106 protein-coding genes and 3 pseudogenes (1 of these 109 cut by a window edge) are annotated in these 114,706 nt (G+C 68.4%); 9 read left to right on the top strand and 100 right to left on the bottom strand.

Annotated elements, in window-relative coordinates; all coding sequences use genetic code 11:
• The first annotated feature begins 270 nt into the window (after positions 1-270).
• A complete protein-coding gene (locus SA87_RS05350; protein ID WP_066200197.1) occupies positions 271-1,770 on the top strand; it encodes a purple acid phosphatase family protein in 1,500 nt (499 codons plus the stop codon).
• A gap of 72 nt (positions 1,771-1,842) precedes the next feature.
• On the opposite strand, the gene SA87_RS05345 is transcribed toward SA87_RS05350, so the two are convergent.
• Together SA87_RS05345 and SA87_RS13120 are read right to left on the bottom strand one after the other, a co-directional pair.
• A complete protein-coding gene (locus SA87_RS05345) occupies positions 1,843-2,781 on the bottom strand; it encodes an aldo/keto reductase (RefSeq protein WP_066200195.1) in 939 nt (312 codons plus the stop codon).
• Between the two features lie 266 nt (positions 2,782-3,047).
• Complete coding sequence (locus SA87_RS13120) at positions 3,048-3,428, bottom strand: endo alpha-1,4 polygalactosaminidase (protein WP_368014886.1); 381 nt, start codon at positions 3,426-3,428, stop codon at positions 3,048-3,050.
• 182 nt (positions 3,429-3,610) lie between these two features.
• Here SA87_RS13120 and SA87_RS05335 point away from each other — a divergent pair, with 182 nt between their 5' ends.
• Positions 3,611-5,956 (top strand): choice-of-anchor P family protein, encoded by a 2,346-nt coding sequence (locus tag SA87_RS05335; protein ID WP_156516500.1) that lies wholly within the window; start codon positions 3,611-3,613, stop codon positions 5,954-5,956.
• A gap of 169 nt (positions 5,957-6,125) precedes the next feature.
• Here SA87_RS05335 and SA87_RS05330 read toward each other — a convergent pair whose 3' ends face one another.
• The 95 genes and pseudogenes from SA87_RS05330 to SA87_RS04855 all read right to left on the bottom strand — a co-directional run bounded on the left by SA87_RS05330 (position 6,126) and on the right by SA87_RS04855 (position 103,144).
• Positions 6,126-6,839 (bottom strand): ABC transporter ATP-binding protein, encoded by a 714-nt coding sequence (locus SA87_RS05330; RefSeq protein WP_066200188.1) that lies wholly within the window; start codon positions 6,837-6,839, stop codon positions 6,126-6,128.
• Positions 6,840-6,907: 68 nt separating this feature from the next.
• Complete coding sequence (locus SA87_RS05325; protein WP_066200183.1) at positions 6,908-7,717, bottom strand: ABC transporter ATP-binding protein; 810 nt, start codon at positions 7,715-7,717, stop codon at positions 6,908-6,910.
• Between the two features lie 3 nt (positions 7,718-7,720).
• Positions 7,721-8,674, bottom strand: coding sequence for a branched-chain amino acid ABC transporter permease (locus tag SA87_RS05320; RefSeq protein WP_066200181.1), 954 nt, complete (start codon positions 8,672-8,674; stop codon positions 7,721-7,723).
• Between the two features lie 180 nt (positions 8,675-8,854).
• Positions 8,855-9,727 carry a branched-chain amino acid ABC transporter permease gene (locus SA87_RS05310; RefSeq protein ID WP_066200331.1) on the bottom strand — a complete coding sequence of 291 codons (873 nt, stop codon included), beginning with the start codon at positions 9,725-9,727 and terminating at the stop codon, positions 8,855-8,857.
• Positions 9,728-10,006: 279 nt separating this feature from the next.
• On the bottom strand, positions 10,007-11,269 hold the full coding sequence (locus SA87_RS05305) for an ABC transporter substrate-binding protein (protein WP_082718532.1): 1,263 nt from the start codon (positions 11,267-11,269) through the stop codon (positions 10,007-10,009).
• 177 nt (positions 11,270-11,446) lie between these two features.
• The gene (locus SA87_RS05300) at positions 11,447-12,199 is read right to left on the bottom strand and encodes an SDR family NAD(P)-dependent oxidoreductase (protein WP_066200173.1); all 753 of its coding nucleotides are present in this window, start codon (positions 12,197-12,199) and stop codon (positions 11,447-11,449) included.
• A 174-nt stretch (positions 12,200-12,373) separates the two neighbouring features.
• Entirely contained in the window at positions 12,374-13,477 is a 1,104-nt protein-coding gene (locus SA87_RS05295) for a LysR family transcriptional regulator (RefSeq protein ID WP_066200171.1), read from the bottom strand.
• A 33-nt stretch (positions 13,478-13,510) separates the two neighbouring features.
• Positions 13,511-15,031: a complex I subunit 4 family protein gene (locus SA87_RS05290; protein ID WP_066442269.1), complete on the bottom strand. Its 1,521-nt coding sequence runs from the start codon at positions 15,029-15,031 to the stop codon at positions 13,511-13,513.
• Positions 15,032-15,215: 184 nt separating this feature from the next.
• Positions 15,216-17,264 (bottom strand): transketolase, encoded by a 2,049-nt coding sequence (gene tkt, locus SA87_RS05285; protein ID WP_066200166.1) that lies wholly within the window; start codon positions 17,262-17,264, stop codon positions 15,216-15,218.
• Between the two features lie 55 nt (positions 17,265-17,319).
• A complete protein-coding gene (locus SA87_RS05280) occupies positions 17,320-18,327 on the bottom strand; it encodes an NAD(P)/FAD-dependent oxidoreductase (protein ID WP_066200323.1) in 1,008 nt (335 codons plus the stop codon).
• 190 nt (positions 18,328-18,517) lie between these two features.
• The gene (gene cbbX / locus SA87_RS05275; protein WP_066200163.1) at positions 18,518-19,453 is read right to left on the bottom strand and encodes a CbbX protein; all 936 of its coding nucleotides are present in this window, start codon (positions 19,451-19,453) and stop codon (positions 18,518-18,520) included.
• A 170-nt stretch (positions 19,454-19,623) separates the two neighbouring features.
• Positions 19,624-20,052: a ribulose bisphosphate carboxylase small subunit gene (locus SA87_RS05270; protein ID WP_066200320.1), complete on the bottom strand. Its 429-nt coding sequence runs from the start codon at positions 20,050-20,052 to the stop codon at positions 19,624-19,626.
• A 25-nt stretch (positions 20,053-20,077) separates the two neighbouring features.
• Positions 20,078-21,532 carry a form I ribulose bisphosphate carboxylase large subunit gene (locus SA87_RS05265; protein ID WP_066200159.1) on the bottom strand — a complete coding sequence of 485 codons (1,455 nt, stop codon included), beginning with the start codon at positions 21,530-21,532 and terminating at the stop codon, positions 20,078-20,080.
• A gap of 202 nt (positions 21,533-21,734) precedes the next feature.
• Positions 21,735-22,454, bottom strand: a complete 720-nt coding sequence (rpe, locus tag SA87_RS05260) for a ribulose-phosphate 3-epimerase (RefSeq protein WP_066200156.1) — start codon at positions 22,452-22,454, stop codon at positions 21,735-21,737.
• The gene (gene glpX, locus SA87_RS05255; RefSeq protein WP_066200153.1) at positions 22,451-23,470 is read right to left on the bottom strand and encodes a class II fructose-bisphosphatase; all 1,020 of its coding nucleotides are present in this window, start codon (positions 23,468-23,470) and stop codon (positions 22,451-22,453) included. Before glpX ends, rpe begins: the two co-directional genes overlap by 4 nt.
• A complete protein-coding gene (gene gap, locus SA87_RS05250) occupies positions 23,467-24,522 on the bottom strand; it encodes a type I glyceraldehyde-3-phosphate dehydrogenase (protein ID WP_066200151.1) in 1,056 nt (351 codons plus the stop codon). Before gap ends, glpX begins: the two co-directional genes overlap by 4 nt.
• A gap of 59 nt (positions 24,523-24,581) precedes the next feature.
• Positions 24,582-25,535: a phosphoribulokinase gene (locus SA87_RS05245; RefSeq protein WP_066200147.1), complete on the bottom strand. Its 954-nt coding sequence runs from the start codon at positions 25,533-25,535 to the stop codon at positions 24,582-24,584.
• 164 nt (positions 25,536-25,699) lie between these two features.
• On the bottom strand, positions 25,700-26,563 hold the full coding sequence (gene fba, locus SA87_RS05240; protein WP_066200141.1) for a class II fructose-1,6-bisphosphate aldolase: 864 nt from the start codon (positions 26,561-26,563) through the stop codon (positions 25,700-25,702).
• 284 nt (positions 26,564-26,847) lie between these two features.
• Positions 26,848-28,302 carry an NADH-quinone oxidoreductase subunit N gene (locus SA87_RS05235; RefSeq protein ID WP_066200138.1) on the bottom strand — a complete coding sequence of 485 codons (1,455 nt, stop codon included), beginning with the start codon at positions 28,300-28,302 and terminating at the stop codon, positions 26,848-26,850.
• 91 nt (positions 28,303-28,393) lie between these two features.
• Complete coding sequence (locus SA87_RS05230) at positions 28,394-30,268, bottom strand: NADH-quinone oxidoreductase subunit 5 family protein (protein ID WP_066442273.1); 1,875 nt, start codon at positions 30,266-30,268, stop codon at positions 28,394-28,396.
• Positions 30,269-30,429: 161 nt separating this feature from the next.
• Positions 30,430-30,771, bottom strand: coding sequence for an NADH-quinone oxidoreductase subunit NuoK (gene nuoK, locus SA87_RS05225; RefSeq protein WP_066200133.1), 342 nt, complete (start codon positions 30,769-30,771; stop codon positions 30,430-30,432).
• Complete coding sequence (locus tag SA87_RS05220) at positions 30,768-31,301, bottom strand: NADH-quinone oxidoreductase subunit J (RefSeq protein WP_066200130.1); 534 nt, start codon at positions 31,299-31,301, stop codon at positions 30,768-30,770. Before SA87_RS05220 ends, nuoK begins: the two co-directional genes overlap by 4 nt.
• Entirely contained in the window at positions 31,274-31,723 is a 450-nt protein-coding gene (nuoI, locus tag SA87_RS05215; RefSeq protein WP_066200127.1) for an NADH-quinone oxidoreductase subunit NuoI, read from the bottom strand. The genes SA87_RS05220 and nuoI overlap by 28 nt, the downstream gene beginning before the upstream one ends.
• A 55-nt stretch (positions 31,724-31,778) precedes the next feature.
• Positions 31,779-32,732 (bottom strand): NADH-quinone oxidoreductase subunit NuoH, encoded by a 954-nt coding sequence (gene nuoH / locus SA87_RS05210; protein ID WP_066200318.1) that lies wholly within the window; start codon positions 32,730-32,732, stop codon positions 31,779-31,781.
• 49 nt (positions 32,733-32,781) lie between these two features.
• Positions 32,782-33,894: an NADH-quinone oxidoreductase subunit D gene (locus SA87_RS05205; RefSeq protein ID WP_066200121.1), complete on the bottom strand. Its 1,113-nt coding sequence runs from the start codon at positions 33,892-33,894 to the stop codon at positions 32,782-32,784.
• On the bottom strand, positions 33,891-34,400 hold the full coding sequence (locus SA87_RS05200; RefSeq protein ID WP_066200116.1) for an NADH-quinone oxidoreductase subunit C: 510 nt from the start codon (positions 34,398-34,400) through the stop codon (positions 33,891-33,893). The genes SA87_RS05205 and SA87_RS05200 overlap by 4 nt, the downstream gene beginning before the upstream one ends.
• Positions 34,363-34,941, bottom strand: a complete 579-nt coding sequence (locus SA87_RS05195; protein WP_211264165.1) for a NuoB/complex I 20 kDa subunit family protein — start codon at positions 34,939-34,941, stop codon at positions 34,363-34,365. The genes SA87_RS05200 and SA87_RS05195 overlap by 38 nt, the downstream gene beginning before the upstream one ends.
• Entirely contained in the window at positions 34,938-35,312 is a 375-nt protein-coding gene (locus SA87_RS05190; protein WP_066200113.1) for an NADH-quinone oxidoreductase subunit A, read from the bottom strand. Before SA87_RS05190 ends, SA87_RS05195 begins: the two co-directional genes overlap by 4 nt.
• A complete protein-coding gene (gene rpiB, locus SA87_RS05185; RefSeq protein ID WP_066200112.1) occupies positions 35,312-35,800 on the bottom strand; it encodes a ribose 5-phosphate isomerase B in 489 nt (162 codons plus the stop codon). Before rpiB ends, SA87_RS05190 begins: the two co-directional genes overlap by 1 nt.
• A gap of 229 nt (positions 35,801-36,029) precedes the next feature.
• Positions 36,030-40,373, bottom strand: a complete 4,344-nt coding sequence (locus tag SA87_RS05180) for a PolC-type DNA polymerase III (RefSeq protein ID WP_156516499.1) — start codon at positions 40,371-40,373, stop codon at positions 36,030-36,032.
• Positions 40,374-40,458: 85 nt separating this feature from the next.
• Entirely contained in the window at positions 40,459-42,171 is a 1,713-nt protein-coding gene (locus SA87_RS05175; RefSeq protein ID WP_066200110.1) for a proline--tRNA ligase, read from the bottom strand.
• A gap of 138 nt (positions 42,172-42,309) precedes the next feature.
• A pseudogene (gene ispG / locus SA87_RS05170) lies at positions 42,310-43,389 on the bottom strand (flavodoxin-dependent (E)-4-hydroxy-3-methylbut-2-enyl-diphosphate synthase); the annotation flags it as partial.
• 60 nt (positions 43,390-43,449) lie between these two features.
• Entirely contained in the window at positions 43,450-44,898 is a 1,449-nt protein-coding gene (gene rseP / locus SA87_RS05165) for an RIP metalloprotease RseP (RefSeq protein ID WP_066200107.1), read from the bottom strand.
• Between the two features lie 38 nt (positions 44,899-44,936).
• A complete protein-coding gene (gene dxr / locus SA87_RS05160) occupies positions 44,937-46,244 on the bottom strand; it encodes a 1-deoxy-D-xylulose-5-phosphate reductoisomerase (RefSeq protein ID WP_245637651.1) in 1,308 nt (435 codons plus the stop codon).
• A gap of 79 nt (positions 46,245-46,323) precedes the next feature.
• Positions 46,324-47,127: a phosphatidate cytidylyltransferase gene (locus tag SA87_RS05155; protein ID WP_066200104.1), complete on the bottom strand. Its 804-nt coding sequence runs from the start codon at positions 47,125-47,127 to the stop codon at positions 46,324-46,326.
• A gap of 13 nt (positions 47,128-47,140) precedes the next feature.
• A complete protein-coding gene (locus SA87_RS05150) occupies positions 47,141-47,857 on the bottom strand; it encodes an undecaprenyl pyrophosphate synthase (protein ID WP_066200306.1) in 717 nt (238 codons plus the stop codon).
• 199 nt (positions 47,858-48,056) lie between these two features.
• Positions 48,057-48,614, bottom strand: a complete 558-nt coding sequence (gene frr, locus SA87_RS05145; protein WP_066200100.1) for a ribosome recycling factor — start codon at positions 48,612-48,614, stop codon at positions 48,057-48,059.
• A gap of 7 nt (positions 48,615-48,621) precedes the next feature.
• A pseudogene (pyrH, locus tag SA87_RS05140) lies at positions 48,622-49,338 on the bottom strand (UMP kinase); the annotation flags it as partial.
• A gap of 19 nt (positions 49,339-49,357) precedes the next feature.
• Complete coding sequence (tsf, locus tag SA87_RS05135) at positions 49,358-50,008, bottom strand: translation elongation factor Ts (RefSeq protein WP_066200098.1); 651 nt, start codon at positions 50,006-50,008, stop codon at positions 49,358-49,360.
• A gap of 120 nt (positions 50,009-50,128) precedes the next feature.
• Entirely contained in the window at positions 50,129-50,914 is a 786-nt protein-coding gene (gene rpsB, locus SA87_RS05130; protein ID WP_066200094.1) for a 30S ribosomal protein S2, read from the bottom strand.
• 151 nt (positions 50,915-51,065) lie between these two features.
• Positions 51,066-51,674 carry a hypothetical protein gene (locus SA87_RS14235; protein WP_066200091.1) on the bottom strand — a complete coding sequence of 203 codons (609 nt, stop codon included), beginning with the start codon at positions 51,672-51,674 and terminating at the stop codon, positions 51,066-51,068.
• Positions 51,661-51,942, bottom strand: a complete 282-nt coding sequence (locus SA87_RS05120; protein ID WP_066200088.1) for a hypothetical protein — start codon at positions 51,940-51,942, stop codon at positions 51,661-51,663. The genes SA87_RS14235 and SA87_RS05120 overlap by 14 nt, the downstream gene beginning before the upstream one ends.
• A complete protein-coding gene (locus tag SA87_RS05115) occupies positions 51,939-52,742 on the bottom strand; it encodes a sigma-70 family RNA polymerase sigma factor (RefSeq protein WP_066200085.1) in 804 nt (267 codons plus the stop codon). Before SA87_RS05115 ends, SA87_RS05120 begins: the two co-directional genes overlap by 4 nt.
• Before the next feature lie 35 nt (positions 52,743-52,777).
• The gene (locus tag SA87_RS05110) at positions 52,778-53,257 is read right to left on the bottom strand and encodes a chemotaxis protein CheD (protein WP_066200082.1); all 480 of its coding nucleotides are present in this window, start codon (positions 53,255-53,257) and stop codon (positions 52,778-52,780) included.
• Complete coding sequence (locus tag SA87_RS05105; protein ID WP_066200080.1) at positions 53,254-53,889, bottom strand: chemotaxis protein CheC; 636 nt, start codon at positions 53,887-53,889, stop codon at positions 53,254-53,256. Before SA87_RS05105 ends, SA87_RS05110 begins: the two co-directional genes overlap by 4 nt.
• Positions 53,886-54,392, bottom strand: coding sequence for a chemotaxis protein CheW (locus tag SA87_RS05100; protein WP_066200078.1), 507 nt, complete (start codon positions 54,390-54,392; stop codon positions 53,886-53,888). The genes SA87_RS05105 and SA87_RS05100 overlap by 4 nt, the downstream gene beginning before the upstream one ends.
• A 30-nt stretch (positions 54,393-54,422) precedes the next feature.
• The gene (locus SA87_RS05095) at positions 54,423-57,002 is read right to left on the bottom strand and encodes a chemotaxis protein CheW (RefSeq protein ID WP_066200077.1); all 2,580 of its coding nucleotides are present in this window, start codon (positions 57,000-57,002) and stop codon (positions 54,423-54,425) included.
• A 12-nt stretch (positions 57,003-57,014) separates the two neighbouring features.
• The gene (locus SA87_RS05090) at positions 57,015-57,950 is read right to left on the bottom strand and encodes a nucleotide-binding protein (protein ID WP_066200074.1); all 936 of its coding nucleotides are present in this window, start codon (positions 57,948-57,950) and stop codon (positions 57,015-57,017) included.
• Positions 57,947-59,203 (bottom strand): flagellar biosynthesis protein FlhF, encoded by a 1,257-nt coding sequence (locus SA87_RS05085; RefSeq protein WP_066200071.1) that lies wholly within the window; start codon positions 59,201-59,203, stop codon positions 57,947-57,949. Before SA87_RS05085 ends, SA87_RS05090 begins: the two co-directional genes overlap by 4 nt.
• Positions 59,200-61,206, bottom strand: a complete 2,007-nt coding sequence (flhA, locus tag SA87_RS05080; protein ID WP_082718085.1) for a flagellar biosynthesis protein FlhA — start codon at positions 61,204-61,206, stop codon at positions 59,200-59,202. Before flhA ends, SA87_RS05085 begins: the two co-directional genes overlap by 4 nt.
• A gap of 85 nt (positions 61,207-61,291) precedes the next feature.
• Positions 61,292-62,395: a flagellar biosynthesis protein FlhB gene (gene flhB / locus SA87_RS05075; RefSeq protein WP_066200068.1), complete on the bottom strand. Its 1,104-nt coding sequence runs from the start codon at positions 62,393-62,395 to the stop codon at positions 61,292-61,294.
• An 11-nt stretch (positions 62,396-62,406) separates the two neighbouring features.
• On the bottom strand, positions 62,407-63,156 hold the full coding sequence (locus SA87_RS05070) for a flagellar biosynthetic protein FliR (RefSeq protein WP_066200065.1): 750 nt from the start codon (positions 63,154-63,156) through the stop codon (positions 62,407-62,409).
• Entirely contained in the window at positions 63,153-63,425 is a 273-nt protein-coding gene (locus SA87_RS05065; RefSeq protein WP_066200062.1) for a flagellar biosynthetic protein FliQ, read from the bottom strand. Before SA87_RS05065 ends, SA87_RS05070 begins: the two co-directional genes overlap by 4 nt.
• 21 nt (positions 63,426-63,446) lie before the next feature.
• Entirely contained in the window at positions 63,447-64,124 is a 678-nt protein-coding gene (gene fliP, locus SA87_RS05060; RefSeq protein WP_066200301.1) for a flagellar type III secretion system pore protein FliP, read from the bottom strand.
• A gap of 2 nt (positions 64,125-64,126) precedes the next feature.
• Positions 64,127-65,110 (bottom strand): flagellar biosynthetic protein FliO, encoded by a 984-nt coding sequence (locus tag SA87_RS05055; protein ID WP_156516498.1) that lies wholly within the window; start codon positions 65,108-65,110, stop codon positions 64,127-64,129.
• Positions 65,111-65,120: 10 nt separating this feature from the next.
• Positions 65,121-65,483, bottom strand: coding sequence for a response regulator (locus tag SA87_RS05050; RefSeq protein ID WP_066200056.1), 363 nt, complete (start codon positions 65,481-65,483; stop codon positions 65,121-65,123).
• Positions 65,484-65,571: 88 nt separating this feature from the next.
• Positions 65,572-66,873 carry a flagellar motor switch phosphatase FliY gene (gene fliY, locus SA87_RS05045; protein ID WP_066200298.1) on the bottom strand — a complete coding sequence of 434 codons (1,302 nt, stop codon included), beginning with the start codon at positions 66,871-66,873 and terminating at the stop codon, positions 65,572-65,574.
• Positions 66,863-67,858 carry a flagellar motor switch protein FliM gene (fliM, locus tag SA87_RS05040; RefSeq protein ID WP_066200053.1) on the bottom strand — a complete coding sequence of 332 codons (996 nt, stop codon included), beginning with the start codon at positions 67,856-67,858 and terminating at the stop codon, positions 66,863-66,865. Before fliM ends, fliY begins: the two co-directional genes overlap by 11 nt.
• Before the next feature lie 29 nt (positions 67,859-67,887).
• Positions 67,888-68,334 carry a flagellar basal body-associated FliL family protein gene (locus SA87_RS05035; RefSeq protein ID WP_066200051.1) on the bottom strand — a complete coding sequence of 149 codons (447 nt, stop codon included), beginning with the start codon at positions 68,332-68,334 and terminating at the stop codon, positions 67,888-67,890.
• Positions 68,331-68,573, bottom strand: a complete 243-nt coding sequence (locus tag SA87_RS05030; RefSeq protein ID WP_066200048.1) for a flagellar FlbD family protein — start codon at positions 68,571-68,573, stop codon at positions 68,331-68,333. The genes SA87_RS05035 and SA87_RS05030 overlap by 4 nt, the downstream gene beginning before the upstream one ends.
• A gap of 101 nt (positions 68,574-68,674) precedes the next feature.
• Positions 68,675-69,487 carry a flagellar basal body rod protein FlgG gene (gene flgG / locus SA87_RS05025; protein ID WP_066200043.1) on the bottom strand — a complete coding sequence of 271 codons (813 nt, stop codon included), beginning with the start codon at positions 69,485-69,487 and terminating at the stop codon, positions 68,675-68,677.
• Between the two features lie 137 nt (positions 69,488-69,624).
• On the bottom strand, positions 69,625-70,020 hold the full coding sequence (locus tag SA87_RS05020; RefSeq protein WP_066200040.1) for a flagellar hook capping FlgD N-terminal domain-containing protein: 396 nt from the start codon (positions 70,018-70,020) through the stop codon (positions 69,625-69,627).
• A complete protein-coding gene (locus tag SA87_RS05015) occupies positions 70,017-71,513 on the bottom strand; it encodes a flagellar hook-length control protein FliK (RefSeq protein ID WP_066200037.1) in 1,497 nt (498 codons plus the stop codon). Before SA87_RS05015 ends, SA87_RS05020 begins: the two co-directional genes overlap by 4 nt.
• 43 nt (positions 71,514-71,556) lie before the next feature.
• Positions 71,557-72,345 carry a MotE family protein gene (locus tag SA87_RS05010; protein WP_066200034.1) on the bottom strand — a complete coding sequence of 263 codons (789 nt, stop codon included), beginning with the start codon at positions 72,343-72,345 and terminating at the stop codon, positions 71,557-71,559.
• A complete protein-coding gene (locus SA87_RS05005) occupies positions 72,338-72,787 on the bottom strand; it encodes a flagellar FliJ family protein (protein WP_169816913.1) in 450 nt (149 codons plus the stop codon). The genes SA87_RS05010 and SA87_RS05005 overlap by 8 nt, the downstream gene beginning before the upstream one ends.
• 107 nt (positions 72,788-72,894) lie before the next feature.
• Positions 72,895-74,217, bottom strand: a complete 1,323-nt coding sequence (locus SA87_RS05000) for a FliI/YscN family ATPase (protein ID WP_066200028.1) — start codon at positions 74,215-74,217, stop codon at positions 72,895-72,897.
• Positions 74,214-75,092 (bottom strand): flagellar assembly protein FliH, encoded by an 879-nt coding sequence (locus tag SA87_RS04995; protein WP_066200026.1) that lies wholly within the window; start codon positions 75,090-75,092, stop codon positions 74,214-74,216. The genes SA87_RS05000 and SA87_RS04995 overlap by 4 nt, the downstream gene beginning before the upstream one ends.
• Complete coding sequence (gene fliG, locus SA87_RS04990) at positions 75,085-76,074, bottom strand: flagellar motor switch protein FliG (protein WP_066200023.1); 990 nt, start codon at positions 76,072-76,074, stop codon at positions 75,085-75,087. The genes SA87_RS04995 and fliG overlap by 8 nt, the downstream gene beginning before the upstream one ends.
• 76 nt (positions 76,075-76,150) lie before the next feature.
• Positions 76,151-77,749 carry a flagellar basal-body MS-ring/collar protein FliF gene (gene fliF / locus SA87_RS04985; protein ID WP_066200019.1) on the bottom strand — a complete coding sequence of 533 codons (1,599 nt, stop codon included), beginning with the start codon at positions 77,747-77,749 and terminating at the stop codon, positions 76,151-76,153.
• 37 nt (positions 77,750-77,786) lie between these two features.
• Positions 77,787-78,104, bottom strand: coding sequence for a flagellar hook-basal body complex protein FliE (fliE, locus tag SA87_RS04980; protein ID WP_066200016.1), 318 nt, complete (start codon positions 78,102-78,104; stop codon positions 77,787-77,789).
• A gap of 103 nt (positions 78,105-78,207) precedes the next feature.
• On the bottom strand, positions 78,208-78,696 hold the full coding sequence (flgC, locus tag SA87_RS04975; RefSeq protein ID WP_066200013.1) for a flagellar basal body rod protein FlgC: 489 nt from the start codon (positions 78,694-78,696) through the stop codon (positions 78,208-78,210).
• A gap of 2 nt (positions 78,697-78,698) precedes the next feature.
• A complete protein-coding gene (flgB, locus tag SA87_RS04970; RefSeq protein WP_066200010.1) occupies positions 78,699-79,073 on the bottom strand; it encodes a flagellar basal body rod protein FlgB in 375 nt (124 codons plus the stop codon).
• Between the two features lie 570 nt (positions 79,074-79,643).
• Positions 79,644-80,426: a GTP-sensing pleiotropic transcriptional regulator CodY gene (codY, locus tag SA87_RS04965; RefSeq protein WP_066200007.1), complete on the bottom strand. Its 783-nt coding sequence runs from the start codon at positions 80,424-80,426 to the stop codon at positions 79,644-79,646.
• Between the two features lie 96 nt (positions 80,427-80,522).
• Positions 80,523-81,923, bottom strand: a complete 1,401-nt coding sequence (hslU, locus tag SA87_RS04960; protein ID WP_066200004.1) for an ATP-dependent protease ATPase subunit HslU — start codon at positions 81,921-81,923, stop codon at positions 80,523-80,525.
• Positions 81,924-82,487 (bottom strand): ATP-dependent protease subunit HslV, encoded by a 564-nt coding sequence (hslV, locus tag SA87_RS04955; RefSeq protein WP_066441242.1) that lies wholly within the window; start codon positions 82,485-82,487, stop codon positions 81,924-81,926.
• Between the two features lie 29 nt (positions 82,488-82,516).
• Complete coding sequence (locus SA87_RS04950; protein ID WP_156423471.1) at positions 82,517-83,476, bottom strand: tyrosine recombinase XerC; 960 nt, start codon at positions 83,474-83,476, stop codon at positions 82,517-82,519.
• Between the two features lie 84 nt (positions 83,477-83,560).
• A complete protein-coding gene (topA, locus tag SA87_RS04945; protein ID WP_066200002.1) occupies positions 83,561-85,921 on the bottom strand; it encodes a type I DNA topoisomerase in 2,361 nt (786 codons plus the stop codon).
• A gap of 118 nt (positions 85,922-86,039) precedes the next feature.
• Complete coding sequence (dprA, locus tag SA87_RS13475) at positions 86,040-87,410, bottom strand: DNA-processing protein DprA (protein ID WP_066200000.1); 1,371 nt, start codon at positions 87,408-87,410, stop codon at positions 86,040-86,042.
• A gap of 306 nt (positions 87,411-87,716) precedes the next feature.
• Positions 87,717-88,616, bottom strand: coding sequence for a succinate--CoA ligase subunit alpha (sucD, locus tag SA87_RS04935; RefSeq protein WP_066199996.1), 900 nt, complete (start codon positions 88,614-88,616; stop codon positions 87,717-87,719).
• A gap of 3 nt (positions 88,617-88,619) precedes the next feature.
• Positions 88,620-89,789 (bottom strand): ADP-forming succinate--CoA ligase subunit beta, encoded by a 1,170-nt coding sequence (gene sucC / locus SA87_RS04930; protein WP_066199994.1) that lies wholly within the window; start codon positions 89,787-89,789, stop codon positions 88,620-88,622.
• Between the two features lie 43 nt (positions 89,790-89,832).
• Positions 89,833-90,351 carry a thiol peroxidase gene (tpx, locus tag SA87_RS04925; protein ID WP_409359817.1) on the bottom strand — a complete coding sequence of 173 codons (519 nt, stop codon included), beginning with the start codon at positions 90,349-90,351 and terminating at the stop codon, positions 89,833-89,835.
• Positions 90,352-90,851: 500 nt separating this feature from the next.
• The gene (locus SA87_RS04920; protein WP_066199990.1) at positions 90,852-91,055 is read right to left on the bottom strand and encodes a hypothetical protein; all 204 of its coding nucleotides are present in this window, start codon (positions 91,053-91,055) and stop codon (positions 90,852-90,854) included.
• A 380-nt stretch (positions 91,056-91,435) separates the two neighbouring features.
• A complete protein-coding gene (locus SA87_RS04915; protein WP_066199987.1) occupies positions 91,436-92,995 on the bottom strand; it encodes a YifB family Mg chelatase-like AAA ATPase in 1,560 nt (519 codons plus the stop codon).
• A gap of 154 nt (positions 92,996-93,149) precedes the next feature.
• A complete protein-coding gene (locus SA87_RS04910) occupies positions 93,150-93,737 on the bottom strand; it encodes a nitroreductase family protein (RefSeq protein WP_322787499.1) in 588 nt (195 codons plus the stop codon).
• Positions 93,738-93,979: 242 nt separating this feature from the next.
• Positions 93,980-94,705: a glycerophosphodiester phosphodiesterase family protein gene (locus SA87_RS04905; RefSeq protein WP_066199982.1), complete on the bottom strand. Its 726-nt coding sequence runs from the start codon at positions 94,703-94,705 to the stop codon at positions 93,980-93,982.
• An 88-nt stretch (positions 94,706-94,793) separates the two neighbouring features.
• The gene (locus SA87_RS12580; RefSeq protein ID WP_082718247.1) at positions 94,794-95,354 is read right to left on the bottom strand and encodes a YraN family protein; all 561 of its coding nucleotides are present in this window, start codon (positions 95,352-95,354) and stop codon (positions 94,794-94,796) included.
• Positions 95,351-95,992 (bottom strand): ribonuclease HII, encoded by a 642-nt coding sequence (locus tag SA87_RS04895; protein ID WP_066199980.1) that lies wholly within the window; start codon positions 95,990-95,992, stop codon positions 95,351-95,353. Before SA87_RS04895 ends, SA87_RS12580 begins: the two co-directional genes overlap by 4 nt.
• Before the next feature lie 129 nt (positions 95,993-96,121).
• The gene (gene lepB / locus SA87_RS04890) at positions 96,122-96,757 is read right to left on the bottom strand and encodes a signal peptidase I (protein WP_409359818.1); all 636 of its coding nucleotides are present in this window, start codon (positions 96,755-96,757) and stop codon (positions 96,122-96,124) included.
• Between the two features lie 212 nt (positions 96,758-96,969).
• Positions 96,970-97,308, bottom strand: a pseudogene (gene rplS, locus SA87_RS04885) (50S ribosomal protein L19); the annotation flags it as partial.
• Between the two features lie 267 nt (positions 97,309-97,575).
• Positions 97,576-98,535 (bottom strand): ribosome biogenesis GTPase YlqF, encoded by a 960-nt coding sequence (ylqF, locus tag SA87_RS13670; RefSeq protein ID WP_066199977.1) that lies wholly within the window; start codon positions 98,533-98,535, stop codon positions 97,576-97,578.
• Positions 98,532-99,854 (bottom strand): tRNA (guanosine(37)-N1)-methyltransferase TrmD, encoded by a 1,323-nt coding sequence (trmD, locus tag SA87_RS14355; RefSeq protein WP_066199974.1) that lies wholly within the window; start codon positions 99,852-99,854, stop codon positions 98,532-98,534. Before trmD ends, ylqF begins: the two co-directional genes overlap by 4 nt.
• Positions 99,851-100,642: a ribosome maturation factor RimM gene (gene rimM / locus SA87_RS04870; RefSeq protein ID WP_066199971.1), complete on the bottom strand. Its 792-nt coding sequence runs from the start codon at positions 100,640-100,642 to the stop codon at positions 99,851-99,853. The genes trmD and rimM overlap by 4 nt, the downstream gene beginning before the upstream one ends.
• A gap of 146 nt (positions 100,643-100,788) precedes the next feature.
• A complete protein-coding gene (gene rpsP / locus SA87_RS04865) occupies positions 100,789-101,121 on the bottom strand; it encodes a 30S ribosomal protein S16 (protein ID WP_066199968.1) in 333 nt (110 codons plus the stop codon).
• 108 nt (positions 101,122-101,229) lie between these two features.
• Complete coding sequence (gene ffh / locus SA87_RS04860) at positions 101,230-102,573, bottom strand: signal recognition particle protein (protein WP_066199965.1); 1,344 nt, start codon at positions 102,571-102,573, stop codon at positions 101,230-101,232.
• Complete coding sequence (locus tag SA87_RS04855) at positions 102,563-103,144, bottom strand: sigma factor-like helix-turn-helix DNA-binding protein (RefSeq protein ID WP_066199962.1); 582 nt, start codon at positions 103,142-103,144, stop codon at positions 102,563-102,565. Before SA87_RS04855 ends, ffh begins: the two co-directional genes overlap by 11 nt.
• Before the next feature lie 254 nt (positions 103,145-103,398).
• Here SA87_RS04855 and SA87_RS04850 point away from each other — a divergent pair, with 254 nt between their 5' ends.
• The 6 genes from SA87_RS04850 to SA87_RS04825 all read left to right on the top strand — a co-directional run bounded on the left by SA87_RS04850 (position 103,399) and on the right by SA87_RS04825 (position 111,587).
• The gene (locus SA87_RS04850; RefSeq protein WP_245637650.1) at positions 103,399-104,556 is read left to right on the top strand and encodes an ABC transporter ATP-binding protein; all 1,158 of its coding nucleotides are present in this window, start codon (positions 103,399-103,401) and stop codon (positions 104,554-104,556) included.
• Between the two features lie 20 nt (positions 104,557-104,576).
• Positions 104,577-105,467: a carbohydrate ABC transporter permease gene (locus SA87_RS04845; protein ID WP_066199959.1), complete on the top strand. Its 891-nt coding sequence runs from the start codon at positions 104,577-104,579 to the stop codon at positions 105,465-105,467.
• 37 nt (positions 105,468-105,504) lie between these two features.
• Positions 105,505-106,329, top strand: coding sequence for a carbohydrate ABC transporter permease (locus tag SA87_RS04840; protein ID WP_066199956.1), 825 nt, complete (start codon positions 105,505-105,507; stop codon positions 106,327-106,329).
• 80 nt (positions 106,330-106,409) lie between these two features.
• Positions 106,410-107,792: an ABC transporter substrate-binding protein gene (locus tag SA87_RS04835; protein WP_156516496.1), complete on the top strand. Its 1,383-nt coding sequence runs from the start codon at positions 106,410-106,412 to the stop codon at positions 107,790-107,792.
• Between the two features lie 105 nt (positions 107,793-107,897).
• Complete coding sequence (locus tag SA87_RS04830; RefSeq protein ID WP_066199954.1) at positions 107,898-109,319, top strand: MBL fold metallo-hydrolase; 1,422 nt, start codon at positions 107,898-107,900, stop codon at positions 109,317-109,319.
• Between the two features lie 153 nt (positions 109,320-109,472).
• Entirely contained in the window at positions 109,473-111,587 is a 2,115-nt protein-coding gene (locus SA87_RS04825) for a chorismate-binding protein (protein ID WP_066199952.1), read from the top strand.
• 117 nt (positions 111,588-111,704) lie between these two features.
• On the opposite strand, the gene SA87_RS04820 is transcribed toward SA87_RS04825, so the two are convergent.
• Genes SA87_RS04820 through SA87_RS04815 form a run of 3 tightly spaced genes read right to left on the bottom strand, consistent with a single transcriptional unit; the run spans position 111,705 to position 114,380 of the window.
• Positions 111,705-112,271, bottom strand: a complete 567-nt coding sequence (locus SA87_RS04820; RefSeq protein ID WP_066441755.1) for a radical SAM protein — start codon at positions 112,269-112,271, stop codon at positions 111,705-111,707.
• Positions 112,272-112,289: 18 nt separating this feature from the next.
• On the bottom strand, positions 112,290-112,415 hold the full coding sequence (locus SA87_RS14230) for a hypothetical protein (RefSeq protein ID WP_281180921.1): 126 nt from the start codon (positions 112,413-112,415) through the stop codon (positions 112,290-112,292).
• Between the two features lie 36 nt (positions 112,416-112,451).
• Entirely contained in the window at positions 112,452-114,380 is a 1,929-nt protein-coding gene (locus SA87_RS04815; protein WP_066199949.1) for a ribonucleoside triphosphate reductase, read from the bottom strand.
• Positions 114,381-114,627: 247 nt separating this feature from the next.
• Here SA87_RS04815 and SA87_RS04810 point away from each other — a divergent pair, with 247 nt between their 5' ends.
• Positions 114,628-114,706: the 5' portion of a TIGR04053 family radical SAM/SPASM domain-containing protein gene (locus tag SA87_RS04810; RefSeq protein WP_066199946.1), read on the top strand. The gene runs 1,061 nt beyond the window's last position; 79 of the gene's 1,140 nt are visible here — the first part of the coding sequence; it begins with the start codon at positions 114,628-114,630; the stop codon falls past the right edge of the window.

Here is a 114,706-nt window from a genome sequence, read left to right as displayed (position 1 = left end):
GTGAAACTCGCCCCTTTATTTACAAAAATTTAACCTGATTTTAAGGCTGTCTTTACGCTGCGTTTACGGAAACTTCATTCGTCGGTGATACGCTAGACGTGTCCGAGTCGACGATCAAGAGGCGACGGCATGGTCGGCCACTATTAAGAAAGGAGGATCCTTGATGGCGCCCCCCCCTCAAAAGAACGGGCGACAGGGGCGCCCGCGGGCGCTTCCATCACCCGGCGGACGTTTCTTCGCGGCCTCGTCGGCTTCGCCGGCGCCGCGGCCTTGGAACCGTGGCTCCTCGGCGCCCGGGTCTGGGCGGCCGACGGGGGAAACGTTCTTTCGCCCGAGGCGCCCCCCGGCGAAGGATCGGCGGGAGCGGAGGAAAAAGCGGCGGGCGCCCTCTGGAACGAAGAGCTCGTCACCGTCGGCGCCGACCGGATGGCCGTCAGCTGGGTGACGGATGCCCCGGGAGAGACGGCCCTCTGGCTCGGCGAACGGCCGGAGGAAATGCGGCGGTACGCCTGGGGCGATCGGACGCGCCACCATCTCGCCGAGATCGAAGGGCTCGCTCCCGACACCCGCTACGTCTACCGCGTCGAGACGGACGGGACGGTCGGGCCCCTCAATTCGTTCCGCACGCTGCCGAAACCGCCGGGAACGCGCCGCCTGCGCCTCGGCTGGATCGCCGACAGCCACCTCGCCGCGGGCAGCGGAGCAGGAGATCTCAACCAGCGTTATCTCGGCAAACTGACCGACGCGGCGCCGACGCTCCTCGAGCGGGCGCTCGACGATCTCATGCGAAAAGGCGTGGACGCCATCATCCACGCCGGAGATCTCACCGACACCGCCCATCCGGACGAATATCGCGCCTTCCAGACGATCGTCGCGCCGTATGCGGCCCGCGTGCCCTTTGCCGCCGTCCCCGGAAACCACGACAAATACCGGCGCAAGACCGGAGGAATCGGCGAAGCGGGCTTTCGGGAAGCGATCGGCGATACGTTCCCCCGCCTTCTCGATCTCGGCGCCGCGACCGTCATCCTCCTCGATTCGGCCCGCCCCGACGACGACTGGGGCTGGATCCCGACGGCAAGCCTCGCCTGGCTGAACCGAACGCTGAACGAGACCGCCGGACGGCCGACCTTCATCGTGCTCCATCACCCGGCCAACGGCATGGATCTCTGGTTCGGGACGACGAATTTTTTTGCCCTTCAGGCGGTGATCGCGAAGCATCCCCACGTCGTCGGCGTTTTGAGCGGGCACATGCACCGCAACTTCATCAGCCTCGCCCGACACGGCGACGGAACGCTTCCGTACATCGAACTTCCCGCCACGGTCCAGTTTCCGAACGGCTACGGCCTCATCGATCTCTACGACGGCGGATACGTCTACACGTCCCACAAAATCAGCGCCATCGACCTGTCGGAGCGCTCCCGCGAAGCCGTGTTAAAAGGGTTAAACGACGCCTACGTCCTCTACACCCTCGGCGGACCGGGCGACCGCAACCTAAGCTACGACGCCGGCCGGAGGACGGCGGTCCGGCAGTCGGGATTCGCCGTCGTCGCCGTCGTCGAACTCACCCGGCTCTTTACGCTGCTCAAAGAGCGGAGCGGCGCGGCCTTTTCCGTGGCGGCGGCCGAGGCGGCGAACCTCCGGCGCCTCGTCTTCGGCCGCTTCGCCACCCGGGAAGAGGCGGAGCGGCGCCGGGCCGAACTCGCCGCAGTCCTGCCGTTTTCGCTGGCCGTCAAAGAAGAAACCGGCGGATCTCTCCCCCGCTCTCATTGAATCGGGGGCGCCGCGCCGGCTCTCCGTTCGCGCTTCGCCTCGACGGAGCGACCCAATCACGCCATGCCCTTCCTAGCCCTTGACGGGATAGTCGTCGACCCGGGTGAGGCTTCGGATGCGCGCCACCGCCTCCGGCGGAAGCGGCGGCAGATCGAGGGCCCCGGCCGCTTCCTCGAACTGGGCCACCGTCCGGGCGCCGATGAGAGCGACGGCGACCGCCTCTTCGGCGAGGACGAAGCGATAGGCGAGACGGGCAACCGACCCTTCCGGATCGCCCGTCTCCCGGGCGATGGCCTCGAGCTGCCGGTAAAGTTCCAGCAAGGCTTCCCGCGGATATCCGTGGGCGCCGACGGCCTCCAGGGCGGCGATCCGCCGCGGCCCGTCCCGGCCCAATAATCCTTTGGCGAGCACTCCCCGCACGATGAGGGAAGCGCCGCGGGTGCGGACGCACGGCACGATTTCCCGTTCCGGTCGCCGGTCAAGCGGCCCGTAGGCGCTCATGACGGCGACAAAGCGCCCCCGTTCGAGGGCCCGGCAGACAACCGCCGGGCGGATCGACGACAGGCCGTAATGCCGGATCGTCCCTTCTCGGACGAGCCCTTCCAGCCCTTCGACGAGTGCATCGATCGGGTCGGCCATTGTCCCTCCGTGTAAAAGATACAGATCAATGGCGTCGACGCCGAGGCGCCGGACGCTCGCCCGGGCGGCCTCCCGGATGTACGCCGGATCCGGCGTCCACGTCCAGCCTTCCTCACCCGGCGTAAAGCGGTTGCCGCCTTTGGTCACGACGACGACGCGGCGTCGCTCCGCCGGCGCAAGCTCCTTGAGCACGCGGCCGACCCACGCCTCGCTTTGGCCATAAAAATACAGATCGGCCGTATCCCAGAGGATGATCCCCCGCTCGAGAGCCGCCGCAAGAACGCGGCGGCTTTCCGCTTCCGCCGGATCGAGCCGCATCAGTCCGAGGCCGAGGGGCGGCACGACGAGATCGCTCGTCCCAATCCGACGCATCGTTTTCACCTTCTTTTAAAAAAATCGACTCATGGAAACCCCTGATGGGAAAACTGGATCCAACATTGGCGGCCATAAGATTCACGACAGGGACTGTGCCAGGCGTCCAGTTTCCGCCGTTTGATTTGAGCGTTCAGGCCGGTGCGCCGGGCTTCATCGCACACCGCCTCCGGCGTCCTCCGGCGTCGCTCCGAGCTCGGCATCCTCGAGGGCCAGCACCGGTTTGCCGGCATCCCGAAAAGGGCGCGCGAGAGGACACCAGCCCTTCAGGACGCAACTTTCAACGAGGATCCAGTCGAAGTCGGGGGCGAGCGCTTCCGCCTGTTCGCTGAACTTCTGCGGAGAGGGGAAATCCGGTGTCGTTTTGATAACCGTTGAGATTGTCGAGATCGAGGCCGTGAAAGTTTTGGCAAGACAGAGATCGAAGCGATCCAGCCAGATGGAAACGAGGAGATCCAGGCGCCGGATGTTGACCCAGCGTTCCCCGGGCCAGTCCGCGACGTTCTTTCCCAGGACCTTTGGGGATAGCGTTCGGCATCCGGGCGCCAGTCCTCCCAAGCGCCGGCGTTGAGATAGCAGATCGCGCATTTTCCCTCGCGTTTGAGCCACGCCACCGTAGACGCGTCGGTTTCAAAAGGATCGAGCATGACCCATTCCACAGCTCCCGATTTTCTTTTTCGCCTCCGGCTTAAATTATATTTTATTTAGCAAATCAAGAGCGCCGATGAGTCGGTTTAGTTGAATCATTTCATAAGAAAATTAGAATGATTATTTCGACAAAAATCGACACCATTCTTTATTTGTTTTTTAATAAAATGGATTTGGTTATTTGAAAAACAAAAACGTAAAAAGGATAGGGGGTATACGCATGCGTCGTATTTTCCCGGCGATCCTGTCCCTTCTCATGGTCTCGATCGCCTTTTTTGCTTGGCCGGGGCCGTCCCGCACCGAAGCTGCACCGCCGAAAGCGCCGCCGTTTTCCGGCCATGCACGAACGCAGTCGCTTGAGATCAGCGCACTTTCCGGACTGGACATCTTGAAGGTCGTCGCCGGTTTGAGCGAAGCGCGCCTGGACAACCAAGTTCAGCCGCCGGCGCAAGCCAGCGGCGTTCCGGTAGAACTCACCCTCTTGAACGGAAAGCTTCCCCTATTGGCCTCCCAATCGTCCGCTCCCCCCGACACCTCCGACGATCAGGAGCGATCTTCCGCATCGGAAACCGGCGTGACGGTCGGATTGCTCACCGCTCGCTCCTCGGCCCAATGGGAGAAACGCGATCCGGTCGCCGCGGCCAGTACGACGACAGCCAACCTCGGCATTGCCGGACTCATCACCCTCGGCGCCATCGAAAATTCCACCGCCGTCAAGACCTCCACCGACGGCTCTCTGTCCGCTACCGCTCGCGTTCATCTCGCCGATCTGTCGCTGCTCGCCGGGGCCATCAAAATTGAAGCTGTAGACATCACCGCGACCGCCATCGCCAACGGAAAACCGGGGGGCGCGCAGGCGAAGGTCGATCACGCGGTCGCCCGGCTCCGCATCCTCGGCATCCCCTACACGATCAGCGGCGGGCAAGTCCTCAACATCCCCGGCGTGGCAAAGATATCCCTATCTGAAGGTCAGACCGCGACCGCCCCGGATGGAACGTCCGCCTCGGCGACGGGAAGCGGTCTGACCATCCAGCTGCTCGGCCTTTTGTTTAACGGCGTCACCGTTCAAATCGGTCTGGCGGACGTGGCGGCGGCGGTTCCAGTAGGCGGCATCCCCTTTGCGCCCCCATCGAGCGAACCGGCGTATACCCTGGAGAAAGTGGCCCTTTCGTCTACGGCTCTCCCGGATGAAACCGTCGACTATCAGATTCGCTACCGGATGTTGGCCGATAGCGAAAACGTGGTCATTCGCGATCCCCTTCCGAAGGAAGTGAAATTCATTAGCGCCAGCGCCGGAGGGCGCTACGATGCGACCGATCATGCGGTGATCTGGAACCTCGGGGCGCTGAAGCAGGACGCAGCCGGTGTACTGACCGTCACCGGACGAATCGACCGGAACACGCAGCCAGGAACCGTCCTTGAAAACGTTGCGATCATCTCCGCCCTCGACCGGAAACCTCTGACCTCCTCCCCGGCCCGCATTCGCATTGTTTCACCGGCGCCGTACCAAATTTCGAAGGTGGCCAGCCACACCTCCGTCGAAGTCGGCGGCATCGTCGAGTTTCGCATCGCTTATCGCATGCTGGAAGATGCAAGCGCCGTGGAAATCGTCGATCCTCTGCCGCCTTACACGACACTGCTGAGCACCAGCGGCGGGGGACAGTACGATCCGGCGCGTAGGGCCGTCGTCTGGAAGCTGGGGGAGCAGCCGAGCGGTGCCGGAGATGTCTTTATCGTCCGGTTGAAGATCGATCCCCGCACTCCTTCGGGAACGCTCATTCGCAATGCAGCGACCATCTCTGCGGCCGGCCGCAAGCCACTCACCTCCTCGGAAGCCGGTGTCACCGTCGGTGCCAAGGTCTATCTCCCCTTTGTCGCCGGGTATCCGGATCAAACGTTTAAACCGCACCGGCTGGTTACCCGCGCCGAACTTGCCTCCATGGTTGCCCACATTATGAAACTCGAGGCTTACACCGGGCACCCGATCGCCTACATCGATGTCCCCGGTCACCACTGGGCCCGTAAGGCGATCGCCGCCGTTACGGCCAAAAACCTGTTCCCGATTTTGCGGGCACAAGCCTTCGAACCGGATCGACCGGCGACGCGCGCCGAAATCGCCTCCGTCATGGTCCGGATGTACGATCTCGATCCGATCGAATTTGCCAACCCTCCCGGAGGGGCTCCGCCTTCTCCCACGTTTCACGACGTCTCGCCGAGTCACTGGGCTTATAACGCCATCGAAACGGCCGTGCGGCTCGGTTTCCTGGACGGATATCCCGATGGAACCTTCCGCCCGAATAATCCGGTCACCCGCGCCGAAACCGTCGTCATCTTGAGCAAAGCGCTCGGCCGGGGACCGCTCGTCGACGGACAGACGGCCGTCCGGAGCCACTATCGGGACGTTCAAAGAAGCGACTGGTATTTCGGCTGGATCGAAGGCGCTTCCCGGGTCGCCTATCGGGCCGTCCATGTGGAAGGAAAAGGCGACATGCTGGAAACCTACCTCGACGATCAGCCGATTTGGTGACCAAGTCGGAAAAATGTGTGCTCCCAGAAACAATGATAAACGCGATAACAAATATTAAAATCCGGCCGGTTTCCGGCCGATTTTTTACTGTATATCGATCCTTCCGGTGGATCTCAGCTGAGTTCCGAGAAATGTTTCCATATTGCGATCGACGATCCGGCCTGCGCGTTCAGCTCCCCCGCCCGCCGAGGTACGCTGCCGCGATCGCCGGATCGCTCCGGAGCACTTCCGCGGGCCCTTCCTGAACGATTTCACCGTGTTCGAGGACATACGCATAATCGGCAAACGCGAGCACTTGCCGAACGTTCTGTTCGACGATCAGGATCGTCGTCCCGGCGGCGTTGATCGCCCGAATCGTGCGGAAGATGTCCTGGACGACGAGCGGCGCCAGCCCCATCGACGGCTCGTCGAGGAGAAGGAGCTTCGGCCGGGCCATGAGCGCCCGGGCGATGGCGAGCATCTGCTGCTGGCCGCCGGAAAGCGTCCCGCCGAGCTGTCGCTCCCGCTCTTTGAGCACCGGAAAAAGAGCGTACACCCGCTCAAAGTCCGCCTCGACCTCCGCCCGATCCCGGCGGAAAAAGGCGCCCATTTCAAGGTTTTCCCGCACCGTCATCCGGGCGAGGATCTGCCGCCCTTCCGGCACGAGGGAAATCCCGAGCCGGGCGATCCGGTAGGGCTTGAGGCCGTCGATCCGCTCACCTCGGAAAAGGATCCGGCCGGCGACGGGCCGGAGAAGGCCGGCGATCGTCCGCATCGTCGTCGTCTTGCCGGCGCCGTTCGCGCCGATCAGGGCGACGATCTTCCCCTCCGGCACCCGAAGCGTGACGTCCCGCACGGCGCGGATCGGCCCGTAGGCGGCACTGATGCCCTCGAGGACGAGCATCTCCGGTCGTTTCCCCCCTTTCCGGCGATCGGACCGCGGTTTGGCCCGAAGCCGCCTTTTGCGGATGGTCAGGCGCCGCCCTCTTCGGACGGGCGGGCTTCCCCGCTTTCGTCGTCGTCCTTTCCGAGGTACGCCTCGATCACCGCCGGGTCGTTCTGCACCGCCTCCGGCGGCCCTTCGGCGATCTTCGCCCCGAAGTTGAGAACGACCACCCGGTCCGAAAGCCCCATCACCAGGCCCATGTCGTGCTCGACGATGAGCTCGGTGATTCCCTGCCGGCGGATGTTTTGCAAAAGCTCCGCCAGATCCGCCGTCTCTGCCTCGTTCATCCCCGCGGCCGGCTCGTCGAGGAGGAGGAGCTTCGGCTCCATGGCGAGCGCCCGGGCAATCTCGAGCCGTCGCTGAGCACCGTACGAAAGCGCCCCGGCGGGAAGATCCGCCGCGCTTTCCAGGCCGACGAAGCGAAGGAGCGCCCGCGCCCGCGCCTCCGTCTCCCGTTCCTCGGCCCGCTCCCGCCGCGTCCGGAGCACGCCCGCCAGCGCCCCGGACCGGGTGCGGCTGTGGCGTCCGACCTTGACGTTGTCGAGGACCGACATCGAGCGGAACAGGCGGATGTTCTGAAACGTTCGGGCGATCCCGAGGGCGGCGATCCGGTGCGGCGGAAGGCCGGAGATCGTTCGCCCTTCGAAACGGATCGTCCCGTCCGTCGGCGGAAAAAGGCCGGTGATCACGTTAAAGAGCGTCGTCTTCCCGGCGCCGTTTGGCCCGATGACGGCGACGATCTCACCGGGTGAGACGCTGAAGCTTACGCCGTTTAACGCCAGAAGGCCGCCAAAGCGCCGCGAGACGCCGTCGACGACGAGCATCGCCTCCGGCATGCCTCATCCCTCCAGCGCCCGGCCGCCGGCGGAAAACCGCCGCCGGCGGAACCGGAACAAAAGATCTTCCGTGATGAGCCCCCGCGGCCGGACGATCATTACGACGAGCATCGCCACCCCGTAAAACATCATCTTGTAGTCCTGAAGCGCCCGAAGAAGCTCGGGCAGCGCCGTCAACAGCAGGGCGCCGACCAGCGGTCCCCAAAACACCTCCGCCCCGCCGATCACGGCGAAGGAAAGCATCTCCACCACGCGGTGGTAATTGAAATCATCCGGCGTGATCGCCGTCGTCAGGTGGGCGTACAGCCCGCCGCCGAAGCCGGCGAGCACCGCTCCGAGGACGAAGGCGAGGAGCTTGTACGCCCGGAGGTCGATCCCCATCGCCTCGGCCGCCACCTCATCCGCCCGGATGGCCGAAAACGCCCGGCCGACCCGGGAGCGCATGAGGCGGGCGAGGAGAACGACGACGAGAAGGAGGAGGAGGAACAAAAACACCGTTACCGACAGGGCCTTCAGCTGGGCCGGCGTAAGCCCGACCCGCTCCGTCGTAAGGCCCAGGGTCTGCTCCAGCCGGTAGAGCTCCCCGCCGAGAGACGGCAGCCCCTTCAGTCCGAGGGCGCCTCCCGTCACCTCGAGGTTCAGCATCACCACCCGGACGACCTCGCCGAAACCGAGGGTCGCGATGGCGAGATAGAGGCCGTGAAGCCGAAGCGTCGGCCCGCCGATGATCAGGGCCACCGCCCCGGCGAGGACGGCGCCGGCGGGCACCGCGACGATCATCGGCATCCCGGCGTGTCCGGTCAGGATCGCTGCCGTATAGGCACCGATGCTCATAAATCCCGCCTGACCGAGGGAGAGCTGCCCCGTCGCCAGTGTGAGAAAAACGCTCAGCGCCAAGATGCCGTTTAAAAAAACAAACGATAAGACCTGCAGCTGATACGGATTGAGCCAGTCCATCGTTCCGGTGCCCTCTTTCGTCCTTTGTCCCTCGATCTTTCCTGCCCGCCTTACGACGCCCGCCGGGCCGTCGTTTGCGCCCCGCCGATCGGTTTTTCTTCTCCCGACCGGCGGGGTCAAGCGGGTCGTTCGGAACGGCCGCCGGGCCGCCCGCCTCCTTTTCCCCGGCGGAAGGAGCGGTCACCGCTGAACGGGTGTTTCGCCAAAAAGCCCCTGCGGCCGAACGAGAAACACGAGAATGATCATCAAAAACGCGATCGCATCCCGGTACGTCGAACTTCCGTAGGCGACCGCCAGCACTTCGACCACGCCGAGCAAAAGCCCGCCCAGCATGGCCCCCGGCAGGCTCCCGAGCCCGCCGAGGACGAGGACCGCCAGTCCTTTGAATCCGAGCCCGACGCCCATCGACGGCGCGACCGCCCCGTAGCTCAGCCCGAGCAAAAGCCCCGCGACGCCGCCCAGTCCCGAAGCGAGGACGACCGTCGCGAGGATCACCCGGTCGGTCGGGATGCCGAGGATGGCCGCCGTTTCGGGGCTTTCCGAAGTCGCCCGGATCGCCTTCCCGAACGGCGTTTTCTGGATCCAGAGATGCAAGAGGGCCATCAGTCCTAAAGCCGCGACCAAGATCGCGAGGTCGACCGTCCGGACGTCCACGCCGCCCACGGAAAAGGAGCCGCCGAGCTTTCCGGGGACGAACCGGGAGTCGGCCCCGAAAAGCTTGATCATCGCGTCGTCGAGGATCGTGGCAAAGCCGATCGTGCTGATGAGCGGCGCCAGGTGCGGCACGTCTTTTTTTCGGAGCGGTCGGAAGGCGACGGCTTCCAAGAGCGCCCCGAGGACCGCCGCGCAGGCGACGGAGACGAAAAAGGCCGGAAGAAGCGGCCAGCCGAACGCCGACATCGTCACGATCGCCGTGAGGGCGGCGAAGATGAAAATCTGCCCGTGAGCCATGTTGATCATGCCCAGGACGCCGAAGATGAGCGTATAACCGACGGCGATGAGGGCATACGTGCTGCCGACGGTGATGCCGTTTAAAAGCTGCTCGAACAACATGCCCGAACGCCCGCCTCCCATCCCGCCGCCATGCGGCCGGATCCCCGTATCGCGAACCCGAATGCGGCCCCTGACCGATTTCCTTCGCCACCACACCGGAAGAAAAGGGCGGGACCGCCTCCCGCCCTGTCCGTCCGGCGCCTTCTGACGCGAAATGCCGCGATCCGATCCGGCGTTCATTTCTGTTTTGCCGCTTCGGCCATATCCCGCGGTCCTTCAGGGGTTTCCCCTTCCTTCGGAGCCGGTCGATCGGCATTTCTTCCGTCGCTTGCCGTTTCTTCAGTCGCTGACCGACTCCAGCGGCACGTACTTTCCGCCCTTCGCCACGACGACGACTGCCTCGCCGATCGGGTTTCGGCGCTCGTCGAACGAAAGCTTCCCGGAGACGCCCTCGAAGTCTTTGAGCTCCGCCAACTGATCCCGAAGCAGCTTCCGGTCGGCCTTGCCCGCCTTGAGGAGCGATTCGGCAATGATCGTGAGCCCGTCGTACGCCTGGGCGGCAAACTGGTCGGGCTTCTTCCCGTAGCGGGCTTCATACGCCTTGACGAACGCCTGAACCTTCGGATCGTTCTTTTCCGGGCTGAAAGGCGTCGCCACGATCAGCCCTTCGGCGGCGTCGCCGGCAATCTCGAACACCTTCGGGTTGTTGAACCCGTTCCCGCCGAGGATCCGCGCCCGGAGGCCCATCTCCCGGGCTTTTTTCACGACGAGGGCCCCTTCTTTGTACAGCGCCGAGATGAGCAAGACGTCCGGATCGGCCTTTTTGATGTTCGTCAGCTGCGCCGAAAAATCGACATCCCCGACGGCGAAGCTCTCCTCGGCGACGATCTCGAGGCCGAGCTCCTCCGCCGTCTTCTTCATCGTCTTGTAGCCGGAGACGGAAAAGTCGTCGTTGTTGGCGTAGATGAGGGCGGCCGTCTTGAAATGGTACCGGTTTTGCGCTGCCTTCATTGCCGTCGGGATGGCGATCGACTCCGGAAGCGAGTTCCGGAAGACGTACGGCCCGATGTCGTTGATTCCCTCCGCGGTGTTGGAGATGCCGAAGATCGGCGTCTCGTTTTCGTTGGCCACCGGGCCGGCGGCAAACATCTCCGCCGACAGCGTCGGCCCGATGATGGCGACGACCCGATCTTCGTTGATCAGCTTGTTGACGGCGTTGATGGCGCTCTCTTTCTTGCCGCCGGTGTCTTCGTAGACGATGTCGAGCTTGAGCTTTCCGGCGTATTTTTCGTTCAGCTCATCCTTGGCCATCTCGAGGCCGCTCCGCTGCGCCTCGCCGTAAGCGGCAGCGCCGCCGGAGAGGATGAGGACCGCCCCGATCTTCGCCTCGATCGGACCGGCCGCCTCGCCGCCGCTCCCCTGGCCTTCCGTCGCCGGACCGGACGCGGGGCTTCCGCTCGACTCCTTCGCGCCGCCCCCGCCGCAGGCTGAAAGCGAAAGCCCGAGGACGAACACCGCCGCGAGGACAAAAAGCGCCCCCCGCCGCCAGCGTCCGCCGGCTTGCCTCCCCGCCGCTCGCTGGATCGCTCGCTCTTGCGCCATGCCGGCTCCCCTTTCTCTGATTCTGTTCGTCTTTCCGAACCTCCGATGAACCGGTCATCGCCTGGCCGCGCCCATCGGGCCCCGCTGTTCGAAAGGAGCGACCTTTCGCCCGACGATGTCCTAAGGATGCCACAGGAACCGGCCAAAGTCAACGGAAATCTTATACACATATGTGCATTAAAACATCTTTGACTGGCCGCCGTCGACGACGACCGTCGTCCCGACGATCCACGACGCCCGAGGGGAAGCGAGGAAGACGACGGCGGCGGCCACTTCTTCCGCCGTTCCGAAGCGGCCGGCGGGGATGTTCGCCGCGACGAACGCCAGCATCCCTTCCGGATCCTCCTGAACCCTCCGATCCCAGCTTCCGCCGGGGTGGCGGATCGACCCCGGCGCGACGCCGACGACCCGGACGCCCCGCCGGATCGCCGCATCGCCGAGCGCCTTCGTAAAGCTGATGAGGGCCGCCTTCGCCGCGTTGTAGGGCGCCTTGCCGCCGGCCTCCCGCCCCCAGATCGAGCTCACGTTGACGACGGTGCCGCCGACCGCCTCGAGGTGCGGAAGCGCCCGAAGCGCGAGATCGACGGCGGCAAAAAAATTGATCTCCATCGCCCGGCGGTAGTCCTCGAGCGGCGTCGTCGCCGCATCGGCGCCGTAGCTGGCCCCGGCGTTGTTCACGAGGACGTCCAGGCGTCCGAAATGGCGGACGACCGCCTCGACGAGCTCCGCCCGAGAATCGGCGGCAAAAGCGTCGAACGAAAACCCCTTTGCCCCCGGAAGGGCCGCCTCCACCGCCCGCAGGCCGTCATCGCCCCGGGCGGCCACCGCGACCCGGGCTCCCTCGGTGAAAAACGCTTCGGCGATCGCCCGGCCGATTCCCCGGGTGCCGCCGGTGATGAGCACGACCTTGTCCTTGAGGCCGAGGTCCATCCTTTCCCTGGTTCGTCAAACCTACCTAAATCGTGATCAGGCAGGCCCTCTGCCGAACCAGGTCGTCACCTCCTTTTTAAAACCATGACACTTTAAGACCATGACACGGCGATTCGGCCTTCGCGGCAACCGGCGTTCGGCGCCGCCGGCCTTCCGCGATTCGGCGCCGACGACCTACAACGATTCGCCTGACGGCGACTCATCCGCCATCCGATCCCCGGCCGCCTCCCGCCCGCCGACCTCTTCCCGCGCCGGCGCCTCTTCCGGCGGCGCCGGGCGGCCCCGCCGGCCGTCGTCCCGCTTTTCCCGCTTACCGCCGGCCTTCCCCGCCGCCGGCTCGGCGACGAACCGCTCGACGGCGCTTTCAAATGCCCCGTACGCCCGCCCCTGTTCCAAAAGAAGCTGGCGAAACGCCAGCGCCAGCGGCGAAAGGGGCTGCTGCGCCGGGTGGACGACGTACCACTGCCGCACGATCGGAAACCCCTCCACATCGAGGACGGCGATGAGTCCGACCCGCCGCTCCAGCCGGATCGCCACCTCCGAGACGACCGAAATGCCGATTCCGGCGGCGACCGCCTCCTTGATCGCGGCGATGCTGCCGAGCTCCATCCGGACGTTGGGAAACACCCCGTTTTCCTGGAAAAAGCGCTCCGTCGTGCTCCGGGTGCCGGATCCCCGCTCCCGGAGCAAAAACGGCTCCTTCTCCAGCCGCCGGAGCGGGATGTTCCGCTCGCCGGCCAGCGGATGATCCGCCGGCGCGATGACGACGAGGCGATTGTCGAGGAAGGGCTCCGCTTCGAGATACGGCGACTGCTTCGGATAGCCCATGACCGCCAGATCCGTCTCCGCCCGAAAAAGCCGCTGCAGCACCGCGCTCCGGTTCGCCACTTCGAGCTTCAGCGCCACCTGAGGATGCTCTCGATGAAACAGGCCGAGAAACGGCGGCACGACGTACGCCCCGGCAGACGTGTCGGCGGTGATCGTGAGCGTTCCGACGCGATTCGTCCGGATGTCCTTGATCGTCTGCTGCACTTCTTCCAGCTGGCGAAACAGCCGGTCTGCCGCGTCCTTCAGGTAGGCGCCGGCCTCCGTCAGGACAAGCTGCTTTCCGGCCTGCTCGAAAAGCTTCACGCCGAAGTACTCCTCCAGCTGGCGGATGTGCTGCGAGACGGCCGGCTGGCTCAAGTAGAGCTCCTCTGCCGCCCGGGAAAAGTTCATGTGCCGGACGACCGTCCGGAAGATGTTGAGTCGCCGCAAATTGAGATACTCCACCGCCATCCCCCCGCTCGAGGCCGCGTCATCCGTGGCCGATTACAAGCGGGCGACGAGCGCCCCGATCGACGCCTTCATCGCCTCGCCGAGGACGAACGGATACACCCCGATCCAAAGAATCGCCGCCACCAGGAGGAGCATCGGCACGATCTCTACCGGCCGGGCGTCGGTCAACGCTTTGGCCCGCTCAGGCACCGGGCCCCAGCCGGCGGTCAGCGCCCCCCGGAGGAGGTAAGCGGCGCTCAAAACGAGGCCGAAAGCGCCCAGGACGGCGATCACCCCTTGGCCGCTCTTAAAGAGGCCGAGGTAGGTCAGAAGCTCCGCCACAAAGCCGGAAAACGCCGGGAGCCCCAGGGACGCGAGCGCCCCGACGAGAAGCACCCCGCTCGCAAGCGGCATCGGCTGCCAGAGCCCGCCGAGCTCTGCCAAGCGGGCCGTCCCCGTCCGCTCGGCGATCACGCCGGCGACGAGGAAGAGGAGCGCCGAGATGAAACCGTGGGAAACCATCTGAAAGACCGCCCCGCTCAGCCCCTCCTCGTTGGCGGCCGCAAGGCCGAAGAGGACGAGGCCCATGTGGCTGATGCTCGAGTACGCGATCAGCCGCTTGAGCTCCCCTTCCTGGAGCGCCAGAAAGGCCCCGTAGAGGAGGTTGATGAGACCGAAGACGGCGAGAAGCGGCGCCCACCGCCGGACTTCTTCCGGGAAAAAGCCGACGCCGAAGCGAATGAGGCCGTAGCCGCCGATTTTAAGCAGCACGCCGGAGAGGATCATCGACATCGGCGCCGACGCGACCGGATGAACGTTCAGCACCCACGTGTGGAAGGGCACGATCGGAAGCTTGATGCCGAAGGCGACGACGAGGGCCAAAAACGTCCCCGTCACGAGCCACCCGGGAAGCGCCCGCTCCCCCAGCCGCTCCGCCACCGTCGAGACGTCGAACGACCCCGTAAGATGAAAGAGGAGCAAAAACACCGCCAGCATGATCAGCGAACCGAGGCCGTTGTAGAGGAGAAGCTGATACGCCGCCCGCTCCCGGGCCTCCCCGCCCCAGATGCCGACAAGGAAAAAGAGCGCCACCAGCGTGAGCTCAAAAAACACGAAGAATAGAAGCAGATTCGTCGCCGCGAAGGCGCCGTTCATCCCGGCGTTCAGGAGCAGCACGAACATCCAGTACGCCTTCGGCCGGTGCGTCACCGTCCAAGAGGCCAGGGCCGCCATGAAGCCGACAAACGTCGCCATGAAAAGAAGCGGGAGCGATAGTCCGTCGACGGCGAGCGTCCCGTCGATCGGAAGCGGCACGAGCTGCCAGCCGTGGCTTGCGACATCAAACGACGGCATCCAGAGGGTGAACCACCGAGCGCCCTCTCGAAACTGCCAGCCGCCTCCGGTGAGATCAAAACGGGTGAGCGCATAGAAGGCGAGCCCGGCCGGCGCCGCCGATCCCAAAAGCCCGAGCGTTCGGATCGCCCCGACCGACCGGGCCGGCACCGCGGCGAGGACGATGAGAAACGCAAGCGGAAGCGCGACGATGAGCCCAAGCACCGGAAAGGACGACGGCATCTTCTCCCCGCCTTTCATCCTTTTGTGAAAAAGAACGGCCTTTGTTCTATTCGGACACAAAATCCGAAAACGGTTCGGCGCCAGACGCCTTGCGGCGCCTGGCGCCCGCTTCCCTTCCGCCGGCGTCGCCGCCGGCAAATGGTCAACCTCCCGCGCGCCCGGAAAAACGATTGTGAACGGCCGCTCAAGCGCCGCGGTCGTCTCCCGCCGGCATCCCGACGGCTTCCCCGGCCCGCCGGAGCGCCTCCCGGGCCGCCGCCACGAGTCGCTCGGCGGTAAAGCCGAATCGCTCGACGAGCACCTCGCCCGGCGCCGACGCGCCGAAGCGGTCGATGCCGACGATCACGCCGGCCTCGCCGGCGTACCGCTCCCAACCGAACGGCGACGCCATCTCCACCGTCACCCGAGCCCGGACCTCCGGCGGGAGCACCGCCCGGCGGTAGTCGTCCGGCTGCGCTTCGAAAAGCTCCCAGCACGGAAGGCTCACCACCCGGACGCCGACCCCTTCGCCAAAGAGCCGCTCCGCCGCCTGCCGGGCGAGGGCCACCTCGGAACCGGTGGCGATGAAGATTACCCGCGGCCGATCCCGGCGAAAGCCGGCCTCGTACAGGACGTAACCGCCCCGGCGGACCCCCTCCATCGCCCGCTCCGCCGTCTCGGGCAGAACCGGCAGACCCTGACGGGAAAGGACGAGGGCGGACGGCGTCTTCGGCGCCGCGAGGGCCGCAGCGTAGGCGGCCGCCGTCTCGTTGGCGTCCGCCGGCCGGAAGACGAAGAGGTTCGGCATCGCCCGGAGCGACGCCAGATGCTCGATCGGCTGGTGCGTCGGCCCGTCCTCGCCGACGGCGATGCTGTCATGGGTCAGCACGTAGAGGACCGGGACCCCCATCAGGGCGGACAGGCGCATCGCCGGCCGGAGGTAATCGGAGAAGACGAAAAACGTCCCCCCGTAGACGACGAGACCGCCGTGGAGGGCCATCCCGTTTAAGATCGCCCCCATGGCGTGTTCCCGGACGCCGAACCAGATGTTCCGGCCGGCGTAATCCGGCGGCCCGAAATCCGCCTCTCCCTTGAGCGTCGTCTTGTTCGACGAGGCGAGGTCCGCCGATCCGCCGATCAAGGTCGGGATCGCCTGCGCCAGGGCGTTCAGCACCGTCCCGGAAGCGTCCCGGGTGGCGATCTTCTTCTCCCCCGGCGCAAACGTAGGCAGCGCCGCCGCGAGGTCATCGGGCAGCTTCCGTTCCAGGGCCGCCAGGAAAGCGTCGGCGAGCGCCGGGTGTTCCGCCCGGTAGCGCTCGAAAAGGTCCCGCCACTTGGCCTCCGCCGCTTCGCCCCGGCGGGCGACCTCGGCGAAGTGCGCCCGGACGTCGTCCGGCACGTCAAACGGCGGATGGAACCAGCCGTACGCCGCCTTCGCCCGGGCGGCGTCCTCCGGCCCGAGGGGCGCCCCGTGGACGGCGCTCGTCCCGGCCTTCGCGCTCCCGTAGCCGATGACGGTCCGAACGATGATGAGGCTCGGCCGCTCGGCTTCCGCCTTGGCCGCCGCGATCGCCCGGTCGATCGCCTCGAGGTCGTGGCCGTCGTCGACGCGGAGCACCTGCCAGCCGTATGCCCGAAACCGGAGGGCGACGTCTTCCGTAAAGGCCTTGTCGGTGCTCCCGTCGAGGGAGACGTCGTTCGAGTCGTAAAGGGCGATCAGCCGGCCGAGCTTGAGGTGGCCGGCAAGGGACGCCGCCTCCGCCGCCACCCCTTCCATGAGGTCGCCGTCGCCGACGAGGGTGTAGGTATAATGGTCGACGATCGGAAAACCCGGCCGGTTGAAGCGGGCGGCGAGGTGCCGCTCCGCCATCGCCATGCCGACCGCCATGGCGATCCCCTGGCCGAGGGGGCCCGTCGTCGCTTCCACCCCCGGCGTGTGGCCGTACTCCGGATGCCCCGGCGTCTTCGATCCCCACTGCCGAAACGCCTTCAGATCGTCGAGGCTGACGTCGTAGCCGGTAAGGTGAAGGAGGGCATAGAGGAGCATCGACCCGTGGCCGGCGGAGAGGATGAAGCGGTCGCGGTCGGGCCAGGCCGGGTTTTTCGGGTTGTGCACAAGATGCCTCGTCCAAAGAACGTAGGCCATCGGCGCCGCCCCCATCGGGAGGCCCGGGTGACCCGACTGCGCCCGTTCGATGGCGTCGATGGCCAGGGCCCGGATGGCGGCGATGGCACGCGCCTCAGCTTCCCCCACCGATCGTCCGCTCCTTTCTCGGCGACTCCGTTTGGCGGCGGCCGGACCGGAACGATCATGCCCGGCCGACGGGGATGTCGGTCCGATCGCTCGAATGGATCGTCGCCAGCTTCGCCGTCGGATCGATGTACGTCTTCGCGTTCGACACCGCGATCGGCGCCTCGCCGAGGCCGACGGCGATGAGCTTCACCTTGCCCGGATACGTGTTGATGTCGCCGATCGCGTAGACCCCCGGAATGTTCGTCTCCATCTTCGAGTTGACGACGATGCTGTTCCCTTCGATCTCCAGGCCCCAGTTTTTGATCGGGCCGAGGGAGGCGACAAAGCCGAGACCGCTTACGACGGCATCGACGGCGATCTCGTCCGTCTCCTTCGTCTGGTTGTGGATGACCGTCACCGCCTCCACCTTGCCGTCGCCTTTCACGTCCAGAAGTTCGGTAAACGTCCGCACCTCGACCGACGACTCAAAGAGCTGCTTGACGCTATGTTCGTGCGCCCGGAACTGATCCCGACGATGGATGAGGATGACCTTCTCCGCCACCGGCTCCAGCATGAGGGCGTAGTCGACCGCCGAATCGCCGCCGCCGACGACGAGCACCCGCTTGCCGCGAAACGGCTCCGCCGACGGAAGAAAATAATGGACGCCCTTCCCTTCGTACGCTTCGGCGCCCTTGGCCGGAAGCTTCCGGGGCGTAAACGTGCCGACGCCGCCGGCGATGATCACCGCCCGGCTCCGGCGGACGGCCTTCGTCGTTTCGAGGACGAACAGCCCGTCGTCGGTCTTCGTCAGGCCGGTGACCTGCTCTTCGAGAAAGACGGCCGGAGAAAATTGCATGGCTTGGGCTTTGAGCTGCTCGACCAGCTCCTTGGCCCGGATCTTCGGAAACCCGCCGACGTCGTAGATGTACTTTTCCGGATACAGGGCCGTGAGCTGCCCACCCAGCTCCGGCAAGCTGTCGATGATCTGGCAGGAGAGGTCCCGCATGCCGCAGTAAAACGCGGCAAACAGTCCCGCCGGACCGCCGCCGATGACGGTGACGTCAAACACTTGTTCGCTTGACACGTTCGCATCCCTCCTGACCCTTCGTTCCCCGGCTCCGAGCGTTCGGCCCGCGGACCCGCGCAAAAAGGAGATCAAGTAAAAAGATGCAAGGAGCACCAGCGACGGGCCTCCTTGCTATTGTAAACGATGTCGGCCGCCGTCGGAAGACCGCCGGCGGCCCGGTCATCCGAGCGGGCCGGTCGACGCCGCCTCAGCCGTCCTGAAACACGCGGCTCTGCAGGATGTCGGCGGCATCGATCGTCACGAGGTCGGCGACGGTGCACGCGCCGCGGGCGAAGAGCCGGTTCGCCTGCCTGAGCCGCGCCCGGTCGAGGGCGTTCCGGACGCTGCGGGCGTTGGCGAAATGAGGCATTTGCATCCGTCGCTCCAGGTACCGGCGGAAGGCCTCTTCCGCCGCCGGCGTGAAGCGATACCCCTGCTCCCGCAGCATGAGGCGGGCGATCTCGAGGAGCTCGTCGAGGGTGTAGTCCGGAAAATCGATGTGGTGGGCGATTCGGGAGCGCATGCCGGGGTTCGAACGGAAGAACTGGTCCATTTTTTCCTTATAGCCGGCGAGGATGACGACGAGATCGTCCCGGTGGGTCTCCATCACCTGAAGCAGGATCTCGATCGCTTCCTGGCCGTAGTCCCGCTCGTTTTCCGGCCGGTACAGGTAGTACGCCTCGTCGATGAACAGCACCCCGCCCATCGCCCGCTTGAGCACTTCCTTCGTCTTCGGGGCCGTGTGGCCGATGTACTGCCCGACGAGGTCGTCCCGGGTGACGGCGACGAGGTGCCCCTTCCGGACGTAGCCCAGCCGGTGCAGGATCTGGGCCATCCGAAGGGCGACGGTCGTTTTGCCGGTGCCGGGGTTGCCGGTAAAGGACATGTGCAACGTCGGCGGCGGCGTCTTCAGGCCGACGCTCCGCCGGAGGCGATCGACGAGGAGGAGGGCGGCGATCTCCCGGATCTTCATCTTCACCGGTTTCAGTCCAACGAGCTCCCGGTCCAGCTGATCGAGCACCTCATCGATCGCCGTCTCCCGGACGAAGGCCTTGAGGTCCGCCGAACGGGCGAGTTCCTCCGGCGTGAGCGCCTCGAGCGCCTTCGGCGCCTCCGCCGCCTCCGCTTCCGGACGCAGGGTCATGCGCTCTCCTCCTTTCCCGGGCCGCTCCTCGGCCTCGTCGCCCCGTTCCGTTGTTCGCGCTCCGCCTCTTTTCACCCTCCGCCTCGTTCGGGGTTCGGTCGGTCGTCAGACCGCGCTCGATCGACGGTCCGCGATCGCCAGACGGTTCGCGATCGGCCGACGGTCCGCGGTCAGTCGACGTACCGCTCCCCTTTCGGCCGGTCGGTGGCATAGCTGTGGAGGGTGTAGCGGATCTGCCGGTCCCGAACTTCCTGACGGATGACGTGGAAGCCGAGCTCGTGCTTCGGCCGGTGGACGATAAACTGCAGCGCAATCGTCTGGCGGCCGTAGCTCCGATCGTAGGCGCTCACCCGGATGTAGTGGTTCGGGTACGCCTCACGGCACTTTTGAATCTCATACAGGACCGCCGACGGGTCCTGAAGGTCGAACATCGGAAGTCCCCACATGTCCCAGTAGACGTTCCGCGGGTGCGGGTCGTCCGTGAATTCGATGTTGATCGCCCACCCGCGATCGAGGGCGTACTGCACCTGCTTGGCGATCTCTTCATCGGTCAAATCGGGAAGGTAGGAAAACGTCCCCTGCGTCAGGCGAAACGACATCGCCATCCCTCCTCGCTTGCCCATCTTAAAACGTCGGCGTCACCGTCACGTCCGGGGTGTCGGTCGAGGCAAAATCGAACGTGACGTCCTTCCAGACGTCGAGCGCCGCCCGAAGCGCCGGCGAGAAGCGGGCCGCCCGTTCGAGAATCTCCGGCCCCTCGTTCAGGATGTCCCGGCCTTCGTTCCGGGCTTTGACCATCGCCTCGACGGCGACGCGGTTGGCCGTCGCGCCGGCGGCGATCCCCATCGGATGGCCGATCGTACCGCCGCCAAACTGAAGCACGACGTCGTCGCCGAAGAGGTGCAAAAGCTGGTGAACCTGACCGGCGTGGATGCCGCCGGAGGCGACGGGCATGACGCCCGGCATCGAGCCCCAGTCCTGGGCGAAGTAGAGCCCCATGGTCGGATCGGCCTCGACCTTGTGTTCGCGGAGCGTCTTGTAGTAGCCGCGGGTGATGTTCGGATCGCCCTCGAGCTTGCCGACGACGGTCCCGGCGTGCAGGTGGTCGACGCCAGCCATCCGCATCCACTTGGCGATGACCCGGAAGTTGATGCCGTGGGTCTTCTGCCGCGTGAAGGTGCTGTGCATGGCCCGGTGGAGGTGGAGGATCATGCTGTTTTTCCGGGCCCACTTGGCCATCGACTGGATGGCGGAAAAGCCGACGGTGAGGTCGATCATGATGATGACGCTCCCGAGCTCCTTGGCGAACTCCGCCCGCTCGTAGATGTCTTCCATCGTCGCGGCGGTGACGTTCAGATAATGGCCCTTGATCTCGCCGGTCTCGGCCATCGCCTTGTGGACCGCCTCCATGACGTAGAGGTACCGGTCGCGCCAGCGTTGAAACGGCTGGGAGTTCGTGTTCTCGTCGTCCTTCGTAAAGTCGAGGCCGCCCCGGAGCGCTTCGTAGACGACGCGGCCGTAGTTCCGGGCCGTAAGGCCAAGCTTCGGCTTCACCGTCGCCCCGAGGAGCGGCCGGCCGTACTTGTTGAGGAGCTCGCGCTCCATGACGATGCCGTGGGGCGGCCCCTGGAACGTCTTGATGTAGTGAAGCGGGATGCGGAGGTCTTCGAGACGGAGGCTCTTTAACGCCTTGAAGCCGAAGACGTTCCCGACGATCGACGAGGCCATGTTGGCGATGGAGCCTTCTTCGAAAAGGTCGATGTCGTAGGCGATGTAGGCGATGTACTGGTCGGTCCCCGGCACCGGGTCGACGCGGAACGCCTTCGCCTGGTAGTTTTCATATGACGTCAGCCGGTCGGTCCAAACGACCGTCCACGTCGCCGTCGACGACTCGCCGGCGATCGCCGCCGCCGCCTCTTCCGGCTCGATGCCCTCTTGCGGCACAAAGCGGAAGGCGGCGATGACGTCGGTCTCCTTCACTTCATAGTCCGGCACCCAGTACCCCATCTCCTTGTAAGGGATGACGCCGGACGCCCAGCGGCTTCGCGCCTTTTCCTTCTCGGACTCCTTCAGGGTCATCGCCGTCGCTCCTTTCTGCATCCGATCTTCCGGGGCGTCGCCCCACCTTCAGCGTAATGCCGAATGACGGAAAAGTAAAATAGCGATTTGCTTGGCCTATGATAATCAATTCCTTATGCTATAAGTTTTCCCTTATCCATGAGGCCGGCCCGATCGGAAAGGCCCCCCGCATCGCGTCGCTTCCCGCATCGTTCCGCTTTCCTCATCGTTCCGTCGCTCCCCCGGCGGCCTTCATCGCCTCCTCCCCGGCCGATCGGAGGGTGCCGATCGCAGCCCGCCGGTCCCGAGCGCCGAAGACCGCCGTCCCGGCGACGAGCACCCGAGCGCCGGCGGCGACGATCGCCGGCACCGTCTCGACGTCGATACCGCCGTCTACCTCGATCGCCACGTCCGACCGGCCGGCCGCATCGAGCATCGCCCGGAGCGTTCGGACTTTGTCCACCATCTGGGGGATGAACGCCTGGCCGCCGAAGCCGGGGTTCACCGTCATGACGAGGACCATGTCCAGGTCGGGAATGAGGTGCCGGACGGCTTCCGCCGGCGTCTGGGGCGTGATCGCCACCGCCGCCCGGGCGCCGGCGGCGCGAATCATCTGCAGCGCCCGGTGGGCGTGGGGCGTCGCCTCGAGGTGAAACGAGACGATGTCCGCTCCGGCGGCGACGAACTCGACGAGATAGCGCTCCGGCTCGACGATCATGAGGTGGACGTCGAGGGGGAGGCGCGTCACCGGCCGGATCGCCCGGACGACCGGGAGGCCGATGGTGATGTTCGGCACAAATCGGCCGTCCATCACGTCGATGTGGATGAGGTCCGCGCCGCCGGCCTCGACGTCCCGGATCTCGTCGGCCAGGCGGCCGAAGTCTGCCGACAGGATCGACGGCGCGATCCGGACCGCCTCCCCGCCGAAGGAGCGTCCGCTCATCCGCTTCCCTCCCCGGTCAACCGCCGGACCGCCTCCGGCTTCGTCGCCAGGTGGTGCCGCCCGTGGATGAAGCGGACGGTCCGGGTCTTGGCCCGGGCGACGAGGGTGACGGTGTGGGCGACACCCCCGGGCAAAAATCGCACCCCCGGCAGAAGCGGGCCGTCGGTGACGCCGGTGGCGGAGAAGACCGCGTCGTCGCTTTTCACGAGGTCGTCCAGCGTAAAGAGGCGCGTCGGCTCGTTCACCCCCATCGCCTTCAGGCGGGCGATCTCTTCATCGTTTTGCGGCACGAGGCGCCCCTGAAAGTCACCGCCGAGGCTTTTCATCGCCACCGCCGTAACGACGCCTTCCGGCGCTCCGCCGATGCCCATCATCATGTCGATGCCGGTCTCTTCAAAGCACGTGGCGAGGGCCGGGCTGATGTCGCCGTCGGAGATGAGTCGGGCCCGAGCGCCGACGGCCCGGATCGCGTCGAGGATGTACTGATTCCGCGGTCGGTCGAGGAGGACGACGACCACGTCTTCGACCCGCTTGCCGAGGGCGTCGGCGACGGCCCGGATGTTCTCTTCGACCGGCCGATCGAGGGAGATGCGGCCGCGGGCCTTCGGCCCGACGGCGATCTTTTCCATGTACATGTCCGGCGCCCCGAGGAGCGCCCCCCTGGGCGCGACCGCCAAGACGGCGATGGAACCGGGAGCGCCGGTGGCCAGCAGGTTCGTCCCTTCCAGGGGGTCGACGGCGATGTCGACCGCCGGCCCGTCGCCGGTCCCGACCCGCTCGCCGATGTAGAGCATCGGCGCCTCGTCCAGCTCCCCCTCTCCGATGACGACCGTCCCGTCGATGGCGATCTGGCCGAGGACGGTCCGCATCGCCTGCGTCGCCGCGTCGTCCGCCTGCCATTTGTCGCCCCGGCCCATCCACCGGGCGGCGGAGAGGGCCGCCGCCTCGGTGACGCGGGCCATCTCAAGCGTAAGGAGCCGCAGGCCGGCCGACTTTGCCCCGATCTCCGCGCTCATCCGTGATGCGCCTCCCCGGCGCCGGCGGAGGCAAAATCTTGGACGGCGTCGAGCCGGGCGCCGACGTAGCGGAGGAGATCCGCCATCCGGTGGGCAAAGCCCATCTCGTTGTCGTACCATCCGAGGACTTTCACCGTTCGCTCGCCGATGACCATCGTCGAGAGGGCGTCGATGACACAGGAGTGGGGGTTGCCGATGTAGTCGGCGGAGACCAGCGGCTCTTCCGATAGGTCGAGGATGCCCCGGAGGCGCCCCGCGGCGGCTTCGGCGAAGGCCGCGTTCAGCGCCTCGACCGTCGCCGGCCGCTCGACGGTGACGACGAGGTCGACGAGGGAGACGGTCGGCGTCGGGACGCGGATCGCAAGGCCGTTCAGACGCCCCTGAAGCTCGGGGAAGATCTTCCCGATCGCCCGGGCGGCGCCGGTCGTCGTCGGGACGATCGACTGGCTCGCCGCCCGCGCCCGCCGGAGGTCTTTGTGGGGGTTGTCGAGGCTCCGCTGGTCATTCGTGAAGCTGTGGACGGTCGTCATCGCCCCTTCGACGATGCCGAACCGCTCGTGGAGGACGGCGACGATCGGCGCAAGGCAGTTCGTCGTGCACGACGAGCTGGAGATGATGTGGTGGCGGGCCGGGTCGTACTGCTCGTGGTTGACGCCGTAGACGATCATGAGGTCGTCGGACTTGGCGGCGGTCGTGATGATGACCTTTTTCGCCCCGGCGGTCAGATGCGCCGCCGCCGCCTCCCGGGTGGTGAACTTGCCGGTCGCCTCGAGGACGACGTCGACGCCGAGGTCGCCCCACGGGAGCCGAGCCGGGTCGCGGTCGGAGACGACCCGGACCCGCCGGCCGTCGATGACGAGGTCGTCGCCGTCGACATCGATTTCGGCCCCCCAGCGCCCCTGAACCGAGTCGTACTTGAGGAGATGGGCGAGCGTCCGGGCGTCGGTCGTGGCGTTGACGGCGACGATGTCGATGGCCGGATCGCCCCACGCCGCCCGAAGCGTGAGCCGCCCGATGCGGCCCATGCCGCTGATGCCGACTTTTGCTCCCATACTCTCCCTCCTATCTTCACCTTTTGATCCGTTCGACATCCCGCCGTCGAAGCTCCGCCTCAGTTCGCCTGAGCCGTTTTCGGCGCGCCGGCGGACGGATACAATTGCAGGTCGCGGCCGTAGGCGAGCTCGATGATCATGCTGGCGATTAGATATTGCGTGACTTTAATCGGGGTATAATGCGTTTCATTCATTTTTTCTTTCAGATGGTGGTTATCGCTGATCATCTCCAAGAGCGCCAGCATCGATTCCATCGGCGTCCGGCCGCCGATGTCGGCGATCTCCATTTCTTCGCCGACGATCTTGTCGTGATAGTGGACCGCTTCGATGAGACCGAAGCGGGCGCCGAGGGACAGCCACTTGACGAGCCGCCGTTTGTCGCCGTTGAGCCGCTCGGCGATGCGCACCTTGATCGGCTCCGGATCGTCCGGCGTCGGCGGGCGATCGTCGTCGGGGATGTACTGGACGACCAGGTCGGCATACGCCTTCTGCGGCTCGATGTAATTCTGGACGTCGGGCTTTCGCCGCTCGATCTCTTCGAGCACCTCCGCCTCCGTGTACCCCCGGGTCGACGCGTCCCGCCGAACCTTCCAGCGAACCCGGAGCCGGATGTCGGTGTCGAAGTAGATCTTGAGATCCAGCGCCTCCCGGAGCTTTTCGAGGTAGAGGATGTGAAGCCCCTCGAGGAGGACGATGTCTCGCGGGACGACGATCTCCGGCCCTTTGATGCGGCCGTCGCTGTGGTCGTAGATCGGTTTTTCGATCGCCCGGCCGGCCTTGAGCTGCCAGACGTGCTCGATGAGGAGGCCGAGGTTATTCGCCTTCCACGGATGGAGCGCCGTCACGCCGATCCGGCTTCGCTCGAAGCGGTCGAGGGAGTGATAGTCGTCGATGCTGATCGTCGTCACGCGCTCCTCGCCGATGAGCGCCCGAAGCTCGGCGACGAAGGTCGACTTGCCGGCGCCGCTGTCGCCGGCGATGCCGATGACGGTCACCTTTCGCCTGGCCGTCATGTGCGCGTCACTCCTTTCGGCGGAAGATCGCCGGGGCCGCCGGACGGGCCATGGGAAGGCCCCCGCCGGCAAAACTGGGATCGCCAGCGAACGACGCCGCCCGTTCTGCGGAAGCGGCGCCCCGCCGGTTTTCGACGGAAGTCCTCCGGCGGCCCGATTCGGCGTCAGAAGCGGTTGTTTGAACCGAACAGGCGAATCTTCGCCCGAATGATCTCCTTGATCGCCTCTCGGGCGGGGCCGAGGTATTTGCGGGAGTCGTACAGGTCCGGCTTTTCTTCGAGCGTCTTCCGGACGACGCGGCTGAATTCGACCTGGCTTTCGGTGTTGACGTTGATCTTGCCGACGCCGAGGGCGATCGCCCGCCGGATGTCCTCTTCCGGCACGCCGGAGCCGCCGTGGAGGACGACCGGAAGGCCGGTCCGCTTGTGAATCGCCTCAAGCCGGTCGAAGGCGATCTCCGGCCGGCCCTTGTACATGCCGTGGGCCGTCCCGAGCGCCGGCGCAATGGCGTCGATGCCCGTCTCCCGGGCGAAACGCTCGGCCTCATCGACCCGGGCGAGCATCGCCTCCCGCTCGTCGACGCTCACCTCGTCTTCCGTCCCGCCGATCCGGCCGATCTCCCCTTCGACGGAGACGCCGGCGGCGTGGGCCGCTTCGACGACGCGGCGGGTCGTGGCGATGTTCTCTTCCAGCGGATGTTCGGAGCCGTCGTACATGACCGAGTCGAACCCGGCGCGGATCGCCTTCATGACGAAGTCGAAATCCGGGCCGTGGTCGAGGTGTAGAATGATCGGCACCCGCGCCTTGAGCTTGGCCGCATTGGCCAGGGCGATGAGGTAGTCGAGGCCGATGTACTTCGTCGAGCTGACGCTCACCCCAAGGATGACCGGCGAGCGCTCTTCTTCCGCCACCTCGACGATCGCCTGGAGGTACTCGAGGCCGTTCAGGTTGAACTGGCCGACGGCGTAACCGTTTTTCACCGCGTCCTTGAGCACTTCGGCGTATGACGCTTTCGGCGGCACATACACGGCGGTTTCCCTCCTGTCCTCCTCTGTTTTTTCTCTTTCCCTCTGTTTCACTATCTGTTCTTTAGTTTCACAGAGGGGAATACCAGGTTCCGCTTAGCGAAATCCCGGGATTGGCTCGATCATACCAGACGGGACGGCGATGTGTCAAATTAGCATCTCTCAATACGTGAATAGCCCTCCGCTTATGGACGGAGGGCCGACGGCCAGCGGACGAGACTGAAAAACGAAGGGGAGGGGCCGGGCGCCGTGGGGCCGGCCCCCGTGCCGGCCTCGTCGCCGGGCCGCTAAAACGCGAGCCGCATCGCGCCGAGGAGCGGACCGAAGAAGAGGGCGCCGGCCAGCGTTCCGAACACGCCGACGTAGAAGACGATCGCCGGTCCGGCGGCGAGCCGAAGCGGCCGCTCCGTCGGACCCGGCCGCATGAACGCCTGCCAGACGAGGCTGAAGTAATACGCGTAGGAGATGACGGTCGCGACGATGAAGATCGCGGCGAGGCCCAAACGGCCGCCGCCTAAGGCGCCGAGGAGAATGTACCACTTGCCGAAAAAGCCGGCGGTGAGCGGGATGCCGGCGAAGGAGAGCATGAGGATGAAAAGCCCCACCGCCGCCCCCGGCGACCGGTGGTAGAGGCCGGCAAATGCCCGCACGTCGTACGTTCCCCGGTCCCGCGCGACGGCCTCGACGAGGGCAAAGGCCCCGAGGGTCATGAAGAGGTAAGCGACGAGGTAATAGAGAATCTGCTCGACCGCCATCGGCGTCGCCGCCGCCAGGGGGACGAGGAGATAGCCGGCGTGGGTGATGGACGAGTACGCGAGCAGTCGTTTGGCGTCCGACTGCCAGAGGGCCACGGCATTGCCGATCAGCATGCTGAGCGCCGCGACGAGGGCGACCGTCGCCCCGACGCCAAAGCCCTCTTCCCCCGGCAGGCGGTAAAACACGCCCGCCGTCAGCCGGACGGCGGCGGCGAGGCCGGCGGCCTTCGAAACGACGGCGAGAAAGCCGGTGACCGCCGTTGCCGCCCCCTGGTAGACGTCCGGCGTCCAGAGATAAAACGGCGGGCTCGAGATCTTAAACGTCAGAGCGCCGAAAAGGGCGAAAAAGCCGAGGTAGACGAACGGCCGATACGGCGCCATCCGCGGGTCGGCGAGCCGCTCCGCCAGCGTGGCAAAATCGGTCGCCCCGGTGAGGCCGACGAGGAAAGCGGCGCCGAAGGCAAAGAAGGCCGTCGCCGCGGCGCCGGTCAGGACGTATTTGAGGGCCGCCTCCAGCGAGGCGACAGAGCGCTTTTTGAGTCCGACGAGGGCGTACGAGGCAATCGACAGCGTCTCGACGGCGACGAAAAGGAGCGCCACATCCGCCGCCGAGGCCATCACCATCGCCCCGACGAGGGCGATGAGCATGAGCCCGAGGGCATCGGACTCTCCGTCCCGCCACGCCGGGTCCCGCTCGTCGGCGGCAAGGAAGAGGACGAGGCCCGTTCCCGCGAGGAGGAGAAGCTTCACCACCAGGGCAAAGCCGTCGACGATGAAGACGCCGGCCAAATCCCCCTTGGCGGGAAAGAGGAGGAGCGTCACGCCGGCGGCGACAAAAAGCCCGGCAAAAGCCGCCGGATAGAGCGCCCGGCGCTGGACGGCGGGCGGGAGCACCCACGCCGCCGCAAGGAGGACGAGGGCGGTTAAAAGGACGATCGCTTCCGGACCGAGTAAGGCCCACGGCAGGGCGAGCATCGCATCCGACATCGAACGGTCTCCTCTCCGGCATACGCCCGCATCTTCAAGCGGCGCGGGGCGACGGACGCGAGGCGGCGGCAGAATCCGCCGCCCTTCCCCGTCAGCCGCTCACGGCCCAGACGACGAGGAAGAACAGAAGAATGAGAACGGCGATCAGGTTGTACCGCTGCACCCGGCCGTCGGCCAGACGGGAGGCGAAAAAGCCCAAGCCGCGGACGACGGCAACGACCAGGGCAACGATCCCTTCAAAAAGCCCCCGGTCGACGGCGGCGAGCGCCCGGCCCACGGCCATGGCGCCGCCGCCGATGCCCCGAACGATGAGGGCATCGACGCCGAAGCCCGCCCGAACCGCCCGGGAAAACCCGCCGAACGACGCGCCGTCCGCCGCCGCTTCCGTCCGTCCGATCGCCGCCAGGCGCCGCCGGACCCATGTGGCCCCGAGGAGGAGCCCGAACAGGCCGAGGGCGGTGGACAGCGCGGCGAAAAACGCCGGCGCCTCCGACGGCGGCGGTTCGCCGATCATCCGGGCGAAGGCGCCGAACCGCTCGCTTTCGAGGCCGCCGGCGAAGGCGGCGAAGAGCGCAAGCGCCGCGACGGCGATCGCCATCGTCGCCGGAAGGGGCGGAAGCGGAGCCGGCGTCGGCGTCCGCGCCGGGCTGAAGAAGGCCAGCGTGAGGAGGCGGCCCACGTAGAGCGCCGTGATGAGCGTCGTCCCGAGCAGGATCCCGGCGCCCCCGCTTCCGGCGGTCCAGGACGCGGCGAGGATGCGCTCTTTGGAGAAAAAGCCCGAAAGCGGCGGCAGGCCGACGAGGGCCAGCGCCCCGACGGCAAAAGCGGCCGTCGTAAACGGCATCTTCCGGCCGAGCCCGCCCAGCCGGGTGAGGTCATACGTCCCGGCGGCGTGATACACCGCCCCGGCGCCGAGGAAAAGGAGCGCCTTAAAAAAGGCGTGCGTCGACAGGTGAAACAGCGCCGCGTAGACGCTCCCGACCCCGAGGGCGTGCATCATGAAGCCGAGCTGGCTGACCGTCGAATAGGCGAGCACCCGCTTCATGTCCGTCTGGGCGACGGCGACGACCGCGGCGTACAGGGCCGTCCACGCGCCGACCCCGGCGACGACGGCCTGCGCCACCGGAGACGCCGAAAAAACCGGCTCCATGACCGCGACGAGATAGACGCCGGCGGCGACCATCGTCGCGGCGTGGATGAGGGCGCTCACCGGCGTCGGCCCTTCCATGGCGTCCGGCAGCCAGACGTGGAGCGGAAACTGACCCGACTTCCCCATCGCGCCGAGAAAGAGGAGAAGCGACAGCGCCGTCAAAAGCGGAGGCGAAAGGGCGCCGGTTTCGACGGCCCGAAACAGGTCGTCGAAGCGGAAGCTGCCGACGTGGACGTAAACGATCCAGAGGGCGATGAACAGGCCGATGTCGCCGAAACGCGTCACCAAAAACGCCTTCATCGCCGCCCGCCGGGCGGCCGGCCGATGGACGTCAAAGCCGATCAGAAGAAACGACGCCAGACCGACGAGCTCCCAGAACACATAAAACTGAAGCAAATTGCCGGATAAAACGAGTCCCTGCATCGCCGCCGTAAAGAAGGAAAGATGCTGAAAGTAGACGGCCTGCCGGGGATCGCCCTTCATGTAGCCGAGCGAATACAGATGGACGAAAAAGGCGACGAGGCCGACGAGGACGGCCATCCAGAGGCCGAGGCCGCCGGCCTGAAGGCCGAAGGTGATCCCTCCGCCGGCCGGCGCCAGCCAAAGGAACACCGGCGTCGCCAAAACTTCGCCGCTCCGCAGGAACATCCCGGCGGCCCAGAGCGCCCCGGCGGCCGAGACGAGCGCCCCGAGCGTCGCCACGCCTCCGGCGAGCGCCCCCAGCCGGCGGCCGGCGACGAGGAGAAACCCGAAGGCGACGGCCGGCCCGCCGAAGATTGCCCCGAGCGCCGCTGCTCCGTATGCCGATTCGAACACCTGCGCCACCCTTTCTGGAGCCCGTTCCGCCATCCCGAACGGGCCCCGCTTCAGCCTCTCATATCACTTTCTGCATCCGATCGCCCCCGGGAGCGCGCTCCGAACCCGTCCGGAGCCCGCTCTGCCAGACCACGCCGTTCGAGAACGTCGGGAGCGGCCGGTCAGTGCTTGAGCGTCTCGTGTTCATCGACGTTCGCCGTCGCCTTCAGGCGATAGAGGGCGATGAGGATGGCGAGGCCGACCGCCACCTCCGCCGCTGCGACGGCGAGGATGAAAAGCGCCAGCGCGTGTTCCCGGGCCACGGCCGCCTCATCCGCCGTCAGCCAACCGAACGCCGGGGAGCCGAAGCGGCCGAAGGCGACGAGCACCACGAGCGCCGCCGCCATCATGAGCTCGACCGAAAGCAGCACGATGACCGCGTTCCGGCGGGTGAGCGCCGCGTACAGGCCGAGAGAAAAGAGGAGCCCCGCCAGGAGCACATACTGAGAAAGATGGACGATCACCGGCCTTCCTCCTCCCGGTCCGCTTCCGGCGCCTCTTCCCGGGCGACGGTGACGGCGCCGATGAGGGCCGCGAGCAGCATCACCCCGACGAGCTCAAAGGCGAGGATGAACTCGGGCGAAAACAGCGCTTCCCCGATCGCCCCGATGCTGACCACCGGCGGGCCCCCGGCGCCGTCCGGTTCAAGGGGCGATCGAAGCAGAAGGTAAAAGAGGAACAAAAACCCGCCGGCGGCGACGATCCCCGCCAGCCCCCGCTGCACCGCCCCCCGGGCCGTCTGCACGTCGACCGCATCGTGCCGGGTCAGCATGATGCCGAAGACGGCGAGCACCGTCACCGCGCCGGTGTAGACGATGATCTGCATCACGCCGAGGAATTCGGCGCCAAGGAGAAAAAACACTCCGGCCACGCTCAAAAACGAAAGCGCCACGGCCAGCGCCATGTGGAGCACCCGTCTGAGGGAAAGCATCATCACCCCCCCGAACAGGGCCAGCGCGGCCACGGTCAGGAAGACGACGACGTTGCTTTCCATGGAAGATTCAGCTCCCGGATGTTCGTGTTGTTCGCTTCCAGCCACCGCATGTCTTTGTGGAGCGCATCGCGGCGGTATTCGGCGAGCTCGACGTTCGACGTCATGACGATCGCTTCCGTCGGGCAGACCTCCGTGCACAAATCACAGAGAATGCAAATTTCAAAATTAATGTCGAACACCTCGAGCTCTTTCTTCTTTTGCTTCGGATCGGCCTTCGGCTTTTCCTGGATCGTGATGCACTGGGTCGGGCAGATGTGAGCACACTGATAACAAACAATGCATTTATCCACGTAAAGTTTCTGAATCCCCCGGAACCGGTTGGGAAGCTCGTACGGCTCGTCGGGGTATTTCGTCGTGACCTTCGGCTTCCACATCTCTTTAAACGTCACGCCGAGGCCCTTCAAAAGACCGGTGCCGACCACGGCCGTTCCTCCTTTCTCCGCCGGCCATAAGACGCCGGCTTTCAGGCGCCGGCCCTCAGACGACGCCGGCCGTCTTCAACGCCGCCGTGAGGACGATGTTCACGAGGGCCAGCGGCATGAGCCCCTTCCAGGCAAACGTCATCAGCTGATCGACCCGCACCCGCGGAAAGGTCGCCTGCAGCCAGAACGGGAAGTACGCGAATAAAAGCGTCTTCAGCGCCATCCAGACGCCGCCCGGGATGAACGAAAGCGCCGGATGGGGCGGGAGCCAACCGCCGAAGTAGAGCAGGGAAATGAGCGCGCCCATCGCGAAGAGGTACACGTACTCGGCGAGCATGAAAAACGCGAAGCGAAAACCGGAGTATTCGACGTGATAGCCGGCAATGAGCTCCGATTCGGCTTCCGTCAGGTCAAAGGGCGTCCGGTTGAGCTCGGCGAGGGCCGCGATGAGGAAGACGAGAAAACCGATGAACTGCGGCACGACGTTCCAGACGGTCTCCTGCGAGGCGACGATCGCCGTGAGGTTGAGGCTCCCGGCCTGCATGACGACGCCGAGGGCGGCCAGAACCAGCGGGATCTCGTAGGCGATCATCATCGCCACCGCCCGCATCGCACCGATGAGCGACCACTTGTTGTTCGACGCCCAGCCGCCCATGAGGATGCCCAGGGTCGAAAGCGACGCGACGCCGATGTAAAAGAGCAGCCCGACGCCGATGTCGGAAAAGGCGATCCGGTCCGTAAGCGGCAGAACGGCAAAGACGACAAACGCCGGCGCGAAGGCGACGATCGGTGCGAGAAGAAAGAGCGGTCGATCGACGTGGCTCGGAATGAAGCTTTCCTTGGTGAGGAGTTTCAGCACGTCGGCGATCGTCTGCAGAAGGCCGTACGGGCCGACGCGGTTCGGCCCGACGCGGCTTTGCATCCAGCCGAGGAGCTTCCGCTGGATGTAAATCGCATAGGTGACGAGAAACAGCACGACGTTCAAGAGCCCGAAGATGAGAAGCGCCATCCCGGCAAACCGCCCGAGCGTGAGCGGCTCATACAGCCAATCTCGCACCTTATGCGTCGACCTCCCCGAGGACGATGTCGATGGAGCCGAGGATGGCGACCATGTTGGCGATGTTTTGCCCGACGAGAAGCTTCGGGAGAAGCTGGAGGTTCACAAACGATGGCCGCCGGAAGTGAATCCGGTACGGCTGCGGTTTCCCCTCGCTCACGATGGCGACGCCGAGCTCCCCCCGGGGCGACTCGACGCTCGTGTACACCTCCCCCGCCGGCGGCCGGATGAGCTTCGGCATCCTGGCCATGATCTCGCCGCCGGACGGAAACTGCCGCACCGCCTGCTTGACGATCCGCCGGGACTGCTCCATCTCTTCCATCCGGAGCAGATAACGCGCCCACAGATCGCCCTCGGTCCGAACCGGCACCTCAAACTCGAACCGGTCGTAGATCGAATACGGCTTCGCCTTCCGAACGTCGTACGCCACCCCCGTCGAGCGGAGGTTCACCCCGGTGAGACCGTAGGCGATCGCCGTCTCCTGGTCGTACCGGCCGACCCCCTGAAGGCGCGCCTGGACGATCTCGTTCCCGGTGACGAGGGCGTGGAAGTCTTCGAGCGCCCGCTCGAAGTCGTCGACGAAGCGCTCCACCCGGCCGAGCCAGCCGTCGTCCGGCACGTCCCACTTTACGCCGCCGATCCGCATGTAGCTGTACGTCATTCGGGCGCCGGAGAGCTCCGCCAGGAGGGTGAGGATCTTCTCCCGCTCCCGGAAGGCGTAGAGAAACGGCGTGAGGGCCCCGATGTCGAGCAGATACGTCCCGAACCAGACGAGGTGGCTGGCGATGCGGTTCAGTTCCATCGCGATGACCCGGAGGTACTCCGCCCGCTCGGGGATCTCGAGCCCCATGAGCGTCTCGACGGCGTGGACGAGGGCGTAGTTGCCGATCATCGCCGAAAGGTAGTCCATCCGGTCGGTGTAGGGGATGATCTGCGTGTAGGTGAGGTCCTCGGCGAGCTTTTCCGTCCCCCGGTGGAGATAGCCGATGACCGGCGTCGCCTCGACGATCGTCTCGCCGTCGAGCTTCAGGATCACCCGGAAAACGCCGTGGGTCGACGGGTGCTGGGGCCCGACGTTCAGGATCATCTCTTCCGTCCGGAGCGTCACCGTCATCCCCCCTCGTCGTAGGGCGCGTAATCTTTGAGCATCGGATGGCCGACCCAGTCGTCGGGGAGGAGAATCCGCCGGAGGTTCGGGTGCCCCTCGAAGCGGATGCCGAAGAGGTCGTACGCTTCCCGCTCGTGCCAGTCCGCCGTCGGGTAGAGCGGGACGAGGGAGGGCACGCTCCCGCCGGGCCGGTCGGTCTTCACCCGCAGGCCGAGCATCCGGCCGGTCCGGTGGGACTGAAGCACGTAAAGCACCTCCAGGTGCGTCTTTCGGTCGACGGCGTGGAGGTCGTTCAAAAAATCCATCCCGTAATCCGGCGCCTCTTTCAGCCAGCGGACGACGTCGACGAGCCGTTCCCGGGGCACGGTGAGGACGGGAAGCTCGGGCTGATGCGGTGGCAGGGTCGTCTCTTCGACAACGCCCGCGCCGAAGGCGTCTTGGAGCCGATCGACGAGTTCGGAGAGGGACGCCGTGTCATACGGCCGAATCGGCGGCACGGAGCGGGCGTTCATCGTCCTTCACCCGCCTTCCCGTTCGGGCCTCGGTGCGGATTTTCGCCTGCAGCTTCTGGATCCCGTAGATGAGGGCGACCGGCGTCGGCGGGCAGCCGGGAATGTAGACGTCGACCGGGACGATCTGGTCGACGCCCTTGACGACGCTGTACGAGCGGACGTACGGCCCGCCGGCGGTGGCGCAGCTCCCCATGGCGATCACCCACCGGGGCTCCGCCATCTGGTCGTACAGGCGCCTTAAAATCGGCGCCATCTTCTTCGTCACCGTGCCGGAGACGATCATCACGTCCGCCTGCCGGGGCGACGCCCGGAAGAAGACGCCGAAGCGGTCGGCGTCGTAGTGGCTGCCGCTCGTGCCCATCATCTCGATGGCGCAGCAGGCGAGGCCGAAGGTGAGCGGCCAGAGGGAGTTCGACCGGGCCCACGCCTTGAGCTCCTCGAGGCGGGAGAAAAGCACATTCCGCTTCAAAAGCTCCGCCTCCTCCGCCGCCACGCCCTCGAGGCCGAGGTCGATCGCCTCCGGCCGGAGGCCGACGGTCATTTCCATTCGAGGACCCCCTTTCGCCAGGCGTAGACGAGACCGAAAACGAGCAGGAAGAGGAAGACGGCCATCTCGGCGACGGCAAACCATCCGAGGCGGTCGTAGACGACGGCCCACGGGTAGAGAAAGAGCGTCTCCACGTCGAAGAGGACAAAAAGAAGCGCAAACAGGTAATACTTCACCCGGAAGCGGACCCAGCTCGTGCCGAGGGGCTGGGTGCCGCTTTCGTACGTCTCGCCTTTTTCCCGGTAGAAATGGTGCGGCCGAAGGAGCCGGCTCATGGTGAAGGCGACGACCGGGAGCGCCACCGCCAGGACGAGGAAGACGGCGATGAAGATCAGGCTGTTCGTGTACGCGACCGCCGCCGGCATCAGGTGCCGCCCCCTTCGCCGTTCCGACGGACCCGGAGGGCGGCCTCCCGTCCGGCGATTTTTTCCAGTCGGCGGGCGTGCCGGCCGCCTTCAAAGGGCGTGGCGAGCCAGACCCGCACGATCTCCCGGGCGAGCTCCGGGCCGATGATCCGGCCGCCCAGCGTGAGGACGTTCGCGTCGTTGTGCGCCCGGGACATGCGGGCCGAATACAGGTCGTGGGCGAGGGCCGCCCGGATGCCCGGCACTTTGTTCGCGGCGATCATCATGCCGATCCCGGTGCCGCAGATGAGGATGCCGCGGTCCGCCACCCCGCGAGCGACTCGATCCGCGACGGGGAAGGCGAAATCCGGGTAGTCCACGGACGCTCCCGCGCCGCACGAAAGGCAGCCGACGTCGTCGACCGCATGGCCGAGTTCACCGGCGATGAACGCTTTGAGGACCTCTTTGAGTTCGACGCCGCCGTGATCGGCGCCGATGGCGACGCGCATCCGCCTTCCCCCCTTTCGGCGTGATGTCCCTCATTATAGCGCTTTTTTGGCGGAATTGTACAAATCATTTGTTAAAGAATCTTGAACTTTTTCGTCTTGCTTGAAAGCTTTGTGCGTTCCTTCACGACCGGCGATCCGCCGCCGAAGCCAAAAAAACCGCCCGGCCGCCGGGCCGGGCGATCGGGGGGCCCGAATCGTTTGTGCCAAAAAGCGCGATCCGGGAATGCCCCTAAAAGAGCGTCATCTGGTTCGTCTCGGGCAGGCGGGCGAAGGCGCCCAGCGCTCGAAGGGCGTCGACGACCGCCTTCGACACCCGCGTCCGGGCGTGGAAGTCTTCGACGGAGAGAAACGGCCCGTCTTCCCGGGCCCGGACGATGCTCTCCGCCGCCGCTTCGCCGAGACCGTCGACGGCGATAAACGGCACGAGGAGCCCGTCGCCCTCCGGAATAAAGCGAAACGCGTCGGACCGCTCGAGGTCGAGCGGAAGGAAACGAAAGCCCCGCCGGAGCATTTCGTACGCCACCTCGAGAACGGTGAGCAGGTTTTTCTCCTTCGCCGACGCTTCCGTCCCTTTTTGCAAGAGCTCGGCGATCTTCTCCCGGACGGCCGCCTCCCCGGCAAGGACGAGGGCGAGGTCGAATTCGTCGGCCCGGATGGAAAAATACGTCGCGTAAAAGGCGAGCGGGTGGTAGACCTTGAAGTAGGCGATCCGGACGGCCATGAGGACGTAGGCGACGGCGTGCGCCTTCGGGAACATGTACTTGATCTTCTGGCACGAGTCGATGTACCACGCCGGCACGCCGTGGGCCCGCATCGCCTCCTGGTCGTCCGGCGGGACGCCCTTCCCTTTCCGGACGCTTTCCATGACGCGAAACGCCTGCTGCGGCTCGAGCCCCTTCCCGATGAGGTAGAGCATGATGTCGTCGCGGCAGCCGATGACGTCCTTGAGCTCGGCGACGCCGCTTCGGATGAGCTCCTGGGCGTTCCCGACCCAGACGTCGGTGCCGTGGGAGAGGCCCGAGATCTGAACGAGCTCGGCAAACGTCGTCGGCCGCGTTTCTTCGAGCATCCCCCGGACGAAGCGGGTGCCGAACTCCGGAAGCCCGAGGGTGCCGACCCGGACGTCGATCGCCTCGAGGCCGACGTCCGGCCCGAGGGGCTCGGTGCCGCTGAAAAGCGCCATCACCGTCGGATCGGTCGGCGGCACCGTCCGCGGGTCGATCCCGGTCAGGTCGTAGAGCATGCGGAGGACCGTCGGGTCGTCGTGGCCGAGAAGGTCGAGCTTCAAAAGCCGGTCCGAGAGGGCGTGGTAGTCGAAGTGGGTCGTGATCGTCTCCGACGCCGGGTCGTCCGCCGGCCGCTGAAGCGGCGTAAAGCGGTGGACGTCTTCTCCCCGGGGCACGACGATGAGCCCGCCGGGGTGCTGCCCCGTCGTCCGCTTGACGCCGGCCGTCCCCCGGGCGAGCCAGTCGATCTCCGCCTTGCGGCGGGTTTCGCCCCGCTCTTCCAGGTATTTTCGGACGAAACCGTAGGCGGTCTTTTCCGCCACCGTCGAGATCGTGCCGGCGCGAAAGACGTTCGTCCGGCCGAGGATCGCCTCCGCGTGCCGGTGGGCCTCCGCCTGGTATTCGCCGGAAAAGTTGAGGTCGATGTCCGGCACCTTGTCGCCTTTGAAGCCCATAAACGTTTCAAAGGGGATGTCGTGGCCGTCCCGGTGAAGCGGCGTCCCGCAGACGGGGCACGCCTGCTCCGGCAGGTCGTAGCCGTCTTTGACCGATCCGTCTTCGACGAAGGCGCTGTAGTGGCAGCTCGGGCAGACGTAATGGGGCGGGAGAGGATTGACCTCGGTGATGCCGAGCATCGTCGCGACGAGGGACGAGCCGACGGAGCCGCGGGAGCCGACGAGGTACCCGTCTTCGAGGGATTTTTTCACGAGCTTTTGCGCGATGAGGTAGACGACGGCGAAGCCGCCGTCGATGATGCTCCGAAGCTCCCGCTCGAGCCGCTCGGCGACGATCGCCGGAAGCGGATCGCCGTAGACGGCCCGCGCCCGCTCGGTGGCGAGGCGGCGGATTTCGTCTTCGGCGCCGTCGATCACCGGCGTAAAGAGGCCGTCGGGAAAGGGCTTCATCGACGGAATGGCTTCGGCGATGGCGGTCGGTTGGTGGATGACGATCTCCTCCGCCTTCTCCCGGCCGAGGAAGGCGAACGCCTCGAGCATCTCTTCCGTCGTCCGGTACGGCTGCGGCCGGATGCGATTCGGGTCCCGGGTCCGGGGGCCGTTCTGGTTGGCGAGGAGGATGCGCCGGAAGACGACGTCTTCCGGGTCGAGGTGATGGACGTTGCCGGTGGCGACGACCGGCTTTCCGGCGACCTCGGCGGCGGCGATGAGGCGCTCGATCGTCTGGCGGATGATGGGAAGCGCCTCGGCTTCGGAAAGGTCCATCCGGGCGAGGTAGAAGTCCGGCGGCATGACCTCGACGACGTCGTAGAAGCTCATCCGGCGGAGGAGGCTGTCGAAGTCCTCGTTCATCGCCGCGTCGAACAGTTCTCCTTCGTCGCAGCCGCTCCCGACGAGGAGGCCCTCCCGGTGCGCTTCGAGGTCCCGCTTGGTGATCCGGGGGACGCGGTGAAACGTCTCGAGGTGGGACTTCGTCACCAGCCGGTAGAGGTTCTGAAGGCCCGCTTCGCTCGTCGCCCAGAGGGTGGCGTGCTTCGGCCGGACCTTGGCGTACGCCTCCGGGTCTTTTTCCGCCGCCAGCGCGCCCTGGGTGGTGATGCCGCGGCCGGCAAGCTCCTGGAGGAGCTTGAGGAAGATCTCCGCCGTCGCTCGGGCGTCGTCGACGGCCCGGTGGTGCCGCTCGAGGGCGACGCCGAAGTGCTCGGCGAGGGTGTCGAGGCGGTGGTTTTTCAAATCCGGCAAAAGGAGCCGCGCCAGCCCCAGGGTGTCGATCGCCGGCCCGGAAAACGGAGGAAGTCCCGCCCGCTTCAGGCCGGCCCGCAAAAAGCCGAGGTCGAAGCGGGCGTTGTGGGCGACGAGGGTCGCCCCGTCGATGAAGGCGCGAAACCGCGCCAGCGCCTCCTCCGGCGTCGGCGCCCCCCGGAGCATGGCGTCGGTGATGCCGGTGAGCTCGACGATCTTCGCCGGAAGCGGTCGGCCGGGATCGACAAAGGTGTGGAACGCCCCGACCTCCCGGCCGCCTTCAATCTTCACGGCGCCGATCTCGATGATCGTATCCCGCTCGCTGGACAGCCCCGTCGTCTCCACGTCGAAGACGACGTACGCGTCGTCCGCAAGGCGCCGCTTTGGGTCCGGGTCGAAGACGATCTCCGTCTCGTCGTCGACAAGGTACGCTTCGAGGCCGTAGAGGATCTTGACGCCGTATTGTTCCCCGGCCGCGTACGCCTCCGGATAGGCCTGCACGACGCCGTGATCGGTGATCGCCACGGCGGCGTGGCCGTATTCCGCCGCCCGTCGGACGGCCGCCGCCACCGGAAGCGGCGCGTCCATGGTGCTCATCGCCGTGTGGAGGTGAAGCTCGACGCGCTTTTTCGGCGCCCGATCTTCCCGCCGCCGGTCGGGAAGCCGAACGACATCGTCCGCCGTGAGGACGAGATCGCGCTCGTACGGATCGAAGGCGACGCGGCCGCGGAAGCGGGCCCGGACGCCTTCCTGAAGCGCCGCCGCCCGGACGGCGTCGTCGCCTTTCCGAAGAAAGAGCTTCACCGCCAAGGCGCTCTCGCCGTCGGCGATCTTGAGGAGGAGGACGGCCCCCGTCCGAGTCGGCCGTTCTTCCCGGGCAAAGACGACGCCTTCGACGGCGACGTCCTCCCCTTCGGCGACGCTTCGGAGGGCGACCGGCCGGGCGGCGATCGGCCGGCCGAAGAGAACCGTCTCCGCCGCCTCCGTCCCTTCGGCGGCCGCTTCGGCGGCGCCGTTTCCGTTCTGCCGTGGGCCGGCGGGGGGCCGGCCTTCGCCGTCGGACGGAGACGCCCGCTCTACGACGGAGGCAAGCGCGGCCTCTTCGGCGGCGGCCAGGCGCTCCCGCCGGGCGGCGGCCCGGACGGCATCGTCCGGCGCCGGCAGGACGGCGACTTCCGGCGTCCGGCCAACGTATTGGGCGAAAAAGCGCCGGAGGGTCTTTAAGGCGCCGTTTTGGAAGGCCGGAACCGCCGCCGGCTCGACGTACAGCACGGCCCGCCCGTCGTCGGTCGCCTCGAAGGCGACGTCGACGATGGCGGCGGCGAGGAGCGGGTGCCGCGCCGCAAGGTAGCCGAGGAGGGCGTCCCCGTACCCCCGGGCGACGGCCGGAAAGGGCGGCGGCGGCTCGATGCGCACCCAAAGCTCGACGTCCGCCACGTCCCGGAAGGCGGCCCCGAGCGCCGCTTCCCAGGCGATGAGGGGCGCGGCCGGGAGCAGGGCCGGCGCGGCGATCCGGATGATCCACCGCCGGGCGTCGGGGTAGACGACCAGCCGCTCGAGCCGGGCGGCCTGGAGCGCCTCGGACAGCTTGTCCTCCGGCGGCACGCGCGCCATCAGTCCGCCCAAGGCGGGGTCGATCACGCCCTTCACCTCCCGTTTCTCGTGCTCCGGTCCGACCGCCGGCGGTTCGACCGCCTTCTCGGCGGGACCGGGCGGTCGGGGTCGGCATCCGCCTTCACGCGAGTTCGGAGCGCACCGCGCGGATCGTCTCGAGGGCCTCCGGCAGGGGGACCCGACGTTTTTCTTTTGTCCGGCGGATTTTGAGCTCGATCTCGCCGTCCTTGACGCCGCTTCCGACGATCACCTGGAGCGGGATGCCGATGAGGTCGGCGTCCTTGAACTTCACCCCGGCCCGCTCCGGCCGGTCGTCGTAGAGGACGTCGAGGCCGCCCGAGGTGAGGGCATCGTACAGCCCCTCCGCCACCGTCAGCTGATCGGCGTCGGCGGCGTTGACGACGAGGAGGTGGAGGTCGAACGGGGCGAGGGCCGGCGGCCAGATGATGCCGTCTTCGTCGTGGGACTGTTCGACGGCGGCCTGGATCACCCGGGAGACGCCGATGCCGTAACTCCCCATGAGCATCTCCCGCTGCCGGCCGTCTTCGTCGAGGTAGACGGCCCCGAGCGCCGCCGAGTATTTCGTGCCGAGCTTGAAGACGTGGCCGACCTCAATCCCCCGGGCGAAGGCGAGCGGCGCGCCGCAGCGGGGGCAGGCGTCCCCTTCCTGAGCGACCCGGAAGTCCCCGTACGCCTCCACCTGAAAATCTCGGCCGGGGTTGACGCCGACGTAGTGCCAGTCGTCTTCGTTGGCGCCGGTGGAGGCGTTCCGGAGGTGCCGGACGGCATGGTCGGCGAGGATGCGGACGTCCCGGGCGCCGATCGGGCCGACGAAGCCGGGGCCGGCGCCGAAGAGCCGCCGGATCGTCGCCTCGTCGGCCATCTCGAGGAACCGGGCGCCGAGGAAGTTTTTCACCTTGACCTCATTCACCTGGTGATCGCCCCGGACGAGGACGACGACCGGAGCGCCGTCGGCGAGGTAGACGACGTTTTTGATGATCTTCTCGAGGGGAAGGCCGAGGATCGCCGCCTGTTCGGCGACGGTCCGGATCCCCGGCGTCCTCGCCCGTTCGAGGGGCCGCACGGGCTCATCCGGCGCCGAAGCCGGATCCGGCGGCGGCACTTCCGCCCGTTCGACGTTGGCGGCGTAGTCGCACGCCGTGCAATAGGCGATCGTGTCTTCGCCGACGTCGGCGAGGACCATGAACTCGTGGTTGTACGAGCCGCCGATGGCGCCGGCGTCCGCCTCGACCGCCCGGAACTTGAGGCCCATCCGCTCGAAGATGCGGACGTACGCCCGGTACATCGCCCGGTAGCTCGCCTCGAGCCCCGCCTCGTCCCGGTCGAACGAGTAGGCGTCCTTCATGATGAACTCCCGGCCCCGAAGGAGGCCGAAGCGGGGCCGGTACTCATCCCGAAACTTCGTCTGAATCTGGTACAGGATGAGGGGGAGCCGGCGGTACGACTTCACCTCGTCCCGGACGAGGGCGGTGATGACCTCTTCGTGGGTGGGGCCGAGGGCAAACGGCCGTTCGTGCCGGTCGACGAGCCGCATCATGAGGGGACCGTAGTCGTCCCAGCGGCCGGTCGCCTGCCAGAGCTCCGCCGGCTGGAGCGCCGGCATGAGGATTTCCTGCCCGCCGGCGGCGTCCATCTCCTCCCGGATGATCGCCATCGCCTTTTTGAGCACCCGCCAGGCGAGGGGGAGGTAGGTGTAGACGCCGGAGGCGACCTGCCGTATGTATCCGGCCCGGAGAAGGAGGCGGTGGCTCGCCACCTCCGCCTCCGCCGGCACGTCCCGCATCGTCGGAATGAACGCCCGCGACTGACGCATCGCTTCGCCTCACTTTCCGCGTGGTTCGCCGCCGGAGGTCCCGGAAGGCACCAAAGCGGCTCCGTCCGCGCCGCCTCCGGCGCCTTCGAAGGCGCCGCCGGCCTGAAGCGCATAGCCATCCGGCGCGGCAGGGCCGGACCCCGCTTCCCGGGCCTCGGCTTCCCGCTCCATCTGTTCGAGTTCGGCCATGAGGGCGTCGAACAGCTCTTCTTCTTTGACCTTGCGGATGATCTTCCCGCCCCGGAAGAGGAGCCCTTCGCCGCGGCCGCCGGCGACGCCGATGTCCGCCTCCCGGGCCTCCCCGGGACCGTTCACCGCGCAGCCCATGACGGCGATCTTCCACGGCCGCTTCTTCGTCGCCACCGCCTGCTCGATCCTTTCGGCGAGGCCGATGACGTCGATCGCCACCCGGCCGCACGTCGGGCAGGCGACGACGACCGGCTCCGAGGCGGCGAGGTTGAGGCTCTTTAAGATCTGCTTCGCGACCTTGATCTCTTCCACCGGATCGGCGGCGAGCGACACCCGGATCGTATCGCCAAGACCTAAGGCGAGCACCGTCCCGATGCCGACGGCCGATTTGATGGCGCCGCTCCAGGCGGTTCCCGCCTCCGTCACGCCGACGTGGAGCGGGTACGGCCGCACCTCGGCCATCTTCCGATACGCCGCGATCATCGTCGGGACGTCGGTTGACTTGAGCGAGACGACGATGTCGGTGAACTCGAGGTCTTCGAGGATCTCAATGTGGCCGAGGGCGCTTTCCACGAGGGCATCGGCGGTCGGCGAGCCGTATTTTTCCAGAAGGGGCCGCTCGACGGAGCCGGAGTTGACGCCGATCCGGATCGGCACGCCGCGCTCTTTGGCCGCCCGAACGACCGCTTTCACCCGCTCCCGGGAGCCGATGTTCCCCGGGTTGATCCGCACCTTGTCGACGCCGGCATCGATCGCCTTCAAAGCCAGCCGGTAGTCGAAGTGGATGTCGGCGACGATCGGAAGCGGCGAGCGGCGCTTGATCTCCCGAAGGGCCTCCGCCGCCCGTTCGTCGACGACGGCGAGGCGGACGATCTGGCAGCCGGCCGCATGGAGCGCCTCGATTTGCCGGAGCGTCCCGTCGACGTCCCGGGTGTCGGTCGTCGTCATCGACTGGATGACGACCGACGGCTGGCCGCCGATCTGAACCCGTCCGACCCGGACGGGCTTCGTCTGTTCGCGGGTGTACACGCCCGTGCCTCCTTCCGGCGGTCTGGCCGCCCCTCGGCCGGGGAGCGCCTGGTCCGCGCCTCAGCCGAGGAAGAGCTTCTGGATGTCGTTCCAGGTGACGAGGACGATGAAGAGGAGGAGGAGCGCAAAGCCGATGAGGTGGACGAGGCCCTCTTTGGCCTGGTCGATCGGACGGCCCCGAACGGCCTCGATCGCGAGGAAGAGGAGCCGGCCGCCGTCCAAGGCCGGAATCGGGAGCAGATTGAACACGCCGAGGTTGATCGAAAGAAGCGCCGTCCAGAAAAGGAGCGTCGAGAAGCCCCGCTGGGCCGCGTCGCCGGTGAGCTTGAAGATCGCCACCGGCCCGCCGAGCTGGTCGAGGGGGTGATGGCTCTGAAAGAGGGCGCCGAGGGAGGCGAAGATGCGGCCGATCCAGAGGACCGTCTCCTTCGGACCGTCCACGAGGGCGGCCCAGACGGAAAACGTCCGCTCCTGATAGATGCCGATGATCCGCCGCTCGCCGAGGGTGAGGCGGTACTTCCCGAGGTCGTATGAAACGTCGACCGGTCGGCCGTCCCGGAGGACGGTAAGGCGGACCGGCCGGCCCGCGGCCGCCTCGAGGAGGGCCTCCGCCTGGGTGACGCTTTCGAGGGGCGTCCCGTCGATCGCCGTCACCTCATCCCCCGGGAGAAGTTCGATCTGGGCGGTGTTCGTCATCTGCGCGATGAAAAACTGCCGCTTCGGCCGGACGACCGCCCGAAAGTCCCGGCCGTCCCGCTCGACGTCGACGGCGAGGGCATCGGCGGTGCTTTCGCCGATCGCCCGCTGCAGGTCGTCCCACGAGGCGACCGGCTGCCCGTTCACCGCCCGGATGACGTCCCCGGCCCGAAGGCCGGCCGCCGCCGCCGGGGTCTCCGGTCCGACCTGGCCGACGACCGGCGCCGGGTTCGGCACGCCGCTTAAAAGCGCCAGCAGCGAAAAGAGCACCGCCGCGAGGAGCAGGTTAAAAAGCGGTCCGGCGACGAGGACCCAAAACCGGTCGAGGAGCGATTTCGAGCCGAACTGCCGGTCCCACGGAGCGATCTGGATCGCTTCTCCCCCCGAGACGATCTCGGCGTCCCGGGCGACCGGATAGGTGCGTTCTTCTCCCCCCTCCTCGACGGTCAGGCGAAGCCCCCGTTCGAGATCCGAGCGGACGACGACCGACCCTTCCGGCGCGTCGAGGTGGATGCGCCGGACGACGTCGCCGTCCCGCTCGAGGCGGACCCGCTGACCCGGCTTGAGCGGCTCCCCTTCGACGTCCTCGCCGGCCATGCGGACGTAGCCGCCGAGGGGGAGAAGCCGCACCGACCAGAGGGTCTCGCCCGGTTTAAAGCTAAAAAGCTTCGGACCGAAGCCGATGGCAAACTCCCGCGCCAAAATCCCGGCCCGCCGGGCCAGGAGGAAATGACCGAGCTCGTGAACGAAGACCAAAAGCCCGAACACCGCCACGATGGCGAGGGCGGTGCCGAGAAAACCGAGGCTCGGCATCGTTTCGCCTCCTTCCGATGATCGCCGGAGGCGTCCGGTCAGCCGCTCCGGGCCAGCACTTCGGCCCGGGCCCGTTCCCGGGCCCACCGGTCGGCCGCCTCGATCGTCTCGAGGTCGGTCGCCGGAACCGGCGCATGGGCGGCGAGCACCGCCTCGACGACGGCCTCGATGGCCGCAAAGGAGAGCCTGCCGTCCAAAAAGGCCGCCACCGCCACCTCGTTGGCGGCCGAAAGCACCGTCGGCGCCGTGCCGCCGGCGCGGGCGGCGGCGTAGGCCAGGCCGAGGGCCGGATAGCGCGCCGGATCGACCGGCCGGAAATGCAGCGCCCCGATCCGGGCGAGGTCGAGGCGCTCGCCCAGAGCCGGCGGGCTTTCGGGGTCGAAGAGCGCCTGCTGGATCGGCAGGCGCATGTCCCGGGGGCCGAGGACGGCGACGAACGTCCCGTCCTTTAATTCTACCATAGCGTGCACGAGGCTTTCATCATGGAGGACGACGTCGATCCGCTCGAGGGGAAGTCCGAAAAGGACGTGGGCTTCGATCACCTCGAGCCCTTTGTTCATGAGCGTCGCCGAATCGACGGTGAGTTTTTTCCCCATGCGCCACGTCGGGTGCCGGAGGGCGTCCCGCACGGTGACGTCTGCGAGGGCGGCGCGGTCAAGATGGCGAAACGCCCCGCCGGAGGCGGTGAGGACGAGGCGCAAGACGGCCTCCGGCGGCTGGCCGCGGAGGGCGATTCGGGCGGCGGCGTGCTCGCTGTCGACCGGGACGATCCGACCGCCGCCGGCCGCTTCCGCCGCCCGCACGACAGAACCGGCGGCGACGAGGGTTTCTTTGTTGGCGAGGAGGACCGTCTTTCCGGCCTGGAGGGCGGCGAGGGTCGGCCGGACGCCGGCAAAGCCGACGAGGGCGCTCATCACGCGAACGGCCTCCGGATGGACGGCGCACCGGGCGATCGCCTCAAAGCCGAAGCCGATCTCCCGCGGGCGTCGGGGCTCGGGGAGGGCGTGGAGTTTGAGGAGAAGGCGCTGAAGCGACGCCTCGTCTTTCATCGCGACGCAGTCGGGGCGAAATTCCCGGATCTGGTCATAAAGAAGCGTATCGTTCGTCCCGGCGACGAGGCCGACGACGCGGAAGCGCTCCGGGTGCCGCCGGACGACGTCGAGCGTTTGGGTGCCGATCGATCCCGTCGAGCCGAGGACGACGAGGCCCTCCGGACGTCCGCTTCGGGATCCGGCCCCCGTTTCCGTCCGGTGCGTATGCATCATCCACCGTCCCCACACCGTTTTTCCACATCGCCGACGTTTCATCCGCCGCTCCGTTTTCACCCGCTCGCCATGATTTTTCATCCGCGGTCCGCCGCGGAGCGGCGGGGCGACTTTTGCCCCGGGAAAGAAGCGTCGCCTTCGGCTTGCCGGCCCGGCGCGCCTACGGCCAGAGGAACGGCGCCAGCATCCGGGCGGCCCAGACGAAGGTCGGGAAGGCGACGATCAGGCTGTCGAACCGGTCAAAAAGCCCCCCGTGGCCCGGGAGGAGGCTCCCGGAGTCCTTCACGCCGAGGCTCCGCTTGATCGCCGATTCGATGAGGTCGCCGACCTGACCGCCGATGGAGACGAGCGCCGCCGTCGCAAAGAGCGGGAGCGCCCGGTACGGAAGGCCGAGGACCTCGGCGGCGATGAGGGCGGCGGCCATGCCGGCGACGAGGCCGCCGACGGCCCCTTCCCACGTCTTCTTCGGGCTGATCGACGGCCAGAGGAGATGCCGACCAAAGGCGCGGCCGACGAAATACGCCGCCGTGTCGGTCGTCCAGACGACGGCAAGGACCCAGAGCGTGAGCGGAAGCCCCCGCTCGACGTTGCGGACGGCATGAAAGTAATGAAGGCCGAGGCCGATGTAGACGGCGCCGACGAGAATGTAGCTCAGCCGCCGCAGGGAGACGCGGTTCTGGGTGGCGACGGCGATAAAGAGAAGTAGAAACGTGACCGCCCAAAGCAGGTCGAGTTTGAGCCGGTCCCGGATCTCGCCGAGGGTAAAAAAAATAAGGACAAACGTCAGCGCAAAGCCGAGCAGCGCGTGCGGCGCGGTCGGCCGGTCGCCGTGCATGCGGACGTACTCGTAAAACATCCCCAGTCCGATGGCGGCGATCAGGCCGGCAAAGGCCCCCCCTCCCCACACCGTCAGCCAGAGAAACACGCCCCCGCCGATGACGCCGGTCGCGATGCGCTTCGCCACCCGCGCTCACTCCTCACCCCAAGCCGCCAAACCGCCTGTCGCGCCGGCGATACGCTTCCACGGCGGCCTCCAGATCTTCACGGCGAAAATCGGGCCACAGCTTGTCGACGAACCAAAGTTCCGTATAGGCGAGCTCAAACAGCATGAAGTTCGACAGACGCATCTCGCCGCTCGTCCGGATGAGAAGATCCGGATCCGGCAGCCCGGCGGTCGAAAGCGCCGCCGCCACCGCCGCTTCGTCGATCGCCTCCGGCCGGATTTCGCCGGCGACGGCCGACTCCGCCAGCTTCCGGGCGGCGCGGGCGATGTCCATCCTTCCCCCATAATTTAAAGCAAAGTTCAGGATGAGTCCAGTGTTTGCCGCCGTCCGCCGCACCGCTTCCTCGACCGCCGCCCGGGTGTGGGGCGGGAGCGGGTTCGGGTCTCCCATCACCCGAACGCGGACGTTGTTCTGGATCAGGTTTTCCAGCTCGGTTTGTAAAAATTCTTGCGGCAGGGCCATCAAAAAGTCGACTTCGTCCCTCGGCCGTTTCCAGTTTTCCGTGGAAAAGGCGTACAGCGTCAGCACCTCGATGCCGAGCCCGTGGGCAGCCAGCGCCACTTCCCGGACGGTTTTCATCCCTTCCCGGTGCCCCATCACCCGGGGGAGCCCCCGGGCCCGGGCCCAGCGGCCGTTGCCGTCCATGATGATGGCCACGTGCCGCGGCACCGGCAGGCGGGAGCCGTTCAGCCGCGCTCGCTCGTCCGGCGACGTCCGGACGGGCGGCCCTTCCCGCCCGCCCGGCGCCTCGCCGCCGTCCGGCGCCGGACGCCTCCGCCGCCAAAAGCGCCAAGCCGCCAACGCGTTCCCCCGCTTTCTCCTCGTCGGCCGCCGATCGGAACAGACGAGCCCCCTCGCGGACGGGAGGGGGCGCGTGCAGGTGGCGGCGCTAAATTTCGAGGATTTCCGCTTCCTTGGCTTCGACGATCTCGTCGACCTTTTTGACGTAGGCGTCGGTCGTCTTCTGCAGCTCGTCCTGCAGCCGACGGGCGGTGTCCTCGGGGAGCTCGCCGTCTTTTTCCGCCTTTTTGAGCACCTCCAGGGCGTCCCGGCGGACGTTCCGGATGGCGACTTTGGCTTCTTCCCCGTACTTTTTGACGAGCTTGACGAGCTCCCGCCGGCGCTCTTCCGTAAGCGGCGGCAGGACGATGCGGACGACCTTGCCGTCGTTCGTCGGGTTTAAGCCGAGGTCGGATTTTTGGATCGCCCGCTCGATTTCGCCGAGGACGCTTCCGTCCCACGGCGTGATGACGAGAAGCCGCGGCTCCGGCGCCGTGATCGTCGCCACCTGATTCAGGGGGACGTCCGCGCCGTAGTAGCTCACCGTCACCTTTTCCAGCATCGCCGGGTTGGCCCGGCCGGCCCGGACGGAGACGAGCTCCCCCTTAAGCACGCTCACGGCTTTTTCCATTTTGTTGCGGGCTTCTTCGATCGCCGGATGGCTCACCGGACTCCCCCCCTATGTACGTGCCGATCGGCTCGCCGAGAACGACCCGGCGGATATTGTCCGGCTCGTGGACGGAAAAGACGATGATCGGGATGTTGTTGTCCATGCAAAGGGACGAGGCCGTCGCGTCCATGACGCCGAGGCCGAGATTGAGGAGGTCGAGGTACGACAGGCGGTCGAATTTTCGGGCGCTCGGGTCCTTGAGGGGGTCGGCGGAGTAGACGCCGTTGACTTTGTTTTTCGCCATCAGGATGACTTCCGCCTCGATCTCCGCCGCCCGCAGGGCCGCCGTCGTGTCGGTCGAAAAAAACGGGTTGCCGGTGCCGGCGGCAAAGATGACGATCCGGCCCTTTTCCAGGTGGCGGATCGCCCGGCGGCGGATGTACGGCTCGGCGACCTGCCGCATCTCGATCGACGTCTGCACGCGGGTCGGGACGCCGATTTTCTCCAGCGCGTCCTGAAGCGCCAGCGCGTTCATCACCGTCGCCAGCATGCCCATATAGTCGGCGGTCGCCCGGTCGATCCCCTCCCGGGAACCGGCGATGCCCCGCCAGATGTTGCCGCCGCCGACGACGACGGCGATCTGGACGCCGAGGGCGTGCACCGACTGGATCTGCCGGGCGACGGAGGCGAGGACTTCGGCGTCGAGGCCGAACCCCCGCTCGCCGGCCAGCGCCTCGCCGCTTAACTTCAGCACCACCCGGCGGTAGATCGGTCGCTCCATGCGCCTCCCCCCGCCGGCCTTACGCCTTCACCTGGCGCATCACTTCTTCGGCGAAGTCTTCCTTCTTGCGCTCGATCCCTTCTCCGAGCTCGAAGCGGACGAAGCGGCGGACGACGATCTTTTCCCCGATCCTCGCCACGAGTTCGTTCAAAAGCTCGCCGACGGTCTTGGACTCGTCCCGGATGTACGGTTGTTCCAGGAGGCACGCTTCCTTGTAAAAGTTTTTCATCCGCCCTTCGACGATCTTCTCGACGACCGCCTCGGGCTTCCCTTCGTTCAGCGCCTGCTGCCGGTAGATCTCCTTTTCCCGGGCGATGACGTCTTCCGGAACGTCCTCCTTCGAGACATACCGGGGGGCGTTGGCGGCGATCTGCATCGCCACTTCCCGGACGAACGCCCGGAAATCGTCGTTTTTCGCGACGAAGTCCGTCTCGCAGTTCACCTCGACGAGCACCCCGATGCGGCCGCCGGCGTGGATGTAGCTTTCGACGAGCCCTTCGGCGGCGATGCGGCCGGCTTTCTTCTGGGCCGCCGCCATCCCGCGCTCCCGCAGAATCTGGGCGGCCCGCTCCATGTCGCCGCCGGCTTCCTCCAGCGCCTTTTTGCATTCCAGCATCCCGGCGCCGGTGCGCTCCCGAAGTTCTTTCACCATGCTCGCCGTGATGGCCATCGTGCAACCCTTCCCTTCGTCGATGCTCACGGGCCGCCTTCTCGCCCGTGGCCTGAAAAAAGGGTGGCGGGACGCTCCCTCCACCCTTCCGCCTGTCCTCCCGAAAAGCGGCGGCCGGCCTTACGCGCCGGTCGCGGCCTCGGCGTCTTCCGTCTCGTCGTCGCCGTCGCCAAGCTCGGCTTCCGGCGCTTCGTCCTCCGCTTCGTTCTCCGGGGCGACGTCCCGGCCCTGGCGCCCCTCCAGGATGGCGTCGGCGATCTTCGACGTGATGAGCCGGACGGCCCGGATGGCATCGTCGTTCCCCGGGATGACGTAGTCGATCTCATCCGGGTCGCAGTTCGTATCGACGATGGCGACGATCGGGATGCCGAGCTTCCGGGCTTCCTGGACGGCGATCCGCTCTTTGCGCGGATCGACGATGTAGACGGCGTCCGGAAGCCGCTTCATCTCCCGGATGCCGCCGAGGTATTTCTCCAGGCGCTCTTTTTCTTTCCGCAGCCGGTTGACTTCCTTCTTCGGCAGGACGTCAAACGTGCCGTCCGTCTCCATCTTTTCCAGTTCCTTGAGGCGGCCGATTCGCTTCTGGATGGTGACGAAGTTCGTCAGCGTCCCGCCGAGCCAGCGGTGGTTGACATAAAACATGCCGGCCCGCTGAGCCTCTTCCCGGATCGTCTCCTGCGCCTGCTTCTTCGTCCCGACGAACAGGACCGTGCCGCCTTCTTCGGCCAGCTGCCGGACGAAGCGGTAGGCTTCTTCCAGCTTGCGGACGGTCTTCTGGAGGTCGATGATGTAGATGCCGTTCCGTTCGGTGAAGATGTACTTCGCCATCTTCGGGTTCCAGCGGCGCGTCTGGTGCCCGAAGTGGACGCCGGACTCGAGGAGCTGCTTCATCGAAACGATGGACATGGAGATCCTCCTTTGGGGTTCGCCTCCGCCCCCTGCACCGCCCGGCCGACCGCGGACCGGCCTTTCGGCCGCCCAAACCGCGGCACCCCGCGGGCCTTCGGGAGCGTGCGTCGATGACCGTTCCTTACTATAGCATAACGCCGCCGGTGATTCAACCGCGCCGCGGCGCCCGCCCTTCCGGCGGCGCCTCCGGCGGTCGAAGGCCCGTCCCCTCCGGCCGGAAAGACGCCGTCTCCGGCGCACCGCCGAAGGCGCCGAGGAGGGCCACCTCCCGGGTCCCCCGGCCGAGGTCCCGGGCGACCTCTTCCGGCGCCTCGCCCGCCCGAAGCCGCCGGAGGGCTTCCTCCCGCCAGCCGCCGGGGGCCGAGGCGGCGGTGCCGGCGGCGGAAGACGCCGCCGGAGGCCCGGGGACCGCCGGAGCATCCGGCGGCCCGGCCGCGCCGTCCCCCCGCCCCGGCCCCGGGCGCTCTTTAGGCCCCTTTCGCCCTTCCGGCGGCGAACCGGACGGGCTTTCGGCGGGGATCCTCCCGCCGGCCGGACCGAGGTCCGACGCCTCCCCCGGTCGGGCGTGCCACAGAGCGTCGAGGAGCGCCCGGTTCTCCTCCTCCAGGCGCTCGACCGCCTCCAGGAGCGCCTGAAGCGCCGCCTCGAGCTCGGCCACCTCCCGACCGGCCGCCGGCCGGTTCGACCGGACATGAAGCCAGAGCGCAACCGCCGCGAGGCCGAGGGCCAAAAAGGCGAGGAGGTCAGATTCGGACATCGAATCTTCCGCCTCCGGTCGCCCCCGCTCCGGCCTCACCCGGCGCCGCGCGGCGGAAAGCGGCCGGCGGCCGCCGGCCGGTGCGGGCGTCGACCTCCCCGAACGCCGCCGCTTCGGCGGTCAGCCGCCGCCGGCGGCGGTCGTCGTCGACCCGGCGGGCGGCCTCCTCCGCCTGCGCAGCAAGCTGTCCCGCGAGCGCCTGCCGCTCAAAGGCCGCCTCCAGCGACCGCGAAAGCGCCACCTCCAGTTCCACCGGCCTGAAGTTCACCGTTTGTCCCCCTTCCCTTCGGCGCCGGGGCCGTCCACCGGCGCGCCGTCCCACCACGGGGTGAGGACGGGCCGGAGGCGCCGGAGCGCCTGCCCGTGCAGCTGGGAGATGCGGGACGGAGAGAGGCCGAGCACCGACGCCACCTCACTCAGCGTGAGGCCTTCGTAATAAAAGAGCGCGAGAACGATCCGCTCCTTTTCCGGGAGGGCGGCGATCGCCTCGGCCAGCGCCTGCCGGAGGGCCGTCCGGACGCTCGCGTCCTCCGGGAGCTCCGCGGATTGGTCCGGCACCTGCTCGAAGGGCGACGCTTCCTCCCCGTCGGACGGAGTGCCGTAGGCGGCCGAGCGGGAACGCTTCAGGGCGGCGAGGGCCGGAAGCGTGAGTCCGAGCATCTGGGAGACGTCCCGATCGTCCGCCCGCCGGAGGCGGGACTGCTCCAGGCGCGCTCGGGCGTCCTCGTACCGCTTGAGCTGATCCCGGGCGCTCCGGGTGAGGGCGTCGCCGGCCCGGAGACCGTCGTAGATCGCCCCGCGGATGCGCCAGAAGGCGTAGGTGACGAATTTGAGCCCCCGCTCCGGATCAAACTTCCGCACCGCATCGAGGAGCCCCAGGTAGCCGTAGCTCCGCATCTCGTCGGCCTCGGCCCGGCCGCCGAAGCGGCCGGCGAGGGTGCGGACGGCCCGTTCGACGAGATAAGCGTACCGCTCCACCAGGGCGTTTTCAAGCGTTCGGGAGCCGGTCTCCTTGTACCGCCGCCAGAGTTCTTCCAGTCCGTTCGAGGCGATCGGTTCCGGGTCCACCGCCAGATCCCTCCTCGCCCAAGACCTCGGCCGCGTCAGAGCACCCGGACCTCCTGCCGGGCCGTCCGGACGGTGAGCGTGCCGTCGGCGAGTTCGAGCTCGATCGTCCGGCCGACGTCACCGCCGGTATCTTCCGCGACGATCGGAACGCCGTGCGCCCGAAGCGCCGCCCGGGCCGCCTCGACGTTCCGGGCGCCGATGAGGAGCGCTTCGTTTTGGATCTGCCGGAACATGTGGGCGCCGCCGGCGAGCTTGGCGACGATGAACGGCCGCCGGGCGCCGAGGGCTTCCATCTGCCGGAGAAGTTCCGGCACCGCCGTATCGGCGAACTTGCCCGGGAGGACCGCGCCCCGGGCGTGGGACGAGTCCGGCAGCATGATGTGGGCGAGGCCGCCGACCCGGGTCGAGCGGTCGTAGAGGGCAATGCCGACGCAGGAGCCCAGCCCGGCGGTCCGGAGGCGGCCGGGATATGCCAGCGCCGCCAGTTCGGCGATGCCGACGCTCACCACCGTCACGGCCCGGACACCCCCAGCGCCCGAAAAATCGTCTCAAGGGCGTCCGGCGACGGGAACAGAAACAGCTGCGCCTCGATGGCCGCCTCGTCGGGGGACGGCCCCTTCATCGTTGCATCGATGACGAGGGCCACGTCGCCGACCTTGCCGGCCTCCAGGAGGCCGTAGACGAGGATCGCCTGCCCCATGTCGACGGTCGCATCCGGCACGCCGGGGACGATCCGGAGGCCGGTAAAGTCGGCCAGCGCCGAAAGGAGCGACCCGGCGAGGATGTTGCCGACCTCCTTGAACGCCGACCACTCCAGCGGAGAAAAGCCGTCTTCCGCGCCGGAGGCGGCCTCGATCCCCGGGAGCAGCCGGCGAAGGAGCGCCCGGACGCCGTCCGGCGGAAAGAGGAGGAAAATGCTCCCCTCGATGTCGCCGCCAAAGGCGAGGTACGCCGCGGCCACCGTCCGCTCCTCGCCCACGAGGGCGCCGACGTCGGCGAGCCGGAGCAACCGGGCCGACGGCACCGACATCTCGATGCGGGTGCCGGTGAGCTTGGCCAGCGACGTCGTCGCGTGGGCGGCGCCGATGTTCCCGATCTCCCGGATGAGGTCGAGGTGGAAATCGCTGAGCGGACCGATCCCGTTCACCGGCCGCCTTCCTCCGCCGCCTCCCGAGCTCGGGCGGCGGAAGCCCGCTCCTCGTCGGTGAGCACCCGGGAAAGGTCCAGGAGGACGATGAGCGCCTCGTCCCGGCGGACGATCCCTTCGACGTAGGCCGACCGCACCGTCGTCGCCACCGCCGGCGGCGGCACGATCGCCGCCTCCGGCACGTCGACGACGTCCTCCGCCCCGTCGACGACGAGGCCGACCAAAAGCTCTCCGTCCCGAACGACGAGAAGGCGCGCCTCCTCCGCCGCCTCCCCCGGCGAAAGCCCCAGCTTCCGCCGGAGATCGACCACCGGGACGACGACGCCCCGGAGGTTCACGACGCCCCGGACATGCGCCGGCGCCTCCGGCACCCGGGTGATCGGGAGCATCCGCTCGATCGACTCGACGTGCTTCACGTCGACGGCGTACCGCTCGTCGCCGAGGGTAAACACGACCAGCTTTCGCTCCGACGGCTTGGCCTCCTCTTCCGTCCACTCCAGCACCGGTCTCACTCCTTTGGCTTGAAATGGGCGTCACCGGCCGCTTCCGGCCGGCTCCGCGAGGGCGAGCGGTTCAAAAAAGACCGCCGGCTCCACGACGAGGGCCACCCGGCCGTCGCCGAGGATCGTCGCCCCGAGAAATGTCCGAACGGCTTTGAGATACGCGCCGAGGGATTTCAGGACGATTTCCTGCTGCCCGAGGAACCGGTCGACGATCAGGCCGGCGAGCCGGTCGTTCTTTTTCACGACGGCGACGAACAGGACGCCGCCTCCCCCCTCCGGTCTTCGGACGGCGCCGTCGTCGGCGAGGAAGGGCGGGGCGTCGGTCCGAAAGAAGCGCCGGCCGTCGAGGAGGGGGACGACCGCGCCCCGAAGGTCGATCACCGGCTGCCGGTGCACGGTCCGAACGGCCTCCGGCGGGATCCCGAGCGTCTCGACGAGATCGGCGATCGGAAGGGCGTAGGTCTCCCCGCCGATGTCGACGAGCATCGCGTACAGGATGGAAAGCGAAAGCGGCAGCTGAAGGCGAAAAAGGGTGCCCGCCCCCCGCTTGGAAAAGACATCCACCCGGCCGCCCAGGGACTCGATCCGGCTTTTGACGACGTCGAGGCCGACGCCCCGGCCGGAGAGATCGGTCACGACATCCGACGTGCTGAAACCGGGCTGAAAGAGGAGCTGGAACACCGCCGAATCGGGCATCGACGCCGCCTGTTCCGGCCGGACGAGCCCCCGATCGATCGCCTTTTTCAGCACCTTCTCCCGGTCGATCCCCCGGCCGTCGTCTTTGACCTCGATGTAGACGTGGTTGCCGCTCGGGTAGGCGACGAGTTCGATCGTCCCCTCCGGCGGCTTCCCCGCCGCCTTACGCTCCGCCTCCGATTCGAGGCCGTGGTCGACGGCGTTCCGCAAAAGATGCACAAGCGGCTCTCCGATCTCGTCGACGACGGTCCGGTCGAGCTCCGTCTCCTCGCCCCGGATCACGAGGCGGACCGACTTCCCGAGTTCCCGGGCGACGTCCCGGACCATCCGGGGAAAGCGCTGAAAAACGTGCTCGACGCTCACCATCCGGATGGCGAGGATGAGGCTTTGCAGTTCGCTCCCGGTTCGGCTCATGTGCTCGACGATGTCGGCGAGATCCCGGTGGCCGAGCTCCCGGGCGATCAGTTCCAGCCGCCCCCGAGCGATGACGAGTTCGCTGAAGAGGTTCATCAGCTTGTCCAGCCGCTCGGCGTCGACGCGGATGACCTTCGCCGGCGCCTTCCGGCCCGCCGGCGCCGTTCGGTCACCGGCGGTCGGCCGGCCCGCCGCCGGGGCGGAGGGAGCCGGAGGTTCCGCCTGCCCGGCGGACGGAGGTTTCGTCTGCCCGGCGGCCGAACGTTCCGCCCGGCCCGCCGCCGACCCGGCGGCCGGTCCCGCCCCCTGAACCGGCGGCGCCCCCAGCTCGATCGCCCGAACGTCCCGGATCTCGCTGATCCCCCGCACCGCGCAAGCCACGGTGTCCGGAGCGGCATCGGTAAGCAGCGTCAGGACGAAGGCGTCCTCAAAATCGCCGTCTTCCAGCCGGTCGGCCGGAGGCGCCGTATGGATGACCTCGCCGAAGCCGGCGGCGGTCTGATAGACGACGTACGCCCGGGCGCCTTTTAAGAGCACGCCGGGGACGAGGACGACCTCGAGGCGGACGGCCCGTCGGCCCTGCCGCAGGGCTTCCCGGATCGCCGACCGGTGATGGGGCTCGTAGTCGGCGTACGTTTCCACCGAAGCGGTCGCCCCCGGCGTTTCGGCCGATGCGGACGGGCCGGGCGCGACCTCCCTGGCCCCCAGGTCGGCCGCCCCGTGCGCGGCCGCCCCGGATGCGGCGTTCAGGGCCGTCACCGCCACCGTCTCGACGTCGGCCACCCCCTCGACCGCCCGGCGGACGGCCGCCTCCGGCTCGGCGCTCACCACGGTGAGGACGAACGAGCGGTCAAATTGCCCTTCTTCCAATTCTTTGACCGGCGGATGGCTGTGGACGATCTCCCCGAGCGCTTCCAGAGCGCGGTAGACGACGTACGCCCGCGCCCCCGGCAGAAGGGCGTCCGGCCGCAAGACGACTTCCACCCGGTAGACGCCGAGGCCTTCGGCGAGGGCCTGGCGGATGATCTCCCGGTGGTAGACGTCGTAGTCGTCGGGAAGGGCGCCGGCCGGCGTCTTCCCGGCGGAAGGCGGAGCGCCGGCGGCCGCCGGCCCGCCCCCGGGTCCGCCGCCCAGCGACCGGAGCGCCGCCACGAGATCGTCGATCGGCGCCTCGCCCGATCCGCCGCCCTCGATGTCCCGGAGCATCGCCTCCATCCGATCCGTCGCCCGAAACAGGACGTCGACATCTTCCGGGCGGAGCGTCGTTTTGCCCTGGCGGACCGGGTCGAGGGCGCTTTCGAGCTCGTGCGTCAGTTCCGCGAGGCGTCCGAACCCCATCGTGGCCGACATCCCTTTTAAGGTGTGGGCGGCCCGAAAGAGGTCGTTGACCGTCTCCCGATCCGTCGGGTCCTGTTCAAGCCGGAGAAGCCCTTCCGTGATCCGGCCGACATTTTCGCGCGATTCGTCGAGAAACATCGCCAAATATTCGCCGTGGTCCATCGTGAAGCCCCCTTATGAGGAAAAGAGGCGCGCTTTCAGGCGGGCGACGAGGGCGCCGAAGGGGCGGCCCGCCGCGGCGGGCGGGGCGGGCGCCCCGGCGCTTCGGTCGGGGTCCTTGCCGTCGGCGCGGGCGACAAGCCGGACGGCGAGCCCGGCAAAATCCCGGCGGGCCCTGGACCGCTCCGGCAGCGGAAACGGCGGCACCCCCTGCCGCGCCGCCCGGGCGATGACGTCGTCCTCCCGGACGACCCCCAGAAGCTCCGGCCGCCGGCCGAGGAAGTGTTCGGCGATGTCGCCAAACCGCTCCGCCAGGCGCCGGCCGGCCGCCTCGTCCGGCACGCGGTTCGGGACGACGAAGACCGCCGCCTGCCCCGCCTGAACGAGCCATTTGTAAAGGCCGTACGCATCGACGAGGGCCGCCGCCTCCGTGGAGAGGACGAGGAGCACCCGGTCGACGGCGAGGAGCAGCGCGCGGGCGCCGGCGCCGAGGCCGGCGCCGAGGTCGAACAGGGCGACATCGTACGGCCGGTCCACCGCTTCCAGGGCGGCGATCAGCCGGTCGACGAGCCGCCGCTCGTCGTCGGCCTCCCGGACATCGGCGCCGCCGATCCCGGCGAGCAGGTCGAATCCGCCGGCGACGGGCGTGACCGCCGCGGAGAGGGGCGATCGGCCGGCGGCGACGTCGGCCAGCGTCGCCTGCGGGCGGATGCCGAGGAGGACGTCGGCGTTGGCAAACCCGAGGTCGGCGTCGATGAGGACGGTCCGCCGGCCGAGGGCCGAAAACGCCCCGGCGAGACCGACGGCGACGTGGGACTTGCCGACGCCGCCCTTCCCGCTGGCGACCGCCAGCGTCACGGTCGGCCGCCGGCCGGTCTCGACCCGCTTCGTCGGGGGGACCGCCTGGGCCCGTTCCATGAGCGCCCGGAGTCGGTCGGCCTGGCCGTTCATGCGCCGGCGCCTCCCAGCAGCCCGTCCACAAGCGCCGCCGCCGCCAGGGGACGGAGGTCGTCCGGCACGTTCTGCCCGTCGGCGAGGTAGACCGCCCGCACCGGAAAGCGCAGGACGGCGTTCAGCACCTGCCCGAGGCGCGGCGCTTCGTCGAACTTGGTAAACACGAGGGCGTCGACGCCGAGGGCGGAAAACCGCTCGATCAGCCGGGCATTGTCCTCCCACTGGTGGGTGAGGGCGAGCGTGAGGAGAAAGAGCGCTCCGTCGTCGAGGGGGCGGAGCGCCTCGACGACCGGCCGGAGAGCGTCCGCCGCCTCCGGACTAAAATAGTTCCGACCGGCGGTGTCGACGTAGACGGTCCGGCCGGCGGCAAGATGATGCGCCGCCGAGCGGGCGGCCTCGCCCGGCGAATACGCGACCGCAAACGGAACGCCGAGGATGTCGGCGTACGTCCGGAGCTGCTCCACCGCCGCCACGCGAAAGGTGTCGGCGGTGATGAAGGCGACCCCCCCGCCGCCCAACCGGTCCCGGGCGGCGAGCTTGGCCACCGTCGTCGTCTTGCCGACGCCGGTCGGGCCGACGAGGGCGACCAGCCGGGCCGGCCGGCGGGGCGGACCGACCTTCTGCTTCAACCAGCCGGCGAGGATCGCCGCGGCCGCCTGGCGCATCGCCGCCGGATCGCCGGCGGTCTCCGGCCGCCGGCGGAGGACGGCGGCGTGCAGCCGTTCCACCCAGCGGGCCTCGACCCCGTGCTGAAAAAGCGCCTCCGCCGTCGACCAGAACGCCGGGACGAACGCCCGCCGGTTTGGCGGAAGCCCCCCGAGGGCCGCCGCCCAGGAAGGGACGGACGCCTCCGCCGGCGGATCCCCGGCCGCAAGAAGTGCCCCGACGGCCGCCGGGCCGCCGGGCGGCCGCCGGGCGGCCGCCCCCCCGGACCCGGCCCGGACCCGGCCTGTCCGCTCCATCGCCGCCAGCACCGCCTGCCGGCGCGCCTCCAGCCCGCCCGCCCCATCCTCCGGTTCCGGCGCCGGGCCCGACGGAGGACCGGCGGACGGCGCCCGTTCGCCGCCCCGAGGGGCGTCGCCCTCGTCATAAGCGGCGACGACGACGACCCGGCCGCGGCGCAGCCAACCGAGGAGTCCCTTCGGCCGTTCCCGGCGGGAGGCGAGGATGATCGCCCGCTCGCCCCACTCCGCCCGCACCAGGGCCAGGGCCTCCGCTTCGGTGGCGGCGACGAACTGTTTGAGCTTCATGAGGCCGTCACCACGCTTATGCTCTGGACTTCCACCGTCGGCTCAAGCTCGTTGTACGAAAGCACGGTCCAGTCCGGCTGAAGCCGGGTGAGGAGGTCGGCGACGTGGCGCCGGACCGCCGGCGAGGTGAGGACGACCGGCGGCTCGCCGGCCGCCTCAAACGGCCGCCGCGCTTCCTTCAGGCGCCGGAAAAACGCCTCAAGCTCTTCGGGCGAGAGGGCGACGAACTCGCCGAAGTCCGTCCGCTGAATCCGCTCGAGGATCTTCTGCTCGAGGTCGGGCCCGAGCTGAATGACCCGGATCACCCCGTCCCGGGCAAACTGCGCCGTGATCTGCCGGGCGAGCGCCTGGCGGACGAATTCCGTAAGAAGCGCCGGGTCCTTCACCTTCGCGCCGTGGTCCGCCAGCGCCTCGAAGATCGTCGGAAGCCGTCGGATCGAGATCCGCTCCCGGAGGAGGCCCGCCAGGACCTTCTGCACCTCCCCGACCGTGAGCACGCCGAGGAGGTCGTCGACGAGGGCCGGGTGCCGCTTCCGGACGTGATCGACGAGGGCCTTCGTCTCGTCCCGCCCGAGGAGCTCGTGGGCGTGGCGCCGGATGAGCTCGGTGAGATGCGTCGCCAGCACGCTGGACGGATCGACGACCGTGTAGCCGCCGAGCTCCGCCGCGTCCCGATCCTGCGGATCGATCCAGTACGCCGGAAGGCCGAAGGCCGGATCGACCGTCCGCTCGCCGGGAAGCTCCCGCTCGCCGCCGACGGCAAACAGCCGCTCCGGCCGCACCTCGCCGCGGCCGACGACGGCGCCGTGGATCTTGATGATGTAGGCGTTCGGCCGAAGCTGGAGGTTATCCCGGAGACGGATCGTGGGCACGATGAAGCCGAGCTCGAGGGCGAGCTGACGGCGGATCATGAGCACCCGCTCCATGAGATCCCCGCCCTGCTTCGGGTCGGCGAGCGGAATGAGGGCGTAGCCGAATTCGACTTCCACCGGTTCGGCGTCGAGAAGCTCCAGGGCGCTTTCCGGCCGGACGGGCTCCCTGGGGGCCTCCGCCTCCGGCGGCGGGGACGGCGCCTTCGCCAGCCGGTCGATCCGGTAGCCGCCGAAGGCGACGAGGCCGGCCAAAGGCCCGGCGGCCAAAAACGGGATCGGCGTGAGCACCCCGAGCAAAAGAAGCACCCCGGCGACGATGTAGAGAAGCTGCGGGTAGGCAAAAAGCTGCGTCTCGAGCTCCCGGACGAGTCCTTCGCCGGAGGCGGCCCGGGTGACGAGGATCCCGGTGGCGGTCGAGACGAAAAGCGCGGGGATCTGGGCCACGAGGCCTTCGCCGACAGACAGGACCGTGTAGATCGACGCCGCCTCCGCAAGGGACTTTCCGTGGACGAGGACGCCGATGATGAGTCCGCCGACGATGTTCACCGCCAGGATGATGAGCGCGGCGATGGCGTCGCCTTTGACGAATTTGCTCGCCCCGTCCATCGCCCCGTAAAAATCGGCCTCCCGCTCGAGGGCCGCCCGCCGCCGCCGGGCCTCCGCCTCGTCGATGAGGCCGGCGCCGAGGTCGGCGTCGATCGACATTTGCTTCCCCGGCATCGCATCGAGGGTGAAGCGGGCGGCGACTTCCGCCACGCGCTCGGCGCCTTTCGTGATGACGAGGAACTGGATGATGACGAGAATGAGGAAGACGATGAAGCCGACGACCGGCTCGCCGCCGACGACGAAGCTGCCGAAGGCGTGGATGACCTCGCCGCCGGTCATGCGGCTTAAGATCGACCGGGTCGTGGAGACGTTGAGCGCCAGGCGAAAGAGCGTCGTGATGAGAAGGAGCGTCGGAAAAACCGAAAACTCCAGCGGGTCCCGCGCGCTCATCGCCACGAGGAGGACGGTGAGGGAAAGCGCCAGGTTGAGCAGGATGAGAAAATCCAGAAGCGGCGGCGGTAGCGGCACGACCATCATCAGGACGATGGCGACCACGCCGAGGAACACGACCGCTTCCCGGCGCACGAGCCTCCCCCCCTTTCGGCGTCTTCCGGCGAGCGAGCTCCGGCGGCCCCGCCCCCGCCGCCCCGGCCGGCGGCGAAACGGCCCCTCACCGCTCCGGCCCGCCGAGCGTGCGGCCTTTTTTCCGGTAGACGAAGGCGAGCACCTCCGCCACCGCGCGGTAAAAGGCCGGCGGGATGCGGCCGCCGAGCGGAACATCCCGGTAGAGGGCCCGGGCGAGGGGCGGGTTTTCCACCACCTCGACGCCGTGCCGGCGGGCGACTTCCCGGATGCGGAGGGCGAGAAAATCCGCCCCTTTGGCCACGACCCGCGGCGCCGGATCCCGGAGGGCGTCATAGCGGAGGGCGACGCTTAAGTGCGTCGGGTTGGTGATGACGACGTCGGCCTTTGGAACTTCCTGCATCATCCGCCGCGTCGCCAGCTCCCGCCGCCGGCGCCGGAGGCGGCTTTTCGTCAGCGGATCCCCTTCGGTCTTTTTCCATTCGTCTTTGAGCTCCTGCTTCGTCATCCGGAGCTTCCGGGCATAATCGAACCGCTGGTAGCCGAAGTCGAGGGCGGCGACGACGGCCGACGCCAGCGCCGCCGCGAAAAGGAGCCGGAGCGAAAGGTCGCCGACGGCGGCGGCGACGCCGGCCGGCGCCATCGCGGCGAGGGCCGGGAGCCGGGCGAGCTCGTTTTTCAGCACGCCGTAGAGGACGGCGGCGAGAAAGGCGGCCTTAAGGAGCGCCTTCCCGAGCTCGACGAGCGCCCGGAGGCCGAACAGGCGCCGGAGGCCCTGGATCGGATCGATCCGGGAGAGCTGCGGGAGGATCGGCTCCACGGCCATGAGGCTTCCGACCTGGACGTACTGGCCGAAAAAGGCCGCCGCGAAAACCGCGCCGAAAAAAAGCCCGAGCCACGGCATCACGTCCCGCACCGCCTGAACGAACGCCGTCCCGATCCCCCCCGGCGTCGCCGCCTCCGGCCCGAAAGACGCCGCCCGGTAAAACGCCGCTTCGAAGGCGGCGACGATCCGCCCGCCGACCGCGGCGAGGGCGAGCGTGCCGGCGAGGAGGACGAACGCCTGGGACACCTCCGGGCTTTTCGCCACCTGGCCTTTTTTCCGCGCCTCTTCTTTTTTCCGCGGCGTCGCCGGTTCCGTTTTTTCCTCGGCAAAAAACTGAAGCGCCACCGGGTAGGGAAGCCGGTCCATCCCGTTTCCTCCTAACCGCCGGCCGAAAGGCGGAGGATCATCGCCGCCAGCCGGTCGAAAAGCGGCCCGAAGGCGGCGGCCATCGCCGGAAGAAAAACGCCCAGGGTAAACAAGGCGCCGAAGATCTTCACCGGCAGGCCGACGACGAAGATGTTCATCTGCGGCACCGCCCGGGACAAAAGCGCCAGGGCGAGGTCGACGACAAACAGCACCGCCGCCATCGGCGCCGCAAACAGCGCACCGAACGCGAACACCTGGGCCGTCCAGGCGGCGAGCGCCGGCGCGATGGGACCGTCCAGCCGGAGCGGCCCGTCCGGCGGCCAGACGGAAAAGCTCTGAAGCACCGCCGCGAGGAGCGGCCGGTGGGCGCCGGAGACGAAGAACACGAAGAGCGCCAGAAGCGAAAAGAGCTGCCCCAGAAGCGGCTGCTCCACTCCCGTCCGCGGGTCGAGGACGTTCACGATGGCGAGGCCCATCTGATAGTCGACGAGACCGCCGGCGACATCGAACAGGGCAAAAAACAGCTGCACCGCAAAGCCGAGGGCGAGGCCGAGGAAAGCGTTCATGAGAACGGCAAGCGGAAAGGTGCCGTCCGGCTCCGCCGCCGGCACCCCGGCGGCGAGGACGACGAACGCCGTCGCGAGGGCGAACGCCGTCCGGCCGAGCAGGGAAAATCCCCTGAGCGCAAACGGCGTCGCCACGAGGAAAAACGCAAAAAGCCGCGTCATGACGAGCACCGCCGTCCCGACGAAGGCCGTCATCCGCCGGCGGCCCCCCGGGCGAGTTCGAACATGAGCCGGGCAAAATCGACGATCGCGCCGAAGATCGCCTGGCCGAAGACGACGAGGGCGACGAGGACGGCGACGATCTTCGGGATGAACGCGAGGGTCTGCTCCTGGATCTGCGTCGTCGCCATGAGGAGGCTCACGACGAGGCCGACGAGAAGCCCGGCGCCGAGGGGCCAGGCGATCGCCCGAAGGACCGTCCAGACCGCCTGTCCGACGACGTAAAACCCCATCTCCGCCGACACGGGACGCCTCCTTTCCGGTCGCTAGCGCTGAAACGAAAGAAGCAGCGTCTCGACGACGAGCGACCAGCCGTCGACGAGGAGGAAGAGGAGCACCTTAAACGGCAGCGAAACCATCACCGGCGGCAGCATCATCATCCCCATGCCCATGAGGAGGCTCGCCACGACGAGATCGATGACGACGAACGGAAGGTACAGATAAAAGCCCATCTTGAAGGCCGTGGTGAGCTCGCTCACGACGAACGCCGGCACGAGGGCCGCAAGCGGGATGTCTTCGACCGACCTCGGCGGCGGATACCGGCCGTAGCTCAAAAAAAGCTGCAGGTCCTTCTGCCGCGTCGACTGCGCCATAAACGTCTTGAGCGGGACGACCGCCCGGTCGATGGCCTCCTCGGCGGTGATCTTCCCCTCGACGTACGGCCGGTACGCCTCATCGACGATCGTCCCGATCGTCGGGGCCATGATGTACGCCGTCATAAAGAGCGCCAGGCCCACGAGCACCGGGTTCGGCGGGATCTGCGGCGTCGCCAGCCCGCTCCGGACGAAGGCGAGGACGACGACGATCCGGGTAAAGCTCGTCATGAGGACGACGATCGCCGGGGCCAGCGTGAGCACCGTAAGGAGAAGAAACAGCCCGATCGTCGTCTGCCCCTGGGCGGGGGCGTCCGGCCACCAGAGCTTAAGGAGCGTCTCGAGGTCCACCGTCACCGCCCCCCGCCGTCCCGCCGGTGGAACCGATCGTCAAGCCGCCGCCGGGCCTCCCGAAGGGCCGTCGCCTGCGCCGCCAGGCGCCGCGCCCGGTCGAAAAGCGCCGCCGAAAGCGCCGGAAGCCCTTCCGGGCGCGCCGGCCGACCGGGCGCCTGAGACCGGCCGCCGACCGGAGCGGGATCGTATGCCACGGTCCGGCCGCCCGTCGGCGCCCCGCCGCCCCGATCGACGGTCGCCCGATCCTCGCGCCGGCCGGCTTCTTCCCCCTCCGCCTTCCATCCCCGCTCGGGTTCCGCCTGGATCGCCGCTTCCGCGGCGACGCCGTCGGCGAGCCGGTCGAGGAGGGTGACCGCCTCGCCCACGCCGAGGAGATACCGCCGGCCTTCGACCTCCACCACCGCCACCGCCCGCCCCGGCGTCAGGGGCTGGATCGCCTTCAGGCTGAGCCCGGTCGCCTCGCTTCCGAAGGCGCCGAAGGCGACGGCCCGCCGGAGGCGCCTTACAAGCGTCCCGAGGCCGAGGAGGAGGACGACGACGAAGCCGAGGGCGAGGATGACCTTCAGCGTGCCGGCGATGCCGGGTCCGGCCGGCCCCTCGGCGCGGGGGTCGGTGAGGGGGCGGGCGTCGCCGGATGGGGCCGAGGGCGTCCCGGCGCCGTCCCCTTCGGTCGCCCGGCGCTTGAGCCACGTCGCCACCGTCTCCTCCGGGTCGGCGGGCTTTCCGGGAGCGGAAGGCGCCCCGCCGTTCGCCTGACCGGAAGCAACCGCCGCGCCGTCGAAGGCGGCCGCCGGCGCACCCCCCCCGGCCGCTTCGGCCGCCGCGCGCCGGCCGGATGCGGCCGCGCCCATGTCGCCGGCGGCCGGAGCCCATCCGCCGGAAGCGGCCGCCGCGATTCCCCGCGCGGCCGGCGCGCCGGCGACGACGAGCGCCGCCAAGATCCCCAGAACCCACCGAACCCGGCGCCCGCGCCCTCCGTTCACCGCCCTCACCTCACCCGAGCAACTTTCGGACCGCCTCGAGCACCCGCTCCGCCTGAAACGGTTTGACGATGAAATCCTTGGCGCCGGCCTGGATCGCCTCGATCACCATCGCCTGCTGTCCCATCGCCGAACACATGATGACCTTTGCCTGGGGATCGATCTTTTTGATCTCCTTGAGCGCCTGGATGCCGTCCATCTCCGGCATCGTGATGTCCATCGTCACGAGGTCCGGCTTAAGCTCCTGGTACAGCTCGACGGCTTTGGCGCCGTCCGGCGCCTCGCCGACGACCTCGTACCCGTTTTTCGTCAGGATGTCTTTGAGCATCATGCGCATGAACGCCGCGTCGTCCACGACGAGGATTCGCTTTCCCATCGTCGACCTCCAATTCGGTGCGCCGTCGTTTCGCCGAACGCCTTGCGTCCCGCCTTCCGGACGCCGTGCCTTCCGCCCCCGCCGGGGCTTAGGACTCCAGCGTGCCGAGGCGCTCCCAGGGGCTAATGATTTCCGTCACCCGGACGCCGAAGTTCTCGTCGATGACGACGACTTCGCCGCGGGCGATCCGCTTGTGGTTGACGTAGATGTCCACCGGTTCGCCGGCGAGTTTGTCCAGCTCGATGATCGACCCCGGAGCGAGGGAGAGGATGTCTTTGATGAGCCGCTTTGTCCGTCCGAGCTCGACCGTCACCTCGAGGGGAACGTCGAGCAGAAGCTGGAGCGTCTCCGACCCCGCCCCGACCGGCGCGGAAGCCGAAAGGTCCGGAAAGACCACCGGCTGCACCCGGGCTCCCGCCGGCCCGCCGGAAGGCGCGCCGGCCGCTCCCCCCGACGGCGCTTCCGCCCGGCCCGCTCCCGCGCTCCGCGGGGCCTCCCCGCCGACCGAAGCGACCCGGGCGGACGGCCTCGCCGCTTCGCCGCCCGGCGCCCGGCCGACGCCCGACCGCTCCGTCCCGCCGTATCCCGCTTCGGGAACGTCGGGGCTCCCGCCCGCTTCCGGCGGTTTCCCGGCGCCCGAAGACGAAGGCGCCACGGCGTCCGGCGCCGGCGCATCGCCCGCCGGCTCCGCCGCGCCGCCGAGCAGGCGGGCGACCAGGGCCTTGGCAAACGGAAGCGGGACGAGCTGCATGATCGACGAGTCGACGAGGCGGCCGATCTTCAGCCGGAAGGCCACGCGAACGAGCCGCCGCTCTTCGGACAGGGGCCAGAGCCCTTCGTCGGTCGGCCGCTCCATGAACCGGGCCTGCGGCGGCGAGATGTTCACCCGGCCGCCGAAGACTTCCGACATCGCCGTCGCCGCCGAGCCCATCATCTGATTCATCGCTTCCTGAACCGCCGAAAGCTCGAGCTCGCCGAGGTCGTCCCCGACGCCGGTCCCGTCCCCGCCCATCATGAGAGACGCGATCACCGCCGCGTCCCGGGCCCGAAGGAGGAGGGCGTTCGTCCCCTGAAGCCCCTCGGTATAATCGACGAACACCGCGACGAGGGGATAGGGCAGGTCGTCGTACAACGCCGCCGTCTCCACAACGGACACCATCGGCGTGGTGATCTCGACCTTCTGATTCAAGATTTGCGACAGCGCCGTCGAGGCCGAACCGAAGCTGATGTTGCCGATCTCCCCGAGGACGTCCGCCTCCAGTCCGTCGAGTTCCGCCGCGACCTCCGGCGCCGAAGGCGGAACGTCCGTCCCGGCGTCGTCCTGAACGGCCCGAAGGAGGGCGTCGATCTCTTCCTGGCTCAACAGATCCCGGTTCTTCTCATCCGCCATCGGCGTCATCCTCCTTCACCGGCCCCTCGACGAGGACCGCGAGCTTGCGCCGCGATCGGCCCGGGCGGACGGTGAACTTCGGCCGGGAGCCGACGTAGAGGAGAAGCGGCTCCTCCGTGCGGCGGTTCAGCCGGATGACGTCGCCGACCTCGAGCGACAGGAGTTCCCGGAGAAGAAGCGTCGCCCGGCCGAGCTCCACGACGACCGGCACCGGCGTCCGGGCGATCTGCCGCTCAAGCCGGGCCCGCTCCTCGCCGGTCAACTCCCGCCGGACGGTCGACAGCATGTGCCGGGCCGACAGGCGGTTCAAAAGCGGTTCGAGCATGACGTGCGGCAGGCAGATGTTCATCATCCCGCTCATCTCGCCGATTTTGGCGCTGAGCGTCACGACGGCGACGATTTCGTTCGGCGAGATGATCTGAAGAAACTGCGGGTTCGTCTCCACATCTTCGAGCTCCGGCGTAAGCTCGATCATCTGCTGCCACGACTCCCGGAACACCTGCCCGGCCCGGGTGAGAAGCCGCTCGACGATCCGCTGCTCGATCTCCGTCCAGTTATACCGCTGAAACGGCCGCGCCCCGCTCCCGCCGAGCACCCGCTCCAGCAAGGCGTAGGCGAGCGCCGGCGAAAACTCAATGAGAAAATTGCCTTTGAGCGGCGCGGCCGAATAGACGCCGACGATCGTGCTGGCGCCGATCGAGCGGATGAACTCCTCATACGGCAGTTGGTCGACGGAGGCCACCGCGAGGCTGACGTAGCTCCGGAGCATCGTCGAATAATGCGTCGAAAGCAGCCGGGCAAAGTTTTCGTGAATCCGCGTCAGCGTCCGGATGTGGTCCTTGGAAAAGCGGAGCGCCCGCTTGAAGTCGTACGCCCGGACGCGAGCGGAAGTCTCCTCTTGCCGGAGCGCCTCGACGTTCATCTCGCCGGACGTGAGGGCCTCAAGCAGCGCGTCGATCTCCGCCTGGGACAAAACGTCGCTCACAGGATGCCCCCCTTTCCCGCCGGCGGGGGTCACTGGATCACCTTTTTCGTCGTCGCCACCTTCAGGATCTTCCCCTCCGGGAGATACGGCCGGAGCCGCTCGGCGACGGCGGCCTCCATCTTGGCGACGCCCTGCTCCGTGAGGAGCTCCTCGGACGTCATTTCGGACAGGACGCCGATCACTTCCCGTTTGACGATGAACATGGCCGTTGCCAGGGCATCGGCCGCCTTTTTGGAATCGGTCATGATCGTGAGATTAAGAAGAATGTAATGCTTGTCTTTGAGGTCGGTCGTCAGATCGCCGGTCTCGACGCTGTATTTGGCGTAACGAAGGAGGTCCCCGCCTTCTTCCGCCCTGGCCGGCGCCTGAGACACCGGCGGCGCGATGACATACCGCCAGAGGAGGGCGGTGACGACCGCCAGCGTGCCGATGGCGACGATGAGGACGACGGACAGACCGATGAGCCGCTGTCTCATGGCACCGACGCTCCGCCTCGTTCGGGGTCGCCCGCCGTCGGCGCCCGGAAGAGCCCGCCGGGGGCGAGGTCCCGGACGGCGGCGACGAACCGCCGGACGACCTCGTCGGCGGACTCCCGAACGACGAGTTTTTTGCCGGTGACGAGGGTGATGACCGTATCCGGCGTCGCCTCGACGGTCTCGATGAGAAGCGGATTGAGATAATAACGCTCCCCGCTCCGGCGCGAAAGTTCCAGCACGCCGCCCCCTCCTCCTCGGCCGCGGCGGGACCCGGCCGTTTTTGACGCCGGCCCGATCGCCGGCCGGCGAACCCCTCAGGATCATTTCAGGTGGGCCGATGTTAGCGCTTCAGGTTGACCAGTTCCTGCAGGACCTCATCGGACGTCGTCGTGATGCGGGCGTTCGCCTGGAACCCCCGCTGGGCGACGATCATCTCCGTAAATTCGGTGGTGAGGTCGACGTTGGACATCTCCAAGAAGCCGGAGAGGATCTCGCCGCGCCCTTCTTCGCCGGGCGGGCCGATGAGCGCCAGCGGATCCGTCTCCTGGTCGGCGTTAGGCGTCATCCGGTAGCGGTTCTCGCCGACCTTCTCCAGCCCGGCGGGGTTGGCGACGCGGACGACGCCGATCCGGACGTCGGTGTTGATGGTCCCGTCGGCGAGGACCTGGATGATCGTCCCGTCTTTGGCGATCGAGAAGCTCTGAAGGCCTTCGTCGAGTTGAATCGGCCCGCCGCCTTCATCGAGGACCAAAAGCCCGTCGGCGGTCACCAGCTGCCGCGCCGCATCGACGTAGAAGTTCCCGGCCCGGGTGAGATAGACGTTTCCGGCCGCATCCTGCACGGCGAAAAAGCCGTTCCCGTCGATCATGAGGTCCGTCGTCACGCCGGTCATCATCGGGCTTCCCTGGGTAAAGAGGGTGTCGATCGACCGGATCTTGCTCCCGAGGCCGACCTGCATCGGGTTCACCCCGCCCCGGGTCCCTTCTTCCGGCGCCGTGACGCCGGCGATCGTCTGGCTCAGGACGTCGGCGAACATCGCCCGGCCGGCCTTGAAGCCGACGGTGTTCACGTTGGCGATGTTGTTCGCCACGACGTCCAGCTTCGTCTGAAAGCCCCGCATCCCCGAAACACCGGTGTAGAGCGAGCGGAGCATCGAACTCCCCCTTTCGGTCGCCTGAAGGCGACGATTTTGAGGCGGCGGACAAAGCCGCGCCGATCTTCGGCGCGACGCGGCGCGGAGCCGGCGGCGCCTGGCCCCCGCGGCGCGCTCCGACCCCCGACGGCACGCCCTTAGGCGATCTCCGGCGGCCGGTCGCCGGTCGCCGGCGCGGCCTCCGGGGCGGAGGCCCCTTCCGGCGAACGTTCGCCCTCCAGGCGCCGGCGGATCGCTTCGATCTCCCGGTTCATCGCCGCGATCCGGTCGTTCAGCAAAACGAGCTGTTCCAGCGTCGCAAACGCCGCAAGCTGCTGCATGAATTCTCGATCGTTTACCGGCGAGAGCGGATCCTGGTACTTGAGCTGGGCGATGAAGAGCTTCAAAAAGTCGAGCTCCCGAAGCGCCCGGAGACCGGCCGCCTCCCCGGGGCCGGCGGCGCTTTCGTCGGCCGTCCGGGATTCCGCCGGCCGAGCGTCCTGAGCGGCCGCGAACATCCGCGCCTCCCCGGCGACGGCCCCGACGTCGTTCATGTCCGTCCCTCCTCGATCGAGCGCAAAAACTCCCGCCCGTCCCCTTCCCGCCGCCGCCGGCGACGGTCGTCCTCCGGCGGCCGCTCCCGGCCGCCCTCGCCGTCCGGCCGCACCCGAACCGCGTCGGACCCCTCCGCCCGGACGGCGACGTCGATCCGGTCGACGGCCCAACCGGCGGCGATGAGGCGCGCCCGAAGCGCGTCCAGGTGCCGCTCGGCCCACGCCCGGGCGCCCTCGCCGGCGACGGCAAAGACGACCGCGAGCCGATCCCCGTCGGCCTTCAGGACGACGTCCATCGCGCCGAGGCCGTCCGGATGAAGCTGCAGGCGAAGGTGCGCGGCGCGGCCGTCGGCCCGAAGGAGCTCCGCCCGCGCGACGAGCGCCTGAAGCTCCGGCGGAAGGGGCGCCGCCGGCGCCGGTCGCCAGAGATCGCCCCGGTGGACGAGCTGCAGAAGCGGAAGCGAACCGCCGAGCGCCCCCCGATCTCCGGCGCCCGGCTCGCGGTGGCCGGCCGGCGAGCCGCCGTCCGCCGAAGGCGCGGCCTGAGGCGAGACGATCCTGGCCGGAGGCCAATCCGGCCCGTCCGACGATGCCCGAGCGGCCGCCTCCCGGGAAGCGGCAGAAATGAGCCGCGCCACCGCCGCCTCGAGCCGGGCGAGATCGGGAATCCGGGCGAGGACCGGTCCCCGACCGTCCGCCTGCCCCGATTCGGTTCCCGTCCCCCCGGCCGAGGCGCCGGCCGGCGACCGGGCGGGCGGCCAGGCGTTCGCCGGGCCGCTCCGATCGCCCGGAACATCTCCGCCTTCGACCGCGAAAGAGGCGAAAGCGGCGGCCCATGCGGGGGCCTTGGCCGGTGAAGGGGCCACCTGAGCCGCGGCGGATTCGGTCGTCGACCCGGCGGCCGCCCGTTCCGGCGCCCTCGCGCTTTCGGGCGGACCCGAGGCCGGCCGGCCGCCCCCTTCGGCCGCCGATCCGCCGGCGCCGTCGGCATCGCCCGCTCCGGCCGCCGACGCGGGGAGCCGAGCGGCGATGAAACGCCCGCTCCACCCGGCCCAAGCGCCGTTCGCTCCGGCGGAAAAACCGTCCGCTCCCGCGTCGAATGCGGCGAAGCCGCTCGAGACGTCTGCCCCGACGGCGGGGACGGCAAGGTCGGGCGGAAGGGCGTCCCAGGCCGCGCCGGCGGCCTCGCCGAAGGCCCCGGCCGAAGCAAAAGCACCGGAGCCTTCCGGGGCCTCTTTCGGCGCCGAAGGAACGCCGCCGGATCCGGCAGCCGCCGGTTCTCCGAAAACGTTCCCCAAAACGCCGGCGGCCGGAACCCCTCCGCCGCCTTCGGCGCCGCCGGATTCGCCCGCGGCTTCGCTCGCGGCTTCGCCCATCGCCACAAGCGCCCAGACCGCCGCCCACGCCGCCGCGGCGTCCGGCATCCGGCGGCGGCCGCCGGATTCGGACGCCGGCGACGGGACCGCCGCCGCCGGACCGATCGTGTCGGCCATCGTTTCCCTCCTTTCCCTTGCCGGTGGGGGGGACGCCCACCGCCTAGCGGCCGGCGTCCGGCGTCAGCCGGTCGACGAGCCCCCGCCCGACCGCCGGCGGAAGCGCCGCGAGGATCGGCCCCCGGCTCGGCGCATCCAGGGCGGCGAAAGCGGTGGCGGCGACCCCCGGGCGCTTGCCGTACAGGTCGGCGAGGAGCTTGGCCGCGGCATCGGGCGGCATCGCCTTCAACGTGAGGGCGAGCGCTCCGGCCCGATCCGGCGACCCGTCCAGAAGGCGGGCGACGAGGTCCGCCGCCTTCTCCGGCGCCAGCTTCCCGAGGACCGCGCTTCGGGCGTCGCTCCCCAGGCCGAGCCAGATCGCCGAGGCGAGCCCCGGATCGAGGAGGCCGAGGATCTCCGCCGCCTTCGACGGCGGAAGTCCTTCCAGAGCCCGGATCGCGGCCTCCTCCCTTTGTTTTTGCTCCGCCTGCTGGCCCTGGGCCGCCGCGAGGGCCGCCTCGAGGGCGGCCTTTTCCGACGCCAGGGCGGCCTTTTCCTGTTCCAGCTGCGCCAGGGCCCGGGCCTGCTCTTCGATCTTGGCCGCCTGAGCGCGCACTTCTTCCTCCAGCGCCTGAAGGCGCGCCGCCGCCGTCTCGGTCGGGGCCGCACCGCCCTCGGCCGGCGCCGGCCGGAGGAGGGCGGCGCCCTTGGCCCAGAGGGAGCGGCCGTAGGACAGGACGTCGACGCCGAACGCCGCCAGCGTCACCGCCGTCACGACGACGGCGAAAAAGCCGGGGATGAGCCCGACGTAGATCACCCAGTCGAGCCGCGACGGGCGTTTCGCCTCATCCATCGTCGTCCCCTCCTTGCCGCCGCCGCCAGCCCTGGACGGCCACCTCGTCGAAAAACGCCTGCTCCCGCCGGACCGCCTCGGCCTGCGCCCGCGCCCGGACTCGGTCGCTCAGGCGCTCGTACGCCCGCACTTCCCGGCGTTTTTCCAGCACCTCCGACCGGCGGGCCGCCACCCCCTCCATCGCCGCCCGGTGGGCCGCTTCCTCGGACCGCAGGGCCTCCCGAAGCCGCCAGACGTCGGCGGCGGCGACGAGGAGGGCGTAGGCCGGCACCCCGGCCTCGGCCCGGCCGAGGACCTGCGCGGCGGCGGCGGCCGCCTCCGCCTGCCGGGCCAAAAGCCTCGCCTCGGCTTCCCGGGCGGCGGCCTCGGCCTCCCGGAGGCGGAGTTCCCGAAGCGCCTTTTCCTGCTCGGCCAGTCGCTTAAGCCGCTCCAGCCAGCGCACGGCCTTCCCCCCGTTTTCGTCGGCAAACCGGTTCGGTCTCCGGTCGGCCGACCGGATCGGGCGGCGAACCGGTCGGAGCCGCGAACCGGTTCGGTCGACCGACCGGATCAATCGGCAAACACCGCCTGAAGCGCCGAGAGCGTCTCCTCCGGTGCGGCCCGCTCGTCGACGTCCTGCCGCAAAAAGGCGTCCATCGCCTCCTTGCGTTTCAGGCTTTCGTCGAGCCGGGCGTTCTGTCCCCGCCGGTAGGCGCCGATGGCGATGAGGTCTTCCGACTGGCGGTAGACGGCGGCGAGCTCTCGAAAACGCGTCGCGAGATGGAGCTGCTCCGGCGGGACGATCGCCCGCATGACCCGGCTTGTGCTCTCGAGGACGTCGATCGCCGGGAAGTGCCCCCGCTGGGCGAGGGCGCGGCTTAAGACGATGTGCCCGTCGAGGAGGCCCCGGACGGCGTCGGCGATCGGATCGGTGAGGTCGTCCCCGTCGACGAGGACGGTGTAAAACGCCGTGATCGACCCCCGCTCGCTCGTCCCCGCCCGCTCCAACAGCTTCGGCAAAAGCCCGAACACCGACGGCGGATAGCCTTTCGTCGTCGGCGGCTCGCCGGAGGCGAGGCCCACCTCCCGGGCGGCGTGGGCAAAGCGGGTGAGGGAGTCCATCATGAGGAGGACGTCGAGCCCCCGGTCGCGAAAATATTCGGCGATCGCCGTCGCCACGTAGGCGCCTTTCATCCGGAGAAGCGCCGGCTGGTCGCTCGGCACGGCGACGACGACCGACCGGCGCCGGCCCGCTTCGCCGAGGTCCCGCTCGAGAAACTCCCGCACCTCCCGGCTCCGCTCGCCGATGAGGGCGATGACGTTCACGTCGGCCGCCGTCCCCCGGGCGATCATCCCGAGGAGCGTGCTTTTGCCGACGCCGCTTCCGGCAAAGATTCCCATCCGCTGTCCCCGGCCGACGGTCAGAAGCCCGTCGATCGCCCGGATGCCGACCGGAAGCGGCGCCCGGATCGGCGGTCGGGCGAGGGGGGGCGGCGGCGGCCGGAACACCGGCCGCCGCTCGCCCCGGATGGGCGCCCCCCCGTCCTGCGGCCGGCCGAGGCCGTCGAGGACGCGGCCGACGAGCGTTTCGCCGACGACGACCGACAGGGGGCCGCCGGCCGGGCGCACGCGGGCTCCGGGCCCCACCGCGCCGAGATCGCCGAGGGGCATGAGGAGGACCGCGCCGCGGCGAAAGCCGACGACTTCCGCCAGCACCTCCGCCCCGCCGCCCTCGGGGACGATCCGGACCGCATCGCCGACGGCGACCGCCGGCCCCCGGGAGACGATGAGAAGCCCGACGACTTCCTGGACTTCGCCCTGAAGCTCGAGGGGCTGAAACGCCTCCAGCCGGGCCCCGAGGGCGGCGAGCCTCTCCCGAAGGCCGTCCTTCATCGTCCGCCCTCCGCCCCGAGCGGCGCCGGCAGCGGGTCGCCCCCGGGAGGCGGCGAGCCCTCCCCCGGGTTCCCCCCGGTCGGGGCGGCCGCCTCGAGCAGGGCGGCGGCCAGGCGCTCGATCTGCCCCTCCACCGAAGCGTCGACGATCCCGCCTTCCGTCGCCACCCGGACGCCGGAGACGAGGTCGGTCGCCGGCAGGAGGCGCAGGGCGACCCCTTCCGGCAGGGCGGCGGCGAGTTCCGATCGCCGGCCGACGAGGGCGGCGTACCGCTCCGCGGGGGCGTAGACCGTCACCGTCTCGAGAAGGGGGGCGGAAAGGAGGATCTCCCGGGCATAGGCGACCCACGCCCCGTCGTCCGAAAGGGCCCGGCGGGCGATCTTTTCCGCCGCCTGGAGGGCGAGGCGGACGAGCGCCGGCAGCGCCTCGTCGAGGGCGGCCCGGAATTCCGCCTCAAGGGCCGAGCGGGCGGCGGCGACGGCCGCAAGCCGCTCGGCGTAGGCGGCCTCCGCCGCCCGGCGGCCGGCGGCCTCGCCGGCGGCATAGCCGGCCCGGTACCCTTCCGCTTCGGCCGCCGCCCTCGCCTCGGCCGTAAGCCGCTCGGCCTCCTTCCGGGCGGCGGCGAGGATCGTCTCCGCGTCGGCCCGGGCCGCTTCCAGGATCGCCGCCGCCTCGGCCTGGGCGGCGGCGAGGATCGCCGCCCGTTCCGCTTCCGGATCGGCGTCGGCGCGGGCCGGGGCGTCCGGGAGGTCGGCATGGGGCGGGGGGCCGCCGGACGGCCCCGACCCGGCGGCGGGGCGCTTCGGCGCCGGCGGGGGAACGACGAGGACGAGCGGACGGCCGGCGAGCGGCGCCCCCTTGATGACGCTAGACAATGATCTCGTCCCCCCTCCGGCTGATGATGATCTCGCCGGCCTCCTCGAGGCGCCGGATCACGGCGACGATCCGCTGCTGGGCGTCCTCGACGTCCCGGAGGCGGACCGGCCCCATGTACTCCATCTCCTCCCGGAAATTTTCCGCCATTCGCTGCGACATGTTCCGGAAGATGTGCGCCTTGACGTCCTCGCTGGCCGCTTTGAGGGCGAGCAGGAGGTCTTCGTTCGCCACCTCCCGGATGACCCGCTGGACCGACCGGTCGTCGAGGAGGATGATGTCTTCGAAAACGAACATCCGCTTCTTGATCTCTTCCGCCAGCTCCGGATCCCGCTCCGCCAGCGCTTCGAGGATCGTCCGCTCGGTGCTCCGGTCGACGCCGTTTAAGATGGCGACGACCTGCTCGATGCCGCCGGCCTGCCGGACGTCGGAAAACGCCGTCGAAGCGAGCTTCTGCTCGAGGATCGCCTCGATCTCGTCGATCACCTCCGGCGCCGCGCCGCTCATCGTCGCGATCCGCGTCGCCACCTCGGTCTGAAGCTCCGGCGGGAGCGCCGAGAGGATCGGCGCCGCCTGCTTCGGGTCGAGGTACGAAAGGACGAGGGCGATCGTCTGGGGATGTTCGTTTTGCAAGAAATTTAAGACCTGCATTGGATCGGCTTTTTTCATGAAATCAAACGGCCGGACGGTGAGGGCCGCCGTCAGGCGACTCAAAACCTCATGGGCCTTCTGCGGCCCGAGGGCTTTTTCCAGCAGTTCTTTGGCGTACTGGATGCCGCCCTGGGCGATCGCCTGCTGGGCGACAAACAGCTGGTGAAACTCCCGGATGACGGCGGCCTTTTCTTCCATTTCGACGCTGGTGAGGCTGGCGATCTCGAGCGTCAGCCGCTCGATCTCGTCGTCCCGGAGGTGCTTAAACACGGGCGCCGAAGCCTCGGGCCCGAGGGCGATGAGGAGAATCGCCGCTTTTTTGATCCCCGGCATCTCTTTTCCGCCCCGCGACACCGCCTTTCACCCCCACCGCTTCCCGGCGCCGGCCCGGGTGCGCCGGCCGGGCGCCTCAGCCGTCTTCTTTGAGCCAGGTCCGAAGCACGGCGACGAAGTCCTTCGGCTTTTCCCGGGCGAGGCGTTCGAGCTGCTTTTGAATTCGCGCCTCGTCGGTCTCCTCGAGCTGAAGCGGCGGCACCGCTTCCGCTTCCGGCGGAAGGACGGCGGAAAAGCCCGGCGCATCGGCTTCCGCCGGCGCCTTCCGCCGCCGGATGAGGAGGAAGACCAAAAGGGCGATCAGCGCGAGGAGAACGCCGGCGGCGACGAGCCCCCGCCAGTCTTGCCACCACGGCGCGGCCGGCGGCCCTCCCGCCTCGGCGCCGGTGGAAAATTTTTCGACGACGACCTGCACGCGCCCGGCGGGATCGCCGGCGTTCGCTCCCGCGTCGGCCAGGGCCGAGCGGACGACGTTGGCGGCGATGTCCCGGACCCGGCCGGTGAGGTCGGCGACCCTCGGGTCGTTCGGATCCAGGCCGAGGGCGCCGGCGTCGAGGGCGATGTTCACCGCCAGATCCTTGAGGGCGTACGGCTGTTCCTTGACGGTGCGGGTGATGCGGTTGAGCTCGTAGTTGACCCGGTCTTCCGTCCGCTCGTACTGCCCGCGCCCCGTCCCGGTCGCCTGATACCCGGGGACGTCCGTCGTGCCGACGCCGGCGATCCCGCCCGGCGGCTGCCCCTCCCCCTGCCACGTCTCGGAGAGCTTCTCCATGCTGAGGACGAGCCCCTGGCGGTTGGCCTCATCCGGCGCCGTGACGAGGTGCTCTTCGCTCTGGCGGGCCGTAAAGTCGACGGTGGCAAACGCCTGAACGACAAACTTGCCGGGGCCGAAGATCGGCGTCAGGAGGCGGGCGAGGCCCCCTTCGACGTCCCGCTCGATCGCCCGCTTGACCTCCTGCATGCGGGCGTAATCCGGGGCGTCCGCCGCCTCCCCCGCCGGCGGCGGTTCGAGGAGCGTGCCGTACTGGTCGGTGATGGCGATGTTGTCGCGCTTTAAGTTCGGCACGCTTTTTTCCACCAGCGTGTACAGGGCGGCCACCGCCGGCGGTTCGAGCCGGACGCCGGGGGCGAGGTGGAGGATGACCGCGGCGCTCGCTTCGCCGGGGGCCTGGGCGACCCAGATCGACGGCTCCGGCAGCGTGAGCATGACCTGCGCCCGCTCGACGCCCCGGATGCCCGTCTCGATCATCCGGGCCAGCTCGTTTTCCAGCGCCTTCCGCTCCAGCGTGGAAAACTGCCGGTCCGTCAGCCCCATGCCGGTGTTTTTCGCCAGCGCGTCGTATGTAATCGTGCCGGTCCGGGGCAGCCCCTCGGCGGCGAGCTTCACCCGCACTTCGGCGGCCCGCCGCCGGTCCACGTCGAGGCTCCGGCCGTCGGGAGCGATCCGGTAGGGGATGCCTTCGGCATCCAGCCGGGCGGCGATCTCGCCGATCTCCCGTTCCGTGAGGTTGGTGTAGACCCGCTCGTAATCGACGTGCCGGGCATACAGAACCGCCACCAGCCCGGCGGCGACCACGGCGGCCAAGGCGAGCCCGCCGAAGAGCCGGGCCCGCGGCGAAAGCCCCTTGATCCGCTCGATCGCCGCGCTTGTATACGCCTTCAGCCTCTCCAGCACCCTCTACACCTCAACGCATCGCGCGCGGCCGCCGGCTTTAAAGCGGCATGCGCATGAGCTCCTGATACGCTTCGATCGCCTTGTTCCGGACGGCGACCGCCGTCTCGACGATGAGCTCCGCCCGGGCGAGATCGAGCATCACCCGGTGCGGCGGCACCGGAAGGCCGAGGGCAAACGCCCCGGCGCTCGCCTCCGCCTGGCGCTCCGCCGCCTCCCACGCCCTCAAGGCGTCCCGAAGCGCCGTCCGAAAATCGGCGCCGGCAGCCTCCGGCCGGTTCCCGACCGGCGCGGCGCCGGCCGCTCCGACCGGCGCGAAGGCGGTGAGAGGGGCGATCCCGGAAAACGGTCCGGCCATCGTCTCCCTCCTTTCGAGAAGCGATGGTGGAAGCCCGATCCTCGAAGGTCGGATCGATCCAACGCTTCGCCGGCCCGACGAACCGCCGGAGCGAAGCGGCCGATCAGCGGCGCCCGAGTTCGAGCGTCTTCTGCCAGAGCGCCTTGCCGACGGTAAACGCCGTCGCGTTCGCTTCGTAGGCCCGGGCGGCGGCGAGGAGGTCGACCATCTCCCGGGTGAGCTCGACGTTGGGGTAGGCGACAAAGCCCTCGGCGTCGGCGTCCGGATGGCCGGGGTCGTAGACGCGCTTGGGCGGCGACGGATCCCGCTCGATCGCCCGGACTCGGACGCCGCCCGCGAGCATCCCGGTGCCGACGGGCGACGGGCGGGCCGGGGACGCGAGCGCCGCCTGAAGCTCGGCGGCAAAATTCGCCGGGCGGAGGGGAATCGGTTCGAGGGCGACCGTCCGCCGGACGTACGGCAGCCAGCGGCCGCCTTCGAACGTCGCCCGGGTCGTGTCGGCGTTGGCGATGTTTTCCGCGATCACGTCGAGCCGGAGCCGGCCGGCGGTGAGCCCCGAGGCGCTGATCGAAAGCGGTGAGGCCCAGACCATCGTCAGCGACCCTCCCGCAGGACGACGGTGAGCCGCCGGAGCGTCGCGCCGGCGATCTCCACGAGCGTCTCGCCCCGGAGGGCGTTGTCCGCCAGGGAGACGAGCTCGTAGTCGAGGTCGACGTTGTTGCCGTTTATGCTCCCGCGGGTCCCCCGGTCTTCGACGAGGCGGTATGCCGGCGCCGCGGAACCGCCGATCGGAAGGTGCCGGGGGGCGTCCGTCCGGCCGCGGAAGGCGGAGGCCGCCTCCTGAAGGACGACGTCGAAGCGCCGGTAGCCGGGGGTGTCGGCGTTGGCGATGTTGTTCGCCAGGGCCTGCTGGCGGAGGTAGACGCCGTCGAGCGACAGGCCGAGGAGGCCGAACATCCGGTCGAGCATGGGCACCGTCCTTTCTTCCCGTGCCGAAGGGACCTGAGATCGCGCCGGTCAAACGGAGGAGACGCCGAGCGAAACGCGGCGGAGGCGCTCCGATCGGCCGGGGCCAAGCGGCTCGGTCAAGAGCGGATGCGCTGGGCCGAACCCCTTCGGACGCCGGCCGTCCGGCGTAGGCCGCCCGGCGGATGGCGCCGGTCGAAGGGACGGGACGAATCCCGGCGGAGGGCCGGATCGGGCCCTCCCCGGTTCGATCTCGATCCCGTCCGTTCGACGATTTCAACCATCGTATTCGACACCCGGCGACGAATTCCTTTCGGCGAATGCGCCCCCGGCCGGTTTTTTAGAACTGCCGGGTTTTTGATCCCTTTTTCATCCTAGCCGACGGGGAACCGGAAAAACAATGCTCCGGAAGTCCTATCTTCCTTTTTTTCACTTTCCCCGATCGACACAGGAAAAAAATTAGGAGAAACGTCGGAAACGGGTCGAAGGCGGTCGTCGGCCGGGGCCGGCAGAGCAAAAAACGCCCGACCGGCCGATCGGCCGGTCGGGCGAAGGGGCCGGGGGCGACCCGGCTCAGGCCCGGACGCGCTCGAGCTCCGGCAGGAGCTTGTCGTTCAGAATCTTGATGTAGGTGCCCTTCATGCCGAGGGAGCGGGATTCGATGACGCCCGCCGACTCGAGCTTCCGGAGGGCGTTCACGATGACGCTCCGGGTGATGCCGACCCGGTCGGCGATCTTGCTCGCCACGAGGAGGCCTTCCGTCCCGTCGAGCTCCTTGAAGATGTGCTCGACCGCCTCGAGCTCGCTGTACGAGAGCGAGCTGATCGCCATCTGGACGACGGCCTTGTTCCGGGCTTCCTGCTCGATGAGCTCGGCCCGCTCCCGGAGAATCTCCATGCCGACGACCGTCGCTCCGTATTCGGCGAGGACGAGGTCGTACTCGCTGAAGGGCTCCTTCAGCCGGGCGAGGAGCAGCGTCCCCAGCCGGTCGCCGCCGCCGATGATCGGCACGATCGTCGTCAGGCCGTCTTTGAGCTGCTCCCGCATCTCGACCGGGAAGGCGGTGAGGTCGGATTCGATCGGGATGTTCGTCATCGTCTCCTGGACCTTCAGCAGTTCGTTGTTGTACCACTCGGGGAAGCGCCGCTCGGCGAGCATCTGCTGCATCCGTTCGTTGTCGATTTCGGTGTGGATGGCGTACCCGAGGACCTTCCCCTTCCGGCTGAGGACGTAGACGTTGGCGCCGATGGCGTCCCGGAGCACTTCCGCCATCTCGGTGAAGTTGACGCTCTGGCCGGCCGATTTTTGCAGCAGCCGGTTGATCTTCCGCGTCTTGTGCAAAAGATCGGTGCTCATCGGACGTTCCTCCTTTTCCGGTTGATCGAGGATTGGCGCATCCGGCGTGAGATCCCGGCCGCCGGCGTCGGCCGGGCCGGCGGCAGGCCGGGCGGCTCACAGGATGTATCGGCTGAGATCCCGGTCCTCGGCAATCGGCCCGACTTCCGCCCGGACGACCTCCGGCGTGATGACGACCGTCTCGCCGGAGCGCTCCGGCGCCTCGAACGACAGCCGTTCGAGGAGCTTCTCCAGGATCGTGTGCAGCCGCCGGGCGCCGATGTTTTCAGTATGGGCATTGACGGCGGCGGCCAATCGCGCAATTTCGCGAATTGCTTCTGGTGTGAACTGCACCCGCACCCCTTCCGTTTCGATGAGGGCGGTGTACTGCTTGATGAGCGCGTTTTCCGGTTCGGTGAGAATGCGGACGAAGTCGTCCTCGGTGAGGGCCGAAAGCTCGACCCGGACCGGAAAGCGCCCCTGGAGTTCCGGGATGAGGTCCGACGGCTTGGCGACGTGAAAGGCGCCGGCGGCGATGAAGAGGATGTGGTCGGTCTTCACCGGGCCGTACTTCGTCATCACCGTCGAACCCTCGACGAGGGGGAGGATGTCCCGCTGGACGCCTTCCCGGGAAACGTCGGGGCCGGCGGCGGTCTCCCGGCCGGCGATCTTGTCGATCTCGTCGATGAAGATGATCCCTTCCTGCTCGGCCCGCCGGATCGCCTCCTCCCGCACCTCGTCCATATCGATGAGCTTCTGGGCTTCTTCCTGGATGAGAATCGGCCGCGCCTCCCGGACCGGCAGGCGCCGGCGCTTCGTCCGGCGGGGAAGGAAACTGCCGAAGAGGTCCTTCACGTTGAGGCCGAACTCCGAGGCGCCGGCGCCGGCGAGGAGCTCAAAGGGCGTCGGCGCGCTGTCCTCCACCTCGATCTCGACGAGGGTGTCCTCGAGCTGGCCGGCGCGAAGCTGCGCCCGGACGTGTTCCCGGGCGGCGTCGTCGCCGGCGGGACGGGGCTCACCGCTTTGGCCGCCGGCGCCGCCGAACGGGCCGAAAAACATCTCCAGCGGGTTTTCCGGCCTCCGGTCGGTCCGCCGGCCCGACGGGAGAAGGAGGTCGACGAGGCGCTCTTCCGCCCGGCGGCGGGCTTCCGCCTCGACGAGGGCCATCTTTTCCTGCTTGACGAGGTGGATCGCCGCCTCGACGAGGTCCCGCACCATGGCGTCGACGTCCCGGCCGACGTAGCCGACCTCGGTGAACTTCGTCGCCTCCACCTTGACGAACGGCGCGCCGACGAGGCGGGCGAGGCGGCGGGCGATTTCGGTTTTGCCGACGCCGGTCGGCCCGATCATCAGGATGTTTTTCGGCATCACCTCGTCCCGAAGCGGCTCCGGAAGCCGGCTCCGCCGGTAACGGTTCCGGAGCGCCACCGCCACCGCCCGCTTCGCCGCTTCCTGGCCGACGATGTATTTGTCGAGTTCGGCGACGATCTCCCGCGGGGTGAGGGTCTTCCCGTTCACTCAGGCGCCTCCTTCCGCCGGCAGCTCTTCGACGACGAGGCGGTCGTTCGTGTAGACGCAGATTTCGGCGGCGATCTTGAGGGCCGCCTCGGCGATCTCCCGGGCGGAAAGGGCCGGCGCATGCCGGAGGAGGGCCCGGCCGGCGGCGAGGGCGTACGGTCCGCCGGAACCGATGGCGGCGATGCCGTCGTCCGGCTCGATCACCTCGCCGTTTCCGGAGAGGATCAGGAGGTGGTCCCGGTCCATGACGAGGAGCATCGCCTCGAGCCGCCGGAGCAGGCGGTCCGTCCGCCATTCCTTGGCCAGCTCGACGCTCGCCCGGGGGAGGTTCCCGTGATACGTTTCGAGCTTGGCCTCAAATTTCTCAAACAGGCTGAAGGCGTCGGCGACGCTTCCGGCGAAGCCGGCAACGACGTCGCCGCGATAGAGGCGGCGAACCTTCTTGGCCGTCTGCTTCATGATCGTCGCATTGCCGAACGTCACCTGGCCGTCGCCGGCCATCGCCGACCGGCCCCGATGCCGGACGGCGACGATCGTCGTCCCGTGAAGCTCATAGCCTTCCACGCGCGCATGGCCTCCTTGCACCGCCGGGGTCAGCGTCCCCCGGGGTCGGGTTCCCGCTCGGGCTCCGGCGGGCGGGTCGCCCGCGGATGGGACGCCCGGTACGCCTCCCGCAGGCGCTTGGGCGCAAGATGCGTGTAGATCTGGGTCGTGGAAAGATTCACATGCCCCAACAGCTCCTGCACGACGCGGATGTCGGCGCCGCCGTCCAGAAGGTGCGTGGCAAACGTGTGCCGGAGCACGTGCGGCGTCGCCCGGGCGGCGATGCCGGCCTCCCGGCGGAGACGCTCCAGGCGCCGCCGAACGGCCCGATCCGAAAGGGGCGTCCCCCGCACGCCGACGAAGACGTGTTCCACCGGCGCCGGCGCCCGTCTGAGGAGAGCGGGACGGCCCTGCTCGAGGTACCGGGCGAGGGCGGCCGCCGCCGGACGGCCGAAGGGGACGATGCGGCCTTTTCCACCCTTGCCTTTGACCGTCACCAGCCGCCGGCCGAGGTCGAGGTCGCCGAGGACCAGGCCGACGAGCTCGCTCACCCGAAGGCCGCTCGCGTACAAGAGTTCCAGCATGGCCCGATCCCGAAGGCCGATCGGCGACTCCCCCGGCGCCGCGAGGAGCTTCGGCACCTCTTCGGGCATGAGCGCCTTCGGAAGCCGCCGGCCCCGGCGGAGGAGCCGGACGGCGGCAAACGGGTCGGCCGGAAGACGCCCTTCCCGGACGAGGTGGCGGAAAAAGGCCCGCGCCCCCGACACCCGCCGGGCGACGGTCCGCCGGCTCAGCCCCGCTTTGAGGAGCGCCGCGACGTACTGCCGGGCGAGGGCCGGCGTGACGTCTTCCGGCCGCCGGACGCCCTCCGCGGCGAGGAACGCCATCAAGCTTCGGACGTCGGCGGCGTACGCCTCGATCGTCCGCCGGGAGGCGCCTCGCTCGGCGGAAAGATACCGCAAAAAAGAAAGAAGCGCCGCTTCCATCGCCTTCCCCTCCGGCGCTTCCATCTTAACACGCCCCTCCGGCAAATGCAAGGAAATTGTGCCGGGTTCGGGTATAATTCAGAATTACGGTGCGCCCGGGTCCGCAATTCAGCGGACGTACTCCCGGTCACGCGTCTTCTTTTTGCGGACGTCCGGCCCGGAACCGTCCGAAGCGACGGCCTCCGGCGCGGTGTCGTCCGGCGCGGGCCCGCGCCCCCCGGAAGCCTCCGGCGCCGGGGCGCCCGCCCCGACGGCTTTCGGCGCAGGGGCAGGGACCGCCGGCCCTTCGGAAACCTGGGGACCGGGAACGAAGAAGGGCGTCGGCTCCACCGGCGGGAGCGCTTCTCCGTCGAGCCGGACGCCACAGGCGGTGCACACGGCCGTCTCCCGGTCCCGCCGGCCCTTCAGCACGAGGAGGCCGCCGCATTCCGGGCACGGCGCCGGGTGCGGCCGGTCCCACGTCGTAAAATCGCACTCCGGGAAGCGGCTGCAGCCGTAAAACACCCGGCCCCGCTTCGACCGTCGCTCGACGAGCTCCCCCTGTCCGCACTTCGGGCAGCGGGCACCGCTCGAGACGACGTACGGCTTGGTGTTCGTGCATTCCGGATAACCGGAGCAGGCAAGAAACTTGCCGTAGCGGCCGGTCTTGACGACCATCGGCCGGCCGCAGACATCGCAGTCGACGCCGGCGTACTCCGGCTCCAGGGTGACCGGCGCCATCTCCGCCTCCGCCGCCTCGAGCCGGCGCTGGAACTGGGCGTAAAACGTCTCGAGGAGCGTCCGGGAATCGAGGGCCCCCGCCTCGATTCGGTCGAGATCGGCCTCCATCTTGGCCGTAAAGGAGACGTCGATGATCTCCGGGAAAAACCGCTCGAGAAGCTCCGTCACGAGCCGGCCGAGCTCCGTCGGATGAAAGCGCCGGTCCCGGAGGACGACGTAGCCCCGCTTCTGGATCGTCTCGATCGTCGGCGCGTACGTCGACGGCCGGCCGATGCCGAGCTCTTCCATCGTCTTGACGAGCTGGGCTTCGCTGTAGCGGGGCGGCGGCTGGGTGAAATGCTGCCGCGGCTCCGTCCGGAGGTGGCGGAGCGTCTCACCCCGCTCGACGGGGACGATCCGCCGGAGCTCGCCGACGTCTTCCTCCCCGACGTCTTCGGACTTGCCGCCGCCTTTTGCTTCCCGGGCTTCCGCCGGACGGTCTTCCGTCGCCTCCTCGTAGACTCGGAGGAAACCGTCGAATTGGATCACCGATCCGGCGGCCCGGAAGCGGGCATCGCCGGCGCCGATCGTCACCGTCGTCGTATCGTAGACGGCCGGCGGCATCTGGCTGGCGACAAACCGCTCCCAGATGAGGCGGTAGAGACGGTACTGATCCCGCGAAAGGTACGGCTTGACCGCCTCCGGCGTCCGGCGGACGGACGTCGGCCGGATCGCCTCGTGGGCATCCTGGGCCCCGGCGCGGGCCTTCCGCACCGGCGGCGCCGCCGGCACGTAAGCGTCGCCGAAGACCTCGGCGAGGTACGCCCGGGCCTCCGCCTGGGCGAGTTCCGACACCCGAACGGAGTCGGTCCGCATGTAGGTGATGAGGCCGACGTGGCCTTCCGGGCCGAGGGGGACGCCTTCGTAGAGCTCCTGGGCGACCCGCATCGTCCGGGTGGCGCGAAAGCCGAGCTTTCGGGACGCCTCCTGCTGAAGGGTGCTCGTCGTAAACGGCGCCGGCGGCTTCCGCCGCCGTTCCCGGCGGGCGACGTCGAGGACGACAAACGGCCGGCCTTCGAGGTGCCGAAGGAGCGCCGCGACGTCCGCCGACGACCGAAGCGGCGTCTTTTCCTCGCCGTAACCGTAAAACTGCGCCACCAGTTCTCCGGCGGCGGCTTCGAGGTGAACGTCGACGGTCCAGTATTCTTCCGGGACAAACGCCTCGATTTCGTTTTCTCGGTCAATGATGAGCTTGACCGCCACCGACTGGACGCGGCCGGCGGAGAGGCCCTTTTTGACCTTTTTCCAGAGGAGCGGGCTGATCTGGTAGCCGACGAGCCGGTCGAGGATGCGCCGCGCCTGCTGAGCGTCGACGAGGGCCCGATCGATCTTCCGGGGATGTTGGAACGATTCTTTGACCGCCCGCTCGGTGATCTCGTGGAAGACGACCCGGATCGGTGCGTCGAGATCGAGCTTTAAGTACTGCGCCAGGTGCCAGGCGATCGCCTCCCCCTCCCGGTCGGGGTCGGAAGCGAGGTAGACGCGGGATGCCTTTTTTGCCGCGTCCTTGAGCGCCTTGAGCACCTCTCCCTTGCCGCGGATGGTGATGTATTTGGGAACGAATCCGGCCTCGATGTCGACGCCGAGCTCGCTTTTCGGCAGATCCCGGACGTGGCCCATCGAGGCGAGGACGCGGTATTTTCGACCGAGGTATTTGGCGATCGTCTTCGCTTTGGCCGGCGACTCGACGATGACGATGGACTCGGACACGGCGGATCTCCCTTCTGCCCCTCATCCGGGACGCCGGCCGGCCCGGGGCAGGACCGGCCCTCTACCGGCGGCGCTCCGGCCGGCGGTGCGGCGGCATCGGCTGTAAAGTTTAGCCTTATTATGGTCGCGGCATGCGCCGTTTGTCAATCGGAAGGGTGTAGCGGCCGCCGGGCAGGCGCCGGACCCAGCCCCGGAGCTCGAGGCGGGTGAGCGCCGCGAGGACATCCGCCGCCGGCGCCCCGGCGGCGGACACGAGGGCATCCATCGGAAGGGCCGGCGCCGCCGCCAGCGCCGTAAGGAGGCGCTGCTCAAGGGCCGGCGCCTCGCGCCCTTCCTCCGGCGGCGCATGGCGCTCCGCCGACGGCGCCTCCGTCGGCGGCGAACGATCGTCCTTCCGCAAAACCGGATCCTCCGCCGACGTCGCCGGGCGCCCCTGAGAAGCGAGCTGCGGATCCGCCGCAGGCGGTGCGCCATCCCTCCCCGACGCGCCGGGGCCTGCCGCCGGATCTTCCATCGCCGGAGCCGGAAGCCGCGGGTCCCCGGCCGGCGGCCCCTCGCGATCCTCCTTCGCCTCCCCGAGCCAGAGCACCGGATCGGCGACGACGGGCCGGTATTCCGCCAGGATGTCGTCGACGCCCAGGACGAGCTTCGCCCCTTCCTGGATGAGGCGGTTCGGTCCGTCGCTTTTCGGCGAAAAGATCGGCCCCGGCACGGCGAACACGTCCCGGCCCTGCTCGAGGGCCCAGGCGGCGGTGATGAGGGCGCCGCTTCGCCCGTGCCCTTCCACGACGACGACGCCCCGGGCGAGGCCGCTCAGCAGGCGGTTTCGCTCGGGAAAGGACGCCCGGTGGGGCCGCGCGTCCGGGGGATACTCGGAGAGGACGAGCCCCCGCTCGGCAATGGCGCGAAAGAGGGCCGCGTTCGACGGCGGATACGGGTAAAACAGCCCGCCGCCGAGGACGGCGATCGTCCCCCCGGGGCCTTCCAGGGCCGCGGCGTGGGCGGCGGCGTCGATCCCGGCGGCAAGGCCGCTTACGACACACCAGCCGGCGGCCGAAAGCCCTTCGGCGAGCGCCCGGGCGGCCCGGATGCCGTACGGGCTCGGCGTCCGCGTACCGACGACGGCGATCGCCGGGCGGCGAAGGAGCGAAAGATGGCCCCGGGCGTAGAGGACCGCCGGCGGATCGGGAATCTCCCGAAGCACCGGCGGAAAGGCATCCGCTTCCGGCGTGAGGACGACGATCCCGGCCGTCTTCAGCTTCCGGGCGGCGGCGGCGATCGCCTCCGGCCTAAGCTCGGCCCGAAGCCGCTCCGCCAGTTCCCGGCCGACCCACGGCGCCGGGTCGATGTTCCCGTCCAGAAAAGCGTCCCACCGACCCCGAAGCCCTTCGACGAGCGCCCGGAGTCGCCGGCGCCCGAGCCCCGGCAGGCGCCCGGCCAGCCAGAGCGCGGCTCCGACCCGGAGCGAAACCCCATGCCGCTCGACCACGTCGCTCCCTCCCTCGGCTTGAGAAACGTCCCCGATCCGTCGTTCGTCCTCCCAACCCGTCGTTCCGTCGGACCGATCCTGAAGTCACCGGCGGCCCGCTTGCGGGTCGGAGGCCGAGCGGATCGGGGGCTTTCCGACCCCTGCCGTATCCTTCGCCGTCCGATCGGCCGATTCCTTTTTTTCTGCCGAAAACGAAAAAGCCGCCTCCGACCCGCCGGCGGCGGCGCCTCCGTCCGGGGCGCCGCCCGCCGCGAGGATCGGAAAGCGGTGTTTTTCGGATTCCCCCTTCCCAAGCCGGGGCCCGGTTCAGCCGGTGACCTTGTCGAGGAGGCCCCGGACCTTCAGCGTCTCGACGAGCGTCTCGCCGATCGCCGCCGGCGTCGGCGCCACCCGGACGCCCGCCGCCTCGAGCGCCGCGACCTTTTCTTTGGCCGTCCCCTGACCGCCGGCGATGATCGCCCCGGCGTGGCCCATCCGGCGGCCCGGCGGCGCCGTCTGCCCGGCGATGAACGCGACGACCGGCTTCGTCATGTTCGCCTCGATCCACCGGGCGGCCTCCTCTTCCGCCGTCCCGCCGATTTCTCCGATGAGAATGACCGCCTCCGTGTCCGGATCTTCCTCGAACAGCTTCAACACATCGATAAACTCCGTCCCCTTGACCGGATCGCCCCCGATGCCGACGGCCGTCGACTGGCCGATCCCCCGGGTGGTCAGCTGGTGCACCGCCTCGTAGGTGAGCGTCCCGGAGCGGGAGACGATGCCGACCTTCCCCGGCTTGTGGATGTAGCCGGGCATGATGCCGAGCTTCGCCGCGCCGGGGGTGATGACGCCGGGGCAGTTCGGCCCGATGAGGCGCGTCGGGCGGCCTTCGAGGGCGCGTTTGACCTTGACCATGTCGAGCACCGGAATGCCTTCGGTGATGGCGACGATGAGCCGGATGCCGGCGTCGGCCGCCTCGAGGATGGCGTCGGCGGCGTACGCCGGCGGGACGAAGATGACCGACGCGTCGGCCCCCGTCGCCCGGACCGCCTCCGCCACCGTGTCGAACACCGGCACGCCGTGCACTTCCGTGCCGCCTTTGCCCGGCGTGACGCCGCCGACGACCTTCGTGCCGTACTCGATCATCTGCCCGGCGTGGAAGCGGCCGGCGTCGCCCGTGATGCCCTGGACGATGACCCGCGTGGTGTGATCGACGAGGATGCTCACCCCTCAGGCCCCCTTCCCGACGATCTCGACGATCTTCTGCGCGCCGTCCGCCATCGTGTCGGCCGAGATGATCGGGAGCCCCGAGCGATCGAGAATCGCCTTTCCGAGCTCGACGTTCGTCCCTTCCAGCCGGACGACGAGCGGCCGGTCGAGACCGACTTCCCGGGCGGCGGCGACGATCCCTTCGGCGATGATGTCGCACTTCATGATCCCGCCGAAGATGTTGACGAAAATCCCTTTGACGTTCGGGTCGGCGAGGATGATCTTAAAGGCCGCCGTCACCTTCTCCTTCGACGCGCCGCCGCCGACGTCGAGGAAGTTCGCCGGCCGGCCGCCGTAGAACTGGATGATGTCCATCGTCGCCATCGCCAGGCCGGCGCCGTTCACCATGCAGCCGATGTTGCCGTCCAGGGCGATGTAGCTCAGGCCGTACTTCGACGCCTCGACCTCTTTCGGGTCTTCCTCGTCCAGATCCCGAAGGGCGGCGACCTCCGGACGGCGGAAGAGGGCGTTGTCGTCGAAGTTGAACTTCGCATCGAGGGCGACGAGCTCCCCGCCGCGCGTGAGGACGAGCGGGTTGATCTCCGCCAACGAGGCGTCCTTCTCGACGAAGACCCGGTAGAGGTTCAGGAAAAACGGCACGGCCTTCCCGACCGCCTCCCGGGGCAGGCCGATGGCGTAGGCGAGCTTCCGCGCCTGATACGGCATCAGGCCGACCGCCGGATCGACCGTCTCCTTGACGATCTTCTCCGGCGCCCGGGCGGCGACCGCTTCGATCTCGACGCCGCCTTCCGAAGAGGCCATCACGACGACCCGGCCCGTCGCCCGGTCGACGACGGCACCTATGTAAAACTCCCGCTCGATCGCCGTCCCTTCTTCGACGAGCACCTTGCGGACGACCTTCCCCTCCGGCCCCGTCTGGTGCGTGACCAGCGTCCGGCCGAGGAGCGCCTCGGCGTGGGCGCGGACCTCGTCGAGGCTCCGGGCGAGCTTGACCCCGCCGGCCTTGCCGCGGCCGCCGGCGTGGATCTGGGCTTTCACCACCCAGAGGTCGCCCCCGAGACGGCGGGCGATCTCCACCGCCTCCTCGGCGCTCGTCGCCACCTCTCCGCGGGGCACCGGAACGCCGGATTCCCGGAGGAGCGCCTTCGCCTGATATTCGTGGACGTTCATTCCGCATCCCCCTTCATCCGCGCCGACAAAAAAGGGACGCCCTTCAGAGGAGGGCGCGGACGGCTTCCAGCGCGGCGTCGTAGTTCGGATGTTCCGTCACGTCGGGCACGAGTTCAATGTAGCGGATCACATCGTCTTTGTCCAGCACGAAAATCGCCCGGTGATCGAGGCCGAACTCCTTGATGTAGACGCCGTACGACAGGCCGAAGTTATGATCGTAGTAATCCGAAAGGACCGTCACCCGATCGATGCCGGCGGCGCCGCACCAGCGGGCCTGGGCCGTCGGAAGATCGCAGCTTACGGTGATGATCGCCACGTCCTCCCCGAGGCGGCTCGCCTCTTCGTTGAACCGCCGCGTCTGAGCGTCGCAGACCGGCGTATCGAGGCTCGGCACGACGCTGATGAGCTTCACCTTGCCGGCAAAATCGCCGAGCGTCGTCCGCTCGTCGGAAAACGCGCTCTTCCGGAGCCGGAAATTCGGCGCCCGATCGCCGACCTGAAGCTCCGGACCGACGAGGGTGATCGGCTGTCCTTTAAACGTCACCGCACCCAAGCGCTCCACCTTCGCCATCCTTTCCGCCGGTTCCTCCGCTTCCGCCGGCCCTCCGGCCGGGGCGTTCGCCTCTTGCGCCGCGGCCCTCGTCTCCCGCCGGCCGCGATACGAGGCGGCCGGCGGATCCGGCCGGGGTTCCTGGCCGGAGCCAAAACGGAAGCGGTCACGAAAATGCCGGCTTGTAATCTGTTTCACAAGTATTATACCGCCCCGCCCCGCCCGGAGCAATCGCCGGCTCGTCGGACGGCGGTCCACCGGACGGACGGGGGCGACGACGTCCGAGGAAAGGGCGCGGATCGCGACGAACCTCGCTCCCCGCGCAGAAGGAGACCGCCGACAATCGCCCATAAAAAGAAAAAACGGCCGATTCGCTCGGCCGAAATGACTTTCACGTTCCTTTCTGCACTTTCCGCTGTACTTTTCGCCCGCCGTCTGCCCCGTCCGCCCGCCGCTCCGCGCTTCCATCCGGCCGGATGCGGGCATTCCTCGTTCCCCGAGCCGCGAGACCGTCACTGGATGCGGCCCCGGAGGAAACGGCGGCGCTTGATCGCCTCGAGGCTCTGCTTCCGGGCGAGCGCTTCAAAGTCGTCTTCGTCCCACTCCGCCTCGGCGCTCGGCCGCTTCTCCCGGGCGTCGAGCCACTCCTTGAACTCCTCCCCGATCACCTGCTTCTGCCAGGCGAGCTGCTCTTCTTTCTTGTTGGGGAAGATCATCCCCTCTCACCTCCGTCTAACCGGTCTTCAACCCTCCGTCGGCCCGCCGGACCGAACGATCGGCCTGCGGGCCGCTGTAAGGCAAAAGCCGCTTTCACGGCGCTCCCTCGGGGTTAGGGCGGGCCGGCGGTGCCGTCAACCGACCGGCTTACAGAAAACGTCGCGTCCACCCTCCGACCGAATCGGCCTGCCCTCCCACCGCTTCCACCGCCCGCGCCGGGGCTCGCCTTTATTATACCACACCCCCCAAAAAATCAATACCCCATTGCAAATTTTCCTCCGCTTGTCACAAAGATGTTAAAAGGCAAGTTTCGCGGTGCCGACAAAAAATCCGCCGGTGATTTCAAAAAGGCAGCGCCGGCGTTTTCAAACGTTTTGGCTTATAACCTTTCGTCCCAACCATCCACCCGAAAGGCGAGCGCCTCCGCCACGTGCGCCTCCGCCACCTCGGCGGCGTCGTCCAGGTCGGCGATCGTCCGGGCCACCCGAAGCGCCCGGACCGCCCCGCGGCCGGTCAGGGCCGCCTGCCGGACGGCTTCGGTAAAAAGCCGCCGGGCAGCCGGCGTGATGGCCGCCGCCTTCCGGAGGAAGGCGACGTCCATCTCGCCGTTGAAGCGAAACGGCGTGCCGCGGAAGCGGTGATGCTGCCGTTCAAAGGCGGCGGCGAGCCGCCGGGCGAGGTCGGAGGCCCCGGACGGCGTCCCGGGCGGTCCGCCGCCGGGCGCCGGCTCCCCGCCGGGGACCGCCGACCAGAGGGAAAAGCCGTCCGGCCGCGGAACGTCGACGACGAGATCGAACCGGTCGGCGATCGGCCCGGAGATCTTTTGCCGGTAGCGGGCGATCTCCGGCGCCCGGCAGCGGCACCGGTGCCGCTCGTCCTCAAAGCCGTAGTAGCCGCACGGACAGGGGTTCATCGCCGCGATGAGCAGAAATCGGGCCGGATAGACGACGCTCCCGCGGGTGCGGCCGATCCAGACGCGGCCGCTTTCGAGCGGCTGCCGGAGCACCTCCAGCGCCCGGCGGGAAAACTCCGGAAGCTCGTCCAAGAACAAGACGCCCCGGTGCGCGAGCGTCACCTCGCCCGGCCGCGGCGGATTGCCGCCGCCGATGAGGCCGGCGGTCGTGATCGTGTGATGGGGCGCCCGAAACGGCCGCCTCCGGCGTTCCTCCGGCGGCCGCCGCATCCCGGCGACGTCGTAGATCGTCATCACCTCGCGCATCTCCGCCTCATCGAGCGGCGGAAGAAGCCGCGGCAGCCGCTCGGCGAGCATCGTCTTTCCCGCGCCCGGCGGGCCGATAAGAAGCGCCGAATGAAAGCCCGCCGCCGCGATGAGAAGCGCCCGCTTCGCCGCCGGCTGGCCAAAGACGTCGTCCAAATCGCCGTACGTGTGCGAAGGCTCCGGCTCCGACGGGACGACGGCCGCCTCCGCCTTCCCCTCGAGATAAGCGACGACGTCCCGGAGCGACGCTCCGAGGAACGCCGGATGCCGGACCCACGCGGCTTCCGGCCGGCTTTCGGCCGGAAGGACGATCGCCCGAAAGCCCGCCTCCTTCGCCATGAGCCCCATCGCCAGCGTCCCCCGAACGGCTTTTAAGCCGCCGTCCAGGGAGAGTTCGCCGACGAGAAGCAGCCGTTCGAGCGGCCGGCGGGGCCTGATCTGGCCATCCGCGGCGAGGATGGCGACGGCGATCGGAAGATCCAGCCCGGAGCCTTCCTTTCGCCGGTCCGCCGGCGCCAGGCTCACGGTGATGCGCCGGAGGGGAAACTGAAAACCGCTGTTTCTGATCGCCGCCCGGACCCGCTCCCGGGCCTCGCGGACGGCGCCGTCCGGGAGGCCGACGATATCGAAAACCGGAAGCCCGCCGGAGAGGTCCACCTCGACGGCGACGGGCAACCCGACGACGCCCTCGACGGTGGCGCCAAAAACGCGAACGACCATCCCCCACCCCCGCTTCCAAACGACGGCGCCGGCGGCCCCGTTCGCGCGAGCCGGATCACCGATCCGTCGCCGGCCGCGTTCCGACCTTATTCGCCAGGCCGGCGGCACCCCTGTCCGGCCGATCCCAGGCCGGCCGCCCGGCCTCACCCCCGCCTCAGCCGTCGGCGTACGGCCGGTCCTCATCGATCCACTTCGTCTTCTCCCAAAACGGCGTCCGGGTTCGCTCCGGCGGCGGGCCGTCGGGGTAGCCGAGGTAGACAAAGCCGACGATCTCGCCTTTTTCCCCGAGGCCGAAGAAATCCCGCACCTTCGGGTGGTACGTCTTTTTCCCGGTCCGCCACATCGCCCCAAGCCCCAGGGCGTGGGCGGCAAGCAGCATGTTCTGGATCGCCGCCGCCACCGCGGCCCGCTCCTCCGCCAGAACGACGTCCGGCCGCTCCGTCGGCACGACGGCGACGGCGATGACGACCGGTGCCCGGAACGGCTTCTTCGCCTCCCGTTCGAGTTTCTCCCGGTTTTCCGGCGTTTCGGGATCGACCATCTCCGCCTTGGCAAGCTCGACGAACAGCCGGGAAAGGGGCCGGCGCCCCTCGCCGGTGAGGACGAAAAAGCGCCACGGCTCCGTCCGGTGGTGCGTCGGTGCCCACGTCGCCGCCTCGAGGATCCGCTCGATCTTCTCCCGCTCCACCGGATCCGGCTTCACCCGGCCGATGCTCCGCCGCGTCCGGATCGCCTCCAGCACGTCCAACAGCGCTCTTCCTTTCCTGGTCGGTGATGCAAGGCCCCGGTCGGTGATCCGAGGTCCGGCGCAGGGATGCCGCGTCCTTGAACGCCGCGTCGTCGCTCGGGGACGCGCGGTCGGCGAACACGCGATGTTGAGAAAGGTCTCGGATCGCCCCGCGCCGGGCTTACCTCATTATAGCGCGCCGCCGGAAAAAAGGGACGCAAAAAGAGGGCCCGCGGTCCGAGCGGCTTCCGGCCCGCTTACGAAACGGCCAGAAGGGCCTGCCGGGCTTCCGCCGGACGGTTGGTGATGACGCCGTGCACGCCGTAGGCTTGAAGAAGCCGGATGTCCTCCGGCCGGTCGACGGTAAACGCCCGCACCCGGGCTCCGCACGCCGCGGCGTGGGCGGCAAGCTCCGGCGAGACGGTGAGGTAGTACGGATGAAGGTCCGCACCGCCGATCGCGGCGAGGTACCGGCACGGGTCGAACAGCCGGGCGACGGAGAGGATCGCCGCCCGCACCTCCGGGTGATCGCGCCGGAGGCGGCGGACGCTTTCGTGGTTGAACGACGAGAGGACGGTTCGCTCGACCAGATCATGCCGATGGAGAAGGGCCACCACGGTCTCCTCGAGGCCCGGCATCGGAAAGGGGGCGTTTTTGAGCTCGATGTTGAGCTTAAGGTTCGTCCCCCGCGCCCACGTGAGCACGTCCTCCAGCCGCGGCACCCGCTCGCCCCGAAAATCCGGGTGAAACCAGCGCCCGGCGTCGAGCCGGGCGAGCTCCGCCCACGTCTTTTCCCGGACGAAGCCGGAACCGTCCGTCGTCCGCTCCAGCGTCTCATCGTGGATCACCACGACGACGCCGTCCCGGGTGAGCTGCACGTCCAGTTCGATGCCGTCGGCGCCGGCGAGAAGCGCCGCCTGAAACGCCGCCAGCGTATTTTCCGGCGCCACCGCCGAAGCGCCCCGGTGCGCCCAGATCTCCACCCCGGTCCCTCCTCGTTAACCCGCCGGTCCGTCCGTTCCTTCCGCCCGGCGCCTTGTCGTCTCTCCGTCCGGCGCCGGAGGCGAACGCCTAAAACGCTCCGGCCAGATGGACGATCGCCGCCGCCCCGCCGGCAAAAGTCACCTCGACGACATCGAAGCGGACCGGCACCTCGCCCCGGCCGCTTCGGGCCAGGTAAGCCGCCGCGAGGCGCCGGAGGCGGGCCTGTTTGCGCCCCGTCACCGACTCCCGGCCGGTGCCGAAAGCGGTGCCGCGGCGGGTGCGCACCTCGACGAAGACGAGGCATCCGTCCATCTCGCCGATGAGGTCGATTTCGCCGTACCGGGTGCGAACATTCCGATCGATCGGGCGAAACCCCCGGGCGACGAGATGCTCGAGGGCCAGGGCCTCCCCCAGGGCGCCGAGCGCCCGGCGATCAAGCGTTCTGACGTCGGAGGGCCCGGCGCCGCCGGCGCCGGTCGATCCGGCCGCGCCGCGCGGTTCGACGTCGGGAGGTCCGGAGATTCCGTGCGATCCAGACGCCCCGCGCGGTTCAAGATCGCCGCGCGGAGCGGAATTTTTCGGCGGAACGCTTCCCGCCCGGCGGGCATCCGCCGGCCGCCGGGCACCGCCGCCTCCGCCCCCCTTCATGCCCGCTCCCGCCCGCGGCTTCCGGTTTCGCCCGCCGGCGCCGAGGCCAAAAAAGACAGGAATGTCCGGCGGTGCAGGGGCGTCGGGCCGAAGCGCTCCAGCCGTTCCCGATGTTCCTTCGTCCCGTACCCCCGGTGCCGTTCAAAACCGAACGCCGGATAGACCCGCCCCCAGGCTTCCATCCACCGGTCCCGGACGACCTTGGCCACGATCGACGCCGCGGCGATGGAGATGCTCCGACGATCCCCGTGCAAAAGAACCGTCTCCGGCACGCCCGCCTCTACGGGCAGCGCATCGACGAGGACCGCCTCCGGCGCCGGAGCGAGCCCCCAAAGCGCCCGCCGCATCGCGAGCCGCGTCGCCGGGACGATCCCCAGCCGGTCGATCTCCGCCGCCGTCGCCCGGCCGACGGCGACGGCCAACGCCGCCTCGAGGATGCGGCCGTAGAGCGCCTCCCGCCGCTTGGGGGACAGGCGCTTCGAATCGTCCAGCCCCGGAATCGGACGCTCCGGCGACAGGATGACCGCGGCGGCGACGACCGGCCCCGCCAGCGTCCCCCGGCCGACTTCGTCGACGCCGGCCAGGCGCCGGATCCCCGCCGCCCAGAAGCGCCGTTCGAACGCCTCTCCCGCCGGCAACGCTCATCCCTTCCTCTACATCTGGGGCTTCCGTTACATCTGGGGCTTCCGTTCCTGGACCCTTTTTTCGGTCCTATTGCCGGTCATCCCGCATCGGGATCCCGGTCGTGGGCGGGCTCCGACGCCGCCCTACGGGTGAAGCCAGCGGAACCGGTCGAGGGGCCAGAAGACAAACTCCGCCCGCCCGACGATGCGAGAAAGCGGCACGGGGCCGAGCACCCGGCTGTCGGTCGAATTTCGCCGGTTGTCGCCGAGGACGAACACCGTGCCCGGCGGCACCCGGTCCACGGTAAAATCTTCCGTAAACGGCAAATCCGGCGGCAGGTGCGCTTCTTCGAGCTCCTTTTTCCAGAGGGCCTTGTTTTCCGCCAGGTAAGGTTCGTCCACCGGCCGGCCGTTCACGTAGAGGACGTCGCGCCTCACCTCGAGTCGGTCCCCCGGAAGGCCGACGATGCGCTTGATAAAATCTTTGTCCGGCGTCGCGTGAAAGACGATGATGTCGCCCCGCTTCGGCGCTTCGAAGCGATAGATGAGCTTGTTGACGATGACCCGCTCGTGCGTCTCGAGCGTCGTCATCATCGACTCTCCGTCGACGATCGTCGGCGCAAAGACGTACGTTCTGACGAGCACCGACAGCACGACGGCGATGGCGATCGCCTTCGTCCAGTCCCACAGCTCTCGGGTGAGGGACCGCCGGCGCTTCGTCGCCTCCGGCGGAGCGGCGCCGCCTGCGTCGACCTCCGCCGCCTTGTGCTCGTCCGCCACATCCGGCCCCCCCTGTCGATCGACCCCAGTATACCCGATCCCGGGAAGCCGGCGCAAAGTCCCGGCCTGCCGGACCGCCCATGAAGTCCCGCCCGCCCGAAAGAAAAGAACGGCGCGCCGTGCGCGCCGCCCCTTCATTCGGGTTGGGACCCGGACGCCTCTTCGGCGACCGCCGCGGCCGGGGCCCCGGCCATCGCTTCCGCCTTCGGCTTCCGTTCTTTGATCTTCGCCGCCTTCCCGTGCCGCTCCCGCAGGTAATGGAGTTTCGCCCGGCGCACCTTCCCGGTGCGGACGACCTCGATCTTGTCGATCCGGGGCGAGTGCAGCGGAAACGTCCGCTCGACCCCGACGCCGTACGACACCTTGCGCACGGTAAACGTCTCGGAAATGCCGCCGCCCTGCCGCTTCAGGACGACCCCTTCAAACACCTGAACGCGCTCCCGGCCGCCTTCGACGACCTTGACGTGGACGCGAACCGTATCGCCGGGGCGAAAATCCGGCAGATCGTTCCGCAGCTGATCCGCGGTGATCTCGCGGATGATCGGATGCATGGCGTTCACCTCGCACGACATTTGCCATTATATCACGGGGCTCGCTCCCGTCGCAAGGCAGGCGGAAGATCGCCCGGGCGGAAAAACCCGGCGCGCCCCCGCCGGGCCTTCGCCGGCGCCGGGCGGCCGAACCGGCGCGCCGCGGTGCGGGAGGTCCCCCTGGCCCCCGCCGTCCCGGATCGGACGAGCCGAAGCGGCGGTTCGGCGGAGGATGCACCGTTCGCCGCCCCCCGTCCGTCGACGCCGGGCTCGGACCTCGGGCACCGCTCACGGCGCCTCGAAACTCACCGGCCCCAGCGCTCCGCTCCGGACTTCCCGTAAAAACAGCTCTGCGGCCGCCGCCGCATCGGCCGCGCCGCCGGGGCGAAGGAGCCCCCGCGCCGCCGCAAGCCGCGCCAAAAACACCGCCGGCTCCGGCAGGCCGGCCGCGCCGAACGCGCCGCCGCCCAAAGCCGTGCCGCCGCTCAAAGGGTCGCCCTCCAAAGCCACGCCGGGCTCATCCTCCCCGGCCGAGGCCGGCGCGGACGGCCCGCCCGCCGAAAGCACCGCCCCGTAGCGGGCCAAAAGCGCAGCCGGCTTCAAGTCGGCAAGGCGACGGTAGAGAAAGGCCGCCACCGCCTCCGCCTGAAAGCGATGCTCGGCGACGGCGCCGAGGGCGGCGAGAAGCAGCGCGCCCTCCGGATCGTCCAGCTTCGGCCAGAGAAGCCCCGGCGTATCCAGGAGCTCCACCCCGCCCCGGGCCCGAATCCACGCGAGGCCCCGGGTCACCCCCGGCCGGTCGCCCACTTTGGCCGCCCGCCGGCCGGCCAGGCGATTGATGAACGTCGATTTGCCGACGTTCGGCACGCCGACGACCATCGCCCGGGGCGGACGCGGGAGAAGCCCCCGCGCCCTCCGCCGGGCGGCGACGTCCCGGCCAAGACGCTCAAGGGCGGCGTACAGCGGGCCGAGACCGGCGCCCCGCACCAGATCGACCGCCACCGCCGCATCGGCCGCTCGCCGAAGCGCTTCGAGCCACGCCTGGGTCACGGCCGGATCCGCCTGATCCGCCTTGGTGAGGACGATGATCCGCCGTCGCCCGCCGAGCAGTTCCGGAAGGCGCGGATTCGCCGTCGCCCGGGGCGCCCGGGCGTCCCGGAGCTCGAAGACCGCATCGACGAGCTCGAGCCGCGCTCGAAGTTCCCGTTCCGCCTTGGCCATATGCCCGGGGAACCACTGAATGCTCATCCGTTCGCCTCCGTCCGGCCGCCGTCGCCCCGACCGTCATCGGCCGGTCCCCCTTTGGCCTCCCCGTCGCGGGCCGGACCGGCTTCCTCGCGCGCGTCGTCCGATCCCCTTTTGGCTTCACCGCCACCGGCCGGCCCGCTTCGCCCGGCCTCTCCGGTATCCTCCGGGCGCCGGGACGCCCCGGCCGCCTCGCCGCCGGCGTTCCGGGCAGCGTAAAAGGGAGTTTCGCGGCGCCTGCGCCGGAGCTTCGACTTCGGCGGCGGCAGCCGCCCGGCGGCCTCGAGGGCCCTGACGACCGCGGCGGCGACCTTCGGAAGCGACGTCTTCCCGCCGGCCGCCCGGACGACGGCGGCCGCCCGGAAAAGCGCATCGAGCGGCGCGTCGGCGCCGAACAACGCCCCGGCTCCCTCTTCCGTCCCGGCGCCGGCGGCCGCCTCCCGGCCGCCGGCCTCCGCCGCCCCCCCGCCGGTCTCCTCCGCTCCGGCGAGGGCGGCTTCTTCGCGGTCAAGGTCCGCCCAACGCCGAAGAAGCGCCGCCTCCTCCGCGTCCGGCGGGTGCAGCCAGAGCAGATCCGGCCGGCGAAGGAGCGTCCGAAGGAGCGCCTGCTCCTTCCGCCAGGCGGCGATCCGGGCGTGATGCCCGGAGCGAAGCACGGCCGGCACCTCCCAGCCGCGATACGACGGCGGCCGGGTGTAGTGAGGATACTCGAGCCGCCCCATGGCAAACGACTCCTCGACCGACGACCGTTCGCCGCCGAGAACGCCCGGAAGAAGCCGGACGACGGCGTCGACGAGCACCATCGCCGGAAGCTCCCCGCCGGTGAGGACAAAATCGCCGATCGACACCTCGTCCGTCGCCAGGTGCTCCCGGATCCGCTCGTCGAACCCTTCGTAGTGGCCGGCCAGCAAGATAAGGTGCGCTTCACGGCTCAAGCGTTCCGCCAGGCCGTGGGTGAGCCGCTCCCCCTGGGGCGTCAGGAGGATCAGCTTCGGTCGCCGCGTTTCCTTCGGCCGGGAAAGCCATGCCTCAAACGCCTCCGGTCCGCCCAGAAGCCCCTCGACGGCCCGGGCGATCGGCGGCACCTTGAGCACCATCCCGTCGCCGCCGCCGTACGGGACGTCATCGACCGTCCGGTGCCGGTCGCAAGCGTAAGCGCGAAAGTCCACGAGGCGATAATCCCAGAGGCCGGCCCGCCGGGCCCGACCGAGTATGCTCGCCTCGAACACCGGCGGAAAAAGCGCCGGAAAGAGCGTCAGCACGTCGATCTGAAGTTTCGGCGCCGCCCCCGCTGCGGGGCCCGGGATCCACGCGTCGGTCATCGTGCCCCTCCGCCGTCGTCCGGCAGAACGGAACCGGCTCCGTCGTCCGCCGGCGGGCGGGATTCGGAGCGGCCGGAAGGCCGCCCGCCCTTCCGGCCGCTTTTCCGGTGCCCCGGTCGGTCGGCGGCCCTGCCGGCGGCCCGCCGGGGCGGCGCCTCGGCTTCCGCCTCGTCGTCGAGGCCGGGCAGAAGCCGGACGACGATCCGACCGCCCTCCAAGTCGACCGCCCGAACCACGTCCGGAATGTACGGGAGGAGGAGATCCCGCCGCCCCGGCCGCGCGACGACCCAGACGTCGTTGGCGCCGGGCTTTAAGATCTCCTTCACCACGCCGAGGACGGCGCCGGCTTCGTCGACGACCGAAAGGCCGATGATCTGATCGAAGTAGTACGTCCCCTCCGGGAGGGGTTCCCGGTCCGCTTCGGCGACCTTGAGCACGGCGCCCCGGAGCGCCTCGGCCGCCTCGACGGTGTCGACGCCGCGGAACTTGACGAGGTAGACGTTTTTGTGCCGGCGGGCGCCTTCGACCTGCAGCGGTTCCGGAAGGACCGCCTCACGAGGAAGCGCCGGATCCGCCGCCGAAGCCGTCCGTCGGGCCGGTTCGGAAAGCGCCCCGGCCGCTCCCTTCGGGCCGGCCCCCGCCTGCCGAACGTCCCCCTCTTCCCGAAAGGCGTACAGCGTGCTCCCGGGGCGGAACCGGGCTTCGGGAAAATCGGTCACGGCGAGGACGCGGACTTCCCCTTTGAGGCCGTGGGGGGCGACGATCCGGCCGACGTTAAAGTAGCGCACGGGCACACCCCGCCTTTTTACCAGCGCTTCCCGTCCTGATCATCTTCCTTGGGCCCCGCGCCGCCGGGAATGGCCGGCGCTTTCGCCGCGAGCCCGCCCCCCCTCCCATCAGGCGGCCGGCGGCGCGGAGCGCTTCGGCGAGGCGCTCAGGCGCCAGCCCCTTCGGTGCCGGACAAAGTCGCCGGTTCCGCCGCGTCGGAAGCCCGGTTCTTTTCCGCCCGGCGGGCCTCATAGAACGCCTTGAGCACCCCGGTCCGCCGGAAGAGGGAACGGACGGTTTCCGTCGGCTGGGCCCCGTTTTTCAGCCAGTAGACGGCCCGCTCGACGTCCACCTTGACGTCCGCCGGGTCGGTGAGGGGGTTGTAGTAGCCGATCTCCTCGATGAAGCGGCCGTCCCGCGGCGAACGGGCATCGGCGACGACGATGCGGTAAAAGGGGCGCTTTTTCGCGCCGAGACGGCGCAGGCGAATTTTGACCATGCCGGCGATCGCCTCCTTTTTGGCCTGATGGATCTTTTCGCAGACCGACGATCCGTCGGAAAATGAAAAGGCACAAGAGACTCAGCGGCGCAAGAGAACTCGAGGTTGTTAGGGGAAAGGAAACGGAAACTTAAAGCCCCGCGGACCTTTGCCTTTTTTGCCGCCCATCTTCGCCATCTGCTTCATGAGCTTCCGCGCCTCTTCGAATTGCTTGAGGAGGCGGTTGACGTCGGCGACGGTGGTGCCGCTCCCGGCGGCGATCCGCTTCCGGCGGCTGTAGTTGATGATCTCCGGCCGCTCCCGTTCTTCCGGCGTCATCGAGAGGATGATCGCCTCGAGGCGGGCGAGCTGCTTTTCGTCGACCTGGATCTGGCCGAGCCGGGCGCCGACGCCGGGGATCATCTTGAGGAGCTCTTCGAGGGGGCCCATCTTCTTAAGCTGCCGGAGCTGGTCGAGGAAGTCGGTGAGCGTCCACTCCGCCCGGCGGAGCTTCCGCTCGAGCTCCCGCGCCTTTTGTTCGTCGACTTCCGCCTGGGCCTTTTCGATGAGGGTCAGCACGTCGCCCATGCCGAGGATGCGGGAGGCCATCCGGTCGGGGTAAAACGGCTCGAGGGCGTCGAGCCGCTCCCCGGTGGCGGCAAACTTGATCGGCACGCCGGTCGCCGCCTTGACGGAAAGGGCCGCCCCGCCCCGGGTGTCGCCGTCGAGCTTCGTCAGGATGACGCCGGTCAGGGTGAGGGCGGCGTGGAAACGCTCGGCGACGGCGACCGCCTCCTGACCGGTCATGGCGTCGACGACGAGCAGAATCTCGTCCGGTCGGACGGCCGCCTTCACCGCCTCGAGCTCCGCCATGAGGGCGGCGTCGATGTGGAGGCGGCCGGCGGTATCGACGATGACGACGTCCCGCTCTTCCGCCCGGGCTCGGGCGAGTCCGGCTTCGGCAATGGCGACCGGATCGGTGAGGGCGCCGGGGAGGTGGACGGGGACGTCGATCGAGCGGCCGAGCACCTCAAGCTGGGTCACCGCCGCCGGTCGGGTGACGTCGGCGGCGACGAGGAGCGGCTTTTTCCCCCGCCCGGCGAGGTGCCGGGCGAGCTTGCCGGCGGTCGTCGTCTTCCCGGCGCCCTGAAGGCCGACCATGAGGATGACCGCCGGCCGCCGGGCGAGGTTCAGTTCGGCGAGGGTGCCGCCGAGAAGATCGACGAGCTCGTCGTAGACGATCTTGACGACCTGCTGGGCGGGATTGAGGGATTTTAAAATTTCGGCGCCGACGGCCTTCTCCCGGATGCGGCCGATGAGCGGCCGGACGACCTTGACGCTCACGTCCGCTTCCAGAAGCGCGAGGCGGATCTCCCGCAGGGCCTGATCGACGTCGGCCTCCGTAAGACGCCCCCGCCCCCTCAGGCGGCGAAACGCCTCGCTGAGGCGCGCCGTCAGCGATTCAAACGCCATCGTCTCCCTCCTTTCCGGCCGATCGCCCGTCCTCCGGACCGGCCGCGCCGCCCGATCCCGGCGAAGCGCCGGAGGTCTCCGGCGCTTTCCGGACAGCGCGCCCGGGCCGTGACGGATCGCTTCGGCGGATCGGCGCTCCGCTTGGCCGCTTCGCCCGATGTCCGAAAGCGGACCTTTCCTGGGAAAGCGGCCGGCTTTGGGCGGAGGGCGCCCGGGCGCTCGGTTCCGGTGCTTCTTCGAGCGCCCGGAGCGCGGCGGCGATCTTCGCGAGGTCGCCGGCCGCCGGACAGTCGCGAAGCGCCCGCAGGCGGGCCTCGAGCTCCGACAAAAGCGCCTCCCGCTCGCGGCTCCGCTCGAAGAGGCCGAGGACGGCTTCCAGCCGGTTGAGGGTCGCCTCCGCCCGCCGGAGGAGGGCGTGGACCGCCTGGCGGCTCATCCCGAGGGCGTCGGCGACTTCCGCCAGCGACCAGTCCTCAAAGTGATAGAGGACAACCGCCCGGCGCTGTCGTTCGGAAAGCAGCCCGCCGTAAAGATCGTACAGCGAGGCCACCCGCGCCCGCTTCTCAAGCACGGTTCGTCTCCTTTGCCCGAAATCCCCAAGGCCGGGAAGAACGCATCGTCCGGCCGGAGCCGCCGCTTAGCATACCAGAGCTTTTTTGCGGTGTCAAGGTTCGGATTTGACAGGGGGCGCCCGCTTCCCTGCGCCCCCTGGCGCCGCTTTACTTTCTCTTATCCGATCCGTTACAGACTCTTTACTTTCTCTTCATATGCCCTTCAAAATCCCGTGTTATTTTGAGAGGGTGGCCACTTTACCCGCACGTTGAGGTGAGCCCGTTGCGCGTCGAACTTGAAGGCTTAAGCATGCGCTTCGGCGACGTCACGGCCGTCGACCGTCTCGATGCCGTCATCGAGTCGGGCGAGCTCGTCGCCCTTCTCGGCCCGAGCGGATGCGGCAAGACGACGACCCTCTTTTTGCTCGCCGGGCTGTATCGCCCGACGGCCGGCGTCATCCGCTTCGATGGAGCGGTCGTCAATGACGTGCCGCCGGAACGGCGAGAAATCGGGATGGTCTTTCAAAACTACGCACTCTATCCCCATATGACGGCGTTCGACAACATCGCCTTTCCCCTGAAAGTACAAAAAATCCCGAAAAACAGGCGACGGGAGATGGTGCTGGAGATGGCCCGCCTGGTGCGCATCGAATCTCTTCTCGAGCGAAAGCCCGCCCAGCTCTCCGGCGGCCAGCAGCAGCGGGTCGCCATTGCCCGGGCGCTCGTCAAGCGGCCGAAATTGCTGCTCTTGGACGAGCCGCTTTCCAATCTGGACGCCCGTCTTCGGCTGGAGATGCGGGAAGAAATCCGGCGCATCGTCTCGAACGTGGGGATCACGACCGTCTTCGTCACCCACGATCAAGAGGAGGCCATGAGTCTCGCCGACCGCATCCTGCTGATGCGGGAGGGGCGAAAAGTCCAGTGCGACGCGCCGGACATGCTGTACCTCCGACCCGCACACCGGTTTGTGGCCGAATTTCTTGGCAATCCGCCGATCAACCTCCTGTCCGCTCGCGTCGGCGCCGGGGGCCGCTGCCTCCTTTTGAACGGCGGAACCCCCCTGACCGACCTCCCCGAAGACATCGAGCCGCTTCCCCCGGAGACGCCGGTGGTCGTCGGCATCCGCCCGGAAGATTTCCGCCTCGAGGCGGCCGGCGTCGCCCTCGGAGATCCGAGCGCGTGCAGAGGCAAAATCGCGGGACGGGTGGCGGTTCGCGAGACCACCGGTCGGGAGACGCTCCTTCGCGTCGAGACGTGCGCGGGAGCCGTCCGCGTCCTCGCACCGACCGGAAAAGCCCCGCACCCCGGCACGGCGGTCGTCTTGACGGTTGAGCCGTCCGCCCTCCATCTTTTCCATCCCGAAACCGGCGAAAGCCTGCGGAAGATTCCCCAAGGCCTCCCGAAGGCGGCTTCCGGCGTTCAACTCGCCTGATTTTCCGGGAGGGACGGCCGATGCCGGACAAGCCCAATCTGCGTTCCACCGCCAAAGCTTTCGTCTATCTTGCCCCTGCGCTTCTCGTGCTGGGGACGTTTACGATTTACCCCATCGTCGAGTCGTTCCTTTTGAGTTTTTACACGGACTACGACTATTTTCACGACCGCGTCTATCGACTGGGCTTCGACAACTATCTGTATCTCCTCAAGGATCCGGAGTTTCATCTGGCGCTCCGAAACACCGCGGTTTTCGTCATCGGCGTCGTGCCGATCTCCATCGCCCTCTCCCTCGGCATCGCCCTCATGCTTTACCGGCCGATCCCGCTCCGCTCGTTTTTCCGGACGGTCTACTTCCTGCCGACGGTGACGTCCGTCGTGGCGGTCGCCGTCGTCTGGCGATGGATTTTTCACTCCGACTACGGGCTTCTCAACTTCGGGCTCGGTTTGCTCGGGATCCAACCCGTTCGGTGGCTCACCGATCCCCGCTGGGCCCTCCCGGCCCTCATCCTGTTCGCCATCTGGAAGAGCCTCGGCTACAACATCGTCCTTTTCCTCGCCGGGCTTTCGAACATTCCGGAGACGTACCACCTCGCCGCCCGCCTCGACCGAGCCGGGCCGTGGCGGCGATTTTGGTCGATCACCTTTCCGCTCCTCTGGCCGACGACCTTTTTCGTTTCGATCGTCTCGATCATCGGCGCCTTTAAGGTGTTCGACGAGGTCTACGCCCTGTTCGGCGGAAGCCCCGGGCCCCTCTCAAGCGCCCTGACGCTCGTCTACTACATTTTCGTGAAGTTTTATCGGGAACAGGATTACGCCGTGGCCTCCGCCGCCGCCTACGTGCTTTTCCTGATCACCTTCCTGCTGACCGTCATCCAACTTTGGATCGGCCGAAAGCGGACGGCCGTCTGAGGGCCGTTCATGCTCCAAAACGGAAAGGGGACCGCCCGTGATTCGCGACGCCTTATCCCGGGGGACGATTCTCTTCCTCCTTTCCCTCGGCGCGGCGCTCATGCTTCTTCCTTTCGCCTGGATGATCTCCACGTCTCTCAAGGCGCCGAACGAAGTGATGCTCATGCCGCCGAAGTGGATGCCTTCGGAGTGGCACTGGGACAACTATGTCCGGGCGCTCACGATGGCGCCGTTCGGCCGTTATTTCCTGAACAGCGTCCTCGTCACCGCCCTTTCGACGCTCGGTGAACTCATCACGACGATTCTCGCCGCCTATGCCTTCGCCCGTCTGTCGTTTTGGGGACGGGACTTCCTTTTCAGCTTGCTTCTCGGCACGATGATGGTCCCCGGCGAAGTGCTGCTCGTCCCCAACTACGTAACGCTTGCTCGTCTGGGCTGGATCGACCGGTACGAAGCGCTCATCATCCCGTGGACGGCGAGCGTGTTTGCCATTTTCCTTCTCCGGCAGCATTTTCTTTTCGTGCCGAAGGAGCTCGGTTACGCCGCTCGCGTCGACGGCGCCGGAGACTTTCGCTTCCTCTGGACGATCATGGTCCCGATCGTCCGGCCGGCCATCGTGACGATCGTCGTCCTGAAGGCGATCGGGAGCTGGAACGCGTTTCTCTGGCCGCTCATCGTCACCAACAGCCGGGAGATGCGCACGCTTCCCGTCGGTCTGACCGCCTTTACGACCGAGGCCGGGACGGCTTACGAACTCCTCATGGCCGCTTCGGCGTTCGTCATCGTGCCGATGATCGTCCTTTACCTCCTGTTGCAGCGATCGATCGTCGAAGGACTGGCCCGGACCGGAATCAAAGGTTGAGGGGGGATGCCGGCCGTTTCGGGTGGCCGCCGTCGCGCCTTCATCGCTGGCCAAACGCTTCGGACAAGGAGGACCGGTGGATGATTATGATACGGCGCATCCGTTTCGTCCTGGCGCTCGGCCTCATCCTCGTTGCCGCCGCCTGCGGCAAGCCTGAAACGACGCCTCCGGCGCCTGCAGGAAGCGACAAAAGCGCGCCATCATCGGCGGCCGACGAGACGGACGACGCCGCTTTTCCGACGCGTCTTCGCGGTCCGGTCGAAATTACCTTCTGGCATGCGATGACCGGCCATCACGAAGAGGCGCTCAAGGCGATCGCCGATCGCTTCATGGCCGAACATCCGGATATCCGCATCAAGCTTGTCGGCCAGGGCAACTACGGCGACCTGCAGGAAAAGCTCACCGCCGCCGCGAAGTCGAAGACACTTCCGGTGATGGCCCAGGTGATCGAAACGTGGGTGACCGACTACCAACAAAACGGCCTCGTTCAGGATCTTACGCCCTACATCGAACATCCGGAGATCGGCTGGACGAAGGAAGAATTGGAGGACATCATCCCGGTGTTCCGGGAGGCCAACCGGTGGGACGGCCGTTTCTTTTCCCTCCCCTTCAGCAAAAGCACCCAGATCTTGTATTATAATACCGATCTTTTCCAGGAACGCGGCGTCGAGGTGCCGAAGACGTGGGACGAGCTCCGGCAGGCGGCCGAAAAGCTCACCTTTGAGCGAAACGGCAAAAAGGTCATCGGCATCGGCTTTGAAAACTCCGTCGGCTGGCAGTTCCACATGTGGGTGCGGCAGGCCGGCGGACGCTACATCGACGAAGCGACCGGAACAGTCCTTTTCGACAGCCCGGAAGGCCGACAAGCCCTTGACTTTATCGCCGGGCTGTTCAAAGATAAGATCGCCCGCTTGGCCGGTGAAGACCAGTACATGTCGAATCCGTTCGGCCGCGGCGACGTGGCGATGTACATCGGTTCCTCGGCGGGCATCCCGTTCGTCGCCAAGGCCGCCGAAGGGAACATCCACTGGGCGGCGGCGGCGGTTCCGGCCGGAGCGAAACGGGCCGTCCCCTTTGCCGGAAACGCCGTCGCCGTGTTCGATTCGGCCACGCCGGAGGAAAAACTCGCCGCCTGGCTGTTCATCAAAACGCTCCTGAACACGGACAACACCGCGTACTGGGCCAGGGAGACGGGGTACCTCCCGATCCGCCGCTCGGCCCTCGAAAGCCCGATCTGGAAGGACTTCGTGAAGGACCATCCCGCCAACGGGGTCGGCACCGAGCAGTTTGACGCCGGTTTCTTCGATCCGCGCATCCCCGGCTTTGACGCGGCGATGAAGATCGTGCAAAAGGAAATCGAAGCGGTTCTCCTCGGGGAAAAAGCGCCCGGCGCCGCGCTTCCCGATGCCGCCGCCAAGGCCCAGGCGGAGATCGACCGGGCCAAGGCGCGCTCCCGCGAGTAAAGCCTTCGCGGGAAGGCGGGACGTTTTGCCCCGAGCCGGGCCCAGACCGGGCCTGCCGAAAATAAAGCCGGCCAAAATAAAAATTGAGAAGAGGAGACCGTCGCGATGAGCGCGATCACTTTCTTCGGGGGGCTTTGGACGATCGGCGGCACGATCGTCATGCTCGAGCATGGCGATCACCGCCTTCTTTTTGACTTCGGCCTCGTCTACGAACCGGAACGGGCGGTGCTGGAGGCGTCGATCCGTCCGCGGGCGGCCTTTCGCCTCGCCGATCTCATCCGCCTCGGGCGGGTGCCGGCGATCGACGGTCTCTACGCTCAGGACGCCCTTCGGGCGCCGGCCGGCGACCCGCGACTTCCCCGCCCCTTTTCCCCGGAGGGGCCGGCGACGGCGGTGGCGGTGTCGCATCTCCATCTCGACCACGCCGGCGCCGCCGGCTGGGTGGCACCGGACATCCCCGTCTACGGAAGCGAGCCTTCCCGGGCGCTGGCGGAAGCCCTCGCCGAAATCGGCGAGGGCATCCATCCGGCGCGGGCGCTTTTCGGCGTCCCGTTCGAGACGCCGGTTCGCCACGGGCCGATCCGCTTCTTTTTCGTCCCCGTCGACCACGACGTCCCGGGGGCGGCGGCATTGTTCATCGAAACGCCGGAGGTGCGGATCGTCTACACCGGCGACTTTCGCCTGCACGGCGCCCGCCCGGAGCTGACGGCGGCGTTTCTCGAACGGGCGCGGGCGTTTCGGCCGGATCTCCTTCTCATCGAAGGGACGACGATCGGCCCCCGGGAAGCCCTTCCGGATGAGGCGTTGACCCCCGAGGCGCCGCCGCCGGAGGGGGCCCTTTCGGAGGCGGATGTGCGGGCGGCGCTCACGGCCGCCTTTCGGGAGACGGAGGGCCTCGTCGTCGTAAACGTCTATCCGTGGAACCTGGACCGGCTGGAAGGGGTGCTTCAGGCGGCCGAGGCCGCCGGCCGACGGGTCGCCGTCGAACCGGCCGTCGCCCACCTGCTTCGGCGGCTCCGGGGCCTTCGGCCCCTCGTCTACGTGCCCGACCTTCGGGCGCCGGAAGCCGGTGTGGCGCCGGAGATCGTCGCCGCCCCGTGGTGGGAGGCGCTCTGGCGGGAGGCCGACGGGGTCGACGCCGCGACGATCCGCCAGGCGCCGGAAGCCTTCGTCGTACAAAACCGGTGGGAGAACGCCTTCGCCCTCCTCGATCTTCCGACCGCCGGCGGCCGGTACATTCAAAGCGGCGGCGAGCCGATGGGCGGCTTTGACCCCCGGTGGCGCCACCTCGAGGCGTTCGTGCGAAAGCTCGGCATGACGCTTTCGGTTGTCCACAGCGGCGGCCATGCCTGGCCCGGGGATCTCCTCCGGGCCGCCGCGGCGATCGGCGCCCCCACCGTCGTGCCGCTCCACAGCCGCTTCCCCGAGCGGCTCGCCGTCCGGCTGCCGGGGGCCGTCTTTCCCGCCGCCGGCCGGCGATATCGGCTTCGGCGACTCGCGGCGGAGCGGGGCGTCGTCTTGAAGTAACTTCGCGGACGCCGGCCGCGGGCCTCTTTTTTTGCGGGCGGAGCCTCGCCGTGTTCGAAGGCGTAAGGCCCCATCCGAAGCCAAAAAGGCCCAGACGGCGTCGGAGCCGACGCGGCTGGGATCAAGAAGTCGGGAGGAGAAGCGAACACGCCGATGACGACTTTGTCCTTTCAGGTTGCCCGGTTCGATTTTCCCGGCGGACCGCGGATCTTTGCCCGGCCGGCCGCCGAGCTCGTCGCCGAAACCCCGGAGGAAGTTCCGGCCGTCCTCGCCGCCGTCGACGCCGCCCGCCGCGCCGGCCGATGGGCGGTCGGCTTTCTGACCTACGAAGCCGGGGCGGCGTTTTGGCCGAACCTGCCTCTTCCGCGCGCGGAAGAAGGGGGGGCGGCGCGCCTCCCGTTCGCCTGGTTCGGCCTTTTCGAAAGCGACGGAAGGGACCGCGCCGGCGTTTTGCCGGCAGACGGAAGGGCGGGAAACGGCCCCGGACCCCGCGGCGGAGCGCCGGCCGTCTCCGGCGCCGCCCCCTCCGGGATGCCGCGGGAAAAAGAACCGGCCGCCGGCGGGGCGCCGGCCGAAGACGCGGCGGACGGCGCCCCGCCCCCGGAAGCGGACGAGGACTTCGTTGGGGTGGACGGCGGCATCGACGGGGAAGACGGCAGCTGGCCGGCGCTTCTTGCCGCCCTGGAGGCCGGATCGGCACCGGACGGGATGCCGTCGGAGGCGACCTGGGCGGCGTACCGGGCGGCGTTTTCCTCCTTGATCGCGGCGCTCACCCGGGGCGAGGCAGAAGTCGTGAATCTCACCTTCCGCCTCGCTCTGCCGCTTGCCGGTGCCGGGCATGCGACCGGCGATGACGGCGGCTTTTTCCGCCTCTACCGGCGCCTCCTTCGGCGGCAAGGGGCCGGCTACGGCGCGTTTTTGGATTTTGGCCGCCTGAAGATCCTCTCGGCGTCGCCGGAGCTTTTTTTCGCCTGGGACGGCCGGACGCTCGCGATGCGGCCGATGAAGGGGACCGCGCCTCGGGGGCGATACCCCGAAGAAGATGCCCGGCGGCGGGCGGCGCTTTTCGCCTCGGCCAAAGACCGGGCGGAACTTTTCCGGACCGCCGCCGGCATCGCCCGCGAGCTCGCCGCCCTGGCCGAAGGCGGCGCCGCCGGGGTCCGGATCGGGGAGCCGGTCCTCGAGGCCTACCCGACCGTCTGGCAGCTCACCGCGCCCGTCGAAGCGACGACGCGGCCGGAGGTGAGGCTTTCCGATCTCTTCCGGGCGCTTTTTCCGAGCGGGAGCATCGCCGGCATGCCGAAACGATCGGCCCTCGAAATCATCGGCCGGCTGGAGCAAAGCCCGCGGGGGATCTACACCGGCGCCATCGGCATGGCCGGCCCCGACGGCGCCGTGTTCAACGTCGCCATCCGGACCGCCGTCGTCGACGTCGGCGCCCGGCGGCTCCTCTACGGCACCGGAAGCGGCATCACCGCCCGTTCCGTCGCCCGGCGGGAATACCGGGAAGCGCTGCTTAAAGCGGGCATTTTGCTCCGGCCGGCCGCCCCGCCGCCGGCGCTCGTCGAGACGATGCGCCTCGAAGACGGGGCGGTGTTCCTCGAGGCGCTCCACCTGGCGCGTCTTTTTGCCTCGATGCGCCATTACGGCTTTCCGGACCGGACCGCCGACATCCGGAAGGCCCTGGAGGCGGCGAAACGCCGGCATCCGGCCGGCCTCTTTCGCCTTCGGCTCGTCGTTTTCCGAACGGGCGCCGTCACGGCCGACGCCGCTCCCCTCGGGGCGCCGTGGGACGACCGGCGGCGGCTTGCCCTCCTTCCGGCGCCGGACCTTACGGGGGCGGTGCTGGCCGTCCCGGCCCGGACGCCGATCGACGCGGATGACGACCGCTGGTGGCACAAACGGCTCGATCGGGCGCCGTACGAAGCCCGGTTGGCCGAAGCGGCGGCGACGACGGCGAACGCCGCCCTCCCGGTTCCATCCGGCGGCCTCGACGTCCTCCTCTGGAACGGCGCCGGGCGGCCGACGGAGCTTTCCCGCGCCAACCTCGTCGTCGAACGGGACGGGCACCTCTGGACGCCGCCCTTATCCGACGGCCTCCTCCCGGGCGTCTTCCGGGCCCATCTCCTCGCCGCCGGATTTGTCCGGGAAGCGCCGATGACATGGCGCGATCTTTGCACGGCCGACCGCCTCTGGGCGGTCAACAGCGTCCGGGGCTGGATGCCGCTTCGCCTGTGGGCGGGAGACGGAGATCGGCCTCGACCGTAAACCCGACGCACGCCCGGCGCGTCAGTCCCGGCGCGTACGGAGGCTTCCGAAGGGGCCGCGTACCTGCAAAATCCGCGCAACGTCCGTCCCGGCGCGTCCGGAAGTTTCGGCGCCGCGTCAGCCGCCGCGGAGCTCGACCGCGGTCGCCGCCGCCGGCGCTTCGGCGAGGATGCGCGCTCTCAGACGCCTGAGCCGATCCGGCGGCGTCGGCTCGGTGCCGGCGATCTCGGGGGCCATCACCCCCGGAGCGGGCCGATACGCCTGCAGGACGAGTCGGGGCACCGGCCCGATCCAGCGCACCGCCCGCAGGATGGCCTCGTCCTCGTGGAGTTTTGGCGTCACCGTGATCCGGATTTCATAAGGGACGCCGCTTTCCCGGAGGACGGCCGCCGCCGTCCGGACCCGCTCCGGCGCCCGGGGATCGGGCGCATAGCGACCGTATCGTTCGGGCGCATCTTTGACGTCCATCGCGACGAAATCGACGAGCCCGCGGGCGAGGAGGTCCGCGAGCGCGTCCGGCCGGTCGCCGGCGGTATCGAGCTTCACCCGGTAGCCGAGCGCCTTGACGGCGGCGAGAAAATCCGGAAGGTCCTTCCAGAGCGTCGGCTCGCCGCCGGTGACGGCGACGCTTTCCAGCCGCCCGCGGCGCTCCGCGAGCAGGCGGAGCGCCGTCTCGGGAGGCATTTTCGGCGGCCGAACCCGCTAGAGGAGGGCGTTGTGGCAAAACGGACAGCGGAAGCGGCACCCGCTCGTAAACACCGTCGCGGCGAGGTGGCCCGGATCATCGAGGAGCGAAAGCGGCAAAAGATCGTAAAACATCGCTTTCATCGCCTCCCGTCGTTCTGTCGTCCGCGCCGCGACCCTTCACCGCGCCGAGGCGGGAAGTTCCGGCCGAAAGACGAGCCGCTCGGCAAACTCCTGCCGCTTTCCGTCGTTCCACCGCCGGACGGGCCGGTAGTAACCGACGACGCGGCTGTAGACTTCCGTCGGACGGCCGCAGTGCGGACAGGTCGGCACCTCCCCGGGAAGGTAGCCGTGGGCATCGCAGACGGAAAAGGTCGGCGTGAGCGTCACATACGGAAGCCGCGTCGTCTCGAGCACCGTCCGGAGCAGCTTTCCCGCCGTGCGGCCGTCGGGAAGCGCCTCGCCGAGAAAGATGTGGAACACCGTTCCCCCAGTATATTTTTCCTGCAGCGGCTCTTCGAGGGCGATTTGCTCGAACAGATCGTCCGTCGCCCCGACGGGAAGCTGCGTCGAATTCGTGTAGTACGGCGCTTCCGGCGTGCCGGAGGTGACGATGTCCGGGTAGCGGGACCGATCGATCCGGGCGAGGCGATACGACGCCCCTTCCGCCGGGGACGCCTCGAGGTTGTAGAGATTCCCCGTCTCCGCCTGAAAATCTTGGAGCCGCTCCCGGATGAAATCGAGCACCCGGGCGGCGAAGGCGACCCCTTCCGGTTCGAGGAGGGAAGGGAGGCCGAGGTTGAGAAGCGCTTCGTGCATGCCGATGACGCCGATCGTGCTGAAGTGATTTTGAAAATAACCGCCGCTTTCCCGCCCGCCAACGGGACGCCCGCCGGCCTCCGGCTCCGTCAAGGCGAGAAAAAGCCCCGGCGCCCCGCCGCCGGACCCGACCCCGGGCCCGGTCCCGACCCCGGCGTCGGCGCCGTCGCCCGGATCCCCGGCCGGCGCCAGATGGCGCAGATAATGGCGCGTATACGGATACAGCCCCGCCGCCATCCACCGCTCCAGGGCCGCCCGCTTTCGCTCCAGGCTGTCCTTGGCCAGCTCAAGGAGCCGCTCGAGCCCCCCGAAGAACGCCTCCGGCGACGTCGCCCGGTAGGCGAGCCGCGGCAGGTTCAGCGTTACGACGCCGATGCTTCCCGTAAGCGGATGCGCGCCGAACAGCCCCCCGCCCCGGCGCCGGAGCTCCCGATTGTCCAGCCGGAGCCGGCAGCACATGCTACGGGCGTCCTCCGGCCGCATGTCCGTGTTGATAAAATTGCTGAAATACGGTGTGCCGTATTTGGCCGTCATGGCGAGGATCGCCTCGACGACCGGGCTGTCCCAGGGAAAATCCGGCGTCACGTTGTACGTCGGGATCGGAAAGGTAAACACCCGACCCGCCGCGTCCCCCGCCATCATCACCTCGGCAAACGCCCGATTGAGCATGTCCATCTCCCGCTGAAACTCCCCGTAGACCCGGTCCGTCCGCCGCCCGCCGATGATCACCCGCTCCTCCCGCAGCATCGGCGGGACGACGAGATCAAACGTGAGGTTCGTAAACGGCGTCTGGAACCCGACCCGCGTCGGCACGTTCAGGTTAAAAATAAATTCCTGCATCGCCTGTTTGACGTCTTCGTACGACAGGCCGTCGTAGGCGATAAACGGCGCCAGGTAGGTGTCGAAGTTGGAAAACGCCTGGGCGCCGGCCGCCTCCCCCTGAAGCGTGTAAAAGAAATTCACGACCTGCAGCAGCGCCGTCCGGAAGTGCTTCGGCGGCCGGCTCGCGATCTGCCCCGGAACGCCGCCGAAGCCGTGGAGGAGGAGATCCTCCAGGTCCCAGCCCATGCAGTAGACCGACAGGGAATTGAGATCGTGCAGGTGAAAGTCGCCGCCGACGTGGGCCTCCCGGATCGCCGGCGTGTACACCCGCTCGAGCCAGTAGGCGGCGGACGCCGCGCCGGAGAGGTGCTGATTGAGCCCTTGCAGCGAGAAGGCCATGTTGCTGTTTTCCCGGACCCGCCAGTCCCGCTTCGTCAGGTAGTCGTCGATGCGGGCGAGGACGTCCATCCCCATCCCTCCTACAAGTAGTGTTTCCAAAGATTTTGGGACACCACATCTAGGATAGCCCCGGGCCGCCGCCGCGGACAAGGTCGGAACGCCGCGGGTCAACAAAGATTTGAATTCACCGTCTATTTTTGCCGTAGCCCCGTTGTTTACGCTGCCGATGAGGGTTAATCCTTCGCCCGGGACACGGTTTTGTGCCGACCCGGAAAGGGCGGATCCGGTATGCTGGGGGCGAGAGGAGGGCATCCGGATGCCTTTTGACGAACGGCCGTTTCTCGTCTTCTGGGAGCTGACCCGCGCCTGCCTGCTCCGCTGCGCCCACTGCCGGG

Source organism: Hydrogenibacillus schlegelii, assembly GCF_001653195.1.
Taxonomy (GTDB): domain Bacteria; phylum Bacillota; class Bacilli; order Thermicanales; family DSM-22653; genus Hydrogenibacillus; species Hydrogenibacillus schlegelii.
This window is presented reverse-complemented; position numbering and strand designations above follow the sequence as displayed.

Coding starts and splice junctions, on each gene's coding strand:
- SA87_RS05345 (WP_066200195.1), bottom strand. CDS start 2,781: ATGCGTCGGATTGGGACGAGCGATCTCGTCGTGCCGCCCCTCGGCCTC.
- SA87_RS13120 (WP_368014886.1), bottom strand. CDS start 3,428: ATGCTCGATCCTTTTGAAACCGACGCGTCTACGGTGGCGTGGCTCAAA.
- SA87_RS05330 (WP_066200188.1), bottom strand. CDS start 6,839: ATGCTCGTCCTCGAGGGCATCAGTGCCGCCTACGGGCCGATCCGCGCC.
- SA87_RS05325 (WP_066200183.1), bottom strand. CDS start 7,717: ATGCCGGAGGCGATGCTCGTCGTCGACGGCGTCTCGCGGCGCTTTGGC.
- SA87_RS05320 (WP_066200181.1), bottom strand. CDS start 8,674: ATGGACTGGCTCAATCCGTATCAGCTGCAGGTCTTATCGTTTGTTTTT.
- SA87_RS05310 (WP_066200331.1), bottom strand. CDS start 9,727: ATGTTGTTCGAGCAGCTTTTAAACGGCATCACCGTCGGCAGCACGTAT.
- SA87_RS05305 (WP_082718532.1), bottom strand. CDS start 11,269: ATGGCGCAAGAGCGAGCGATCCAGCGAGCGGCGGGGAGGCAAGCCGGC.
- SA87_RS05300 (WP_066200173.1), bottom strand. CDS start 12,199: ATGGACCTCGGCCTCAAGGACAAGGTCGTGCTCATCACCGGCGGCACC.
- SA87_RS05295 (WP_066200171.1), bottom strand. CDS start 13,477: ATGGCGGTGGAGTATCTCAATTTGCGGCGACTCAACATCTTCCGGACG.
- SA87_RS05290 (WP_066442269.1), bottom strand. CDS start 15,031: ATGCCGTCGTCCTTTCCGGTGCTTGGGCTCATCGTCGCGCTTCCGCTT.
- cbbX (WP_066200163.1), bottom strand. CDS start 19,453: ATGACCCTGCGTCCGGAAGCGGAGGCGGCGGAGGCGCCGAAGGCGCTC.
- SA87_RS05270 (WP_066200320.1), bottom strand. CDS start 20,052: ATGTCGTTTCGCCTGACGCAGGGGACGTTTTCCTACCTTCCCGATTTG.
- SA87_RS05265 (WP_066200159.1), bottom strand. CDS start 21,532: ATGACCCTGAAGGAGTCCGAGAAGGAAAAGGCGCGAAGCCGCTGGGCG.
- rpe (WP_066200156.1), bottom strand. CDS start 22,454: ATGAGCGGACGCTCCTTCGGCGGGGAGGCGGTCCGGATCGCGCCGTCG.
- glpX (WP_066200153.1), bottom strand. CDS start 23,470: ATGAGCGCGGAGATCGGGGCAAAGTCGGCCGGCCTGCGGCTCCTTACG.
- gap (WP_066200151.1), bottom strand. CDS start 24,522: ATGGGAGCAAAAGTCGGCATCAGCGGCATGGGCCGCATCGGGCGGCTC.
- SA87_RS05245 (WP_066200147.1), bottom strand. CDS start 25,535: ATGACGGCCAGGCGAAAGGTGACCGTCATCGGCATCGCCGGCGACAGC.
- SA87_RS05235 (WP_066200138.1), bottom strand. CDS start 28,302: ATGTCGGATGCGATGCTCGCCCTGCCGTGGGCCTTACTCGGTCCGGAA.
- SA87_RS05220 (WP_066200130.1), bottom strand. CDS start 31,301: ATGGAAAGCAACGTCGTCGTCTTCCTGACCGTGGCCGCGCTGGCCCTG.
- nuoH (WP_066200318.1), bottom strand. CDS start 32,732: ATGGCGCTTCTCATCTTCGGGCTCTTGAACGTCGTGCTGTTTCTCGTC.
- SA87_RS05205 (WP_066200121.1), bottom strand. CDS start 33,894: ATGACGGTGACGCTCCGGACGGAAGAGATGATCCTGAACGTCGGGCCC.
- SA87_RS05200 (WP_066200116.1), bottom strand. CDS start 34,400: ATGAACGCCCGCTCCGTGCCGCCGATTCGGCCGTATGACACGGCGTCC.
- SA87_RS05195 (WP_211264165.1), bottom strand. CDS start 34,941: ATGACCGTCGGCCTCCGGCCGGAGGCGATCGACCTCGGCCTCGAGGGC.
- SA87_RS05190 (WP_066200113.1), bottom strand. CDS start 35,312: ATGCCGGCGGCGGTCGCGTACACGAACAGCCTGATCTTCATCGCCGTC.
- rpiB (WP_066200112.1), bottom strand. CDS start 35,800: ATGCGCGTCGCCATCGGCGCCGATCACGGCGGCGTCGAACTCAAAGAG.
- SA87_RS05175 (WP_066200110.1), bottom strand. CDS start 42,171: ATGCGTCAGTCGCGGGCGTTCATTCCGACGATGCGGGACGTGCCGGCG.
- rseP (WP_066200107.1), bottom strand. CDS start 44,898: ATGCCGAGCCTCGGTTTTCTCGGCACCGCCCTCGCCATCGTGGCGGTG.
- dxr (WP_245637651.1), bottom strand. CDS start 46,244: ATGAAAAATCATGGCGAGCGGGTGAAAACGGAGCGGCGGATGAAACGT.
- tsf (WP_066200098.1), bottom strand. CDS start 50,008: ATGGCCATCACGGCGAGCATGGTGAAAGAACTTCGGGAGCGCACCGGC.
- rpsB (WP_066200094.1), bottom strand. CDS start 50,914: ATGTCCATCGTTTCGATGAAGCAGCTCCTCGAGTCCGGCGTCCACTTC.
- SA87_RS14235 (WP_066200091.1), bottom strand. CDS start 51,674: ATGTCCGAATCTGACCTCCTCGCCTTTTTGGCCCTCGGCCTCGCGGCG.
- SA87_RS05095 (WP_066200077.1), bottom strand. CDS start 57,002: ATGGACCACGGCGAATATTTGGCGATGTTTCTCGACGAATCGCGCGAA.
- SA87_RS05090 (WP_066200074.1), bottom strand. CDS start 57,950: ATGAACGGCCAGGCCGACCGACTCCGGGCGCTCATGGAACGGGCCCAG.
- SA87_RS05085 (WP_066200071.1), bottom strand. CDS start 59,203: ATGAAGCTCAAACAGTTCGTCGCCGCCACCGAAGCGGAGGCCCTGGCC.
- flhB (WP_066200068.1), bottom strand. CDS start 62,395: ATGGACCGGCTTCCCTACCCGGTGGCGCTTCAGTTTTTTGCCGAGGAA.
- SA87_RS05070 (WP_066200065.1), bottom strand. CDS start 63,156: ATGACGGCCTTCGTCGGGACGGCGGTGCTCGTCATGACGCGGCTTTTT.
- SA87_RS05050 (WP_066200056.1), bottom strand. CDS start 65,483: ATGGGAAAGCGAATCCTCGTCGTGGACGACGCGGCGTTCATGCGCATG.
- fliY (WP_066200298.1), bottom strand. CDS start 66,873: ATGGCGGATGAGAAGAACCGGGATCTGTTGAGCCAGGAAGAGATCGAC.
- SA87_RS05035 (WP_066200051.1), bottom strand. CDS start 68,334: ATGAGACAGCGGCTCATCGGTCTGTCCGTCGTCCTCATCGTCGCCATC.
- flgG (WP_066200043.1), bottom strand. CDS start 69,487: ATGCTCCGCTCGCTCTACACCGGTGTTTCGGGGATGCGGGGCTTTCAG.
- SA87_RS05020 (WP_066200040.1), bottom strand. CDS start 70,020: ATGAACGACGTCGGGGCCGTCGCCGGGGAGGCGCGGATGTTCGCGGCC.
- SA87_RS05015 (WP_066200037.1), bottom strand. CDS start 71,513: ATGGCCGACACGATCGGTCCGGCGGCGGCGGTCCCGTCGCCGGCGTCC.
- SA87_RS05010 (WP_066200034.1), bottom strand. CDS start 72,345: ATGGATGAGGCGAAACGCCCGTCGCGGCTCGACTGGGTGATCTACGTC.
- SA87_RS05000 (WP_066200028.1), bottom strand. CDS start 74,217: ATGAAGGACGGCCTTCGGGAGAGGCTCGCCGCCCTCGGGGCCCGGCTG.
- fliG (WP_066200023.1), bottom strand. CDS start 76,074: ATGCCGGGGATCAAAAAAGCGGCGATTCTCCTCATCGCCCTCGGGCCC.
- fliE (WP_066200016.1), bottom strand. CDS start 78,104: ATGGCCGGACCGTTTTCCGGGATCGCCCCTCTCACCGCCTTCGCGCCG.
- flgC (WP_066200013.1), bottom strand. CDS start 78,696: ATGGTCTGGGCCTCACCGCTTTCGATCAGCGCCTCGGGGCTCACCGCC.
- flgB (WP_066200010.1), bottom strand. CDS start 79,073: ATGCTCGACCGGATGTTCGGCCTCCTCGGCCTGTCGCTCGACGGCGTC.
- codY (WP_066200007.1), bottom strand. CDS start 80,426: ATGAGCACCGATCTTTTGCACAAGACGCGGAAGATCAACCGGCTGCTG.
- SA87_RS04950 (WP_156423471.1), bottom strand. CDS start 83,476: ATGGAAGCGCCGGAGGGGAAGGCGATGGAAGCGGCGCTTCTTTCTTTT.
- sucC (WP_066199994.1), bottom strand. CDS start 89,789: ATGAACGTCCACGAATATCAGGCGAAGGCGCTCCTCCGGGAATCCGGC.
- SA87_RS04920 (WP_066199990.1), bottom strand. CDS start 91,055: ATGATCTTCCCCAACAAGAAAGAAGAGCAGCTCGCCTGGCAGAAGCAG.
- SA87_RS04915 (WP_066199987.1), bottom strand. CDS start 92,995: ATGGTCGTTCGCGTTTTTGGCGCCACCGTCGAGGGCGTCGTCGGGTTG.
- SA87_RS12580 (WP_082718247.1), bottom strand. CDS start 95,354: ATGAAGGGGGGCGGAGGCGGCGGTGCCCGGCGGCCGGCGGATGCCCGC.
- ylqF (WP_066199977.1), bottom strand. CDS start 98,535: ATGAGCATTCAGTGGTTCCCCGGGCATATGGCCAAGGCGGAACGGGAA.
- trmD (WP_066199974.1), bottom strand. CDS start 99,854: ATGACCGACGCGTGGATCCCGGGCCCCGCAGCGGGGGCGGCGCCGAAA.
- rpsP (WP_066199968.1), bottom strand. CDS start 101,121: ATGGTCAAAATTCGCCTGCGCCGTCTCGGCGCGAAAAAGCGCCCCTTT.
- ffh (WP_066199965.1), bottom strand. CDS start 102,573: ATGGCGTTTGAATCGCTGACGGCGCGCCTCAGCGAGGCGTTTCGCCGC.
- SA87_RS04845 (WP_066199959.1), top strand. CDS start 104,577: ATGCCGGACAAGCCCAATCTGCGTTCCACCGCCAAAGCTTTCGTCTAT.
- SA87_RS04835 (WP_156516496.1), top strand. CDS start 106,410: ATGATTATGATACGGCGCATCCGTTTCGTCCTGGCGCTCGGCCTCATC.
- SA87_RS04830 (WP_066199954.1), top strand. CDS start 107,898: ATGAGCGCGATCACTTTCTTCGGGGGGCTTTGGACGATCGGCGGCACG.
- SA87_RS04825 (WP_066199952.1), top strand. CDS start 109,473: ATGACGACTTTGTCCTTTCAGGTTGCCCGGTTCGATTTTCCCGGCGGA.
- SA87_RS04820 (WP_066441755.1), bottom strand. CDS start 112,271: ATGCCTCCCGAGACGGCGCTCCGCCTGCTCGCGGAGCGCCGCGGGCGG.
- SA87_RS14230 (WP_281180921.1), bottom strand. CDS start 112,415: ATGAAAGCGATGTTTTACGATCTTTTGCCGCTTTCGCTCCTCGATGAT.
- SA87_RS04815 (WP_066199949.1), bottom strand. CDS start 114,380: ATGGACGTCCTCGCCCGCATCGACGACTACCTGACGAAGCGGGACTGG.